The organism is Marmoricola sp. URHA0025 HA25 (genome assembly GCF_054059435.1).
In genome coordinates this window covers 3310891-3425119 of sequence record NZ_JBSSCD010000001.1, presented here as the reverse complement: position 1 = coordinate 3425119, position 114229 = coordinate 3310891, and the positions used below count along the sequence as shown (strand labels likewise).

Annotated in this window: 111 protein-coding genes (2 of these 111 running past the window's edge); 89 read left to right on the top strand and 22 right to left on the bottom strand. The window is 67.6% G+C overall.

Features of this window, described 5'->3' with window-relative positions; translation table 11 throughout:
• Window positions 1-780, top strand: the end of a protein-coding gene (locus ACVW00_RS16890; protein ID WP_457112060.1) for a hydantoinase B/oxoprolinase family protein. 1542 nt of this gene lie to the left of the window's left edge; 780 of the gene's 2322 nt are visible here — the last part of the coding sequence; the start codon falls outside the window, past its left edge; its stop codon occupies window positions 778-780.
• Window positions 781-939: 159 nt separating this feature from the next.
• Window positions 940-1398, top strand: a complete 459-nt coding sequence (locus ACVW00_RS16885) for a MaoC/PaaZ C-terminal domain-containing protein (RefSeq protein WP_457112059.1) — start codon at window positions 940-942, stop codon at window positions 1396-1398.
• Window positions 1399-1481: 83 nt separating this feature from the next.
• On the opposite strand, the gene ACVW00_RS16880 is transcribed toward ACVW00_RS16885, so the two are convergent.
• A complete protein-coding gene (locus tag ACVW00_RS16880) occupies window positions 1482-2876 on the bottom strand; it encodes a mycothione reductase (RefSeq protein ID WP_457112058.1) in 1395 nt (464 codons plus the stop codon).
• Between the two features lie 274 nt (window positions 2877-3150).
• On the opposite strand from ACVW00_RS16880, the gene ACVW00_RS16875 reads away from it, so the two are divergent.
• The 9 genes from ACVW00_RS16875 to npdG all read left to right on the top strand — a co-directional run bounded on the left by ACVW00_RS16875 (window position 3151) and on the right by npdG (window position 12352).
• Complete coding sequence (locus ACVW00_RS16875; RefSeq protein WP_457112057.1) at window positions 3151-4293, top strand: sugar ABC transporter substrate-binding protein; 1143 nt, start codon at window positions 3151-3153, stop codon at window positions 4291-4293.
• A 144-nt stretch (window positions 4294-4437) separates the two neighbouring features.
• Window positions 4438-6006 (top strand): sugar ABC transporter ATP-binding protein, encoded by a 1569-nt coding sequence (locus ACVW00_RS16870; protein WP_457112056.1) that lies wholly within the window; start codon window positions 4438-4440, stop codon window positions 6004-6006.
• Between the two features lie 10 nt (window positions 6007-6016).
• A complete protein-coding gene (locus ACVW00_RS16865; protein WP_457112055.1) occupies window positions 6017-7102 on the top strand; it encodes an ABC transporter permease in 1086 nt (361 codons plus the stop codon).
• Window positions 7103-7349: 247 nt separating this feature from the next.
• A complete protein-coding gene (locus ACVW00_RS16860) occupies window positions 7350-8093 on the top strand; it encodes a GntR family transcriptional regulator (protein ID WP_457112054.1) in 744 nt (247 codons plus the stop codon).
• A gap of 198 nt (window positions 8094-8291) precedes the next feature.
• Entirely contained in the window at window positions 8292-9044 is a 753-nt protein-coding gene (locus ACVW00_RS16855) for an SDR family NAD(P)-dependent oxidoreductase (RefSeq protein ID WP_457112053.1), read from the top strand.
• Window positions 9045-9249: 205 nt separating this feature from the next.
• Window positions 9250-10122: a fumarylacetoacetate hydrolase family protein gene (locus tag ACVW00_RS16850; RefSeq protein ID WP_457112052.1), complete on the top strand. Its 873-nt coding sequence runs from the start codon at window positions 9250-9252 to the stop codon at window positions 10120-10122.
• Window positions 10119-10853 carry a mycothiol-dependent nitroreductase Rv2466c family protein gene (locus ACVW00_RS16845; RefSeq protein ID WP_457112051.1) on the top strand — a complete coding sequence of 245 codons (735 nt, stop codon included), beginning with the start codon at window positions 10119-10121 and terminating at the stop codon, window positions 10851-10853. The genes ACVW00_RS16850 and ACVW00_RS16845 overlap by 4 nt, the downstream gene beginning before the upstream one ends.
• Window positions 10850-11686 (top strand): maleylpyruvate isomerase family mycothiol-dependent enzyme, encoded by an 837-nt coding sequence (locus tag ACVW00_RS16840; protein ID WP_457112050.1) that lies wholly within the window; start codon window positions 10850-10852, stop codon window positions 11684-11686. Before ACVW00_RS16845 ends, ACVW00_RS16840 begins: the two co-directional genes overlap by 4 nt.
• A 9-nt stretch (window positions 11687-11695) precedes the next feature.
• The gene (gene npdG, locus ACVW00_RS16835; RefSeq protein WP_457112049.1) at window positions 11696-12352 is read left to right on the top strand and encodes an NADPH-dependent F420 reductase; all 657 of its coding nucleotides are present in this window, start codon (window positions 11696-11698) and stop codon (window positions 12350-12352) included.
• Between the two features lie 187 nt (window positions 12353-12539).
• Here the strand turns inward: npdG and ACVW00_RS16830 are convergent, their stop codons facing one another.
• The 3 genes from ACVW00_RS16830 to ACVW00_RS16820 are packed head-to-tail and all read right to left on the bottom strand — an operon-like array spanning window position 12540 to window position 15630.
• The gene (locus ACVW00_RS16830) at window positions 12540-13538 is read right to left on the bottom strand and encodes an NADPH:quinone oxidoreductase family protein (RefSeq protein ID WP_457112048.1); all 999 of its coding nucleotides are present in this window, start codon (window positions 13536-13538) and stop codon (window positions 12540-12542) included.
• A 13-nt stretch (window positions 13539-13551) separates the two neighbouring features.
• The gene (locus ACVW00_RS16825) at window positions 13552-14760 is read right to left on the bottom strand and encodes an MFS transporter (RefSeq protein ID WP_457112047.1); all 1209 of its coding nucleotides are present in this window, start codon (window positions 14758-14760) and stop codon (window positions 13552-13554) included.
• Between the two features lie 36 nt (window positions 14761-14796).
• Window positions 14797-15630, bottom strand: a complete 834-nt coding sequence (locus tag ACVW00_RS16820; protein WP_457112046.1) for an SDR family oxidoreductase — start codon at window positions 15628-15630, stop codon at window positions 14797-14799.
• Window positions 15631-15850: 220 nt separating this feature from the next.
• On the opposite strand from ACVW00_RS16820, the gene ACVW00_RS16815 reads away from it, so the two are divergent.
• The 7 genes from ACVW00_RS16815 to ACVW00_RS16785 all read left to right on the top strand — a co-directional run bounded on the left by ACVW00_RS16815 (window position 15851) and on the right by ACVW00_RS16785 (window position 22222).
• A complete protein-coding gene (locus tag ACVW00_RS16815; RefSeq protein WP_457112045.1) occupies window positions 15851-16741 on the top strand; it encodes a TIGR03619 family F420-dependent LLM class oxidoreductase in 891 nt (296 codons plus the stop codon).
• Window positions 16742-16788: 47 nt separating this feature from the next.
• Window positions 16789-17748: an LLM class F420-dependent oxidoreductase gene (locus ACVW00_RS16810; protein WP_457112044.1), complete on the top strand. Its 960-nt coding sequence runs from the start codon at window positions 16789-16791 to the stop codon at window positions 17746-17748.
• Window positions 17745-18299 (top strand): nuclear transport factor 2 family protein, encoded by a 555-nt coding sequence (locus ACVW00_RS16805; RefSeq protein WP_457112043.1) that lies wholly within the window; start codon window positions 17745-17747, stop codon window positions 18297-18299. Before ACVW00_RS16810 ends, ACVW00_RS16805 begins: the two co-directional genes overlap by 4 nt.
• A gap of 302 nt (window positions 18300-18601) precedes the next feature.
• Window positions 18602-19660, top strand: a complete 1059-nt coding sequence (locus tag ACVW00_RS16800) for an ABC transporter substrate-binding protein (protein WP_457112042.1) — start codon at window positions 18602-18604, stop codon at window positions 19658-19660.
• Window positions 19657-20457 carry an ABC transporter ATP-binding protein gene (locus ACVW00_RS16795; protein ID WP_457112041.1) on the top strand — a complete coding sequence of 267 codons (801 nt, stop codon included), beginning with the start codon at window positions 19657-19659 and terminating at the stop codon, window positions 20455-20457. Before ACVW00_RS16800 ends, ACVW00_RS16795 begins: the two co-directional genes overlap by 4 nt.
• Window positions 20454-21314, top strand: a complete 861-nt coding sequence (locus ACVW00_RS16790) for an ABC transporter permease (RefSeq protein WP_457112040.1) — start codon at window positions 20454-20456, stop codon at window positions 21312-21314. The genes ACVW00_RS16795 and ACVW00_RS16790 overlap by 4 nt, the downstream gene beginning before the upstream one ends.
• Window positions 21311-22222: an SDR family NAD(P)-dependent oxidoreductase gene (locus ACVW00_RS16785; protein ID WP_457112039.1), complete on the top strand. Its 912-nt coding sequence runs from the start codon at window positions 21311-21313 to the stop codon at window positions 22220-22222. The genes ACVW00_RS16790 and ACVW00_RS16785 overlap by 4 nt, the downstream gene beginning before the upstream one ends.
• A gap of 262 nt (window positions 22223-22484) precedes the next feature.
• On the opposite strand, the gene ACVW00_RS16780 is transcribed toward ACVW00_RS16785, so the two are convergent.
• Window positions 22485-24119, bottom strand: a complete 1635-nt coding sequence (locus ACVW00_RS16780) for a long-chain-fatty-acid--CoA ligase (RefSeq protein ID WP_457112038.1) — start codon at window positions 24117-24119, stop codon at window positions 22485-22487.
• Window positions 24120-24384: 265 nt separating this feature from the next.
• On the opposite strand from ACVW00_RS16780, the gene ACVW00_RS16775 reads away from it, so the two are divergent.
• From ACVW00_RS16775 to ACVW00_RS16765, 3 genes are all read left to right on the top strand, one after another.
• Window positions 24385-25179: an alpha/beta fold hydrolase gene (locus ACVW00_RS16775; protein WP_457112037.1), complete on the top strand. Its 795-nt coding sequence runs from the start codon at window positions 24385-24387 to the stop codon at window positions 25177-25179.
• A 524-nt stretch (window positions 25180-25703) separates the two neighbouring features.
• The gene (locus tag ACVW00_RS16770; RefSeq protein WP_457112036.1) at window positions 25704-26558 is read left to right on the top strand and encodes a 3-hydroxybutyryl-CoA dehydrogenase; all 855 of its coding nucleotides are present in this window, start codon (window positions 25704-25706) and stop codon (window positions 26556-26558) included.
• Window positions 26555-26698: an acyl-CoA dehydrogenase family protein gene (locus tag ACVW00_RS16765; protein ID WP_457112035.1), complete on the top strand. Its 144-nt coding sequence runs from the start codon at window positions 26555-26557 to the stop codon at window positions 26696-26698. The genes ACVW00_RS16770 and ACVW00_RS16765 overlap by 4 nt, the downstream gene beginning before the upstream one ends.
• A gap of 442 nt (window positions 26699-27140) precedes the next feature.
• On the opposite strand, the gene ACVW00_RS16760 is transcribed toward ACVW00_RS16765, so the two are convergent.
• From ACVW00_RS16760 to ACVW00_RS16750, 3 genes are all read right to left on the bottom strand, one after another.
• Window positions 27141-27899: an SDR family oxidoreductase gene (locus ACVW00_RS16760; RefSeq protein WP_457112034.1), complete on the bottom strand. Its 759-nt coding sequence runs from the start codon at window positions 27897-27899 to the stop codon at window positions 27141-27143.
• A gap of 172 nt (window positions 27900-28071) precedes the next feature.
• On the bottom strand, window positions 28072-29070 hold the full coding sequence (locus ACVW00_RS16755; protein WP_457112033.1) for an alpha/beta hydrolase: 999 nt from the start codon (window positions 29068-29070) through the stop codon (window positions 28072-28074).
• A gap of 831 nt (window positions 29071-29901) precedes the next feature.
• Window positions 29902-30933 carry a DUF4192 domain-containing protein gene (locus tag ACVW00_RS16750; protein WP_457112032.1) on the bottom strand — a complete coding sequence of 344 codons (1032 nt, stop codon included), beginning with the start codon at window positions 30931-30933 and terminating at the stop codon, window positions 29902-29904.
• A 254-nt stretch (window positions 30934-31187) separates the two neighbouring features.
• Between ACVW00_RS16750 and ACVW00_RS16745 the strand changes: the two genes are divergently transcribed.
• Entirely contained in the window at window positions 31188-31466 is a 279-nt protein-coding gene (locus ACVW00_RS16745; protein ID WP_457112031.1) for a DAK2 domain-containing protein, read from the top strand.
• Window positions 31467-31714: 248 nt separating this feature from the next.
• Here ACVW00_RS16745 and ACVW00_RS16740 read toward each other — a convergent pair whose 3' ends face one another.
• Entirely contained in the window at window positions 31715-31867 is a 153-nt protein-coding gene (locus ACVW00_RS16740) for a hypothetical protein (RefSeq protein WP_457112030.1), read from the bottom strand.
• A 159-nt stretch (window positions 31868-32026) separates the two neighbouring features.
• On the opposite strand from ACVW00_RS16740, the gene ACVW00_RS16735 reads away from it, so the two are divergent.
• The 15 genes from ACVW00_RS16735 (at window position 32027) to ACVW00_RS16665 (ending at window position 46701) form a co-directional block, all read left to right on the top strand.
• Window positions 32027-32782: a creatininase family protein gene (locus ACVW00_RS16735; protein WP_457112029.1), complete on the top strand. Its 756-nt coding sequence runs from the start codon at window positions 32027-32029 to the stop codon at window positions 32780-32782.
• Between the two features lie 74 nt (window positions 32783-32856).
• Window positions 32857-33618, top strand: a complete 762-nt coding sequence (locus tag ACVW00_RS16730) for a DeoR/GlpR family DNA-binding transcription regulator (protein ID WP_457112028.1) — start codon at window positions 32857-32859, stop codon at window positions 33616-33618.
• A 211-nt stretch (window positions 33619-33829) separates the two neighbouring features.
• The gene (locus ACVW00_RS16725) at window positions 33830-34834 is read left to right on the top strand and encodes an alcohol dehydrogenase catalytic domain-containing protein (RefSeq protein ID WP_457112027.1); all 1005 of its coding nucleotides are present in this window, start codon (window positions 33830-33832) and stop codon (window positions 34832-34834) included.
• A gap of 272 nt (window positions 34835-35106) precedes the next feature.
• Window positions 35107-36105 carry a sugar ABC transporter substrate-binding protein gene (locus tag ACVW00_RS16720; RefSeq protein ID WP_457112026.1) on the top strand — a complete coding sequence of 333 codons (999 nt, stop codon included), beginning with the start codon at window positions 35107-35109 and terminating at the stop codon, window positions 36103-36105.
• Window positions 36105-36899: an ATP-binding cassette domain-containing protein gene (locus tag ACVW00_RS16715; protein ID WP_457112025.1), complete on the top strand. Its 795-nt coding sequence runs from the start codon at window positions 36105-36107 to the stop codon at window positions 36897-36899. The genes ACVW00_RS16720 and ACVW00_RS16715 overlap by 1 nt, the downstream gene beginning before the upstream one ends.
• Window positions 36899-37921 carry an ABC transporter permease gene (locus ACVW00_RS16710; RefSeq protein WP_457113130.1) on the top strand — a complete coding sequence of 341 codons (1023 nt, stop codon included), beginning with the start codon at window positions 36899-36901 and terminating at the stop codon, window positions 37919-37921. Before ACVW00_RS16715 ends, ACVW00_RS16710 begins: the two co-directional genes overlap by 1 nt.
• Before the next feature lie 27 nt (window positions 37922-37948).
• Window positions 37949-38878, top strand: coding sequence for an alpha/beta hydrolase (locus tag ACVW00_RS16705; RefSeq protein ID WP_457112024.1), 930 nt, complete (start codon window positions 37949-37951; stop codon window positions 38876-38878).
• Window positions 38879-39053: 175 nt separating this feature from the next.
• A complete protein-coding gene (locus ACVW00_RS16700; protein WP_457112023.1) occupies window positions 39054-40274 on the top strand; it encodes an allantoate amidohydrolase in 1221 nt (406 codons plus the stop codon).
• 29 nt (window positions 40275-40303) lie between these two features.
• Entirely contained in the window at window positions 40304-41773 is a 1470-nt protein-coding gene (locus ACVW00_RS16695; RefSeq protein ID WP_457112022.1) for an amidohydrolase family protein, read from the top strand.
• 23 nt (window positions 41774-41796) lie between these two features.
• Window positions 41797-42522, top strand: coding sequence for a DJ-1/PfpI family protein (locus tag ACVW00_RS16690; protein ID WP_457112021.1), 726 nt, complete (start codon window positions 41797-41799; stop codon window positions 42520-42522).
• 26 nt (window positions 42523-42548) lie between these two features.
• Window positions 42549-42947: a RidA family protein gene (locus ACVW00_RS16685; RefSeq protein WP_457112020.1), complete on the top strand. Its 399-nt coding sequence runs from the start codon at window positions 42549-42551 to the stop codon at window positions 42945-42947.
• 129 nt (window positions 42948-43076) lie between these two features.
• Window positions 43077-44003: a PfkB family carbohydrate kinase gene (locus tag ACVW00_RS16680; RefSeq protein ID WP_457112019.1), complete on the top strand. Its 927-nt coding sequence runs from the start codon at window positions 43077-43079 to the stop codon at window positions 44001-44003.
• Between the two features lie 39 nt (window positions 44004-44042).
• Complete coding sequence (locus ACVW00_RS16675) at window positions 44043-44942, top strand: DUF6282 family protein (protein WP_457112018.1); 900 nt, start codon at window positions 44043-44045, stop codon at window positions 44940-44942.
• A gap of 132 nt (window positions 44943-45074) precedes the next feature.
• The gene (locus tag ACVW00_RS16670) at window positions 45075-45347 is read left to right on the top strand and encodes a hypothetical protein (RefSeq protein WP_457112017.1); all 273 of its coding nucleotides are present in this window, start codon (window positions 45075-45077) and stop codon (window positions 45345-45347) included.
• 46 nt (window positions 45348-45393) lie between these two features.
• The gene (locus ACVW00_RS16665; protein ID WP_457112016.1) at window positions 45394-46701 is read left to right on the top strand and encodes an alanine racemase; all 1308 of its coding nucleotides are present in this window, start codon (window positions 45394-45396) and stop codon (window positions 46699-46701) included.
• Between the two features lie 93 nt (window positions 46702-46794).
• Here ACVW00_RS16665 and ACVW00_RS16660 read toward each other — a convergent pair whose 3' ends face one another.
• Window positions 46795-48624, bottom strand: a complete 1830-nt coding sequence (locus tag ACVW00_RS16660) for a helix-turn-helix domain-containing protein (protein ID WP_457112015.1) — start codon at window positions 48622-48624, stop codon at window positions 46795-46797.
• Window positions 48625-48804: 180 nt separating this feature from the next.
• On the opposite strand from ACVW00_RS16660, the gene ACVW00_RS16655 reads away from it, so the two are divergent.
• The 18 genes from ACVW00_RS16655 (at window position 48805) to ACVW00_RS16570 (ending at window position 70603) form a co-directional block, all read left to right on the top strand.
• Window positions 48805-49152: an SDR family NAD(P)-dependent oxidoreductase gene (locus ACVW00_RS16655; protein ID WP_457112014.1), complete on the top strand. Its 348-nt coding sequence runs from the start codon at window positions 48805-48807 to the stop codon at window positions 49150-49152.
• Window positions 49153-49157: 5 nt separating this feature from the next.
• Window positions 49158-49571, top strand: a complete 414-nt coding sequence (locus tag ACVW00_RS16650) for an SDR family oxidoreductase (protein ID WP_457112013.1) — start codon at window positions 49158-49160, stop codon at window positions 49569-49571.
• Window positions 49556-50620: a 3-hydroxyacyl-CoA dehydrogenase family protein gene (locus ACVW00_RS16645; RefSeq protein ID WP_457112012.1), complete on the top strand. Its 1065-nt coding sequence runs from the start codon at window positions 49556-49558 to the stop codon at window positions 50618-50620. Before ACVW00_RS16650 ends, ACVW00_RS16645 begins: the two co-directional genes overlap by 16 nt.
• A complete protein-coding gene (locus ACVW00_RS16640; RefSeq protein WP_457112011.1) occupies window positions 50620-51447 on the top strand; it encodes a cyclase family protein in 828 nt (275 codons plus the stop codon). The genes ACVW00_RS16645 and ACVW00_RS16640 overlap by 1 nt, the downstream gene beginning before the upstream one ends.
• Window positions 51448-51492: 45 nt before the next feature.
• Complete coding sequence (locus tag ACVW00_RS16635) at window positions 51493-52314, top strand: 3-keto-5-aminohexanoate cleavage protein (protein WP_457112010.1); 822 nt, start codon at window positions 51493-51495, stop codon at window positions 52312-52314.
• Window positions 52315-52359: 45 nt separating this feature from the next.
• Entirely contained in the window at window positions 52360-53136 is a 777-nt protein-coding gene (locus ACVW00_RS16630; RefSeq protein WP_457112009.1) for a CoA transferase subunit A, read from the top strand.
• Window positions 53136-53768, top strand: a complete 633-nt coding sequence (locus ACVW00_RS16625; RefSeq protein ID WP_457112008.1) for a CoA transferase subunit B — start codon at window positions 53136-53138, stop codon at window positions 53766-53768. Before ACVW00_RS16630 ends, ACVW00_RS16625 begins: the two co-directional genes overlap by 1 nt.
• Window positions 53765-54064: a hypothetical protein gene (locus ACVW00_RS16620; protein ID WP_457112007.1), complete on the top strand. Its 300-nt coding sequence runs from the start codon at window positions 53765-53767 to the stop codon at window positions 54062-54064. Before ACVW00_RS16625 ends, ACVW00_RS16620 begins: the two co-directional genes overlap by 4 nt.
• Window positions 54065-54366: 302 nt before the next feature.
• Window positions 54367-55878 (top strand): sugar ABC transporter ATP-binding protein, encoded by a 1512-nt coding sequence (locus ACVW00_RS16615; protein WP_457112006.1) that lies wholly within the window; start codon window positions 54367-54369, stop codon window positions 55876-55878.
• 133 nt (window positions 55879-56011) lie between these two features.
• Window positions 56012-56947: an ABC transporter permease gene (locus tag ACVW00_RS16610; RefSeq protein WP_457112005.1), complete on the top strand. Its 936-nt coding sequence runs from the start codon at window positions 56012-56014 to the stop codon at window positions 56945-56947.
• A gap of 111 nt (window positions 56948-57058) precedes the next feature.
• Complete coding sequence (locus tag ACVW00_RS16605) at window positions 57059-58210, top strand: sugar ABC transporter substrate-binding protein (protein WP_457112004.1); 1152 nt, start codon at window positions 57059-57061, stop codon at window positions 58208-58210.
• A 154-nt stretch (window positions 58211-58364) separates the two neighbouring features.
• Window positions 58365-60128, top strand: a complete 1764-nt coding sequence (locus ACVW00_RS16600) for a CocE/NonD family hydrolase (RefSeq protein ID WP_457112003.1) — start codon at window positions 58365-58367, stop codon at window positions 60126-60128.
• Complete coding sequence (locus ACVW00_RS16595; protein ID WP_457112002.1) at window positions 60129-61502, top strand: amidohydrolase family protein; 1374 nt, start codon at window positions 60129-60131, stop codon at window positions 61500-61502.
• Window positions 61503-61596: 94 nt separating this feature from the next.
• Window positions 61597-62487 (top strand): sugar phosphate isomerase/epimerase family protein, encoded by an 891-nt coding sequence (locus ACVW00_RS16590; protein ID WP_457112001.1) that lies wholly within the window; start codon window positions 61597-61599, stop codon window positions 62485-62487.
• A gap of 427 nt (window positions 62488-62914) precedes the next feature.
• Window positions 62915-66412 (top strand): hypothetical protein, encoded by a 3498-nt coding sequence (locus tag ACVW00_RS16585; RefSeq protein WP_457112000.1) that lies wholly within the window; start codon window positions 62915-62917, stop codon window positions 66410-66412.
• Window positions 66409-69402 carry a hypothetical protein gene (locus ACVW00_RS16580; RefSeq protein ID WP_457111999.1) on the top strand — a complete coding sequence of 998 codons (2994 nt, stop codon included), beginning with the start codon at window positions 66409-66411 and terminating at the stop codon, window positions 69400-69402. The genes ACVW00_RS16585 and ACVW00_RS16580 overlap by 4 nt, the downstream gene beginning before the upstream one ends.
• Window positions 69314-70183, top strand: a complete 870-nt coding sequence (locus ACVW00_RS16575) for a hypothetical protein (RefSeq protein ID WP_457111998.1) — start codon at window positions 69314-69316, stop codon at window positions 70181-70183. The genes ACVW00_RS16580 and ACVW00_RS16575 overlap by 89 nt, the downstream gene beginning before the upstream one ends.
• Before the next feature lie 294 nt (window positions 70184-70477).
• A complete protein-coding gene (locus tag ACVW00_RS16570; RefSeq protein ID WP_457111997.1) occupies window positions 70478-70603 on the top strand; it encodes a hypothetical protein in 126 nt (41 codons plus the stop codon).
• A gap of 310 nt (window positions 70604-70913) precedes the next feature.
• Here the strand turns inward: ACVW00_RS16570 and ACVW00_RS16565 are convergent, their stop codons facing one another.
• Window positions 70914-71639 (bottom strand): NUDIX hydrolase, encoded by a 726-nt coding sequence (locus tag ACVW00_RS16565; protein WP_457111996.1) that lies wholly within the window; start codon window positions 71637-71639, stop codon window positions 70914-70916.
• Between the two features lie 93 nt (window positions 71640-71732).
• Here ACVW00_RS16565 and ACVW00_RS16560 point away from each other — a divergent pair, with 93 nt between their 5' ends.
• Both ACVW00_RS16560 and ACVW00_RS16555 read left to right on the top strand, forming a co-directional pair.
• A complete protein-coding gene (locus ACVW00_RS16560; protein WP_457111995.1) occupies window positions 71733-72746 on the top strand; it encodes an SPFH domain-containing protein in 1014 nt (337 codons plus the stop codon).
• The gene (locus ACVW00_RS16555) at window positions 72743-73624 is read left to right on the top strand and encodes a hypothetical protein (protein WP_457111994.1); all 882 of its coding nucleotides are present in this window, start codon (window positions 72743-72745) and stop codon (window positions 73622-73624) included. The genes ACVW00_RS16560 and ACVW00_RS16555 overlap by 4 nt, the downstream gene beginning before the upstream one ends.
• 92 nt (window positions 73625-73716) lie before the next feature.
• On the opposite strand, the gene hypB is transcribed toward ACVW00_RS16555, so the two are convergent.
• From hypB to ACVW00_RS16540, 3 genes are read right to left on the bottom strand one after another with little or no spacing between them, the layout of a single operon-like run.
• Window positions 73717-74502 carry a hydrogenase nickel incorporation protein HypB gene (gene hypB, locus ACVW00_RS16550; RefSeq protein ID WP_457111993.1) on the bottom strand — a complete coding sequence of 262 codons (786 nt, stop codon included), beginning with the start codon at window positions 74500-74502 and terminating at the stop codon, window positions 73717-73719.
• Window positions 74502-74843, bottom strand: a complete 342-nt coding sequence (locus tag ACVW00_RS16545; protein WP_457111992.1) for a hydrogenase maturation nickel metallochaperone HypA — start codon at window positions 74841-74843, stop codon at window positions 74502-74504. The genes hypB and ACVW00_RS16545 overlap by 1 nt, the downstream gene beginning before the upstream one ends.
• A gap of 3 nt (window positions 74844-74846) precedes the next feature.
• Window positions 74847-75905, bottom strand: a complete 1059-nt coding sequence (locus ACVW00_RS16540) for an AraC family transcriptional regulator (RefSeq protein WP_457111991.1) — start codon at window positions 75903-75905, stop codon at window positions 74847-74849.
• A gap of 204 nt (window positions 75906-76109) precedes the next feature.
• Between ACVW00_RS16540 and ACVW00_RS16535 the strand changes: the two genes are divergently transcribed.
• The 16 genes from ACVW00_RS16535 to ACVW00_RS16460 are packed head-to-tail and all read left to right on the top strand — an operon-like array spanning window position 76110 to window position 91202.
• Window positions 76110-76694, top strand: coding sequence for a DUF1641 domain-containing protein (locus tag ACVW00_RS16535; protein WP_457111990.1), 585 nt, complete (start codon window positions 76110-76112; stop codon window positions 76692-76694).
• Window positions 76695-77666, top strand: coding sequence for an NADH-quinone oxidoreductase subunit B family protein (locus ACVW00_RS16530; RefSeq protein WP_457111989.1), 972 nt, complete (start codon window positions 76695-76697; stop codon window positions 77664-77666).
• Window positions 77667-77717: 51 nt separating this feature from the next.
• Window positions 77718-79328 (top strand): nickel-dependent hydrogenase large subunit, encoded by a 1611-nt coding sequence (locus ACVW00_RS16525; protein WP_457111988.1) that lies wholly within the window; start codon window positions 77718-77720, stop codon window positions 79326-79328.
• 6 nt (window positions 79329-79334) lie between these two features.
• Window positions 79335-80198 carry a hydrogenase maturation protease gene (locus tag ACVW00_RS16520; protein ID WP_457111987.1) on the top strand — a complete coding sequence of 288 codons (864 nt, stop codon included), beginning with the start codon at window positions 79335-79337 and terminating at the stop codon, window positions 80196-80198.
• Window positions 80176-80412, top strand: a complete 237-nt coding sequence (locus ACVW00_RS16515) for a hypothetical protein (protein ID WP_457111986.1) — start codon at window positions 80176-80178, stop codon at window positions 80410-80412. The genes ACVW00_RS16520 and ACVW00_RS16515 overlap by 23 nt, the downstream gene beginning before the upstream one ends.
• A 15-nt stretch (window positions 80413-80427) precedes the next feature.
• Complete coding sequence (locus tag ACVW00_RS16510; protein WP_457111985.1) at window positions 80428-81723, top strand: hypothetical protein; 1296 nt, start codon at window positions 80428-80430, stop codon at window positions 81721-81723.
• Complete coding sequence (locus ACVW00_RS16505) at window positions 81720-82625, top strand: NifU family protein (RefSeq protein WP_457111984.1); 906 nt, start codon at window positions 81720-81722, stop codon at window positions 82623-82625. The genes ACVW00_RS16510 and ACVW00_RS16505 overlap by 4 nt, the downstream gene beginning before the upstream one ends.
• Window positions 82625-83854 (top strand): NHL repeat-containing protein, encoded by a 1230-nt coding sequence (locus ACVW00_RS16500; RefSeq protein WP_457111983.1) that lies wholly within the window; start codon window positions 82625-82627, stop codon window positions 83852-83854. Before ACVW00_RS16505 ends, ACVW00_RS16500 begins: the two co-directional genes overlap by 1 nt.
• Window positions 83851-86226, top strand: coding sequence for a carbamoyltransferase HypF (gene hypF / locus ACVW00_RS16495; protein ID WP_457111982.1), 2376 nt, complete (start codon window positions 83851-83853; stop codon window positions 86224-86226). The genes ACVW00_RS16500 and hypF overlap by 4 nt, the downstream gene beginning before the upstream one ends.
• Window positions 86219-86482 (top strand): HypC/HybG/HupF family hydrogenase formation chaperone, encoded by a 264-nt coding sequence (locus tag ACVW00_RS16490; protein ID WP_457111981.1) that lies wholly within the window; start codon window positions 86219-86221, stop codon window positions 86480-86482. The genes hypF and ACVW00_RS16490 overlap by 8 nt, the downstream gene beginning before the upstream one ends.
• Window positions 86479-87219, top strand: a complete 741-nt coding sequence (locus tag ACVW00_RS16485; RefSeq protein ID WP_457111980.1) for a hypothetical protein — start codon at window positions 86479-86481, stop codon at window positions 87217-87219. Before ACVW00_RS16490 ends, ACVW00_RS16485 begins: the two co-directional genes overlap by 4 nt.
• Window positions 87216-87899: a D-sedoheptulose-7-phosphate isomerase gene (locus ACVW00_RS16480; protein WP_457111979.1), complete on the top strand. Its 684-nt coding sequence runs from the start codon at window positions 87216-87218 to the stop codon at window positions 87897-87899. Before ACVW00_RS16485 ends, ACVW00_RS16480 begins: the two co-directional genes overlap by 4 nt.
• Window positions 87896-88996, top strand: a complete 1101-nt coding sequence (gene hypE / locus ACVW00_RS16475) for a hydrogenase expression/formation protein HypE (protein ID WP_457111978.1) — start codon at window positions 87896-87898, stop codon at window positions 88994-88996. Before ACVW00_RS16480 ends, hypE begins: the two co-directional genes overlap by 4 nt.
• Before the next feature lie 31 nt (window positions 88997-89027).
• Window positions 89028-89300, top strand: coding sequence for a HypC/HybG/HupF family hydrogenase formation chaperone (locus tag ACVW00_RS16470; protein WP_457111977.1), 273 nt, complete (start codon window positions 89028-89030; stop codon window positions 89298-89300).
• Between the two features lie 28 nt (window positions 89301-89328).
• Window positions 89329-90462, top strand: a complete 1134-nt coding sequence (gene hypD / locus ACVW00_RS16465) for a hydrogenase formation protein HypD (protein ID WP_457111976.1) — start codon at window positions 89329-89331, stop codon at window positions 90460-90462.
• A gap of 2 nt (window positions 90463-90464) precedes the next feature.
• On the top strand, window positions 90465-91202 hold the full coding sequence (locus ACVW00_RS16460) for a DUF6390 family protein (protein WP_457111975.1): 738 nt from the start codon (window positions 90465-90467) through the stop codon (window positions 91200-91202).
• An 84-nt stretch (window positions 91203-91286) separates the two neighbouring features.
• Here the strand turns inward: ACVW00_RS16460 and ACVW00_RS16455 are convergent, their stop codons facing one another.
• The 3 genes from ACVW00_RS16455 to ACVW00_RS16445 form a co-directional block, all read right to left on the bottom strand.
• Window positions 91287-92240: a phosphoribulokinase gene (locus ACVW00_RS16455; protein WP_457111974.1), complete on the bottom strand. Its 954-nt coding sequence runs from the start codon at window positions 92238-92240 to the stop codon at window positions 91287-91289.
• Between the two features lie 47 nt (window positions 92241-92287).
• Window positions 92288-92992, bottom strand: a complete 705-nt coding sequence (gene rpe, locus ACVW00_RS16450) for a ribulose-phosphate 3-epimerase (protein WP_457111973.1) — start codon at window positions 92990-92992, stop codon at window positions 92288-92290.
• Between the two features lie 67 nt (window positions 92993-93059).
• On the bottom strand, window positions 93060-93854 hold the full coding sequence (locus tag ACVW00_RS16445; RefSeq protein WP_457111972.1) for a hypothetical protein: 795 nt from the start codon (window positions 93852-93854) through the stop codon (window positions 93060-93062).
• Between the two features lie 68 nt (window positions 93855-93922).
• Here ACVW00_RS16445 and ACVW00_RS16440 point away from each other — a divergent pair, with 68 nt between their 5' ends.
• On the top strand, window positions 93923-94597 hold the full coding sequence (locus tag ACVW00_RS16440; protein WP_457111971.1) for a response regulator: 675 nt from the start codon (window positions 93923-93925) through the stop codon (window positions 94595-94597).
• The gene (locus ACVW00_RS16435) at window positions 94594-95769 is read left to right on the top strand and encodes an ATP-binding protein (RefSeq protein ID WP_457111970.1); all 1176 of its coding nucleotides are present in this window, start codon (window positions 94594-94596) and stop codon (window positions 95767-95769) included. Before ACVW00_RS16440 ends, ACVW00_RS16435 begins: the two co-directional genes overlap by 4 nt.
• A gap of 2 nt (window positions 95770-95771) precedes the next feature.
• Here the strand turns inward: ACVW00_RS16435 and ACVW00_RS16430 are convergent, their stop codons facing one another.
• Window positions 95772-96776: a class I fructose-bisphosphate aldolase gene (locus ACVW00_RS16430; RefSeq protein ID WP_457111969.1), complete on the bottom strand. Its 1005-nt coding sequence runs from the start codon at window positions 96774-96776 to the stop codon at window positions 95772-95774.
• A 66-nt stretch (window positions 96777-96842) separates the two neighbouring features.
• Entirely contained in the window at window positions 96843-97742 is a 900-nt protein-coding gene (locus ACVW00_RS16425; protein WP_457111968.1) for a LysR family transcriptional regulator, read from the bottom strand.
• A 144-nt stretch (window positions 97743-97886) separates the two neighbouring features.
• On the opposite strand from ACVW00_RS16425, the gene ACVW00_RS16420 reads away from it, so the two are divergent.
• The 6 genes from ACVW00_RS16420 to tkt are packed head-to-tail and all read left to right on the top strand — an operon-like array spanning window position 97887 to window position 104776.
• Entirely contained in the window at window positions 97887-99389 is a 1503-nt protein-coding gene (locus tag ACVW00_RS16420; protein WP_457111967.1) for a ribulose-bisphosphate carboxylase large subunit, read from the top strand.
• Window positions 99347-99766: a ribulose bisphosphate carboxylase small subunit gene (locus ACVW00_RS16415; protein ID WP_457111966.1), complete on the top strand. Its 420-nt coding sequence runs from the start codon at window positions 99347-99349 to the stop codon at window positions 99764-99766. The genes ACVW00_RS16420 and ACVW00_RS16415 overlap by 43 nt, the downstream gene beginning before the upstream one ends.
• Window positions 99756-100766, top strand: a complete 1011-nt coding sequence (locus ACVW00_RS16410) for an AAA family ATPase (RefSeq protein WP_457111965.1) — start codon at window positions 99756-99758, stop codon at window positions 100764-100766. Before ACVW00_RS16415 ends, ACVW00_RS16410 begins: the two co-directional genes overlap by 11 nt.
• Window position 100767: 1 nt before the next feature.
• A complete protein-coding gene (locus ACVW00_RS16405; protein ID WP_457111964.1) occupies window positions 100768-101868 on the top strand; it encodes a class 1 fructose-bisphosphatase in 1101 nt (366 codons plus the stop codon).
• 12 nt (window positions 101869-101880) lie between these two features.
• Window positions 101881-102771, top strand: a complete 891-nt coding sequence (locus tag ACVW00_RS16400) for a phosphoribulokinase (protein ID WP_457111963.1) — start codon at window positions 101881-101883, stop codon at window positions 102769-102771.
• A 1-nt stretch (window position 102772) separates the two neighbouring features.
• Window positions 102773-104776 (top strand): transketolase, encoded by a 2004-nt coding sequence (tkt, locus tag ACVW00_RS16395; protein ID WP_457111962.1) that lies wholly within the window; start codon window positions 102773-102775, stop codon window positions 104774-104776.
• A 48-nt stretch (window positions 104777-104824) separates the two neighbouring features.
• Here the strand turns inward: tkt and ACVW00_RS16390 are convergent, their stop codons facing one another.
• On the bottom strand, window positions 104825-105802 hold the full coding sequence (locus ACVW00_RS16390) for a class I fructose-bisphosphate aldolase (RefSeq protein ID WP_457111961.1): 978 nt from the start codon (window positions 105800-105802) through the stop codon (window positions 104825-104827).
• A complete protein-coding gene (locus ACVW00_RS16385; RefSeq protein WP_457111960.1) occupies window positions 105802-106386 on the bottom strand; it encodes a hypothetical protein in 585 nt (194 codons plus the stop codon). Before ACVW00_RS16385 ends, ACVW00_RS16390 begins: the two co-directional genes overlap by 1 nt.
• A 212-nt stretch (window positions 106387-106598) precedes the next feature.
• On the opposite strand from ACVW00_RS16385, the gene ACVW00_RS16380 reads away from it, so the two are divergent.
• From ACVW00_RS16380 to ACVW00_RS16350, 7 genes are all read left to right on the top strand, one after another.
• Entirely contained in the window at window positions 106599-107471 is an 873-nt protein-coding gene (locus ACVW00_RS16380) for an HAD-IA family hydrolase (RefSeq protein ID WP_457111959.1), read from the top strand.
• Window positions 107468-108547 carry an HAD-IIA family hydrolase gene (locus ACVW00_RS16375; RefSeq protein ID WP_457111958.1) on the top strand — a complete coding sequence of 360 codons (1080 nt, stop codon included), beginning with the start codon at window positions 107468-107470 and terminating at the stop codon, window positions 108545-108547. Before ACVW00_RS16380 ends, ACVW00_RS16375 begins: the two co-directional genes overlap by 4 nt.
• A 164-nt stretch (window positions 108548-108711) precedes the next feature.
• Window positions 108712-109818, top strand: coding sequence for a hypothetical protein (locus ACVW00_RS16370; RefSeq protein WP_457111957.1), 1107 nt, complete (start codon window positions 108712-108714; stop codon window positions 109816-109818).
• A 74-nt stretch (window positions 109819-109892) separates the two neighbouring features.
• A complete protein-coding gene (locus ACVW00_RS16365) occupies window positions 109893-110414 on the top strand; it encodes a hypothetical protein (RefSeq protein ID WP_457111956.1) in 522 nt (173 codons plus the stop codon).
• 20 nt (window positions 110415-110434) lie between these two features.
• Complete coding sequence (locus ACVW00_RS16360) at window positions 110435-111196, top strand: NAD-binding protein (RefSeq protein WP_457111955.1); 762 nt, start codon at window positions 110435-110437, stop codon at window positions 111194-111196.
• 83 nt (window positions 111197-111279) lie between these two features.
• Window positions 111280-111879: a helix-turn-helix domain-containing protein gene (locus tag ACVW00_RS16355; protein WP_457111954.1), complete on the top strand. Its 600-nt coding sequence runs from the start codon at window positions 111280-111282 to the stop codon at window positions 111877-111879.
• On the top strand, window positions 111872-112612 hold the full coding sequence (locus ACVW00_RS16350) for a B3/B4 domain-containing protein (protein ID WP_457111953.1): 741 nt from the start codon (window positions 111872-111874) through the stop codon (window positions 112610-112612). The genes ACVW00_RS16355 and ACVW00_RS16350 overlap by 8 nt, the downstream gene beginning before the upstream one ends.
• Window positions 112613-112715: 103 nt before the next feature.
• Here ACVW00_RS16350 and ACVW00_RS16345 read toward each other — a convergent pair whose 3' ends face one another.
• Window positions 112716-113480, bottom strand: a complete 765-nt coding sequence (locus ACVW00_RS16345) for a GntR family transcriptional regulator (RefSeq protein WP_457111952.1) — start codon at window positions 113478-113480, stop codon at window positions 112716-112718.
• A gap of 265 nt (window positions 113481-113745) precedes the next feature.
• On the opposite strand from ACVW00_RS16345, the gene ACVW00_RS16340 reads away from it, so the two are divergent.
• A protein-coding gene (locus ACVW00_RS16340) for a substrate-binding domain-containing protein (protein ID WP_457113129.1) crosses the window boundary here: on the top strand, window positions 113746-114229 show its start. 542 nt of this gene lie beyond the right edge of the window; only the first 484 of its 1026 coding nucleotides appear in the window; the start codon lies at window positions 113746-113748; the stop codon falls past the right edge of the window.

The window sequence follows — 114229 nt, the reverse complement described above, 5'->3', positions numbered from 1 at the left end:
ATCGGGCTGGTGCTCGCGGCCGCTGGCAAGGCGATCAGTCAGAACAATGGCATGGCCGGAGGTTATCCGGGCAACAGCGGCCTTGAGATCATCGCCCGCGGTGCGGATGTGAACGCGCTCCTCGACCAGGGTCAACTGCCGACTTCATTGGCCGAGGTCGGCGGACACCCTGAGGTCCAGCCCTGCTACGGACACACCTATGTCGCTCCTGGTGAGGTCTTCTCGATGCTCTGGCAGGGTGGCGGCGGCTATGGCGACCCGTTGTCCCGCGAAGTCGAGGACGTCGCCGCCGATGTCCGGGACGGCAAAGTAAGCAGCGACGCCGCCCGCACCCTCTACGGAGTCGTGATGACCGGCGCTCAGATCGATGCCGACGCAACGCACAGGCGCCGGGCCGAGATCCGCGCGGCCCGGGGCGCGGGCGTTGGGGGAGTGGACACACCCTCGCGGACCTGGGTGGACATCGACGGTGCAGAGCGCCTGGATGAGAACTTCCTCAAGGTGACGAAGGGAAGTGATGTCATCGTGGCCTGCGCACATTGTGCGGCATCCTTTGGCAGCCCGGACGACGAGAAGCTTGACCTCCTTGTTAGCCGAGGCCGTCCAAGCGACGCCGGGCCGAGGATGGTCGAGGACGCAACGATCTACGTCGACGAACCGATCGAGTTCCGCCAGTACTTCTGCCCCGAGTGCAAGACCGCGGTCTCCAGCTCGGTCGTGCCGGCGAGCCACCCGGACTATCCGCGCGAGATCGCGCACGTCTGGCGGCGATCGGTCTGATGGGTCGGCGATCGGTGCGCTCCCACAGCACCCTTGGCCGCGGGTAATGGCGGCCGGGTGTCCTTCGGGCCTGACGTTCAGCCGTTCCTACGGCCGACAACGAAGAATGGACCGCATGACGCCTTCGCTGATCCTGACCGTCCGACGCCGAGCTATCGCATGACGTCGCACAAGCTGTGCGCGGAAGACCTCGTAGTCGGGCGGGAGATTGATCTCGGCTCTTACGTGACGACGAGCAAGGAGATCATTGCGTTCGCCACCCAGTGGGATCCGCAACCGTTCCACACCGATCCTGTCGCCGCCGCCAGCGGATACTTCGGTGGTATCGTCGCCAGCGGCGCTCACACCCTTAGCATTTTTCAGCGCCTTGCGGTGCTCGGTGCCTTCCAACACTGGGACATTGTGGCGGGGCGCGCGATCCGGAACGTCCAGCTTCTGCGCCCTGTGCGCCCTGGCGACGAGCTCCATGGCATTCTGACGGTCGCGGACATTTCCTATAACCGGCCCGACCGGGCGCTGGTGCAGAAGCATGGACAGCTCGTCATCGAAGGAGCCGTGGCGATGACGGTTGAGGTCGAGGCCTACGTCCGTATGCGTCACCCCAACGGGTCGGTCTAGTTGTGATGTCTCGGCAAGCTCACGAGTCCTCCGTACTCCGTTCCGCGCTTCGCTAAGCTGCGCGCCCTCTCCTCACCTACGTCTCAGAGCTGGAGAAGCGCGTTTTCGACGACCTCGGTGAGAGCGGGATGGACGTAGAGCATGCCGCGGGCCATTGCGTCGACCGTGAGCCCGAACTTCATGCCCATGACGAGCTGCTGGATCATCATGCTGGCGTGAGGGCCGACGATGTGGGCCCCAAGCAACTGTCGTGACATCGGGTCAGCCAATAGCTTGCAGAAGTGTGCCGAGTCCTCCATCGCCCAGCCATATGCGACGTCCGCATACCGTTGCACGGCGACGACGTAGTCAACGCCCATCTGGCGCAACTCCTGCTCGGTGGCTCCCACCGCAGCGACTTGCGGTGCTCCGAAGACCGCGTGCGGAACCGGCCACAGGTCAACCTTCTCGAGGTCGTCGGGGTGGGCGATGTTGTGAGCGACAACGCGTGCCTCTGCGTTGGCGGTGTGCTTCAGCAGCATCGGGTTCGTGATGTCGCCCAGGGCCCAGATGCCAGGTTGGGTGGTTCGCATGTACTCATCGGTGAGCACGTAGCCGCGGTCGTCAACGGACACGCCGGTGCTCTCCAACCCCATGCCTCCGCTGTTGGGGACGCGCCCCGTCGCGACCAGTAGCGCGTCGCCTCGCAGGGTGCGGGACGACCCGTTGACCGTCACGTCCATGAAGATCTCACCACTGAGGTCTTGATGGACCTTGTCCACACGAGCCGAGAGATAGCAGTCGTACCGCTCGTTGGACAATTCGGTGAACAACTCACTGACCGCCTCGTCTTCGCGCATGAGCAGGCGGCTGAGCGCCTCCACCACGACGACCTCGGAGCCGAGCGCATCGAAGACATGCGCCATCTCCATGGCGATGAATCCACCTCCGAGGATCAGGAGCCGTCGTGGCGGGCTTGCGATCCGCATGATCGTGTCACTGGTGTAGAAGTCGACGCTATCGAGCCCGAGGATGGGCGGCACTGATGGCGACGAACCAGTGGCGAGCACGATTGTAGGTGCCGTCAGATAGTCCGCCTCGGCGTCGTCGTAGTGGACGGCCAGCACCTTGTCCTCGATGAAGCGCCCATCTCCACCGAAGACAGTGGTGCCGTCCTGGCCCTCTCGGTACTTATGGCCACCAATTGCGATCGGATCGATTCGTCCAAACACGCGGTCGACCACGTCGCCCCACCGCACACCCCGCAGGCTGGCCTCGATACCGAGCCGACCCGCGTGTCGCACCGTCTGCGCCGTGTCGGCCGTGTAGGCGAAGATCTTCGTCGGGATGCAACCCCGGTTGAGGCACGTGCCTCCGAAGGCAGCTCTTTCGACGATGGCGACGTTCTGTTCGTCGAAGTCGGGCGTGAGAATCGTGTTCCCCGACCCGGCGCCCACGATGATCACGTCGTACTCGCGAACTTCCCTCGTCTTGTCCATGGGCAAAATCCTAGGTTGATTGTTGTCACTTCGGTCGGGAAGTGTGGACATTTTGCGGACCGTAGTACCCAATGCTCCCCGGAATTTGGGCGCGTATTGGCTTGGCCCAGGCAGGCGACGAGTTTGAAGCGAGTGCACGTTGGAGCGGCTTGTTGACGTCGATCGAGCCAGAGCTTTCATCAAAGTGTTGACAGTAGCAGCCTTTGGGTCGAAGGTATGGGACACACGTCACACCCCGGGCCGCGACGGCCGGCTGAGATCCTGGGAGCAACACATGAGCGGATACCTGGTCCGAGCACTGCAACTCGCAGCCGGCTCGACCGCCTTGGCGTTGGCCTTGTCTGGCTGCGGCTCAAATGCGAATGGCAAAGACACTCGGGTGGACAACGCCGGTCTCGATGCAGCGACCTCGGCGTACGCGGCTGCGGCCAAGCCGCCGACGTCGATCGGCCTCGACGTCCCCCTCACCAGTGCTCCGCCAGTCGGCAAGAAGGTGTTCTTCGTCGGGAACACCACTCCCGACGGCGAGAGGGTCATCGACGCGTTCAATGAGGCGGCCAAGGCGGTTGGTTGGACAGTGACGCGCCTGAACTACGACGTCAGCAATTTCGCTTCTGCGAACACCGCGATCCAGCAGGCAATTCAGGCCAAGGCGGACTTCATCACCTACCTGTCCGTCCCGGAGTCCGTCATCAAGTCCAGCATCGCGGACGCCAAGGCGGCGGGGATCCCTGTCTTCCCTGCTGTTGCCCCAGAGCCCCCGAGCAAGGCGGCCTGGCGGTTCAGCAATCCCTTCGGCAGCAGCGACTTCGAAGTCGGCGCAAGGCTCAACGCCGACTACGTCATCAGCCAAAGCAAGGCCAGTGGTGACGTCCTCCTCGTGAACGTGCCCTCGATTCCGGGGCTTCAGGACTACGGTGATGCGTTCGCGGCGGAGATGAGCAAGAACTGTCCGGCGTGCGCGCTCGGCCACGTCGACGTGCCGTTTTCGGACGTCACGTCTGGCGCTGTCCCGGCCAAGGTCGTGAGCTATCTCCGCTCACATCCCCACGTCGACCATGTGGTGTTCGCTGTCGGCGCTTTCTCCACGGGTTTCCCAGCGGCTGCGAGCGCGGCTGGGCTGAAGCTCGGTGCTGACGGGATTGATGTCTCAGTCTTCTCGAACGGGCCCGGAAACCTGGCGGATATCAAGAGCGGTAGCCAACAAATGGGTCTCACGGTTGGCCTTCCGTGGGCCGGCTGGATGGTCGTCGACGCCATGGCGCGGTACAGCCTGGGCATGGATCTGGATCCGAACTGGAAGGCGGTGGTCCCGCTTCTGGTGCAAACCGAGGACAACGTCGGCGACCCGAACACTCTGTGGCCGGGCCCGGAGGACTACCGGAGCCAGTTCAAGCGCCTCTGGCAGCTGAGCTAGCAAGCGCGCAGACGTCGTGGCGACGCAAGTCCGTCGGTAGCAGCCGCGTGACCGGGCTGTCCGATCGCAGATCCGCGAGAAGTCGCCAGGACACTCGCGACTCGACCCTGATGGGTTCACCACTATGAGCGAAAGGGAACCGTCGTGGCGGAGACAGCAACGTCGAACGTCGAACCGGCTGCCTTGCGCGTCGAGTCGATGGGGATGTCGTTTCTCGGGACGCGAGCCTTGGCTGATGTAGCTCTCAGTGTTGCCAGTGGCGAGGTCAGGGGGCTGGTAGGTCACAACGGGTCGGGGAAGTCCACCTTGGTGAAAGTACTGGCTGGGCAGTATCAGCCCGATCCCGGGAGTCTTGCTGAGGTGGGTGGAGAGGTCCTGGCGTGGGCCGATCCGGCAGCAAGCGAAAGACTTGGGTTGCGTTTCGTGCATCAGCAGATGGGGCTCATCCCGACGCTGTCTGTGACCGAGAATGTGTCGATTGGTTCTGGATATTCGGGGAACGCAATCAGCCGTATCAACTGGAAGCGTCAACACGGCCGGGTTGCCGAGGAACTGGAGCGCCTCGGCCATCCGCTGGATCCCCGAACACCAGTGGGTGAGTTGCCTGCCGCTACTCGAAGCGCTGTCGGTATCGCTCGTGCGCTGTTCGATCGACCGGGATCGCCGAGACCTCGGGTTGTCGTTCTCGACGAGGTCACGGCCTCGATGCCTGACCAAGAGGTTTCGAGGGTACTCGAGCTTGTGCGAGCGCTCCGGTTGCAGTCTGTCGGCGTGCTCTATGTCTCTCATCATCTCGAGGAGATCATGGCGGTCTGCGAGACCGTGACGGTGTTGCGGGACGGCCAGGTAGTAGCCGACGAGTCCGTCGCCGGTCTTGACCAGGACAGATTGGCCGATCTGGTTGTCGGTAGCTCTGAGTGGCGTGACATTGCTCGGCGGCCCGTGTGCGCGGATCGGTCTTCGGATCCTGCGGGGGTCCTTGAGCTCGCCGACGTCGGTGGCGCAGTCATTCGTGGATTCACCAAGACCGTGCGTCCGGGGCGGATTCTCGGCGTTGCCGGCATCACTGGATCAGGTCGTGAGGAACTCGCTCATCTTCTGCTCGGTGGCGCACCGCGAACTGGGACCGTCGCGATCGACGGTCGGATGGTGCCTCCCGGCCGCCCGGGGGCCGCGATACGGATGGGGATGGCACTGGTACCTGCCGAGCGGCTGGCCAATGCCGTCATACCGAATCAGAACATCCGCGAGAACCTCACGATTTCCTCGATGGGACGCCGGCGCCGAATGAGCCGAACACGTCCCGAAGCCGAGGCGCGAGCAGTGAAACGCTGGATAGATCGCCTTCATATCAGGGGAGCCACGGTCAACGGCTCGATCCTCACGCTCAGCGGCGGGAACCAGCAGAAGATCGTGTTGGCCCGATCCCTGCACGTCGACCCCAAGGTCCTCGTCCTCGATGAGCCCACGCAGGCGGTAGACGTCGGTGCCATTGCCGAGATCCACTCGGTCATTCGCGAGATCTCAGCGACGACGACGATCATCATCTCGTCCTCCGACAACTACGAGCTCGCAAGCCTTTGCTCCGACGTCGTCATCCTGCACCGCGGGCGTGTTATCGCCGAGCTGAACGATGCGGCAGTCACCGAAGAGAACATCGATCGATTGACCCTGTCTCCGTCGTACGGGACCTTCCCTGTCTCTACCACCTAAGGAACGTGCAATGTCTCCACTCGAGGCCGGCGGCCACCGGACATTGAGAGGTGCCCTCGCTCTGAGCGTGCGGCGATTCAGCGCAGGGTGGCTGCTGCTCGTCTTTGTCATCACGTTTACTCTCACAGCACCTGACGTCTTCCCGACGACGACCACCTTGCGACTGGTGCTCTCTGATCAAGCAACCGTCGGCATGCTCGCCATCGCGGCGCTGATCCCGCTGTTGGCGGGCGCTTTCGACCTGTCGGTCGGCGCGATGGTCGCATTCTCCGCGGGGATCTTCTCAGCAATGCTCAAGGCAGGCGCACCGCCGGCATCTTCCGTGGTCGTGGCAATCCTCGCCTGCGGGGCGATGGGTGCACTGAGCGGACTGCTGGTGGTCAAGCTTCGCGTCAACTCGTTCATCGCGACACTCGGAGTGAGCCAGCTGCTGACTGCGGTCATGCTTCGGGTCAGCGTCAACCAGCAGATCTCCGGCGTGTTCCCGAGTTGGTTGCAGAAGGTCACTCGCTCAACCGCCTTCGGCATCAGCTACGACGTCTACGTCCTGTTGTTGCTCGCGCTGGTTGTCTGGTACGTGCTCGAGCACACTCCGCTGGGGCGTGGGATCCTCGCCACCGGCGGTAATCCCGAAGCGGCTCGTCTCGCCGGTGTCGAGACCGACCGGATCATTTGGGGGTCCCTTGTGGCCTCAGCGATGATCTCGGGGCTCGCGGGGATCCTGCTGATCAGCAAGAACTTCCTCTTCACACCCGATCTTGGACCTGGATATCTCTTCCCGGCTTTCGCCGCGGTCTTCTTCGGTGCCACCCAGATCAAGAGTCGTGCCAACGTGTGGGGGACGCTGCTCGCGCTGTACGCGCTGGCCATCGGCGTCAGCGGTATGCAGCTGACGTTCTTCGGGAACGACTACTGGATCACGCCCCTGTTCAACGGGCTGGCCTTGTTGGTCGCGGTTGCGCTCGCCAGCCTGCAGGCAACGCACGGCAGAGGAGGCGCTGCGAGAAGCCGCGAGCCGAGCGCATCGAGTGCGCCGATCCCGGCCGAGGACGATCCGGCCGACTCAGTCCGGGTGTCAACGCATCTGAGCGGTTGAGTCCTTGGGCGTCCGATGAGTCGAAACGGATCCTGGGGACAGGGTCCGGTGTGCCGGGTCTCTCACACCTCGGCTCCCTGGACCAGCCCCGCGAACACATTGACCGTCCCAGCGTCACGCTCGGACAAGGATCACGGCGCCTTCGCTCATGACGACGCGCGCACCGTGGTATGTACCTCTCCGCGCAGAGGCGGATTTGATAGATTTGCGACCAGGCTAGTGTCGTCACTTTGATGGGGGTCCGCTGTTGAGTGCAACCGAGTCAGCAACGCTCGCGCCCGGCGCGGAGGAACGCCCGCCAGCTGCCGCGCCTGATGCGACTGCAACGGCCCATGCCTACCTTCGAGGCGAGATTCTCTCCGGTCGAATGGCCCCGGGCGGCATCGTCAACCAGGTCCACGTGGCCAGGGCATTGAAGATCAGCAGGGGTCCGCTGCGCGAGGCTCTGAGGCTGCTCGAAAATGAGGGGCTGGTCATCTCGGAACAGAATCGACGCAGCCGCGTGTCGCCACTGACGGCAACGGACGCCGAAGAACTGTACTGCTTGCGCTGCGTGAACGAGGCGTTGGCGGTCTTGGTCAGCGCACCGTTGATGACGCCTGAGGACGTGGAACACATGCGTTCGGCGTTCGCGCGGATGGACGACGCAGACGCGGAAGGGAACCCCGCGGCGTGGGAAAAGGCGCACCTTGATTTCCACTCGACGTCGATGTCGCGCAGCAGCGGCCGCATACGTCGGCTGGCCGAGGAGTTGCGTGAGCATGCGGCCCGGTACGTCCACCTGTACTACGGAGTGGCAACCGACCGTGGCCCGACCAGGCGAGAACATGAAGAGATCCTCGCCGCATGTGAGGCGGGCGACGGCGAGCGCGCTGCCGAGGTGGTCACTCGACACCTCGGCCATATCGGACTCGGGGTGCTGACGTACATCGATCCCCGGTACGAGCCCATCGCATTGCGTCGAACGCTACGAAACGCGCTACCTGAGTAAACCTAAGTGTTGACACTTGTATTCGGAGCGTGATTCGCTGGCTTCGGTATGGCTCACGTGTCATCTGCTGGGCCGCCGCACCGCTCAATGCGCCGTCAGATGCTTCCTTCGACGAGCCGGCACGCGGCTGACCGCGCAGGCTCCAGAAACGAGGTAGCAGTGCCGAACAGCCACAGGTTCACAGGTAAGTCCGTCATCGTGACGGGATCCGGATCTGGTATCGGGCGGGCCAGCGCGACAGCGTTCGCCGCCGAGGGTGGCAAGGTCGCGTGCCTCGACTTCGACACGGCGGGCGGCGTGCAGACCGTCGAGCTCATCAGGGACGCAGGTGGCGACGCACGCTTCTTCGAGGTTGACGTCACCGACGTCGAGTCGGTGCGCGAGGCGACCGCGGGAGCCGTCGACTACCTGGGCGGTCTCGACGTGGCGCACAACAACGCGGGCGCCAACGGCTACGCGCCGATCCACGAGATGCCCGTGAAGGAGTGGGACCACATCTTCGCGGTGAACACCCGTGGCGCGTTCCTGTCGATGAAGTTCCAGATCCCACACCTGCTCGAGCGTGGCGGTGCCATCGTCCTGACCGGTTCGGTCATCCAGCACGCATCGCGACCGAACGCCGCGGCGTACTCCGCCAGCAAGCTAGCCCTCGAAGGTCTGGCCAAGTCGGCGACGCTCGACTACGGCGAGCGGGGTATCCGCGTCAACATCGTGGCGCCCGGGACGATCGACACGCCGATGGTGCGCAAGACCTTGGGAGTGCTCGATGACGAAGAGGGATGGGCGGGCGGGCGGGACGCCTGGATCCGTGACCACCTGCCAGGCATGCGCCGCATGGGCCTTCCCGAGGACATCTCCGGGGCGGTGCTGATGCTCGCCTCGGACGAGGCGTCGTTCATCAGCGGAGTCACCCTCTACGTCGATGGTGGGATGTCGTCGGCGCTGCCGTGAGCCGCTGATTTTTGTCAACACCTAATGCCGTTCTAGAGGAGTTCTCTGCGCCCCGCAGGCGCACATGAGGCGTGTCTGGTCCCACCGTGTGCAAAAAGTGTTGACAGTTAGGTTCGCTAGAAACTAGCCTCTGTTTCCTCTACCGCGCCACGCAGACGTCGCGACAGATGCGCCGCGCCCGATCACTCGCTGGGAGCACAACACGATGAAATACACGACCGTCCGGGTCAGCGGCGCCACTCGCGCCGCTCGAGTGCGTGATGACGTCTTGGAGCTCTACGGGCTCGCGGACGTGGACACTCTGCTGACCGTGCTGGCATCGGGCGACGAGCCTCCGGTCACCGACGAGATCGCGCTTGCGGGTGCGGACCTTGCACCGGTCGTCACCCGGCCCGGAAAGATCGTCTGCGTCGGAGCGAACTACCTTCAGCACATTCTCGAGATGGGTGCCGATCCGCCGGCGTACCCCACGCTCTTCGCGAAGTACGCCGAGTCGTTGATCGGCGCCGCTGACGACATCGTGATGCCACGAGGCTCAGAGGCGGTGGACTGGGAGGCGGAGATTGCCGCGGTGATCGGAACAGCCGCACGAGCGGTGAGTCCCCGCGAAGCTCTCGGCTTCGTCGCGGGTTACACCGTGAGCAACGATGTGACGGCTCGGGACTTCCAGTTTCGCTCCATGCAGTGGCTTCAAGGGAAGACGTTCGAGAAGACAAACCCGCTCGGCCCGTTCCTGGTGAGCGGAGACGAGATCGACCATGGTCGGGACCTCGCGATCACCTGCGATATCAATGGGCGCACGGTCCAGGACTCGCGCACGTCGGACATGGTCTTCTCGACCGCCGAGCTGATCTCGTACATCTCCCACATCGTGCCGCTCCAGGTGGGCGACGTGATCATGACGGGCACGCCCAGCGGGGTCGGTCAGGGACGGAAGCCACCGGAGTACCTCGTCCCGGGCGACCTGCTGACCACGACAGTCGAGGGCATCGGCACCCTGGGCAACAACTGCGTGGAGTCCGGTGAGGGCGACTTCGAGTGGCGTGACGCCTCCGAGAGTGCGGCGGTGGCGCCGTGAGCGACGACAAGTTCCCCGCCTTCATCGACTTCCACCTCGACATCATGTGTCCGTTCGCGTTCCAGACCTCGCGGTGGATGCGGGATGTGCGTCGGCAGACGGGCCTGGTGATCAACTGGCGCTTCTTCAGCCTGGAAGAGATCAACCGGGTCGAAGGCAAGAAGCACCCGTGGGAGCGGAAGTGGTCCTACGGCTGGTCGATGATGCGGATCGCGGCTTACCTGCGGCGCACCGACCAGGAACTGCTGGACAAGTGGCTCAAGGTCGCGGGCGAGGCGCTGCACCTGCAGGGCCGACGTCCGCATGACCCCGAGGTGGCTCGGATCCTGCTGGAAGGCATCGGCGCAGACTCGTCCGTCGTGGATCTCGCGATCTCCGATGAGACCACCAACGACGAGGTTAAGGCCGATCACCAGCGGGTGATCGATGCCTCGGGCTACGGCGTGCCGACGCTGTTCTTCCCCAACGGGCACTGCATTTTCGGCCCCGTGTTGATGGACCCACCCGTCGACGATGCCGCGATCCGGCTGTGGCGTGCCGTTGCAGCGTGGGACGAATTCCCGCACCTGTTCGAGCTGCAGCACCCCAAGACCCCGGCGGACGAGGAGTACATCAACATGACCATCAGGCCGTACCTCGAGGCTCGCGACTGGGTGAGCATCGACCGCGGCGAAGTCATCGACTTCGGAGAGCACGATCCTCAGCGCGAGCGGACGGAAGCCTTCAAGTGACGACGAAGCAAGACCTCACCGAGCTCCTGCGCACGATCTGGGCAGACCTCGACGCGTTGGCCGTTGAGCTGACGGCCGACCAGTGGCGGACACCGGTCCTCCCCGGGTGGGACGTGAAGGACACCCTGGCGCACGTCCTCGGCACAGAGAAGATGCTCGAAGAGGGCGTGCTCGACATGCAGGATCGCATCTCGCAAGCCGTGGCCTCGGCGGCGTCGGCCGCTGACCGTCCGCACGTGCGCAACGCCATCGGCATGACCAACGAGGCCTGGGTCGAGCACTACCGGTCCTACAGTCCGGACGAGCTGCTCGAGGAGTTCCGTACGACGACCGATGGGCGGCTCGCGGCCCTCCACGCCATGTCCGACGACGACTTCGAGGCCCCGTCGTGGACTCCAGCGGGCCAGGGCACCTATGCCTCCTTCATGCGGACCAGGGTCTTCGACTGCTGGATGCACGACCAGGACATCCGGTACGCCGTGGGCCGGGCCGGCAACGACGCCGGCCCGGTCGCCGAGGCCTCTCTCGAGGAGGCCGTGGGGGCGCTGGGCTTCGTCGTCGGGAAGCGGGGCCGGGCACCGGAAGGCTCGCTGGTGGCAGTCGAGCTGATGGGTCCGGTGAAGCGCACCCTCTACGTCGACGTCTCGGACCGTGCGCGGGTCGTCACCGAGATCTCGCGGGACCCCGACGTCATCCTGCGCATGGGGTCGTCGCTGTTCATGCGGCTGGCGGGCGGACGTGTCGTCTTCGACGACGTGTCCGACCAGGTCGAGATCGACGGCGACTTCGAGCTCGGTCGGCGCATCGCGGCAGCCCTCGCCTTCACGGTGTAGTCGCCGAACGTGAACTCGAGGTTCGACGAGACCACCATCGCCGTCCTCGGCGGTACGGGTCCTCAGGGGCGGGGGCTTGCCCGTCGATTCGCCGCAGCCGGGCTGTCGGTCGTCATCGGCTCTCGATCCGCCGAGCGTGCTGCAGAGACTGCTGCGGAGCTGGGTGGTTCGACCCGCGGCCTGACCAATGCTGAGGCTGCCGCGGCGAGTGACGTGGTGATCGTCGCCGTGCCGTGGGACGGGCACCGGGGCCTCCTCGTCTCGCTCCGGGACGAGCTTGCCGGCAAGGTTGTCGTGGACTGCGTGAACCCGTTGGGCTTCGACGCACAGGGTGCCTTCGCGTTGCCGGTGGCTGAGGGATCCGCTGCGCAACAGGCGGCTGATGTCCTGGTCGACTCGACGGTGGTCGCGGCGTTCCACCACGTGTCCGCGGTGCTGCTGGAGGATCCCGACGTGTCGTCGATCGAGACTGACGTCCTCGTGCTCGGTGACGTGCGCGAGGCGACCGACCGGGTCCAGGACCTCGCGTCTGTCATCCCGGGCGTTCGCGGCGTGTACGGCGGCCGGCTGCGCAACGCCCACCAGGTGGAGGCGCTGACCGCGAACCTCATCTCGATGAACCGACGCTACAAGTCCCACGCGGGGGTCCGGCTCACCGATGTGTGACCGCACTCGTCCTCCGCACGCTTCTCCCGTGCCCTGGAGTGCAACCGGGTCGTCGGCGTGCTCGGCGAGGCCAAGGCCAAGCACCCTGCCGCCGAACTGACCCGCCAGCTCCGCTCCCACTGGTCGACACGCGGTCGCGGGCGGTTGCCGCGTCACGAACGCGAGCTCGCCTCCCTCGCCACGCGAGTCAGGCTCTGAAGGGAAAGACGACGACCTTGCCCGACACCCGTCCCATGGCCAGATCGGCTAGGGCAGTGCGAGCGTCGGTGTCGTCGGCCAGGGGGTGGAGCACCGGGCGGAGCGCACCGCTCGCGTAGAGCTCCAGCAGCGCCGTGTGCGCCCGCTGGGCGGTGTGCGGAGCGCGCTGGCGGTAGGCACCCATGTTGAGCCCCACGACGGAGAAGTTCTTCAGGAGAACCTGGTTCGCGGCCACACTGGGGATGTCGTTCGACATGAAGCCGAGTACGACGAGCCGGCCCTCCCACGCGATGCACCGTCGCGACGCACCGAAGACCTCGCCGCCGATCGGGTCGATCACCACGTCGGCGCCCCGACCATTCGTGAAGTCCTTGACCGCGGCGACGAAGTCGGTCTCGGTCGTGTCGACGACGAGGTCGGCACCGAATGCCTCGACCACTGCTTGCTTGGCCCGGCTGCGGACCGTCGCGACGACTCGAAGGCCGGCGGCCCGGGCCACCTGGACGCAGGCCATCCCGACCCCGCCCGAGGCGCCGTGCACGAGGACTGTCTCGCCTTGCTGGGCCGCCGCCCGCTGGTGCAGGGCGAGCCACGCGGTCTGGTACACGATCGCGAAACCCGCTGCGTCCTCGTCCCGCATGTCGTCAGGCACGGCGAACACGTCCCGCTCCGGAGCGATGCAGTACTCGGCCAGGGCGCCGTACCGCAAGGTCGGCAGGGCGATCACCCGCCGTCCAGCCGTTAGGTCGGTACCGGCCACAACTTCCCCGACCAGCTCCATGCCGGGGGTGAACGGCAGCGGCGCTCGGTCGTGGTACATCCCCCGGCACTGGAGCACGTCGGGGAAGTTCAGACCGCACGCCGCGACCCTGATGAGGGCTTGACCGGGCTCCGGTCGGGGAACGGGGACGTCATTCACCTGGAGCACGTCGTCGGGTTCGCCGGACTCGTGGACCTGCCACGCCTTCATCGTTGCCGGTACCTCCACCGCCACTCCTCCTTCATCTGGGTAGCACGAACGCTCGAACCTGACTTACGATCCCGGCCAGGCACCCCACTGACGCGACCACACTGAACAGTTGTACGGCCGGGAGCAGCCCGACTCTGGTGGAGAGGAGCCCGAGGCCGACGATGGCGACCGTGACGCCAAGGTAGATCGCGACGAAGAACAGCGACATGAGGTTGCCGCGGTGATCGTTCGGCGCGATCGTGCTCACGGCCCGAGCCGATCCGCTGAACGCCAGACCCTGGCCCGCTCCCGCCACCGCGGCTGAGGCCCCGCAGAGCAGCACCGAGTCCGTCGATGCTGCGGCAACGAACATGCCGAGCGCCACGATGAGCAGGGCAAGTCCGACGACTTGGAGGGTGACGTGGTCGCGTCCGCGCCCGCCCAGCTGGATCAGCACAGACGTCACCAGCATCAACGCCACGATGCCACCCGACACGACGCTGTTGTCGGTGTCGAGAATCTTCCGGAGGATGGTGGGGGACAGGGCGAGAAAGAGGGCCGTCGCCGCCCACGCGAGGACCGCTGAGCTGGTGGCGCGGAGGAAGGCGGGTCGGATGGCCGCCGGAACCGACGGCCAGCTCATCCGGATCGCTCGACGACTTGCCGTGGGCGACGACGGGAAGCCGGCCAGCAGAGCTGTCAGGGCAATGGCGACCAGCGCGAGCTCCACGGCGAAGGACAAGCGAAGCGGCGCGGGTAGGTACTGCCCCAGCACTCCTGCAGTCATCGGTCCCACCGCGGTGGCGACGCACGTGGCGATGGTTCCCGCCACCGCAGCCCTCGCCAGATCGCCCCGCGGATGGGTGTCAGCCAGAGCCGCCGCTCCGGACCCCTGAATTGCGCCGACCGAAAGTCCTTGAAGGGCGCGTCCGACATAGAGCCACTCAACACTCTGTGCCGAGCCGAGCACGACGGCGGCGGACGCGGCAGCGAGCAGCGCCACAACGAGGACGGGACGTCGGCCGACGGCGTCGGAAAGAGGTCCGAACACGAGCAGTGCAGGGGCGATGACGAGGGTGTAGGTCGCGAAGATGCTGGTGACCTCGAGGGCCGACAGGCCGTAGGCGTCGACGTACCTCGGGAAGAGCGGTAGCGGCATGTTCGCGCCCATGGTGACGACGATCAACGCCGCGGCCGCAGCAACGAACGCTCTCCTGCTCCCCGTGCGCGTGGCCTCCTGTGGGGGGCTGGTCTCAACCACGGGTGCCGCTCGGCCGGAGGTTGGACCGGATCGAAGTCAGGAGCGCACCGTCCGGGCGACGGCCTCGAGCGCAGGGCCCACGGCCCGGTTGAAAGGCGACGCACCGGACAACATCATGCCGCCGTCGACGACGACCTGAGCTCCGTTGACGAAGGACGCGATGGGGGAGATCAGGACGGCGGCCATCGCTGCGATCTCCCGCAGCTCGGCGAAGCGGCCGAGGGGAATCATCGAGGTCCACACCTCATCGCCGACCAGCTCTGCCAACCGCCTCATGCCCTCGGTACCCGCGGTGGGCCCGGGCACGATCGAGTTCACCCGAACACCGTGGGTGCCCCACTCGACGGCCAGGGTCCGCATCAGCTGGTCGACTCCTGCCTTGGCCGCGTTCACGTGCGCCTGGAACGCGAATGCGGTCTCCGACTGGCCCGCCGAGACGAAGAGGATCGTCCCCCGGCTGACCTGGACGTGCTCGAACGCGCTCTTGGCCCAGTGGAAGCTGCCGAGCAGGTCGATGTCCATGACCGCCCTGAAACCGTTGGTGCTGATCGTCTCGGCTCCGGCTAAGAAATTGCCTGCGGCGCCGCAGACCGCGGCATCGACCCCGCCCAGTTCGCGGATGCCGTGCTCGAAGGCCGCGTTCACGGCGTCGCCATCGCGCACATCGGCGACGGCATGCACCACCTTCGTGCCGTGTCGGCCGAGCTGGGTCACTGCGTCGCGCAGAGTCGCCTCGGTCCTGCCGGCAATGAGCAAGTTGGCGCCCAACGAGGCGCACATGTCGGCGATCGCCAAGTTGATGCCGCTGCTTCCGCCGCTGATGAAGACGTTGCGCGCCTTCAGCAGATCGGGGGACAGGAGATCGTTCACGTGTCTGGGCCCATCCGTCTTCGGTTTGGGGTGCTCCTGCGTCGCCGTAGCGTTGGCTCGACAGGTTGGTGATCCGGGGTTCCACCTTCCCGCGCTGCTGAGAAAATGTCAACAGGTTTTACCTCTGATCGCGAGTCAGTGCGGAAGGCGAGCGCTCGATCTCCAATGAAGACAGGACATAGTGTTGACATATTGCAGCCACGATCACTAGGGTCGGTGTATGAAGTTCGGCGTCGTCTCGTACACCACCGACTACACCCTGGGCCCCGTCCAGCTGGGCCGCGAGATCATGGATCGAGGGCTCGAGGCGCTCTACGTGCCCGAGCACAGCCACATCCCAGTGCGGCGAGAGACGCCCTGGGGTGGCCTCCAGCACACGGACCAGGCGCCCACCGACGACCCGATGTGGATGCCGGACTGGTACGAGAACGCGCTCGACCCCTTCGTCGCCCTCACCGCCGCGGCCACCGCTTCCCCGGGGCTCGTGGTCGGGACAGGTGTGGCCCTCGCGGCCGAGCGCCACGCGATCAGCTTCGCCAAGGCGGTCGCGTCCATGGAGGCGGTGATTGGCCCGGACCGCCTGGTGATCGGAGTCGCCGCCGGCTGGAACGCCGAGGAGCTGCGCAACCACGGGGTCCAGGGCAAGGACCGCTGGCTCGCGATGCGCGAGACAATTGAGGCCGCGCGGGCGATCTGGACAGCCGACGAGGCGGAGTTCCACGGGAAGCTGGTCGACTTCGACCCCGTGCGAAGTTTTCCGAAACCCGCCACGACGCCGCATCCGCCCGTTCTGCTCGGCGGCCACGGACCCAAGACGCTGGACCGGATCGTCGAGGTCGCCGACGGCTGGATCTCGGTCAAGGGGCGCGGTCCCAAGCCTACGATGGACGACATCGCGAAGGGGATCCGCTTCCTCGCCGAGAAGAGCCAGGAGGTGGGTCGGCCGTTCGTCACCAACGTCCTCGACGTGCGGGTTGACGTCGGCACGCTCGAGCAGTACCGCGACATGGGCGTCGACCGCTTTCTCTTTGGCGGCCCGCCGCTTCCGCCCGACGAGGTGCTCCGCGCCCTCGACGAGTGGGCCAACGTCGCGGCGCGCCTGCGCGGCTAGCCCAGACACTTCAACCGGTTCAAGAGTCGCAAGGGAGCTGAAGCTCGATGAAGGTTGGCGTTGCACTGCTGCTCAAGTCGCCGATGGCGTCGCAGGAGTCCGTCGAGACGGTGGCCCAGACGGCGGAGTCGCTCGGATACGACTACATCGCACCGAACGACCGCGTGGTCCACCCCGTCACGGTGGAGACCAAGTACCCGTACACGGACAGCGGCAAGGTCGGCGCGCACTGGCTGAAGAAGGACGGCGTCGTCATCGCCAACTCCCTCGAGTTGCTGACCTCGATGGCTTTCCTCGCCGGCTGCACGAAGCGCATCGGCCTGACGACGATGGTGCTGGTGCTGCCGTACCGGCCACCGGTCCTGGCAGCGAAGATGTTGGCGACCATCGACGTGCTGTCAGGAGGCCGGGTGACCGCCGGCGTCGGACCGGGCTGGCTCGAGGAGGAGTACATCGCGCTCCAGAACGAGTCATTCAAGGTGCGCGGGAAGCTGCTCGACGAGTACCTCGCGGCGTTCCGGTCGTTGTTCGCGGATGACTACCCCTCCTACCACGGGGACCTGGTCGAGTTCGACGACATCGTGTTCGAGCCGAAGCCCGTCAACCGCCGCATCCCCATCTGGATCGGGGGCGAGAGCGATGCGGCACTTCGCCGGGTCGCGCGTTTCGCCGACGCTTGGTCTCCGGCCTCGACGAGCTCGACGCGCCCGATGGACACCCCCGACGGCTTCTCGAGCGCCGTGGAGGATCTGCACGCGATGTGTGAAAAGGAGGGACGCGATCCGGACGACGTGGACGTGATGCTGTGGCCCGGTAACTTCAGCCGCAACGACTCGGGCGCCCGGATCCCGTTCTACGGGGAGGCCGGGCAGGTCATCGAGGACATCTGCGCGTACCGCGAGCGTGGCTTGACCGGGCTGACGATGCATTTCCAAGCCGACACCCTCAACGAGACGCTGGAGAACATGCAGCGGTTCGCCGAGGACGTTCGCCCGCACATCGCGTGACCGACGTGTTCGACTCCTTCATCGACGAGCTGGAGGCGCGCACGCGCATCCACGACTGCCTCCTCAGGTTCTGCCGAGGCGTCGACCGCACCGACTGGGACCTGGCAGCGAGCGCGTTCCACCCCGATGCCATTGACCACCACGGGTGGTTCGTCGGCAATGCCGCCGCCGGGCTCATCCCCGCCCTGAGCGAGAGGCACGCCGGCCTGACGCACGCCGCCCACGTGGTGACGAACGTGGCGATCACGTTCGCGACGCCGACGCTCGCGAGTGTGGAGACCTACGTGCAGGTCTTCCAGACCGAACCGGTGGTCAACGACGACGGCGTGACCACGGCCATGAAGCGCCTCCACGCCATTGCCCGCTACGTCGACCGGTTCGAGTGTCGCGATGGGGCGTGGCGCATCGCGAACCGCACTCTGGTCTATGGGGACATCCGAGCCGTCGGTGACTCGAGCGTCCTGCAGCTGCCCGAAGGGTGCCTGGAGCAGCGGCGGGATGGCCGCGACCCGATCGACTTGCAGGAGGCAGAGATGGGCCTGTCCCGCTGAGGCCGACGACGTCGAGAACGAGCAACAAACGATGAGGGGGACCGCACTCAGTGCGGTCCCCCTCATTGATCGTGCCCGCGGCAGGCGACGCCCTCGCGGCGGTCGCAACGAGCACGCTGGCTCCCATGAGTGTTGACACATACCTAGGCTTGTGAGCCGGTCGCCGATGTAAAGGCGGTTGAGCTCGATGGCGCTTCGAGAATTTGGGCGACGCCTATTCGCCAAAGTGTTGACATTCGCTCCGCACAAATGTGAGGGTAGTCACCTCGGGGGCGTGAGGCCCCCGCGTCAAGGAGGTCCGGATGTTTGGACGCGTTCATTCCAGGTCGTCCGTCAGGTCGCGAAGCCTGACCCTCGCGCTGGTCATCGCCGCGCTGATCACGTCCCTGTCTGCCTGTGGTGGCAGCGGATCGGCGTCCGGGACTCAGGGCAAAAGGCCGATCACGATCGCTGTCGCCGCCGGCGCGACCTCCTTCTCCACTGTCTACGTCGCCCAGGAGCGCGGCTACTTCAAGGACGAGGGCGTCAACGTCAAGCTGATCGACAACGCCGGGGCGAACGCCGTGCCCATGCTCGCGAGCGGACAGGCCGACCTCGCCTTCAGTGGTGTGGCGGCCGCGCTAGCCCTTGGGCAGCAGAAGCCCGCCAAGGTGGTCCTGTCCATGCTCGGTGGTTTCAGTGCAGCCGCGATCGTGGGCAGGAACGACATCCATGGCGTTACGGATCTCAAGGGGAAGAAGCTCGGTACGCCCGGCACCGGGACCACCAGCGACGCCTACGCGCACATCTACAACAAGCGTCTCCATCTCGGTGCGGACATCGTGCCTTTCACCACGCCCGTCGCTCTGGTCGCCGCCGTGAAGTCCGGCCAGGTCGACGCCGGACTCGGCACCGCGAGTCTGTACGCCGATGTGATCGCGTCCAGCGACGCCCACGTGATCCTCCAGGCCGGTGATCCCGACATGGCCAAGGTCCTTGGCAGCGTGAAGTACCCCGAAGGTGTGCTGTTCGGGCTCTCGGACAAGATCGACAAGAAGGCCGACGACGTTGTCAAGGTCATCGCCGCGCTCGAGCGGGCGAGCGCCGACATGAAGTCTCAGGAGCCGAGCGTCACGGCTGCGACGATCAGCAAGACGTCGGTGTATCACGCCACCCCGGTCGACGTGCTGGCCAAGAACCTCAGCTATGACGTGAACTTCATCCTGCCCAACGACGGGAACATCACCGAGGACGACTGGAAGGTAGCCCTGGACCAGTTCAAGGACGGCGGGGTGTTGAAGGGCAGCACGATCCCGGACTCCATCAGCTACGCCAACCTGATCGACATGTCCTACTTCGAGAAAGCACAGGGAGCACAGTGATCGACACCGCGGCTCCGGGGACGACTATGGCCCCGCTCGCCGACCTGGCTGACGTAGGGCTGTCGTACCCCAACGGCACGGAGGCACTGCGCGGGCTGGCCCTCGACGTCCACCAGGGCGAGGTACTGGGGATCACTGGGCCGAGCGGGTGCGGCAAGTCTTCGCTCCTCACGATCCTCGCGGGCGGTCGCAAGCCCTCGTCCGGCTCACTCGTCTGGCACTCTCTCGACGTCAAGGGTCGGCATCCCCTCGCCATGATGTTCCAGAAGGACACGCTGCTGCCGTGGCTCACGGTCGAGGAGAACGCTCACCTCTATCGTCGGCTGAACCGTCGGGCCGCGCGCGACGACGCACACGTGAACCGGCTGCTCGAGCTGGTGGGCCTTGACCATGTCCGGTCGAAGTACCCCTACCAGCTCTCGGGTGGGATGCGCCGACGCCTGGCTTTCGTGAGCGCTCTGGCGGCGCGTCCTCGTCTGCTGCTGCTGGACGAGCCGTTCTCGGCCCTGGACGAACCCACCCGGATCGGCATCCACCAAGACGTCCTCGACATCCTCAAGACGCTCGACACCACCGTCGTCCTGGTGACGCACGACCTCGCCGAGGCCGCGTCGCTGTGCGACCGGGTTGTGATCTTGTCGAAGGGCCCCGGCCACGTGGCGCACACTCACGTGGTCCCGTTTCCGCGTGCTCGACGGGTTCTGGAGTTGCGCGAAAGTCAGGAGTTCCTGGGCTTCTACAGCAGGCTGTGGCACGACCTCAGCGAGCAGATCGCACGACAGGAGAAGAGCGCATGACCGATCTGGCGGAGCAGGGGTCCCCGGTCGCTACCCCGCCTCGATGCCGGCCGCGGTCGCGGCGGATGCGGGTTCTCTCGATCCAGGTGGCGATCCTCGCCGTCTTCCTCGCCCTGTGGCAGTGGCTGCCGTCGATCGGCTTCGTGCGGTCGCACGTCGCGTTCCTCGACCCGTACTTCATCAGCTCGCCCAAGGACACCGTGCGGACCTTGGTGTCGCTGATGCGCGGGAGCGACGGGTACGTCTCGATGTGGTCCCCGGCCCTGTCCACGGCGACCTCGACGCTGATCGGCACGGCTCTCGGAACCGTTCTGGGCGCTGCGGGCGGTCTGTTCACGAGCAACTACGAGAGGCTGAGCGAGGTCCTCCGACCGTTCATCCTCGCCCTCAACGCGGTGCCGCGCATTGCTCTGATCCCGATCATCGTCATCATTTTCGGACCCACCCAGACGGCCACGACGTTCACTGCGGTCACGATCGTTTTCTTCGTCGTCTTCTTCAACGCCTACGAGGGCGGTCGATCCGTGCGACCCGAGATCCTCGAGAACGCCCGGATCCTCGGCGCGAAGCCGCTGACGACGATGTGGCAGATCCGGCGCCCGTACACGATGGCGTGGACGATCGCCAGCCTTCCGAACGCCGTGAGCTTCGGCTTGGTAGCCGTGGTCACCGCCGAGTTGCTGACCGGAACCAAAGGCATGGGGCGGCTGCTGCTCGACTCGGTCACGACGATCCAGTCGTCGCTTACCTTCGCCGTCGTGGTCATCTTGAGTGTCCTCGGTCTCGCGCTCGTCGCCGTGGCGGAGCTGACGCGCCGGCGTGTGCTGCACTGGTGGTCGGACGGGGCAAGTGCGTGACCGCCGACAACGGCTGCGGACCGAGGGCGACCACGAGGGTGCCGGCCGCGTCGCAGGACATCACAGATGAGTCGACCGTATCGACGTACTCGGTTGGGCCTGCACGGTCCGACCGCCTGGCCGGCAAGGTCGCTCTTGTGATCGGCGCGGGGTCCAGCGGTGTCGGCTGGGGCAACGGGAAGGCGAGTGCCGTTGCGCTGGCCCGGGCCGGAGCGGCCGTCGTTTGCGTGGATCGGAACCTCGACGCCGCTGAGGAGACGGCGTCCATCATCGCCAGCGAGGCCGGCCGCGCGCTCGCGCTCGAAGCGGACGCCACCAACGCCGACGACATCGCTCGGGCGGTCGCGGCGTCCCTCGACCGGTTCGGCCGCATCGACATCCTCGACAACAACGTCGGCATCGCCGAGTCGGCCGGGCTTCTCGACGTGACCGAGGAGGCGTGGGACCAGGTCATGAACGTCAACGTCAAGTCGGCATTCCTGTCCATGAAGGCAGTCATTCCGCACATGATTCGGCAGGGGAACGGCGCGATCGTGAACATCGCCTCGATCGCCGGGATCCGACACCTCGGCCTCCCGTACGCGAGCTACTACGCGTCCAAGGCGGCGTTGCTCCACCTTTCGCGGACGACGGCGATCGAGTTCGCCGGCCAGGGGATCAGGGTGAACGCGGTGCTGCCGGGAGCGATGAACACGCCGCTCGTAGCGGCCGCAGCCAAGGACTTCTACGGCGACGTCGAGCTGGACGTGCTGTGGAAGCAACGCGCCGCCCAGGTCCCGATCCAGCTAGGTGGCGAGGGATGGGACGTCGCGTCTGCGGTCGTGTTCCTGGCTAGTGACGAGGCCCGGTACATCACCGGCGCCGACCTGGTGGTCGACGGGGGTCTGTCGCTCAAGCCGTTCTCCTGAGGCCTGGTCACCGCAGCGCGGTAGTCGACCGTCGCGACGGTGCCGACAAAGTGGCAACCCGGTCCTGTTTACGCGGCCTCCCGCGCACGCGTGTCCCAATCCGCGGCGGACCTGGTCGGCCCTCGGACACCACCGCGCGCAATCGGACGGTCGTCAGCCGTTCGCCGTCGCGACCGTCGTCACACTGCACCAACGAGCCGTGTTGTCTGAGCCGACCGGGGCGCGGAACGGCGTACGGCCGAGTGCGGGCTGCGACGAGCGGCTATGGAAGAACGACGTCCGCGAACTGGGCCCTGAGGTCGACCTTCGAGTACTTGCCGACGCTGGTTCGCGGGATGCTCTCCAGGAACGCGATTTGGTCGGGCACCTTCCATCTCGGCAACGTGTGGCTCACGAACTCGAGCAGCTCCTCGGCGGTAGCCGCAGCCGTCTCTTTTCGCACCACGCAGGCGAGCGGTCGCTCCGACCAGCAGGTCGATGTGACTGCGATGACCGCTGCCTCCGCGACGTCTGGATGCTTGAGCAGCGCAGACTCGATCTCCGCCGAGCTGATCCACTCGCCGCCGGACTTGATCAGGTCCTTCGCGCGGTCCATGAGGCGCACCCGGGCGCACTGGTCGATCGTGGCGACGTCACCGGTGCGCAGCCAACCGTCCGCTGAGAAGGAGGCGTCGGACCGGGGATCGTCGTAGTAGGAGACGGTGACCCAGGGACCGCGGACCTGCAACTCGCCGGAGGCCACCCCGTCCCACGGCAGCGGTTCCCCCTCGTCGTTCACGATCCGCGCTTCGATCCCGAACGCCATGTGCGCGGCGGTCGCGCGCAGTTCGGCCTGGACGGGCGCCGGCAGGTCCCGCTCCTCGCCGAGGAGCCGGCCCCAGGCCCCCGTCGCCGAGGTCTCGGTCATCGCCCATCCGTTGAGCAGGGGAGTGCCTGTCTGTTCGCGATACGCCTCGCTCAGCGCCACGGGCACAGGTGCTCCTCCGGTCACGATTACACGGAGCGAGGAGGCATCGCGGCCCGCAAGGTGTGGAAGCACCGACGTCCACACTGTGGGGACCGCAGCAGAAACACTCACGCGCTCCTCGACGATCAAGTCCGCCAGCGCGGCGCCCGAGAGGTCGGCGCCCGGGAGGACGAGTCGGGACCCTGCAGCGACCGAGGCGTGCGCCAGCCCCCACGTGTTGGCGTGGAACATGGGGACGATCGGCAGAACTACGTCCTCCTCGGCCACACCGAGCGAGTCGCGCGTCATGGTGGACATCGCCTGAAGGTAAACCGAACGGTGGTTGTACACGACGGCCTTCGGGTTCCCCGTTGTCCCGCTCGTGTAGGCCACGGCGGCTGGGGAGCGCTCCTCGAGCGCTCGCAGTTCGCCGGGCGAGGCTGCGCTCAGCAGATCCTCGTAGCGGTGGACCTCGACACCCTCGACGTGGACGTCAGTCGCGACGGACTCGACGTCACCGAGGACGACAAGGTGTCGGAGGTTCGTGGCAGTGCTCAGCGCTGGCAGCAGCTTCTCGACGAGGTGGGAATCCACGAACACGACCTCGTCGCCAGCGTGGTTCATGATGTACGCGATCTCTGTTGCCGACAGCCTCGTGTTGAGCGCGTGCATCACACGACCCGAGCACGGCGCGGCATAGTAGACCTCGAGGTGCCGCAGCGTATTGGGCGCGTACGTCGCCACCACTCCGTTCTCGCTGATGCCCAACTGGTCGAGAATGGACACGACACGTCGAACCCGCGCTCCCCAGTCGGCGTAGGTGCGTCGCACCAGGGACCCGACTGATTCAACCGAGGCGATTGTCTTGTGCCCGTGGTGCCGCTCGGCTCGTTCCAAAATCGTGACGATGCTGAGTGGCCTGTCGGACATCGTGGTGCGCATCGCGGTCATGATGATCCTGTCCTTTGTCGACACTTTGCTCGAGGTTGGTCACCGGAGACGTAGATCACGCTATTAGAAGCCTGTCGGATGTTCAAGAAGGTGTCGACACTTCGAGCGATTTTGGCCCTCATGCTGCCTTGCCAAGGCCCTGATGTCCCAAGTGCTGACATTATTTCTCCAGTTGGCCTTGCGTGCCACGTCTCGCGTCGGTTGTACTGGGCGACGAGACGCGCGTCACACCGAGGCGCGCAGCGGCGACGGAAAGGGACTTCAAATGCGCGTTTTGGCTGTTCACGGAGGTTGCCACGGCGCGTGGTGCTGGGATCTCCTCCGTCCGGAACTGGAGGCGCTGGGTCACGAGCTCATCGCGCCTGACCTGCCCGGCCATGGGTCGCGTAGGGATGAAATGGCGACACTTGAGGGATATCGGGATGCAGTTCTGGACGTTCTGGTCCCAGGTGACCTCGTGCTGGGGCACTCGTCGGGCGCGGTGGTCGCGGTTCTCGCTGCCAACGAGCGTCCGGACGACATTGGGCACTTGTGCCTGTTGGCCGGCATCCTCCCGGTGGACGGCAAGCCCCTCCCTTACGAGACGACCTCAAGCAACCTCGGCGGCGCGACCGACGGCCGTCCGTCCGACGACACGGCCACCCTCGACACCCACATGAGCCTCACCGAAGACGGGTCCGCGTTCTACTTCTCGCGGACGGGCGCGGTGACGTCCTTCTACAGCGACTGCACAGACGAGCTGGCGGACTGGGCCTATCAGCGACTGGTGCCGGAGCCCCTTGCCCCGCTTTCGGTGCCCGTGCACGTCCCGAACTTCTGGCAGTCCGAAATCCCGCGGAGCTTCATCATGGGTCGGCAGGACCCGATCTGCTTCCCTGAGCTCGCGCAGTCTCAGGCCCGTCGTCTCGGTGTCGTGCCCCTGGAGATCGACTCCGCGCACTCGCCGTTCCTCAGTCGACCCCGCGAACTGGCCAGGCTGCTGGTCGAGGCGACGACGACCGAGCCGATCGGCCCGCTGCTCCCGTACTCGCTCGCCGACGCCGCAGAAGGGGCTCTCTGAGGGCCGACAGGTCCGCGGCCCCTCTTTCCAGGGGCGCGTAATGCCCTGCGCGAACTGCTGGGCCGTGATCGGGTTGGACCTGTCGCGCCATTGCTGCACGATGTCGTCGGGCAGTGGGAAGGTCGTCCCGATCATGGTGACCATGTCTCAGTACTCGGGGACTCTGGAGGCGATCAGCTAGTCGGCTTCGCGGCGTTAGATCCGGTCGACGTATCGCACGGCCGCCGAAGTCCGCTCTGACCCCGCGCCGCTCGGTTCCGGCTTGCCGCTGCTCGACCAGGACGTACGACTCCACGCTGGCCTGTGTGGTCGAGACGACGACGCTGTTCGAGACGCTGGTCAGGTAGTGCGCCGAGTGAGCGACCGCCTCGTGACGGCCTCGCAGAGCCGGCACGGGATTTGTACATGACTGTCAACAGGCTGAGCGTGAATGACGGGTGGGAAGTACTACATCGACTACATTGACGGCCTGATAGTGTCAACACTAGGTGAGCGAAGACGATCTGCTGGCGCGAGGAGGAATCTTGAAAGCAGTCGGGATTGTCGGCGGGGGTCTGATGGGTTCGGGCATAGCCGAGGTGTCCGCGAAGTCCGGTCTCGACGTGGTCGTGGCCGAGGCCGGGCCGGACGCCGCAAAGGAGGCCCAGCGTCAGCTCGAGGCGTCACTCGACCGCGCGGAGCAGCGCGGCAAGCTCCAGGAGCCGGCCGCCGATGTACTGGCACGGATCCAGATCGTCACCGACCTCGACGCGCTCTGGGACCGGGACGTCGTCGTCGAGGCGATCGTCGAGGACGAAGCCGCGAAGGTCGAGGTGTTCAAGAAGCTCGACGGCATCGTCAGCTCCCCAGACGCGATCCTGGCCTCAAACACCTCCTCGATCCCGATCATGAAGCTCGGCGTGGTCACCTCCCGCCCACAGCAGGTCGTGGGGATCCACTTCTTCAACCCAGTGCCGGTTCTCCAACTGGTCGAGCTGGTCCCTTCGCTGATCACCTCCGAAGACACCATTGCCCGCGCCCGTGCTTGGGTTCAGGACGAGCTGGGCAAGCAGGCCATCGACTGCCAGGACCGCGCCGGCTTTGTCGTCAACGCGCTGCTGGTGCCGTTCATCCTCAGCGCGATCCGGATGTATGAGTCCGGCTTCGCCTCCGCCGAGGACATCGACCGAGGCCTGGTCCTCGGTGCCGCGCACCCTCAGGGCCCGCTGGCCTTGGCCGACCTGATCGGCCTGGACACCACCAAGGCGGTCGCCGAGTCTCTGTACGAGGAGTTCAAGGAGCCGCTGTACGCCGCCCCGCCGCTGCTGCAGCGGATGGTCGAGGCCGGCCTTCTGGGCCGCAAGGCCGGGCGCGGCTTCTACACCTACGACGTGCGATGACGACCTCGGAAGTCGCACTGCGCGCACCGTCGGAGGAGCACCGCACCATCCGCAAGGTGGTCCGTGAGCTGGCGGAGGAGAAGATCCCGCCATACGCGGCGGCCGTCGACGAGGCACCAACCAGGTCCAGCGCATCGTGATGGCCCGCCAGCTCCTCGCCGGCGTGCAGTCGGACATCTAGCGTCACGGGTCACCATGTACGACTTGCGTACCGAGAAATCCAACATCGGGCTCATCCACCTGCCATCGGTATTCGCGATTGCTCTCGAGGGATGGGCCCATGTCGGGCACCTCATGCGTTCCCGCGGCCGAGCGCAGCGCTGAGGACGTTGATTCGGCAAGGTGTGACGCGAGGCTGCGCAACGCCTGTAGTCCCGACGAGCCATGTTGACGGATTTGGCGAGAGTGGCGTTCGATGCCGGGTCCTGGCCGGCTCGCAGCGGCGGGTGCCGCATCGCCTGGGCGATCAGGTTGGTCGGCAGAAGGCACCACGGCCCCTGGATGAACGATCCGGGTCGACGCTGCGCGACATGGCTGCGATGCGCGAGCTGCGGTGGACGATTGACGAGGGAACCACCCCAGTCAGAGGGACCATCCACCGTCAATGAGTTGCGTGGTGCCGGTGACGTAGGAACTCTCGTCGCTGGCGAGGAAGACCGCGTATGGGGCCACCTCCGCCGGAGTGCCGATGCGGCCAAGCGGGTGCATGTCGGCGACCTGCTGGAGCGTCGGTGTGCTGGCCTGAACGTCTGTGCCATCGGCCGGCGTCTCGAACCGACGTAGAAACGACGGAGACAGGACTGGGCCAGGGGCGATGCAGTTGCAGCGGACGTTCATGCGAATGAGATCCAGGGCGGTCGCGCGGGTGAGGGACGCGACAGCGCCCTTCGTCGCGGCGTAGGCGTACCTGCCAGGCCCGCCCCGCGTCATCCCGTGAGTCGAAACAACGTTGATGATCGAGCCTCCGCCGCCCTCGATCAAGCCCGGTAGGAACGCGCGCATCACTCGGTGAACAGACTTCGCGTTGACCGCGAACGATCCGTCCCAATCGTCGTCCGTGCAGTCGAGGATCGACCCCTCGTGGACGATGGCTGCGACATTCATGATGACGTCGACAGGGCCGACCTCCTGCGCCAACCTGATGATCGCGACCGGGTCCCCGACGTCCAGAGCAGCGGTCCCGATCCCCGGGAAGCCCTCGAGTGTGGCTAGCGTCGTCTGGTCGACGTCGGTGGCGACGACCTCGGCTCCCTCACGAGCGAACGCTTCGGCGCACGCGCGCCCGATTCCTTGGGCAGCTCCCGTGACGAACGCCTTCTTGCCCGCTAGCCGTTGAGTCACTGGATCTGATACCTCTCGTTGACTACATGCCCGTCATACGGGCAGCCGTGTGCCGACAGTACAAATCCACCAGGCTCGTTGGTCTCTTGCCCCGACCTGAGCGCACAGGTCGACACCAGTGCGGGTCAGAGCGCAACCCCGCGCACGCTTGGCGCTCCGTCACGGGTGCTACTCAAGACCACGCCTTCGCGCGTGCAGCGAGCCATCCGCACGCCGCACCGAACCAGTCCTGAGCGGTCAGGTGCAAGTTCAGGTCGTGGTTTGCGTTCGGCAAGACGAACACCTCGAGCTCGGAAGCGGGACTGTAGAAGGCGGCCTCGGCGGCTCGGACTGATGCACTGCTCGAGCAGTCCACAGCGTCGGGCGCACACCATTGGATGTCCCCGTCGCCGACGGCCAGGAAGGTAGGAACGTCGAGCTCGTTGCACGTGCCGTCGGTCATCCACCGGCCAAGATGCTCCATCTCGCCAATGGTGACGGTTTCCTTGAGGGTCTCGTCGAGCTCAACGACCTTCGGGTCCACGTTGTCGCGCTGGAAGAGGAGTTGCGTACGGAGATCCACCCCGGGAGCCAAAGTTCGATATCCCTCATCAAGGTCCGCAAACTTGGGCTCCTGTGACGCGTAATAGCCGGCAACATGCTCGCCCAGCATTGCCGCGCCGGTGGCGCTGATCTGATGGAGGACCGACGAGAGGATCAGGGCGTCGACGTCGTGATAGACCGCCGCCTCGCGCGAGGCGACCACAGTGCCGTACGAGTGACCGACGAGGACCACTCGGTCGAACGCCTGCGTGAAGGCGCCCTTACGAAGTGCACCAACGATCTGGTGGACGATGTACGCATTCGAGTCGAGGTCGACCCGACTGCTGTGGGGGTGGGTGCTGCGCCCACAGCCGATCCGATCGAGTGCCAAGGTGGCGTAGCCCTGCGCTGCCATGAACTCGACGTAGGAGTACCTCTCGGGCTGGTACGGAAAGTCCCAGTACGTGCTGCTGTACGTCGCGCCGTGGAGCAGGACCTGGATGGTGCGTACGTCTCGGTCGGTTGGAACGCACAGTTGCGCGTACACCTCGATGTCGGCTGCCTCGCCCTCGGCGCAACTGACTTGGAAGGTCATTTCGGTGAGGTCCAGACCTAGGGACTTCTTGCGATCCACATCCGTTGCTGTCATTGAGGCTTTGCTCCTGTGTGCTGGCCGAAGAGGCTCGATCCGCCTCACGCGGGCGGTTCGTCATCGGCGGGTTCGAGGTCAAGGGCGGCTGTGCGGTCGTCCCAAGTGTGATGCGCGACATACTGAAGTGTCAACAATAACAAGGGCTAACTGGGCCTTGAATTGGCGCCGCGTCGGCAACTGGAACATGACGTGCAAGCCATCTCAGCCTTGAGCACTTAACGCGGCGACGCGGTTGCGTGGGGAGCATCTGGCCCCAATTCGTTCGCGCGCGGTCCAGTAACGCGCGTGCTTGATCGAGTGTTCGCGGGCTTCCCATAGTGTCATCACTTTATGGCTTCAAGCGATTGCGAAGGTCCGGTTGGACCGAGCCTCGTTCACAAGTGGTCCCGGGCTATCGACTGCGGCCAAGCTACGAGTCCCGACCCAAGGCAAGCCTCGAAGCGCGCAATGAGAAGGCATGGGGTTCGAATCCATTGGACTCACACCTTGGACTTATGCCACGGCCAGTTGCCGCGCTCGCGTTGGATCGACACCGAACATGCTGACGTACGAGCGACGCTGACGTACGAGCGACGCTGACGTAGGAGCGACGCGGGGACGGTTACGCGTGCCCTATCTGTGCCAGAGTCACGACACCGCAGGGCTGCGTACAAGCGCTGACCTGCGCAAATGCGGCGGACAGGCCCTGCCCTCTCAAGGCGGTAGCGGCGGGCTGACTCGATACGGCTCGTATGCGCGAAAACCGGTTCCGGGTTGCAACGCGCGCGTGTGACGTTGGCGGGTGGAGGAACGGTGACAACGTCGCTGGGAAGGGACTCGTCGATCTCGTCAGCGCCGAGCGGCTGAGCCGGGCGGGTCGGGGTTGTTGCCTGGGTCGTGCCGTCGGCCTGTGTCTGGGCTCGGGGACTCATGTAGCGCCACGTTCTGCATCACAGCTCGGGTTGCCGCCGGCACGGCCCTATCCCAGGCTGCGGGGTCGAGTGCCTGGCGAAGGGCGGTCTCCACAAGAGCGCTCAGTCGGTTCGGTTCGGTCAACTGATCCAGCGCGGTCCATGCCTTTGCGCCGTGGCCGTCGAGCCACGAACTCAGCGCCAGCAGGGCCGTCGGACCGTCGCGCACTTCTGCGGGGGCTCGCCGGGTGAGGTCCTGCCACAGTTCAGCGAGAACCGGGGCGTCCACTCGACCTATTGCCAGCGCCGACGCGTCACGGATTCCCGGGTCGCTGATCGCAACGAGGGCTCGGGCGGCGTCGAGATCGCTGAGGTAGCGCCGGTCCTTTAGGAACTTCGCGATGGCTGTGCCGACCCAGCTGACCTCCGCATCGAGGGCGGCCTCGTCGAGCCCGCGGAACCGCTCCCAACTGTGGGCAAGATGCGCTGCGACAGGGCCGGGTTCGCCGACCATGGCGGCGGCGAACTCCGCCCGAGACCCGACGGGCATTACTCGGCCCCGGACGGCGTACTCCGCGTCGATTCGAGCTCCGGCGCTGGGTGAGAGAGTCCCGCGGGCACCTGTGAGGAGTTCGGTCCACTCCTCATCGCGTACCCACAGGACAGGCCCGACGTCTGGACCGGTCGACAGAGCATCACTTAGGGCGTTGAGCGTCTTGACCACCTGTGGGCTGTCGTCGCCAAAGGCGACCAGGGCGATGCGCTCGGGCCGGTGGGAGTGAAGGTAGACGTCGGTGAGCGTTTTGAGCCACGGCTCCAGCTCGTCCCCAACGTCTGGCAGGTCGACTCGCGCAATCGGGCCCCTGCCGAACGGGACGCACACCATCGACTTCACCGGCTTGAAGCCAAGGGCGTGGGGGATCGCGGCGATCAGCTCCTCGTGGGAACGGATCTTGATGGCCTCGGTCATGGCGACCCTGCTTTCCGAGCTGACCTGGCGGATATCGGGATACGCAACGTCCGCGCCGCTTGATCGGACGCGCGAGGAGCCAGACCCCCGAAAGCGCGGCCCGGCTTCCAGTCGCCCCAACCGCCGCATTCGACCATCGCCGAGCGCCGCCGTGGCGGCGAGCGCGCGGGTGCAGCACACGGTCAGTTGTTGCCGCCGCTGCGGGACCCGGTGCGCTCTTTGGGTGGCGTGCGCCGCAGCGTCGCTAGCGAGCCTTGCTGCGTTGGAGTCAGGAGTGCAGGCCAGTTCTCAGGCAGCGTGGGGACGCCGGAAGGAGTGACACGTTTGTGACACGATTGGCACAGGCGGCGGTCGGGGGTGCCCGCAGTACCGCGAACCTGCTAGCCCAGCGCGGGCGTGCCAGCTACGTCGGCGACGTGGCGCGCGGAGTACTCGATCCCGGCGCCGTCGCCGCCGCGCTCGTGATCCAGGCAGCCTCGGTCGCGCAGGCGGGGGACGCCGCACCGGTCGATACCGGGTGGCTGGGGTGCTGATGCAGGACAACATCCGGGCGCCAGGCGGGAAAGCAGTAAGTCGCCCCCTGCTCCACCGCAACTGAATGCTGCAAGCGGTCGCCGCTTTGATAACCGGGTCACCGGGTCAGACGGTTTCCATCGCTATCGACGACCGGTCCGTGCCCGTGACGCGCCCCCGTTCGCGCGAAAGCGCCCCGAACAGTCATCACCAACCACCCGATTCACGCTCAGAACAGGGTGCCCTGACCATCGTCTCCGAGCAGAGATCATCGTGCAATGAGGATGTCGCAGGTTCGACTCCTGTCACCGGCGCCGAGGCAAAGGCCGCTCGGCAGAGTGTCCCGACCGGAGGCCGAGCTGGTCGAAACCACGTCGTTGAACTCGACAGTGAGCACCTTGCCCATCTTGTCGATGCTCACTGATGGCATCGACGAGGACTTGGGGCAGCTTCGTGCAACTACTGTTGACCGGAATCGAGCAGCAGACGTACCTCGGGGCTGTTGTAGGACTCGATCGATGCCCCAAGAGCACAACGCGAATCATCGCAGCCCTTCAACGGGCGTGAGTGAGGGCCAATTGTGGATATCCAGTCTCTCCAACAGATGTCATACCCCGAGGTGGAGCAGGCGCTGAGAGAAGGGCACCGCTCCGCGTTGATCGCGGTCGGCGCGATTGAGCAACATGGTGCCCACCTCCCGCTCGCCACGGACACCCTCATCGCCACCGAGACCGCTCGGCGGGTCGCCCAGTTGATGCCTCACGTGCTGCTCGGCCCGACCTTGCCGATCGGCGTCTCAACTCACCATCTGGCGTTTCCCGGAACGCTCTCAATCTCGGAGAGCTGCTTTCAAGAGCAGGTCGCGGCGTGCGTGGCGAGCTTGGGCTCGCACGGAGTGAAGCGGGTGTTCGTGTTATCCGGACATGGCGGCAACTTCGGACCCCTCGCCCGACTCGCCCTTGGGGTCGACGGCATGATCGGCGACACCGAGCTCGTCCCCTTCTCCAACCTCGCTGCATTTCTCGAGGTATTCCACTCAGTCGCTGCACAGGACGAAATCACGCCGCAGGAAAGCGGAGTACATGCCGGTGAATGGGAAACATCCATCATGCTCGCCATCCATCCAGGACTAGTGCAGATGCACGAAGCTGAACGTGGATTCTGTGGCGCCTTCGATGCAGCAACCGTTGAGCGGCTCTTCGCGGACGGCACCGCAAGCCTTGCGCCCAACGGGGTTCTCGGCGATCCAAGGCTCGCTGCGGGCGAGCGAGGCGAGCGACATTTGACCGCATGGGTCAGCACGTTGGCCACCTACTTTCTAGAGCGAGATTCCTGAGGCAGCGTCCGGTCGCGGCACCGCGGCTCCGCGTCTAGAAGCGCGTGATGCGATCTCGGACTACGCTTCGGGCCATGGCAGCGGCGGGTGATCGCCAACGGACGGTCCTCGAGATTGCCCGCGGCGAGGGATATGTCGCGGTCACCGAACTGGCGACGCGGCTTGGAGTTTCGGTCGAGACGGCACGGCGGGACCTCTCCGCCCTGGAGGCCAAAGGGCTGGTGCGGCGCTCCTACGGGCTCGCCTACCCGGTAGAGACTGCCGCCTACGAATCGGGTCTCGAATGGCGCGAGACGGCGCACCACGACGAGAAGGAACGGATCGCTCTTGAGGCGGTCCGGCACGTCGAGGACGCTGAGACGATCTTCATCGACGAGGGCTACACACCGCAACTGATCGCCCAGGCCCTCCCACGGCGTCGACTGCGGGTGGTTACGGCGTCGCTGCCGATTGCCTCTCTCCTCTCCGAGCGAGACGACATGACGGTGTACCTCCTCGGTGGGCGGATGCGCGGCAACACCCTGGCCACGGTGGATCACTGGGCTACCGAGATGCTGAGCCGATTCGTGATCGATCTGGCGTACGTCGGAGCTAATGCGATCTCGCGTGACTACGGCCTGACCACCCCAGAGCCGGCGGTCGCCGAGGTCAAGGCGACTGCCATGCGAGTCTCCAAGCGACGCGTCTTCACCGGAGTGAGTCCCAAGTTCAAGGTCTCGAGCTTCTGCCGCTTCGCCGAAGTGGCCGACTTCGATGTGATCATCAGCGACCGAAGGCTCTCGTCGTCCGAAGCGTCGCGCATCCACGCCCTCGGACCGGTCGTCATCCGGGTCTGAACCGGTCGCCCGAACGGGCACGCCGTGAGACGTCATCGGGCTTTAGGGGAGGCCACGCTGCCCGGTTCGCGCCTGAGATCGAACGGTCAGGCGCCCACATCGGTCACTGGAGCGCCCGTGTGTGGCATTGCTCACATCGGTCGCCGCGCGGAAGGATCGGGTCCCAACATCCCAATCGATCAGCGCCCCGGCGCACGAAGAGAGTCGACTCATGCGAGCAGTCGCCGTCACCCGGCCAGGAGTGTTCGACCTGCTTGATGCGCCCGAGCCATCAGCCGGCCCCGGAGAACTGATCGTGGCCGTTCGCGGCGCCGGTATTTGCGGCACTGACATCCATCTGCTCGACGGGGACCTGCCCTACGACCGCTTCCCGGTGGTCCCAGGTCACGAGTTCTACGGGGAAGTCGTGGCATCGGGCGCCGGCGTGGACGAGGCCAGAATCGGGAGCCTGGTGGCTGTCGACCCGAATCTCAGCTGCCACCTGTGCGCCGAGTGCCGCCGCGGTCGTAGCAACCTGTGTCTGCGGTACGAGGCACTCGGCATCACCCGCGACGGCGCTGCAACCGAGCTCGTCGTGGTGCCGGAGACCGCGGCCTACGACCTACCGGCCGATGTTTCGCATGCTGGCGCGCTCCTTATCGAACCGCTGTCGTGCGCGATTCACGGATTTGACGGACTCCCGCGCAGCGTGGGCGATCGCTACCTGATCTACGGCGCTGGAACCATGGGTTTGCTCATGGCTCTGCTGGCCACAGACATGAGCCCGGAGCCTGTCCAGGTCATCGAACCCAACCCGATGCGTCGCGCGGTCGCAGCATCACTCGGCCTCCAACCGGTTGCCCACCCTGATGAGCTCGATCCGGAGCAGCGCTGGGAGACCGTCATCGACTGCACCGGCGTGGTCGGCGCAGTCGAGGACGCGCTGACCCGGGTTCGTGCAGGCGGAATGCTCCAATGCTTCGGAGTCGCCGAGGTTGACGCGATCGCCAAGGTCCGGCCCTTCGACATCTACCGGAACGAGGTCTCGGTCGTCGGCAGCATGGCTGTGCTGCACAGCTTCGACCGCGCAGTGCGAATCGCCCAGGTCTGGGGTGATCGACTCGCCCCGCTGATCACCCATGAGTTCCCGATCGAGCAGTACGACGAAGCAGTCGCCTCGTTCCGAGCAGGGTCCGGGCTCAAAGTAGCAATTCGACCGGATCGGGCGGCGTCGTGATCGCCGTCGACACACCCACCCATGGCCTGCTGAAAGAGGTGATCTTCAACTTGCCGATTGCCAAGCAGGTGCCCAGCCGGCCTCCGCCACTCAGCGAGCTTCGGAGCCTCTAACTCGGGCAGCCAAGGATCGTTCGGCCTCGCAGCATGCACGTCCAGACCAACCACCCCATACGAACCACGAGGGCAACCACAAGCGCCGGCACACCTGCCAGAGCTAGCGACACAACCACCACCACGGCCCGAGCCGCGGACGTCAACAGGAGAAACAACATGACCACCACAACGACCACTCGGCTCGGTCACATGCGTACCTTCGCGACTCTCTCCGCCGCGGCGATCGCCCTCGCGGGCCTGGCCGGTTGCGGCGGCAACGACGCAAGTGCCAAGTCGGATGGCGGCGCAGGCAGCTCGGGCAAGAAGGTTGTCCAGTTCGTCAACCCGCTCCCCAGTTACCCGACCTGGAAGCAGATCGGCGACTGCATGGAAAAGGAGGCCAAGAAGCGTGGCCTCGACTACAAGGAGAGCGGCGCCAGCGGCCAGGCCATTGATGCCAACGCCATGATCACGCAAGTCCAGCAGGCCACCGCGAACAAGGTGGACGCCATCATCACGTTCCCGACCAGCGACGGATTCGGCCAAGTCCTCAAGCAGGCCCAGGCCGCTGGCATCACCACCGGCACGATCTACGGTGCCGGCACCCCGGAAAGTGGTGCCGACTACAACATCGGCCCCGACTTCACTCTCATCGGTGAGACGATGATCAATGCAGTCGCCTCCCAGCCCGGCAACCACGTGGTGGGGCTTGTGGCTGCCGCAGACACCGGGTTGGGCAAGAACTGGCTCGACGGCATCAAGGCGGCGGCCGCAAAGACCAACAACGTCAAGATCGTTGGCGAGGTCTTCACCGGCGACGATGCCTCCAAGGCGCTGCCACAGGTCACCGCCCTCCTCACTGCACACCCGGACATCACCGACATCGTGACGCACATGGGCACGACCACCCCCGGAGCCACCGCAGCCATCAAGGCGAAGGGACTCAAGGGAAGGACCTTCCTCCAGCCGCTCGGCGTCGACAACGGGGGCCTCGAAGCGATCAAGAACGGGACAGCCAGGGTGATGCTGCTCCAGAACGTTTGCACGCTCGGCACGCAGATGATGGACGGTGTCGCCGACAAGCTGGAGGGCAAGACGCCCCCGGTGGTCCCCGTCGGGCTCAAGGCTGTCACCGCCGACCAGGTGCAGACCTTCGTGGACCAAGGCTGGTCCTGATGGGTGACCCGGCGCTGCGAGCGCGCGGTGTCCGCAAGTACTTCGGTTCGGTATCGGCTCTCGAGGATGTACGACTGGACGCCTACGCGGGCGAAGTGCATGCGATTGTCGGGGACAATGGCGCCGGAAAGTCGACGATGATCAAGATCATCTCCGGCATCCACCGGGCTGACCAGGGCGAGATCCTCGTCAACGGCGTGGACATCGGCGGCGTCCGCTCCGCGGCCGACGCCCAGGAGCGAGGAATTGCGGTGGTCTACCAAGACCTCGCCCTCGTCGAGTGCCTCGACATAGCCCACAACATGGCGCTGGGAAACCTGCCGCGCAAGTTCGGCATCGTCCTGGATCGACGCCGGATGGAGCGGGAGGCCGCCAAGGTCCTCAAAGACCTCAAGGTGCGCGTCGGCAACGTCCGAACGCCAGTCGGCCTGCTCTCGGGCGGGCAGCGGCAGGTCGTCGCCATCGCCAGGGCCGTACGAATGGACAAGCCGATCATGCTGCTCGACGAACCGACAGCCGCACTAGGAGTGCAGGAGACCGCACACATCGCAGAGATCATCGACGAACTGCGGGGCGCGGGCAAAGCAGTGATCATCGTCAGCCACGACATCGACTTCGTCTTCGCCCATGCCGACCGGGTAACCGTCCTGCGGCTAGGTCGAACGGTAGGCACTCGGCGAGTCGGCGACGTCGGGCGCGAGGAGATCATTGGCATGATCACCGGTGCCGTGGCCCCCGACGTGCCTTTGGATGACCGCGGCCCGCGCTCCGGCCAAGACGACGAGGTGGCGTGATGACCATGACCACAGACAAGCCAGTGGCTCCGGCCGGGGCCACCTCGGATGGTTCAGCTCGCGAGAGTGTGCTCACCAGAGTGCTGCTGCGCCAAGAGACCACGCTGCTGATCGTGATCGTGGTCATCGGGGCACTCGCGGCATCGCGCTCAAGCCTCTTCCTCACCAGTCCCAACCTCAATGAGATCCTGCGTAGCAGCGTCATCTACTTTGTCATGGGCTGCGGAGCGGCGCTGCTCATCATCGGAGGCGGCTTCGACTTCTCGCCGGGCGCGGTCTTCACCCTCGGAGCGCTGCTGGCGACGAAGTTGATGGTTGACAGCGGGCTCCCGTGGCCGCTCGCAGCGCTTGTCGGGCTGGCGATCTGCGGCGCGGTCGGCGTGGCGAACTTCGCGTTCATCACCTACCTGCACGTGCCGCCGATCATCGCGACACTCGGCACCTACTACATGCTGACCGGGATCGACAATCTCGTCACTGACGGCAATGACGTCCTGCCGCTTCCCGACAACTTCCAGCGCATCGGCCAGGGTGACGTCGGTGGAGTGCCAATCATCGTGCTCATCGCGCTCATGGTCGGCGTGCTGTTCTGGTTCCTCCTGGAGCGGACGAGGTTCGGCGTCAACGTCCGGGCGCTCGGCGGCAACCGCGACGCCGCAGTTGGCAATGGACTCCGCGTTGTCCGACTCGACCTTGCTCTCTACGTCATCGCAGCCGCGACCGCATGCCTGGCCGGGCTGATCTACTCCGCTCGAGTAGGCGCCGGCCAGGTCACCGCCGGCGGCACATCCACCACCCTGATCGCGATCACTGCCGTCCTCATCGGCGGCGTCAGCCTGATGGGTGGCCTCGGGAGCATCCAGGGCGTCGCCGTCGGAGCAGTCTTGCTCTCCCTCATCGACAACGCACTCGTGCTCACGGAGATCCCGCCGCAGTACAACAGCATCATCATCGGCGCGATCCTCGTCTGCGCCGTTGCCGTTGACCACCTCCGCCGCTCGCGGATCTATCGCAAGCGCTGATACCACACACCTGCTCATAGGAGAGTCATGGACCAGCCCATCGACCCCGATGTCGACCGCCTCATGGCGGAGCTCCAAGTGCCGACTGCGCGTGCCGCCGACCGGACGATCCAGGAGTTGCGCCAGACGATGCTCGACGACATCGCTGTCTTCACTCGCGGCGTCACCCCACCGACGGTGGATCGGCTCTATGACATGGAGGTGCCGAGCCGCCACGGACAAATCCCCGTGCGGATCTACGAGACCGGGGAACCAACCGCAATCGTCGTCTATCTTCACGGGGGCGCGTGGATGCTCGGCGACATCGACACGCACGACTTCGTCACGCGTCGGATCAGTCGGGACACCGGCGCGATGGTGGTCTCAGTGGACTATCCGATGTTGCCCGAACACCCGTTCCCTGCCCCGTTTGAAGGTGCTTGCGACGCAGTGGTGTGGGCGAGCACCCTCCACCCCGATCTTCCCCTCATCGTCGGGGGTGACAGCGCAGGTGGCACTCTCACGGCCTCGATCGCGCTGTGGGCGCGCGACGCGGGCGGACCGCGGATCGACCTCCAGGTGCTCATCTACCCTGCGATCGACGACGACTTCAGCCTGCCCAGTTGGCAGGAGGTAGAGCCCGGCCGCCTCGCAGACCTTGAGTTCTACTTCGCGCAGTACTCCTCGACCGAGGCGGCCGCAGGCTCGGCGTATGCGTTGCCTGGCCGGGCTTCGTCGCTGGCCGATCTGCCGCCGGCTTTCATGGCGATCGCTGGCCACGACGTGTTGCGTTCGGCGGAGGAAGATTACGTGCGACGGCTGGAGGAGGCCGGCGTTGCCGTTACCGTGCAACTCAACCCTGAGCTCACGCACGCTTGGATCGACTACGCGCCGCGAGTTCCGTCGGCCGACCGCGCGTTCGCGCGGTTCACCGAGACTTTGAGCGGACTCATCGACCGAGCAGTCGTCCGAGCCTGACCATGCACACATGTTCGACGCGGACCCGCACCGTCCGGGTCGTTTTGTTCGATCGGGTACAGCCCCTCGATGTCGCGGGCCCCGTAGATGTGTTCACGTCCGCGGCGCGGCACGTGTCGGGCGACGAGCCGCGATACACGGTCCGCACGGCAGGCCACCGGAGCAGGGGAGCAGGATGACGGTCGCCGGACTTCTGTCCGCCATCCAAGACGTCGGCCGAGACCTACGCCGCGGTGGCTACTCGCGATTCGCCTACACACGGGCAGAGCTCGAGCTGCGCGAATGGTTCTCCGCCGAAGCGAGTGCCCGCGGACTCGACGTACACACAGACCGCAACGGCCTGCTCTGGGGCTGGCGGCCCGGTCCCGGCGGCTCGATGAGTGGCGCGGTGGTCACGGGGAGCCACCTCGACTCGGTCCCGGGCGGCGGCGCGTACGACGGACCACTCGGCATCGCGTCCGCGCTCACCGCTCTCGATCTCCTCGACGCCCGGGGTCGCACGGCGACGCGGCCGCTGGCGCTGGTGGTCTTCCCCGAGGAAGAAGGCGGTCGGTTTGGCCAGGCCTGCCTGGGTTCGCAGCTCCTGACCGGAGCGCTAGCGCCCGAGCACGCTCTCCGGCTCCGCGACACCGATGGAACCACCTTGGCGGACGCGCTGTCGGTCGCGGGCGTCGATCCGCAGTACATCGGACGCGACGAGGAGACCTTGGGCCGGATCGGCACCTTCGTCGAGCTGCACCTCGAGCAGGGCCGCGGCCTCGCGGTGGTCAATCAGCCCGTCGCGATCGGGGCCTCGATCATCGGACACGGGCTGTGGCGGTTGATCGTGACTGGTGAGGCCAACCACGCTGGAGCCACGCGGATGAGCGACAGGCGGGACCCGGTCGTCGTGGCGGCAGCCGTCGTGATCGCGGTGCGGAACGCAGCTCGCAGCGTTCCGGGAGCGCGCGCAACGGTTGGTCGTCTCCAGGTGGTCCCGGGCGGCACCAACGTGATCGCATCGCGGGTCGAGATCTGGCTCGACGTCCGCCACCACCACGACGACATCGCGAGATCCCTCGTCGCGACGATCCTCGACGAGGCATGGATCGCCGCAGCGGAGGAGGGATGTGATCTGACGCTGGTGGAGAAGTCCTACGGCGACGCGGTCGGCCTCGACGGCGCACTGCGTGAACGGCTTGGCGCGGTACTGCCGTCCGCGCCACAACTCGATGCTGGCGCTGGCCACGACGCCGGTGTTCTCGCAGGCGTCGTGCCTACGGCGATGCTGTTCACACGCAATCCCACCGGTGTGTCGCACGCGCCCGGCGAGGCGATCGAGGACGCGGACGGTGAGCGCGGCGCCGAGGCACTTGCCGACGTCCTTCAAGACCTTCTGACCGGGCCGAGCCTGTGAGACGCGTATCGGATCGGGCCTCACCTCCGATGTGCGACCTCGTCCTGCGCGGCGGCCGTGTGCTCGACCCTGAGACGGGACTGGATGCCGTCAGCGACGTCGGCATCGTCGGTGACCGGATCGTCTCGGTGTCCGAAGTGCCGCTCGACGGCCGACGCGAGCTCGACGTCCGGGGATTGGTCGTCGCGCCCGGCTTCATCGACCTGCACAGCCACGGGCAGTCGCTGGCCGAGGCCCGGCTCCAGGCGCTGGATGGCGTGACAACCGCGCTCGAGCTCGAGGCAGGTGCGGCCCCGGTATCGCTCGCCTACGAGCGCGCCGCCGCCGAGGGCCGGCCATTGAACTACGGCTACTCCGCCTCCTGGGCACGCATGCGCCGGCACGTGGTGGCGGGTGCCCCACTCGTCAGCGATGGAGACGGGCCACTCGACCATCTCGGCGAGGACGCCTGGCGCGAGCGGGCGACAGCGACGCAGACCGCATTCCTGTTGGACCTCATGGGCCGCGAGTTGGCGGACGGAGCCCTAGGGATCGGCATCCTCCTGGGGTACGCGCCGGACACTGAACCAGAGGAGTATGTCGCCCTCGCAACGTTGGCTGCTGCCGTCGGCGTCCCGACGTTCACCCACGCGCGGCCGCTCGTCGAACAGTTCCCGGACATCGTCGTGGACGGAGCCGAGGAGCTGACCCGGGTGGCTGCCGAGACCGGTGCGCACATGCACTACTGCCACATCAACTCCACGTCGACCCGACACCTCGATCGTGTGCAGCGACTGGTTGAGCGGGTCCGCGCTGAGGGGGCGACGGTGACCAGCGAGGTCTACCCCTACGGCGCGGGGATGACCTCGATCGGCTCCGACTACTTCCGTCCCGACCGGCTGGCCGTGCTCGGCGCCACCGGCACTCCCCACGACGTGGTGTACGCACGGACCGGCGAGACTGTCGCATCGCTCGGACGTTTGCTCGAACTTCGTGCCGGCGACCCGTCGGGCCTGGCCTTCATCCGATCCTTCGACGAGGACGCGGAGCCGGACCGGATAACCCGGATTGCCACGTTGCCGGGATCTGTTATCGCCTCGGACGCGGTCCCGTTCGTGGTGGAGCCGGGGCACGCATTCGATCCACGCACCTGGCCGCCACCGGACCACGTGCGGACGCACCCGCGCAGCGCCGGCACCTACGGCCGCACACTGCGGATCACGGTGCGCGAGTCCGGCGCGCTGAGCCTGCTCGAGGCGCTCTCGCGGTGCAGCCTCGAGCCGGCTCGGATACTGGAAAGTGCCGCGCCCGCGATGCGCCGCAAGGGTCGGCTGCAGCCCGGTTGTGACGCCGACGTGGTGGTGTTCGACGCCCACCAGGTGACCGACACAGCGACGTACCACCACTCGACCAGCCCCTCGACCGGCTTTGTGCATGTCCTCGTCAACGGCGTCGCGGTGGTCAGTGATGGACGACTGCAGCAGGACGCGTTCCCGGGCCGCCCGATTCGCGGAGGGTGAGAGGTCGACGGCAAAGAGATGGCATGACAGGTGGGCCACGCGTCCTTCTTGCGGCCTCGGCCGCGCAGCAGCATCGAAGTCAGCAAGTCACCGGCAAACCGAGGAGCATCATGAAGGTCGCAATCGTCCTCTATCCCCGCTTCACGTCGATGGACACGGTGGGTCCCTACGAGGTCCTGGGGCGCCTCCCCGACACTGAGGTCGTCTACATCGCCGAGCAGCCGGGCCTGATCACAAGTGACCTCGGCAGTCTCACCATCGACGTCGCCGCCTCGCTCGATGACGTCACCGATCCCGATGTCGTTCTCGTTGGCGGCGGCCCCGGCCAGGCCGATCAGATGACCGACGGGAAGCTTCATGAATGGTTGCGCGCAGTCGACAAGACGAGCGTGTGGACGACGTCGGTGTGCACCGGGTCCCTGATCCTGGCGGCCAGCGGATTGTTGGAGGGTCGGCGCGCGACCAGCCACTGGATGGCGCTGGACCAACTGCAGCAGTTCGGGGTAATCCCGACCAAGGAACGCGTCGTGTTCGACGGCAAGTACGCCACGGCCGCCGGCGTCTCGGCCGGCGTCGACATGGCCCTCACGCTTGCCGCGCAGCTCAAGGGCGAGCAGGAGGCGCAGCGCGTCCAATTGATCATCGAGTACGCCCCGGAGCCGCCCTACAGCGCCGGTTCCCCTGACTCCGCGCCGCCAGCGGTCGTGGCCGACGTACGGAAGCGGCTGTCCGCCCGCTTCGCCGGCTGATGCGGGAAGAAGGAACGTCGGCGAGGATGGCGATCGAACACGTCAACAGCAGCCAGTACCTCGTACCTATCGGGGGATTCACGCATGCCGTCACGGTTGACGTTGCGGGAGCGAAGTGGGTGTTCGTGTCCGGACTCACCGCTCGCAACGCGGATGGAGAGATCCAGGGAGTGGGCGACGTCATTCAACAGACCCGCCAGATCCTGACGAGTCTGAGAACGATTCTCGCCGACGCTGGAGCGGGACTCGGCGACGTGGTCCGGATGGTGACCTACATGATCGACATAGAGGAGTACAGCGCGTTCAACGACGTTCGCCGCGAATTCTTCGGCGATGTCCTGCCAGCAGAGACGTCTGTGCAGATCAGTCGTCTCTACGACCGCCAGCAGCTCGTCGAGATCGAAGCCACTGCGATTGTCGCTTGAAGGAGCCGGCGAGTTCAGTCCTCACTAGTCGCGCAGCACGTGCCCTGTGCAGATGCTCGAGGTAAAGGAAGAGATGCAAGCGCACAGACCTACTTCATCCTCGTTCATATCGTCGTCATCCTCCTGCTGGTGGTAGCCGACATGGAGCGCGGCGTGCTTGTGGTTGGGGAGTCACTTGTCGACAGCGTTCAGACAAGGGACGGGCACCTGTCCGAGTACGTGGGCGGCAGTGCGGCCAACGTCGCTGTTGCGCTCGCCCGGTTGGGGCGGCCAACTCGGTTGGCCACCAGCTTTGCCGCAGACCGGCACGGCGAGATGATCGCCGCACACCTGGCTGCCGCTGGCGTCGAACTGGCCTGCGACGTCGCGGCGGTCGACCACACCTCGACCGCGCGGGCAACGATCGGGACCGCGGGCGCCGCGGAGTACACCTTCGACCTCGAGTGGCGGCTCAATCCTGTCAGCCCCGACGAGGATCCAGTGGTCGTGCACACCTGCTCGCTCGGCGCAGTGCTGCAGCCGGGTGCCGAGGACGTGCTCTCGCTCCTGGGCCGGCTGCGCGAGCGGTCCGCGGTGACCTACGACGTCAATGCTCGTCCGGTGATCACCGGCACTGGACCCGACCTCGCGGCCCGGGTCGACGCCGTGGTTGCCGTGGCTGACCTGGTCAAGGCGAGTGACGAGGATCTGGAGGCGCTCTATCCCGACTGTTCGTATGCCCACGCGGCGGGGGCGCTCCTCGACCTCGGCCCGGCGGTGGTCGTCGTGACCCGCGGTGCTGAAGGCGCGCTCTGGCTCGACCGGGAGGGCCAGGTCGAGACCGAGTCCCGGCCGGTCGAGGTGGCCGACACCATCGGGGCGGGCGACACCTTCATGGCCGGCCTGGTCGACGCGCTGTGGGAGCACCGTCTGCTGGGCGCAGGCCACCGAGCCGACCTGGGCGCACTGCCCCGCGACGAGGTGACCGCCGTGCTCGAACACGCCGCACACGCAGCGGCGGTCACCGTCTCTCGGCCGGGCGCCGACCCGCCGTACCGCCACGAGCTCGTCCAATAGCTCAGAGCACTGTTCAGCGGAAGCGACGCAAGGAGCGACATGAGCGGCAGGCTTGACCTGGACTTGCTCCGTGGTGGGATCGACATCCACGTCCACCAGGCGCCGTCCATGTTCCACCGGCACAACTTCATCGACTGTGTCCGGGATGCCCGCGAAAAGGGCATGAGGGCCGTCGTTCTCAAGAGCCACCACACGATGACCACGGACCGCGCCGCGGATGCGATGCGACAGGTCGACGGCATCGAGGTGTTCGGCAGCATTACGCTCAACCTGGTTCATGGCGGCCTCAACCCGTTCGCCGTCGACCACGCGCTGCGGATGGGCGCCAGGATCGTCTGGATGCCGACGATCGACACGGTGCAACAACTCAAGCACTTCGGCCAGATCGGCGGCTACGGCTCTCGGCAGTCGATCGCGCTTCCGGACTTCTACTTCGAGGCCGAGCCGATCCGGCTCACAGATGCCACTGGCGAACTGGTGCCTGGACTTGGCCACTGCCTCAAGCTGATCAAGGAGTACGACGCCGTCCTCTGCGTCGGTCACGTGAGCCCCGAGGAGACCGTCGCCCTAGTTAGAGCCGCCTCCAAGGCTGGCATCACCAAGATCGTGGTCGACCACCCGTACATGCCGTTCACGGAACTCTCCGAAGTCGAGAAGCAGCAGGAGCTCGTTGAACTGGGTGCCACCCTGAACTACGCCTTCAGCATGCTGACGCCGAAGTGGTTCTCCGTGGCGGTGCCACAACTGGTGGAGAATCTGAAGGTCATCGGGGCCGAGAACATCGTGCTGTCCTCCGACCTCGGCCAGGTCCACAACCCCCTCCCTGCCGAAGGACTTCGGAGCTATGTACAGATCCTCCTCGAGGAGGGCGTCACGGGTGACGAGATCGACCTGATGCTCCGCCAGAAGACGGCCGGCCTGCTGTACGGCGAGAGCTAGCAGCCCATGACTACCGCAGGACGCGCAGCGTGGGGAGTCTCCCCAGTCGACCTTGCCCATGACCTCCCGCAGATCGAGGCGTCACCCGGTGCCCGTGTGCGCCACCTGATCAGCCAGTCGCTGATGTTCCGTATGGTTGAGCTCGAGGCCGATTCTGCGCTCACCGTCGACGAGACCGAGCAGGAGCACGTACTCGTAACGACCTTCGGCATCGTCCGGGTGACCCAGGGTGACAGGCATTGGGACGTCGTCACAGGTGGGGCTGCAGTCCTCCTCCCCGGGCGCGTAATGGAGCTTTCGGCGGTCGATGGCCCAGCGTCCTGCTCGCTTGCCTCAACTCCTCCCCATGTCGCGCTGATTCGTGACCTAGTAGATCTGGAGCACGCCCACCATGGCTTCGACTGAGCAGCGAACTCCACCGGATCGGCACGACGGGTCCGACCCTCTGGGCGTGCTGCGACAACGGACCGACGACCTGCGCGGCAAGAGGCTCGATGCCCGGGTCAAGGGCCTGGCACTGCGGGCGGGGGAGGAGCTGCCGGCCGGCGAGGTCGTGCATCGGCGCTGGAACGTCCTCGCAGGCGGCCTCGACATGCCGGCGATGGTGCTGAAGGCTGCCGAGCTCGACCACAACCTCGCGGTGATGACGGCCTACTGCCGCGAGAACGGTGTCGACCTTGCGCCGCACGGGAAGACCACGATGGCGCCACAGCTCTTCCTTCGCCAGCTGGAGTCGGGGGCGTGGGGGATGACTGCTGCAACTGCTTGGCAGGCTCGGCTGATGCGCGCGTTCGGGGTGCCGCGGATCCTCTTGGCCAACCAGCTCGTGGACCCGGCTGCGATCGCGTGGGTGCTCGCCGAGCTCGAGGACGCGGCAGCCGGGAAGTCGCCGGGTCTCGAGTTCATTTGCTACGTCGACAGCGTCGCCGGGATCGAGATCGCAGAGCGCGTGGTCGCGGAGCGCAGCTCGAGCACCCGGCTCCCCGTCCTGGTCGAGGTGGGGTACGACGGCGGCCGAACCGGCTGCCGCACTGTGGGCGAGGCCATCGCGCTTGCCGAGCGGGCGGCCCGCTCGCCCGGCGTACACCTGCGTGGCGTGAGCGCCTTCGAGGGGTTGATGTCGGCGCCGTCCATGGACCAGAAGATCGATGCGATCCGTCACTACCTCGCCGACGTCAAGGTGGTCGTCGAAGCCGTCGGTACGGCTGGGTGGTGCGACCCGGACCCCGTCATCGTGACCGCAGGAGGCAGCGCGTTCTTCGACCTCGTCGTGGAACATCTTGGTCCCTCGGCGTTCTCGATGCCGGTGCACACCATCCTTCGCAGCGGTTGCTACCTGACCCATGACGAAGAGATGTATGGCCACACGTCACCGCTTGGACAACGTCCCGGGATCGGGTCGGGTCTGCTCCACGCCGCGCTCGAGCTGTGGGCGACGGTGTGGTCGCGGCCGACTCGGGAGTTGGCAGTAGTCGGCTTCGGTAAGCGGGACTGTCCCTACGACTACCGACCGCCGCGGCCCCTGCGCACCCGCCGGCCAGGCTCCGCCACCTGGACTGATGTGCGCGGGGCGTTCGAGGTCTTCGATCTCAACGACCAACACGCGTTCGTCCGCATCCCGGCGAACTCAACCCTCGCTGTCGGCGACCAAGTGGTCTGCGGCATCAGCCACCCGTGCGGGGCGTTCGACAAGTGGCGGTTCATTCCACTGGTCGACGAGGAATACAACGTCACGGACGGGATCTTCACCTTCTTCTGAGCAAGGCGGGACACTGGTCGGGCCCGGCACGTCGTGTCCGGATTACGGCTGCGCAGCAGCGGTCGCTCATCCGCGAGCACGAGGTCCTCACCGTCAAGCGGAGCTATCAGCATGCGGCGAGGCGTCGGCTGGCGCACTGCCGTTCAAAGGCAGCGATCCGCGGACCTCATGGATCATGAGGGCGAGCTGCAAGCGCATGAGGTCAGCATGGTCGGAGAGATCAAGGCCGGTGATCTCGGAGATGCGCCTGAGCCGATAGCTCACGGTGTTGTAGTGGACGTACATCGCTTCGGCGGTGGCCTTGGTCGAGGCGCCCATGGACAGCCACACCTGCAATGTCTTGAGCAATTCGCCCCGGTCGGCCTCGAGGAGCTGGCGGACGGTCATCTCGGCAAATCTCTGGAGCGTCGAGCTCGTGCCGGATTCGAGCAGGAGGCCGTAGATGCCGAGGTCCTGGAGGTCCAGGACATCCGGTGAGGATTCGGTCAGCAGGTGGCTGGCGCGAGTGGTCACTTCGAGTGGCCCCTGGACCTCTGCGAGTGAGGCAAGCGAAGGTCCGATGAGGCACTTCGTGGAGATGTGGACCTGCTCTGCAGCTCTGAGGAGAGTCGGAAGGCTCTTGGGCCGGTTTCCGGCCTTCTCGTCATCGGGGATCAGCACGACGACGGAGTCGCCGACGGCGCCGAGCACTGCAGGCAGATTGATCGCACGGCACGCTCGGGCCAGGGCTGCGACGAGGTGGCCGAGCGCTTCGGCATGCGCCTGCCGAGGCACCGGCACGAACATGCACAGTGCATGGCGCTGTTGGGGTGCGAAGCCCAGCACTGTCGCGCGGGCCATGACGCTGTCGGGATGCATCATCGCCGCCGGAGAGAGCAGGTCCGACAACAGATCAGTGGCAAGGCGAGCCTCAGCCTGGGCCTGCTGGTCGACTCGACTGCATTCAAGGGCGATCAACAGCGCACAGCCCTCGATCACCCAGCGCTCGTCATCGTCGAATGTCTCTTCGTCTGGTCGAGCGGCCCAGAGGTACGCATGGTTGGCGTCTCCACTGGGCGCCGGCACCAAGCTCGCGGTCAGCCACGGCTCCGTGGGGAGGGTCAACAAACCTTCCGACGCGGTGACCAGGTCGTCCACGTCAGAGGCGTCCCCACGGTCGGCGATCGTGATCTGCTCGATCTGCTGGGCAAGCGGTGATCCCTGAGGCGCTGTGGCCAGTGTCGTGCCCTCCTGGTCTCTGATCACGACGGTCGCCGCCAACTCGATGGCGAGAAGCTGTGCCATCGCGTCGAGCCCGGCGCCGCGGAGGAGAAGGTTCATCAGTTCGCGCTGGATCGCGTGGAGGCGGTCGTTGCGCTCCTGCGTCGCGCTGAGTCCAGCATTGACCTGCGACAGCTGCCGATTGGCCTCCGCCTCGTTGTCTCGTCTCTTGGCGGCGTAGAGCGCTGCCGACGCGTGTTCGGCGAGCAGCGTGAGCCCACGCAACAGCGCCGGCGGGTAGGTCCGCGGCACGGTGCTGTACGCGGTGATCGTGCCGATCGCCCGGTCCTGGGCGTCGAACAACGGCACAGATGCGACCGCTCGAAAACCCTCACGCCCAGCGCGTTGAGACCACCGCTTCTGACTGGCCTCCTCAAAGACGTCGGTCGAGAACGCCGGCCGACCAGACAGGATCGCGCGCACAGTCGGCGGGCCCGTCGACGTGGTGCCCTCGTCCAGGCGCATCGGGGCGTCGTTCCACCACGCGATGTACTCGCTGGACAGCCCATGTGAGCCGGTCAGCCTGAGCGTTTCCCCGTCGGGCTGGAGCACGGTGATCGCGCACTGCGAGAAGTCCAGGAGCTCCACCACGTGGCGCGCGATCAACGATTGAACCCGCTCGAGGTCGGCGTCCGAGTTCATCGCACGAATGGTCTCGGCCATAGCGTGCATCCACGCTGTCAGCTCCTCGGAGTGAGGTGCGCCCTCCGCCATTTCCGGCTCCTTCAATAGATATCCACAAGAAGTTGCGGATTCTTTGTGGCACCAAACATGGCACATGCGGGGGTCGCGGACCAAGATCGCCTCGATGGCTGGTTCGAAGGCCGGGAGAGGAGGGGGCCGGTGACCGCGACGCATGCGGCGAAACCATTCGAGGGTCGCACCGCAATCATCACTGGTGCTGCCAGCGGAATTGGCCGAGCGATCACCCTGCGGCTTGCGGACGACGGCGCGCGCGTGCTCCTCATCGATCGAGAGTCCGAGCCGACGCGCCAACTGGCTGCGGAAGTCGACGGTGAGGCGTTGATCGTCGACCTCTCAGTGCCCGACATGCTGGACGATCTCTCGCTGGACGGCGAGATCGTGGTGCATTGCGCGGGACTGCAGTACGTCGCGCCGATCGAGCAGTTTCCAACTGCCCCCAATTCGCCCTCATGCAGCGGGTCATGGTCGAGTCACCCTTCCGCCTGACCCGCATGGTGCTGCCGGCCATGTACGAGCGTGGGTGGGGGCGCATCGTGCACGTCTCGTCGGCCCACGGGCATCGCGGCTCTGCCTACAAGTCCGCGTACGTTGCGGCGAAACACGCCATCGAGGGCCTCTCCAAGGTGATCGCGCTCGAGGGCGCCCCGCATGGCGTGACCAGCAACACCGTGGTGCCGGGATACGTGCGCACGCCCATGGTCGCCGATCAGATCGCAGCCCAGGCCGCGGCCCACGGGATCTCCGAGGATCAGGTCGTGACCGATGTGCTCCTCTCGCGCAGCGCAGTGCGGCGCCTGATCGAACCGGACGAAGTCGCAGCTGCTGTCGCCTACCTCTGCGGACCGGGCTCCGACTCCATCACCGGGTCGTCCCTGGTGCTCGACGGCGGATGGACGGCGGCATGACGAATCGACGTGAGAAGTCGCACCCGGTCCAGAAGTCCGACCACGGGCGCAGCGAACACTCCACGCCACTTGCGGAGGGCGACGCGCACCGGTTCCAACGAGTCGCTGTGGTCGGCGCGGGGTTGATGGGACGCAGGATCGCCGGAACGTTCGCTGCCGCCGGACTCGAGGTGACCCTCACCGATCGTCAAACCAACCTGCTCGAGGACGCCGGCCGTGAAGCCCGGTCGATCCTTGATGAGCGCGGCTCTGCGCACGGCACTGTCGAGGTGAGGAGGACCTTGGCCGAGGCCGTCGACGGTGTCGATCTCGTCACCGAGGCAGTGATCGAAGACCTTGGGGTCAAGAGGCGACTCTTCGCCGACATCACCGCGATCAACCCCAGTGCCATCCTCGCTTCCAACTCCTCGGTGCTGCCGATCTCCTTGATCGCCTCAGACCTGGACGACCGATCTCGGGCGATCGGCACTCACTGGTGGAATCCGCCCGATCTGATCCCGGTCGTCGAAGTCATCCCTGGCGAGCACACCAACCTCGTCACCGTTGCCGACGTCATGGCGCTCATGCGCCGCGTCGGCAAGGAGCCTGTATGGGTGCATCAGGACGTGCCTGGTTTCGTCGGCAACCGGCTACAGCACGCACTGTGGCGTGAGGCGATCGCACTGGTGGCAAACGGGGTCGCCGACGCCAAGACCGTAGACCTCGTCGCGCGCAAGACGATCGGGTTGCGGCTTGCCCAGATGGGTCCGATCGAGAACGCCGACTACATCGGACTCGAGCTGACGCGTGCGATCCACGAGGCGGTCTTCCCGGCCCTCGACAGGTCGACTGCGCCGAGCCCTTTGCTCGATGAGCTGCTCGCGGCCGGCAGACACGGGGCGGCGTCGGGCGGCGGATTCCTGAACTGGCCACCCGGGTCTCGCTCCGCCGCCGGCACGGCACTGGCGGCGCACGTGGGGGCAAGCATCGCTCGGGAGTCCGCCGACAGGCACGGGGACACACCGGTCGAAGCAAGCACGACAAGCACTCGGAGCGAAGGAGACACCTGATGACGTACACCTGGGCCGAGGGTCCGCAAGAGAAGGACCTGCAGTTCTACGACTTGTCCCACCCGTGGGGACACGGCGTTCCGGCCTGGCCGTACTTCGAGGACGTCAAGATCGAACGGCTCCACGGAATGGCGAAGAGCCGGGTGCTGACCCAGAAGATCACGACGGTGATGCATTCGGGCACACACATCGATGCTCCCGGCCACGTGGTCGAGGGCGCCCCGCTCCTCCACGAGATTCCCCTCCGCAACTTCTTCGGGACCGGTGTCGTCCTGGACGTCCCGAAGAACAAGTGGGAGGTCGTCACCGCCGAGGATCTCGAGAAAGCCGCTGCTCAGACGGAGGTTCGCGCAGGTGACTTCGTCATCGTCAACACCGGCTGGCACCGCAGGTACGCCGACTCCGCGGAGTACTACGCGTACTCCCCGGGCTTCTACAAGGAAGCCGGGGACTGGTTCGTGGAACGCAAGGTCAAGGCCGTGGGCTCCGATTGCCAAGCACTCGACCACCCACTGGGAACCGCCATCGGCCCACACGGTCCCGCAGCAGAAGCCGGAGGGCTGCTTCCTTGGGCCTCACGCGAGTACGAGGCAGAAACGGGCCGATCGGTGAGGGAAGACTTTCCCTTCTGGGAGCCCTGCCACAACGCGATCCTGAGCGCCGGCATCTACGGCTTCGAGAACATCGGCGGCGACCTGGACCAGGTGACCGGCCGCCGGATGACGTTCGCCGCCTTCCCCTGGCGTTGGGTCGGCGGGGATGGGTGCATCGTCCGGCTGGTTGCGATCGTCGACCCCACCGGCACCTACCGGATCGAACAAGGTTGACGCGCGTCCTGTTTCGTCGACCGCGCCCAGAACCATGGAGGCCCCATGAAGAACGTCGTCATCACCGTCGCGCCGACCGGCCCGATCGCATCGAAGAGCGACAACCCCCACCTCCCGACACAACCCCACGAGATAGCCGAACACGTCGCCCAGGCGCATGCGCTCGGTGCCTCCGTGGCACACATCCATCTGCGCGATGAGCAGGATCGACCCACCGCCGATCTGGACATCGCCCGCCGCACGATGGACCTCATCCGGGAGCGGTGCCCGATTCACATCCAGCTCTCCACGGGCGTAGGTCTGAGCGTTCCCTTCGAGGAGCGCGAGCAGCTCGTCGAGCTTCGTCCTCGGATGGCGACGCTCAATCCCTGCAGCATGAGCTTCGGTGGCGGTGAGTTCCGCAACCCGCCGCAGGACGTACGCCGGCTCGCAGCGCGGATGCTCGAATTGGGAGTCAAGCCCGAGCTCGAGATCTACGACACCGGGCACATCGACGCGTGTCTCCGGCTTCGCGACGAAGGTCTCTTGGCAGGCCCGCTCCAGTTCAGCATAGTGCTGGGCGTCGTGGGCGGTGCTGCTGCGACGGCGGACAACCTGTTGACGTTGGTGAACCGACTCCCGGACGCCTCGATCTGGCAGATCATCGCCATCGGGCGTTCCAACCTCCAGCTCACCGCCATGGCCCTCAGCCTCGGCGGCAACGCGCGCGCAGGACTGGAGGACACCCTCTATCTGCGCAAGGGCGAACTGGCGAAGGGCAACGAGCCACTGGTCGAACGAACAGTCCGGCTCGCGGACAGTCTCGATCGCGGTATCGCGTCGCCGGACGAGGCGGAAGCCATTCTCGGCCTGACGCCGATCAGGTGAACGCCATCCTGTCAGCCGAGAACCACGACCAGCGGAGGTGAGCACATGGACAAGGTGGCTGCCAGCCCCAGGGCTGCGGTGGCTGACATCGACAACGGCGCCTCCATCGTCGTTGGCGGCTTCGGGTTGTGCGGCATCCCGTCGGTGCTGATCGACGCGCTGCTGGAAACCGACGTGACCGACCTGGAGGCGGTGTCGAACAACTGCGGCGTCGACGACTGGGGGCTGGGCAGACTGCTCAGCGCCGGCCGGATCCGTCGCATGACGTCGTCCTATGTAGGCGAGAACAAGGAGTTCGCCCGCCAGTACCTTGCAGGCGAGCTCGAGGTGGAGCTCGTTCCCCAGGGGAGCCTCGCCGAACGAATGCGTGCAGGGGGATCCGGAGTCGCCGCGTTCTTCACCGCGACCGGAGTGGGCACCCAGGTCGCCGAAGGGGGACTGCCGTGGAGGTACGCAACCGACGGCTCGGTGGAGCTCGCGTCCCCGGCCAAGGAGATCCGCGTGTTCGGGGGCCGCGAGTTCGTGCTGGAGGAGGCGATCGTCGCGGACTTCGGGCTGGTGCGGGCGTGGAAGGGCGACCGGCACGGCAACCTCGTCTATCGCGACTCCGCGCGCAACTTCAACCCGCTGGCGGCGATGTGCGGGCGGGTCACGATCGCCGAGGTCGAGCACCTGGTCGAGCCAGGTGAGATCGACCCGAACAACGTGCACACGCCCGGGGTGTTCGTGCAGCGGGTGGTGGCTTTGAGCCCGGAGCAGGCGGCGGACAAGCGGATCGAGAAGGCAACGGTCCGGGAGCGTCCGCAGGAAGCAGGTGCGTGATGGCCTGGACTCGTGAGCAGATGGCCGCGCGGGCGGCCTCGGAGCTGACCGACGGGTCGTACGTCAACCTCGGGATCGGGCTGCCGACGCTGGTGCCGAACTATGTCGCCGACGACGTCGAGCTGGTGCTGCAGTCGGAGAACGGCATCCTCGGGGTCGGGCCCTACCCGTACGCCGGTGAGGAGGATGCCGACCTGATCAACGCCGGGAAGGAGACGGTGACGATCAGGCGGGGCGCGTCGTTCTTCGACTCGGCCACCTCGTTCGGGATGATCCGTGGTGGCAAGATCGACGCCGCGATCCTCGGCGCGATGCAGGTCTCGGCGACCGGCGACATCGCGAACTGGATGATCCCCGGCAAGATGGTCAAGGGCATGGGCGGGGCGATGGACCTCGTCCACGGCGCGAAGCGGGTGATCGTGCTGATGGAGCACGTCGCCCGCGACGGGTCCTACAAGATCGTCAACGAGTGCTCGCTGCCCTACACCGGCCGCGCCGTGGTCCAGCGGATCATCACCGACCTGTGCGTGATCGACGTCCGACCCGACGGGCTCCATCTCGTCGAGCTCGCCCCGGACATCACCGAGGACGAGGTCCGCGCGAAGACCGAGCCGCGCTTGATGTCCGCATGACCGGCCCGGCGACCGAGGCGGTCTGGTTCCAGGTTGCTGAATACGTCAGACGCACGAGGCGTGGTTCGGCGATCTGCCGGGTTCATGCGAAGACCTTCGGAACGACGACCACCGCGTGCGGCATGCTCGCGGTGAGCATGTTGCGCGAGTGGGAACTGCCCAAGGTCGGCGCCCTGGACGAGGCATGCGCAGAATGCCACCGGATCCTCGCCCGGGCCCGTGGTGCGCGCCGTCACGTCACGTCACGTGCTGACGCGCCAGCCAACTGGCCGCTTCCGGGCGAGCTTCGCGCCTAGGCGTCCACATCGCCGTCGCTGCCGACACTCGGCCACGTCTCTCGATTGCGGCCGAGGCGCGTGCCGCCGACCACGCAGCCGCGGTGAGGCGCGCTCGGACAGCCGTTGTAAATCACCACAACGCATTGGCGGAACCTTGTTGAGACCGCCATGGACTGGCCTCTGGACCGGCTGTGACGATGCTCTCATCGGCCACGGACTCAGGCCGACCGAGAAGGAGGTGGGACCGACCCATGACTGACACACCGCGTCCAGATCGTGCGGTCCCCAACCTCCCATCGCCAGCCGTCGAGGTCCGGGGGATGTCGAAGTCCTTCCCGGGCACGAAGGCGCTCTCGAACGTCGACCTCGACCTGACGACAGGCGAAGTCCACTCGCTGGTGGGCGGCAACGGCTCGGGAAAGTCGACCTTGATCAAGATTCTCTGCGGGATCTACCAGGGCGACGAAGGCGGGACAGTCCGCGTTGGCGACGCCGAGTGCGCGTCGGACCGAACTACGCCTGAGTTTGCGCGTGAGGCCGGGATCCACGCCGTGCATCAGGACCTCGGCGTCTTCCTGGACATGTCGGTGACCGAGAACCTCGCACTGGGTCATGTCTACCCGACCAGGGCCCGCACACAGATCGACTGGAAGTTCCTCCGCGCGCGGGCCGGCGAGCTGATCGAGCGCTTCGAGATCAATGCGCACCCGGGTACGAAGCTCCGTGACCTCGGCCAAGCGGCGCGAACCCAGGTTGCCATTGCGCGCGCACTACAAGCTCAGAACGACGGCGCTCGGGGCCTGCTGATCCTCGATGAACCGACGGCCTCGCTACCCGTGCATGAGGTGGAGCTCTTGCTGGACACGTTGCGCCGGTACGCGTCTCAGGGGCAGTCGATTCTGTACATCAGTCACCGGCTCGACGAAGTCTTGTCGCTGTCCGACCGGATCTCGATCCTGCGAGATGGCCGGCGCATCGAGACCTTCGAGAACCGGGGCATTGATCAGGACGATCTCATCGAGCGGATGATCGGACGCCCGATCGGTGAAGTGCTCCTGCACATGCCGGACGTCACCGACGCTCGGCCGATGCTCGAGGTCCGGGGCTTGACGGCCGGCCCCCTCCAGGACGTCAGCCTCACCGTGGCGCGGGGGGAGGTCCTGGGAATCGCGGGGCTGCTCGGCTCCGGGCGTACGGAAATCCTCCGCGCAGTCTTTGGAGACCTGCGCGTTGACTCTGGTGCCATGACCCTCGGCGGCACGCCGATCAAGCTGTCGAGTCCGGCGGACGCCAAAGCCGCCGGAATCGCGTTCGTTCCCGAGGACCGCGCCGGGGAGGCATCCTTTCCGGACCTGTCCGTCAGCGCCAACATCGCCTCAGCGACGCTGGGCGAGTACTGGTCGTGGAGGCGACCCTGGATTGCGAGTCGCCGGTTGCAGCGCGAGACCACGGCGTTGATGACCGAGTTCAGCGTCAAAGCGGCATCGGATGGGTCGCTGCTCTCCACGCTTTCGGGCGGCAACCAGCAGAAGGTCGTACTAGCCCGGTGGCTGCGACGCAAGCCGCGTCTGCTCCTCCTGGACGAGCCAACGCAGGGAGTCGACGTCGGTGCAAGGGCCGAGATCTACGGCCTCGTCCGTGCCGCGGTACGGGAAGGCGCGTCCGTCATCCTCGTTGCTTCGGACTTCGAGGAACTCGCTCTCGTCACGGATCGCGTGATCGTCATGGCGGAGGGCCGCGTGGTCGGCGAGCTGCGTCCTCCGCACATCTCGGCCGACAGGCTGCTGCAGCTCGCCACTCCGAGTCGATCGAAGGAAGATCATGTCGCGTAGGCCCCAGCGCTCCTTCGGGACGAATGTCTTCAGCGCCCTCGAGCGGGGCGGGCTTCCCGTCTTGCTCCTCCTGGTGTTCGGGTTCTTCGTCGCGAACCCTTCGACAGGGACCGTCTTCACCAGCGACGCCAACGTGAAGAACGTGCTCAGCAACCAGGCCGTCACCGGCCTTGTGGCGCTGGCCATGGTGATCCCACTCGTCGCGGGAAACTTCGACTTGTCCGTGAGCGCAACCACTGGTGTGGCGAACGTCGCCATGGCATCCGCGGTCGGCACACACCAATGGCCGATCGCGCTCGGCATCGTCGTCGTGCTGGTCGTCGGAGCCCTCATCGGATTGGTCAACGGGTTCTTGATCGCCGGCCTCGGACTGAACGCGTTCGTCATCACGCTCGGCGTCTACACGCTTCTCGGGGGTCTCGTTCTGCTGTACACGAACGGCTCGTACATCTCGAAGGGCATCCCCACGTCGTTCGGCGCCTGGGGGTCTCAGACATGGCTGGGCGTCCCTCGCCCGTTCGTCCTGCTCATCTTGGTTGCGCTGGCGGCTTGGTATCTGCTGATGAACACGCCGTTCGGCCGGTACCTGGAGGCAATCGGGTCGAACGAGCGCGCAGCACGGCTCGTCGGGATCAATGTCGATCGCGCCGTCTGGACCAGTTTCGTACTGTCGGGAATCGTCGCGGCCGCTGCTGGTGTGCTCCAGACCTCGCGTGCGGGCAGCGCCAGCGCGGACACGACCAGCGCGTTCCTGCTGCCCGCAATGACCGCGGTGTTCCTGGGCGCGACGACGCTTCGTCCCGGCCAGTACAACATCTGGGGCACGGTCATCGGCGTCTACTTCGTCGCGGTCAGCGTGAACGGCTTCACCCTGCTCGGCGCACAGAGCTGGGTCCAGCCCGTGTTCGACGGCGCCGCGCTGATCATCGCGGTGGGGCTCACCACGTTCATGAAGCGAGCGCGAGACAAGGGCCATGAGGGGCGCGTCTCCGAAGACCGTGCGGCACCTCAGGACGGCTCCGACTCCCCATACGCCGAGACACCGCGTTCGGTCGGCGTCGGGAACTAGATCGATCGGTGCCGGGTGCAGCCGGCGAAAAGGACTCGGGACACATCAAGGAAAGGGATGGAAATGGGTAGGTCACACGGCAACTCGAGCGGAGGGCGTCCGCGCCAGCTCATGGGCGTCGCGCTTCTCCTGGGCTCGGCACTCGCGTTGGGGGCCTGCGGCGCCGGCTCGGGTTCAGATGCGACCGCGGCGCCGGCGGGAGGCAACGTGAGTCCGACGACCACGTACGCGAAGGGCGTCCCGACACTGCAGCAGCTGTACGCCGGCAATGAGGGGACTCCGCCGACATCGGGTCCGAAAGCCAAGGCCGGCGCGAAGGTCATCTGGGTGTCGTGCGGCGGTGAGACACCGGGTTGCGCCAAGCCCGCAGACTACTTTCTCGAGGCTGCCAAGTCGCTGGGCTGGAGCGCCAGCGTCGTCGACGGAAAGCTCAATGTGAACAACGGGTTCTCGAACGCCATCCGAACCGCGATCGCGCAGAAGCCGGCGGCGATCATTGCTCACGGCATCAACTGTGTCGAGGCGAAGTCCGCGCTCGAGGAAGCGAAGGCCGCAGGCATTCCGCTGATCGAGGCGTCGTCCGTCGACTGCCCCGGCGGCTCGCTCTACAGCCAGAAGGAGATCTTCTCCGAAAGTGCTCGGGACACCACGCAGTTCTACGAGGAGTTCGCCACCAAGCAGGCTGACTACGTGATCGATCAGACGCAGGGCAAGGCGAAGGTGATCCTGCTGGAGTTCCAGGGCCCGTGGGGCAAGTCCATGGGCGACGCATGGCGGCGTGAGTTCGCCAAGTGCAAGGGATGCCAGATCGTCGACACGATCAAGTTCGAGGGCAATCAACTCGCGCCCAACGGCCCGGTCAACCAGCAGTTCACCACCGACCTTGTGAAGTACCCGCAGGCGAACGCGGCGGTCCTTGCATTCGACACGCTCGCCACCTACACCGGACTGCCGAAGGCGGTGGTAGACGCGGGCCGCGCCAAGGACCTGCTGATGGTCGGAGGCGAGGGCTTCGCGGCTGCCACGGAGCTGATCAGGTCTGGTCAGGGCCTCTCGGCCGATGGTGGAGCATATGACAACCGCTGGGCCTCCTGGGCGATCGCCGATGAGACGAATCGTCTCCTCAACGGCGCGCCGGCTGTCCCGGAAGGGATCGGCTTCACGGTGATCGACAAGGATCACAACATGCCGCCATCGGGGTCTGACTACTTCAGCAACGTCGACTATCGCGGCGCGTACACGAAGGTGTGGACTGGCGAGTAGACGGCGGCATCGCCGGATCGGCGGTGGACGGATCGTGGACGTCCACCGCCGCAGTCTTGATGGAGCGTAGAGCCGCCAGCTGGTCCCCAGGACAAGCGCAGAGATCCGGCCGATGCATGGCCCGTGACCGATCGTTCGGAGGAGAGCGAATCACATGACCGTGAATGGAACCCTCAAGGTCGAAGACGCCGACGGAATGCGGATCGAGTGGGACGCGCCGATCGTCATGGATGACGGGGTGACTCTGCGGGCAGACGTCTATCGTCCACCGGCGAGTGGGCCGGACCACCGCGTGCCGGCCATCATGAGCATGGGGCCCTACGGCAAGAATCTCCGCTTCCAGGATGCGCCCTACACCGTGCTGTGGGACGCGATGTGCGAGAAGTATCCCGACGTTCCTCGAGGCTCGACCAACAAGTACCAGGCCTGGGAAATCGCCGATCCCGAGAAGTGGGTTCCCCACGATTACGCCATCGTCCGCGTCGACTCTCGCGGCGCCGGGCGTTCCGAGGGCTTCATGGACTGCTTCAGCGCTCGCGAGATGCGCGACTACCACGACGCCATCGAGTGGGCCGCAGCCCAGCCTTGGTGCAACGGCAAGATCGGGCTTCTCGGCATCTCGTACTACGCCATCACCCAGTGGCGTGTCGCTGCACTGAATCCTCCGCACCTGGCCGCGATCTGCCCATGGGAGGGCGCCAACTCGTGGTACCGAGACGCCGCATACCACGGCGGGATCTACTCAGACTTCCTGGAGCGCTGGTTCCCGCTTCAGTGCAAGGAGGTGCAGTTCGGCCTCGGAAGCCGTGGCAAGAAGGACCGTACGACGGGGATGTGGGTGTCCGGCGACATCGACCTGACGGATGAAGAATTGGCTGCGAACCGTGCCGAGATGGGTCGCGAGCTGCGCGAGCACCGGTTCGACGACGAGTGGTTCGCCGAGCGGACAGCAGATCTCTCGCAGGTCCGAGTACCTGTCCTCTCCTGCGGCAACTGGGGCGGCCAGGGGTTGCACAACCGCGGCAACGTGCGCGGATTCATCCACGCGGCGTCAACCGAGAAGTACCTCGAGATGCACGGCCTCGAGCACTGGACCCTCTTCTACACCGACTGGGGTGTCAGCCTTCAGCGCCGGTTCTTCGACCAGTACCTGAAGGGCCAGGGTGACTGGAAGGAGACGGCAGCACCGGTCCAGCTCCAGGTGAGGTACGCCGGGGAGAAGTTCGTCCCACGTGACGAGCAGGAGTTTCCCCTCGCACGAACCGAGTGGACGCAGCTCTATCTGGACAACAGCGGTGACTCGCTGACCTGGGAGGCCCCGGAGATCGAGGCGGCACAGGAGTACCGCGCGTTCGGCGACGGGGTCACCTACTTCACCCCGCCGTTCGACGAGCCGACCGAGATCACCGGTCCGATGGCCTGCCGGTTGTGGCTTTCGAATTCCACGGAGGACACCGACGTCTTCCTCGCTCTGCGACTCTTCGACCCAGCAGGTAACGAGGTGACGTGGCACGGCGCCAACGAGCCCAAGGCGCCCATCTCACTGGGTTGGCTCCGTGCCTCCCACCGCAAGCTCGACCACGAGAAGAGCGAACCCTGGATGCCCTACCACCCACACCAGGAGCGCGAGCCCATGGTGCCCGGCGAGGTCTACCCTCTCGACGTCGAGATCTGGACCGCCAGCTGCGTCGTCGAACCCGGCTATCGTCTAGCGCTGAGCGTCCTCGGTCGCGACTTCGACCACGGACTCGGCAGTTCGCCGTCGCACATCGGGATCGACATGCACGGCTCGGGACTCTGGAACCACGCCGTGCCGGAGGATCGGCCGGCCGAAATCTACGACGGACACGTCGCGGTGTACACGGGCGGAGCGCGCGCGTCACACCTGCTGCTCCCCGTGATCCCCACGGCGCGCTAGATGACCGACCGGCTTCTCATCAAGGGCGGGACCATCATCACGATGGACCCCAGGATCGGCGACCTCCGAAGAGGAGACCTGCTGATCGAGTCGGGCCGCATCCTCGCCGTCGGCCCTTCCCTCGAGGCCGACTGTGAACGGATCGATGCCGAGGGCATGGTCGTCATTCCCGGGCTCGTGGATGCGCACCGTCATCTCTGGTACACCGGCGTCCGCGCATGGGGGATGGACTCCGTCTTCGCCGACATGGTCTCCGGGCTCTGGCCCAAGCTGGCCCGTCACTACTCCGCCGAAGACCTGTACGTGTGCAACAAGGTCGGGATCCTGGAGGCATTGGACAACGGCATCACGACTGTCTTCGACTGGTGTCACGTGATCAATACCCCCGAGCATGCAAGGAGTGCCCTGAAGGCACACCTCGAGCTTCCCCATCGAGCGGTGTTCGCGCTCGGTGGGTCGATGCAACGGAAGCTCGCTGAGTTCGACGGGGTCGTCGAGAACGGTGACTCCTGGGACATGGCGCGCGAGTTCAGGGAAGGCCCACTCGCGGACCACGACCGAATCACCTTGGCCCTGGCAATCCAGGGTCCAGAGACATCGTCCCTTGAGATCACCCGGGCCGACATCGCGATGGCACGACGCCTCGACGTCCCTATCAGCATGCACATCGATGTGCTCGCCGGCCAACCCTCGAAGCGCGGCATCGCCGCTCTACATGCCGGCGGTGAGCTCGACAGCGACATGCAGTTCGTCCATTGCTGCGCGACCGACGACGACGAGTTCGCGATGATCGCCGAGGCCGGGGGGCGGGTCGCGGTCAGCCCGATGTGCGAGATTGCACTCGGGTTCGGTGAGCCACCGATCGCTCGCATGCTCGACGCCGGACTTCGGCCCGGGTTCGGCGCGGACGCCGTCTGTGCGGCAAGCGGCGACCAGTTCGACGAAGCCCGGACCGGGTTGTTGTCCCAGCGGATGAGCGCCACTCGGCAGAGAAACGTGTCGGGCAGGGTGGTCGACGAGTTCTCGCAGTTGCGCTATAGCACCGGGCAAGCGCTGGCCGCGATCACCTCGGACGCCGCGCACGCATGCTGGCTGGAGGACGAGGTCGGATCGCTCACCCCAGGCAAGGCCGCAGATGTGGTTCTGCTGCGCTCCGATCGCCTCAACCTTTCGCCCTTGACCGACGTCGTCAAGACGCTGGTCGGCAATGCGCACGGTGCCGACGTCGACACGGTGCTGGTGGGCGGCAGGATCGTCAAGCGCGATGGAGAGCTGCTCGGCGTGAACCGGGCGGCGGTGACAGCGGAGCTCGAGGCGATGCGAGATCGCGTGTTTGCCCTCGAATGCTCGGAGGACGTGCAGCCACCGCTCTGACGAGCTCGAGGCCGCTGGTCGCGGCCGACTCTGACGCCCGGCCACGAGGTCGCAGGTCACTCACAGGCGCGATGAAGCGCAAGAGGAAGGGCACATGCGAGAACCAAAGCTTTCAATCTGCGAGTTCACGACACCGAACACGACGTTCGAGGAGGACCTCGCGCTGTATGTATCCGTCGGCGCCGGAGGGATTGGCTTGATCGAGGACAAGCTGCGCCGCGGACAGGAGACCGAACAGATCGCCGCCTTCCGGGACAGCGGACTGAGCGCGACCGTGTGCATCCCGACAAGCATCGGCGTTCTTCCGGTACGCCCCGCGCTCGCCTACTCCGGGCCTGATGATCCCCACATACGTCTCCAACTCATGAAAGCCAGCATCCGACGGTTGGGCGCGTTCAATCCGGACTGCATCGTCGTCATCACGGGATCCGAGGACGGTTACGTCGCTGCTGAAGCGAGAGCCATCGTCGTCAATGGCCTGCGCGAAGCTGCCGCGGTGGCCGCGGACATGGGAACGCGGCTGGCGTTGGAGCCGTGCCGTGGAGACACCGGCTTCGACGGCTCGTTCGTGCGGAGCCTCGACGCTGCGCTCGACCTCGTCGATGAGATCGACAGCCCTCATGTCGGAATCTGCTACGACGTGTACCACCACTGGGACGAAGACGAGATCGTTGCGCGCACGGAATCCGAAGCAAGAAGGATCTTCGGTGTGCAGGTCAACGACTGGAGAGAGCCGCCCCGGTCTCTCGCCGATCGGCTGCTTCCTGGCGACGGAATCATCGACCTTCCAGCCTTGGTCGCGGCATTGAGTCGCGGCGGCTTCGTTGGTTGGTACGACCTGGAGGTCTTCTCCGATGATGGCCGCTGGGGTACCGATCTACCCGACTCGCTCTGGAAGCTCCCAGCGAAAGAGGTTGCCAGCCGGGGCCTCGAACGCATGGTGGCTACTTGGCAGGCAGCTGCGCTCCTTGCCACCAATCCCTGACCGTGCGATCGCACGGGATCTCGCGGACCGTGCCCCTGACGTGCCCCCGCTCGTGCGAAAACGGCCCTGACGAGCCATCACCAACCACCCCGATTCACGCTCAGGACAGGGTGTCCTGGCCGTCGTCCGAGGGCTCGGATCGATCTTGTAATGAGGATGTCGCACGGTCGACTCCTGTCCGGCTCTGGGCTGAACCGCTGGTCATAGCGTTGCGAGCTTGTCGAAACCACGCGCGCATTTCCGGCCCGCGCCCCGTCGTGCCCCCCGGGAAGCTGCGGCCCAGGACGCGGCGCGCAGCAGCTGCGGACTACTGCAAGCAGTTCCCGACCGAGCCGGGAAGTTCTTCCTTGTGGACCATGACCGGCGAGCGGCATCATCGAGATTCTCCCCGTTCGGTCGGAGCGGCGCACTCCCCCAGGGGGTTCAGATGGACGCAGACTTCTTGCTGGAACGGGCCGCGGACCTTGCGGTGCTCGGGATCCACCTCCACGACTTCGACATCGTGGGTGGCACTGCGACCTCGTCCTCCGCCGAGGCTTGCATCGTGCTGGTCCTGCCACCGCAGCACGTCCAGGAGCAGACGGTCCCGGCCGTCCCTCGCAATGCCGATGTCCTGGTCGGCGAGCTGGCCGGCACCAGTCGGCTGGCGTACGCCGTCGCCCCGGGCACGGTCGTGACGCTGACGGGCGAGGGTGTGCTGGGCGCTTGCACGACCCTCCGAGCCGGGGGGAGCGGTCCTCTCGACACCTCGATCGAGCTGCCGTCCCGGCTCGCGCTGGGGCCGTTGGCAGCGGTGAGCCAGCACCCGGCGACGCCGTTGACGAGCGCGGCCGTGGCCGGCGTGTGGCTGGCGCGGCTGTCGTCCCGGGGCTCGGGACCGCTGGCGCTCCGTGCCCTCGACCCCCAGCTTGCCGGCACGGCGGACGGCGTACCCGACCCGTCCCTGAGCGCCGACCAGCGCGCCAAGGTCGCAGCGCAGGCCACCGACGCAGTACCCATCCGCGCGACGCGTCTGGAGGTGACGACCCGCGGCGGCAACCTGACCGCGGACGGTGAGTGGGACGGCATCTCCTGGTCGCACCGGGTGACCGGCGGCCGTGACCAGTACGTCCGCTTGGACGAGCGGGTGCTGCTGTATCCCTTCGGCTTCCACGCCGTGCTGACCACGCTGACCGAGCGCGACCCCGACGTCAGCGGCGTTCTGCCCGGGGGCCCGGCGGCACTGCGGCGCACGGTGACGCTCCGGATCGGCGACCCCGTCCACGCGACCGGCGACGGCTCGGCGATGAGCCGCACCTTCCCCTTCGACCGGGTCGAGGTGACCAGGCCCCTCTTCGAGGGACTCGGGACGCCCGAGCCGAGCTACGTGCACACCCGGGTCACCCCCGACACCCAGGCCCTGGTCGACGAGTCCCGCGCGCTGACTGACGACGCCGCGGCCCAACGGGCGGTCTGGGGTCCCTATGTCGACTGGCAGGTCCGTGACTACGAGGACCTGCGCCGCCGTGGGGACGGGCGGGTCGACCAGCTCTACGCGGCATGGGCCGAGCAGAGCGCGGCCGCCGGCGATCTCGGCTGGCTGGCGGACGAGGACGCGGCATACGCCGCCGCCGCGGACCGCGCCGCCGCGATCGACGACCAGATCAGCCATCTCCAAGGCGGCTTCGAGGGGCCCGACGGTCCCGATCCCTCGGTCTCGGCCCAGATCGCCGAGCTGAACCAGCAGGCCAGCGCCTTCTGGGACGAGGCTCGGGCGCACAGCGTCCCGTTCGAGACCGGCGAGCGGATCCGCGCCCGGGCGCGCGCAGCCGACGCGGTCGTCGCCTCCTTGGTCGACAACCTGGCCGGGTCGTTGGGTCAGCCGCGCGACGTGTGGGACGCCGTCTACTACGACCTCGACCCCGCGATCTCGAGCGCGGCGCAGACCTGGCTGGACGAACAGGACCGGATCGCCGACCTGGACCGGCAGGTCCGCGAGATCACCGCTCTCCAGCACTCCGAGACCATCACGGCCTGGCCGACGTCCGCGGCCGGCGGTCGGCTGCAGTTCCCGGTGCGGCTGAGTCGCGGCGAGCAGGTCGTCGACGTGCGCATGCCGATGATGCTGGTCTACGACTACTCCGTGCCGGACGCGCCGGAGTTCGGGCTGCCGGCCTACCACTCGCTGGACGACCCCGATCTGCCCGCCGCGCTCGATCTGGCCTGGGCCGGCTCGGAGCTCCAGGGGGTCCTGCCGGCCGGTGGCTCCCAGATCGACGTCGGCTGGGTGCGCCTCGACGTGGTGGGAGCCGCGGCGCCCAAGCCGTCGGACGTCCACGTCGTACGCACCCTCAACCTGGTCGGCGGGCTGGGGATCGGCGACGCCCTCTTCACCCCCAGCCTGGGTCGGGCCGCCTCGGAGGGATCACGGGGACGGTGGGCGATGCACGTCGACCTCCCCGAGGTGCAGGCCCTGACCGGCCTCAGCGCCGAGGACTCCTCGGCCTGGGTGTCGTTCTCCGCCGACTACCTCGAGCACGGTGACGCGGCGCAGGTCCTCTTCGACATAGACGGCGACGTGGAGGTCGACTTCACCCATGCCTCGAACCGCTCGGGTGGTTTGGCGGCACTTCAGCTCGTCGCCGACGGGATCTCCCGCGACCACGGCCCCGTGCAGGTCGCCGGCCTGCTGGCGGACCCCGACCCCGCCGCCCTGCTCGGCGACGCCGCCACCCTGCTCGGCTTCAAGCTGCACGACCTGCTCGCGCTCACCCCTGACCTCAAGCCGCCGACGATGGTCTCCGAGGTCGTCGAGGGCGGCCCGCCGCGGATCCGGATGGAGTGGCGGGCCGGGCCGCTGGGTGACCTGCTGGCGTTCAGGCCCAGCGCCGACAGCCACGTGTCGCTGACCGTGCTCGCCCAGGTCGACGGGACGCTCATCGACTGCGCCGTGGGAGCGTTCGCGCTGCAGTTCCCCTTCGACGGCGACCCGTTGGTCCGGCTGGACTTCGGCGGGCTGCGCTTCCACCAGCAGACGACGTACGGCGTCGACGTCACCCCGGGTGTGGGTCTCGGATCCTCGCCCGGCGTGTCACTGGATCCCACCGGCCAGGTCACGACCCACCCGCCGACCCTGGACATCGACTTCCGGAGCATCGACTTCCTGGGGCCGCTGCAGCTGCTCGAGACCCTGCAGGACGCGGTCGACCTCGCCGGCAACGTGCCCGGCATCCGGGCCACCCCGACCGGCGTCACGGCGTCGTACGCCGTGCCGGTCCCGCCGGTGTCCTGCGGCGTCTTCTCGCTGAGCAACCTGTCCTTCCACAGCGAGGTCGACGTGCCGTTCGACCAGCGACCGGTCACCGTCTCGATCGGCTTCGCCAGCCGCGACAAGCCCTTCTCGCTCAGCGTGCTGTCCTTCGCGGGCGGGGGGTACGTCGACGTGCGCATCGACGCCGACGGTCCAGCGATCGAAGCGTCGCTCGAGTTCGGAGCCCAGCTGTCGGTCGACTTCGTCGTCGCGACGGGGGAGGTCCACGCGCTGGGCGGTGTGCAGTACAACCAGGACGGCAACCACGTCGGCATCACCGGCTACCTCCGTATCGGGGGGAGCCTGGAGATCCTGTCGGTCGTCTCGGTGTCGGTCGAGCTGCGGATCGCGCTCGCCTACGACATCACTCCCAGGCCGCGCCTGGTCGGGCGCGCGACCCTCGTCCTCGAGATCGACCTCACGCTGTGGTCGGACAAGGTGGAGATCGACAGCGGCGAATGGGTGCTGCAGGGCGGCGGGTCGGACGGTCCGGAGATCGAGGCGGCGCTCGAGCAGCCCGGCGGCGTCCTCGACGACCCACCGACGGCCTTCGCCGCGCTCGACGAGCCGGTCACGGACGAGGAGCTGGCCCGCTGGCAGGCCTACCGCGCGAGCTTCACCGGAGGTGCCCGATGAGCGAGCTGATGCTGGTCAGCGTGCCGGGTGTCCGGCTGGACGACGACGGTGCGCTGCTGCGGGTGCTGCTGGTGCCCCGGCTCTCCGGGGGCGGGGCCACCCTCGCGTCGTACGGCCTGGCGAACTGGCCCCAGCGGCTGACGGAGGCGCCCTCGCCGATGGTGGTGCGGCTGCGCACCGCTGCCGGTCAGGACCTTCCGCCCGTCGAGGCGGTGGTGCGCCACGACGCCCAGCCGGAGGTGTGGCAACAGTTCTTCGGCCGGATCACGGTCACGCCGTACGCCGGCACAACGACCTATCCGCGAACCTCGGTGACCCCGACCGGGCAGCACGCCGACGACGTCGACGGCGCCTACCGGGCGACGGTCCGAGCGGTCGGCGACCCGGCGACGGTCGATGCCCAGCTGGCCGCTCTGCAGTTCCAGCCGGCGCCGCCCGAGCCCGACACCACCGCGCCCGTCCCGGCCGCCACCGACCCGGACTTCCACCGGGTGGTCGCCCTCATGCGGCAGCACCCGGTCGTCCTGCGGGCGCTGGGCCTCATCGTCGACCTCCGCGTGCCACGGGCCTCGATCACGGCGTGCGGAGCCGGAGGCGAGGTCGCGGTCGAGTGGCCCCGGCCGCCGGTGGACTTCGCTGGGGTGGTCTCGCCCCGGACGGCGTTCGTGGTGCGTCAGGGCCGGTTCTTCGCCGCGCCGGCCACCGAGCAGGTCGCCGGCGCGACGACGGTCGTCGGCACGGTGGTCGACGGCATGGTCGACCTGACCCGCGCCAGCGAGGTCACTGACCCCGTCACCGGGGAGACCACCGTGCGGCCCGACTGGGCCGTCCACACCTTCGACGTCGACGCCGCCGTCGCCCGTCTCGCCGACGCGAAGCTGGCGTCGGTCAGGGAGCGACGCCGCACCGACGGGAGCGACGCCGCACCGGATCCCGCCGCGCCCAGCGGAGCGGTGATGCCGGCCCTGCGGACCGTCGGGCTGCAGCTGGTTCACCGACGTCGGGGTGAGTGGTACGCCGACCGGCAGGCCCGGGCGGAGAGCAACGCGGGTGCCGCGAGGCGGGCTCGCGGTGGCGCGAGCGCCCTTCCCGTGCTCACCGCCGACGACCTCGTGCTGGGCTACCGGCTCGACGTGCGCTACAGCGGCTCGGACTGGCACTCGATGATGCGGCGGGCGGCGCACTACACCGTCAACGACGTCACCATCGGGCCCGGCCGGATCTTCGAGGAGGGCCACCTGCCGGCCGCCGCCGGAGTGAAGGGCACGGGCGACGAGGTCTACGCCGACGGCGTGGTCGTCCGCTGGGAGGGGCACCGTCTCTCGCTGCCGCGACCAACGCTCGACGGTCGGCCGGCGCGCGCCGCGGTCGTCCACGACGGGCCCTACCGCTTCGCCTGGGAGCACGACATCGACGACACGGAGCCGTTGGCCCGGCCCGAGCTGCGCTTCGGCGACGGCTACCAGCTACGGCTGCGGGTCGTCGACCTGGCCGGTGGCGCCCTCGGCGTCGCCGACGTCGCGGGGGACACCGCCGCGAGCGAGCTGATCACCTACGCCCGGCACGAGCCGGTCCTGCCGCCCGAGATGCCTCCGCCCGCGGGGCTGCTCGACGTGGCCGTCGACGACCAGGGGCGTCGGCGCCCCCACGTCGACACCGACCGCCTGGGCCCCGGCGGCTCGTTGACCCGGCTGGTCGTGCGCAGCGACCCGTCCGGGGCGACGCCGGCCACGGTGGCCGACCTCGCGGCGTCGTACCCCGCCAACGACAGCCGGCTGCTCCTGCCGCCGGCGGCGACGTTCACCCTCGCCGAGTGGGACGACCGACTCAACGGTGTCGGGCCGGAGACCTGGCGGCTGGTCCGTCGCGCCCGCGCGGTGCCGCGCTCGAGCGAGGTCCCGCAGTCCGGTCGTCATTACACGTGGGTGCCCGACGCGGCGGCCGACAGCGTGTCGCTGACCACCCGCCCGGTCTCGCGCCGGCTCGCTCAGAGCGGCCCGTCGCTCGCCGACTGGGACACCGCGGCATGGCCGGACCACGCACCCAAGCAGGTACGCGTGATCGGCGTCGAGCCGGGCGCGATCACCGAGCCGCGGGTCAACTGGGAGTCGCCCGTGCGCGGTGAGGTCCGGCTGCCACCGGCCGGGCGTGCCGTCCTCGAGGTGTCGTCGGCGGTCGAGGCGCGCTACTTCCAGCGGTTCGCGGCCAGCGCCTGGGCCCCCGTCGACAGCTCGGCCCAGCGAGCGGTGGTGACCGGGCGACACCCCGTCGTCACCCCGGCGCTGCGACTCGAGGTCGTGCACGCCGTACGGGCACCGCTCGGCAAGCCGACCGGGACGCTCGAGGCGGTGCGCGACGACGGCGACCTCACCGCCGAGCTCGTGGACAAGGCGAACCCACGCCTGGGGATCGACCGGGACAGCACGGCCCAGGTCGACGTCGCCGCGTCCTGGCAGGAGTGGGCCGACCCCGGCCCGGCTGCCCCGCCCGACGCGCCGGTCTCGTCACCGGTCGCCCACTCGGTCGGGTCCTTCCCGGTCGACATCGACGCCGCAGTGCTCCCGCCGATCATCCACCGCTTCGGCGACACCCGCCATCGCCTGGTCACCTACCGGTTCGCCGCGCACAGCCGGTTCCGGGAGTTCTTCGCCGCCACCGACCCGGAGTCCGCGTTCGTCCAGGAGGCGGAGTTTCGCACCTGTCCACGTGCCGAGCACGGTACGTCCCGACGCTCCGGTGGTACTCGCCGTCACCCCGGCCTTCCGCACCGACGTCGGGGTCGAGCTCGGGACCGCCGTCTCCGACGAGCCGGTCGACCCGAACGACGTCGACGCCGACGGCGTCCCCGACGACATCGACCCTCTCATCGAGACGCCGGCAACCCTCGGGTTCCCGATCGTCGTGACCACCACGACGCCGGTCGTGACGCGGGAGGGCGGGATCCTGCGCGTCGAGCTCGCGGCGCCATGGTTCACGACCGGGGAGGGTGAGCAGCTCGGCGTGGTGGTCTCGCCGGGTCCCGATGCGGCGACCCTGCCGCGCGAGGCGGGTGCCGACGGCGAGATCGCCGCGACGGACAACGCCCACGCCTCGCTCGTCACCCGGGCCTACCGAGACCCGCTGATGGCCACGACCGCCCCGACGCAGCCGACCGCTGCGTCGCTGACCCACGCCGCGGGCGACCCGCTGGTCGTGCGCGATCTCGAGAGCGGCGTACCGATCTGCGTCGTGCCCTTCGACGTGGTCCGCGTGGGCGGGCGCTGGTTCGCCGACATCGGGTTCGGCGGCCTGGCCGACGCCTCGGTGCTCCCGTTCGTGCGGCTCACGCTGGTGCGTTTCCAGCGGCACACCCTGCGCACCCTCACGACCTCGCCCACGGTGACGACGGACCTGGTGGGCCTGCTCCCGGGGCGGACCCTGCGCGTCGACGACCTCCACCCCGCCGCCGGCGGTCGACCGGTCGTCACCCTGTCCGGCTCGTCTGGGGCCGGACCCGTGGAGCTGCGGCTGGAAGCGGCAGCACCGGGCATCCCCGCCGACGGCCTGACCAGCCTCGACCCGGCCGTGCCCGGGTGGACCACCGTCTGGCGCGTGGGCGGGTCGCTCAACGTGGCCTTCGGCGCTTTCACCGTGCCGGACGACGGGTTGAGACACCGCCTCGTCGTCCGTGAGTACGACGGCCTCCCCGCCCGGAGCAGCCCGGCCCCCGCCGGCGTGCTGGAGCAGGAGAACTCCCGGCTGCCGGTGTTCGTAGGAGTGATCCCCATCTAGGGACGCCCCGCAGAGCACCCCGCTGCTGGGTCGCGGTCCCTGGCCGCACCATGACGACAGCGATGCGGTGGGTCTGCCGCACGGATAGGTGACATCTGCGTCTCACCGCCGCGTCGGACGCACAGATCTGTCGACCTTTGACCTGATCTCGTGCGCCGACGCCACCCTGCACCCAGGGTTGATGGAGCTACTTCACCTTGCTGAGGTGGACCATGGCGTCGTACAGCTGCTCGTCGGTCATCGCCGGTTCAGGGATTGCGTGGCGCCCTCTGCCCGGTACGCGTCGAGCATGAGGTGGAGCTGACGTCGCCAGGCCGTCGGCAAGCAGCGCCGCTGCTCGAGCAGGCCGGTCTCCTGCTCATGGGCCTGGCACGCAACGGTGCCGGCTTCGAGCTCGCCCTGGGCGCGGAGGTCCACTGACGTTCCTGCGGCGCCGGGACCCGCGCAGGGTTGGGACCACTCGACCGACTTCCGGGTCTGCGTACTGCGCGGCTTGGTGCTCAGGTCGTCGCCGGCGGCTTGGGGTGGTAGCTCAGGATGGCGATGCCGCGCAGGCCCCAGCGCCTCGACGCCACTCGGTACCGCCGGCGGCGTGATGATGATCGGGCTCGGGACGACGCTGCTGGCGGCCGAACAGGCAGCGTGCCGGGACGCCGTCGGATCGAGAAGGAAGGCAGTCCGGTGCGAGGAGGGCCTGCCGTGGCCAGCGGATTGCCGGAACCCCTGTTGGTCACGTGGCCTGCCGGCCGTCGTGGCCGGCGCGGATGAGCGGGGGAGTGAGAAGCTCGGCCGGACCACGTCGGTACAGCTGCGCAGGGCGGCCGCCGTCGCGTGTCGTCGTCCTGCCCGTGGGCTCGAGGAAGTCGACGGTCTTCGTCGCCTTGCGGTGGAAGTTGCGCGCGTCGATCGTGACGCCCCAGACGACCTCGTAGACCCTGCGCAGCTCGGCGATGGTGAACTCCGTGCCGCAGAAGGCGGAGGCGAGCGAGGTGTACTCGATCTTCGCGCGTGCACGCTCGAGCCCATCAGCGAGGATCTGCGCGTGGTCGAACGCGAGCCGCTTGCTGTGGTCGAGGATCGACGTGACGGGGGTCCATCGTGCGGCTGCTGCGTCGGAGCCTGACTCCGGCGACGGCAGGTCCGGAGCCAGGGCGAGGTGGGCGACGCTGACGACCCGCATCCGCGGGTCGCGACGAGGAGCGCCGTACGTCGCCAGCTGCTCGACGTGCACGTCGTCAGGAGACAGGCCGGTCTCTTCGTGGAGCTCGCGCGCCGCGGCCTCGTCGAGGTTCTCGTCCGGCTGGACGAACCCGCCCGGGAGTGCCCACTGGCCCTTGTGCGGCGCCTCGCCCCGCCGGATGAGCAGTGCACACAGCTCGTCGTCGCGGATCGTCAGGACCACCAGGTCGACCGTCACCGCGACGGCGGGGTAGTCCGACGGCTCGTAGCCCTTCATGCACCCAGCCTAACCCTTTTATCGTCTACTTGACGAGAAGGCGTCTTGCGAGCACACTTATCGTCATAACGACGATTAATGGAGGTGGCCATCATGGCCGACATCACCCGCTACCCCTTCACGCGACACCTGCGCGGCACCACGACCATGCACGTGGAGCACGTCCGCAACGGCCGCTCCGTACACGCAGGCACGGGGGCGTCGTTCTGGTTCCGTCCGCTCAGCGCGGTGCTCTCGGAGGTGCCGATGGACGACCGCGAGCTGCCACTGCTGTTCCACGCCCGGACCGCGGACTTCCAGGACGTGACCGTGCAGGCCACGGTCACCTACCGGATGACCGATCCCTCGATCGCGATCACGCGGATCGACTTCTCGATCGATCCCGAGACCGGCGCGTGGCGCAGCGCTCCGCTGGACCAGGTCGCGGGGCTGCTGACCGAGACCGCCCAGCAATACGCGATGGACATGCTCGCAACCATCGACCTGACGCAGGCGCTCGCCGGCGGCGTCGCGCCCATCCGGGACGCGATCACCCAGGGCCTGACCCACGACGGACGCATGGTCGACACCGGCATCGCCGTTGTCGGAGTGAGGGTGGTGGCACTGCGGCCGGAGCCGGAGGTCGAGAAGGCGCTGAGGACGCCGACCCGCGAGCAGGTGCAGCAAGATGCCGACAAGGCCACCTTCGAGCGCCGTGCCCTGGCAGTCGAGCGGGAGCGCGCGATCGGCGAGAACGAGCTGCAGACCCGGATCGAGCTGGCGCGCCGCGAGGAGCAGCTGGTCGCGCAACGGGGAACCAACGCGCGGCGCGAGGCCGAGGAGAGTGCCGCGGCGGACGGCATCGCCGCTGAGGCCGAGGCCCTGCGTGCCCAGCGGCTCGCCGAGGCCCAGGCGGAAGCGACGCGCGTCACCGGCCTGGCCGAAGGTGACGCCGAGGCCGCGCGACTCGCTGCCTATCGCGACCTGCCCGAGGCGATCCTGTTCGGTCTGGCGGTCAAGGAGCTCGCGGCGAACCTGCCCCAGATCAACAGCCTCGTGCTGACTCCGGACCTGCTGGCTCCGGTGCTGGCACGGTTCGGAGCGATCGGGGAGGCGGCGGCGTCGTGAGCGCTCTGCCTCCGCGGGCGGTCGTCGTGCACCGTCGTACCGAGCTCGAGGAGCTCGTAGCGCGCCACGGGACCAAGGGGCAGGCCGCGTTCTTCCTCTCCACGCGCGGTCGGAGCATGGAAGAGCTCGAGGAGCGTCACCATGCCGACCGGCAGGCGCTCGACGCCGTGAGCGCGGCCATTCCTGCCGACTGGCGGGCGGGGCGGGTGGAGCGGACCGATCTCGACCGGTTCCTGTTCGCTCCGGACGACGTGGTCGTCATCGTGGGGCAGGACGGCCTGGTCGCCAACGTGGCGAAGTACCTCGACGGCCAGCCCGTGCTCGGCATCGACCCCGAGCCACTCCGCAATCCGGGAGTCCTCGTCACCCATCCGGCAGCAGACGCGGCAGAGCTCCTTCGCGACCTGTCGATCGCGCAGCACCGCACGATGGTGGCGGCCACGACCGACGACGGGCAGCGACTTGTCGCCCTCAACGAGGTCTACGTCGGGCAGCCCACCCACCAGACCGCCAGGTATGCGATCCGCCCGCCGGACGGGAGTCGGGAGCGGCAAGCTTCCTCGGGCATCATCGTCGCGACCGGCACCGGGTCGACCGGCTGGTGTCGGTCCACGTGGCTCGAGCGCCACAGCCGTCTCTCGCTGCCGTCTCCCGACGAACGACGCCTCCTCTGGTTCGTCCGCGAGGCGTGGCCCTCGCCCGCAACGAGCACCGCGCTCACCGAGGGCGAGCTCACCGAGGCAGACCTCCGCGTCGACATCGAGTCCGACGGCCTGGTCGCGTTCGGGGACGGCATGGAGGATGACCGTCTCACCCTCACCTGGGGACAGACGTTGTCAGTCTCCGTCGCCGACCAGACCCTCCACATGGTGGGGTAGCGGGCGTCCCGCGCGCCCGCGGTCCTGACCGTGTCCTGGCCGCAGTCACACCGCACGTCTCGGCCGTGCGTCGTCCCGCCGCAGGCCACGTACTACGTCAGCGAGCCCAACCAGCGGTACCACTCGTCCATCCCCTCGCCGGTGCGCGCGCTGACGTGGATGACCTTCGCCTTCGGGTTGACGCGAGCGAGGTTCTGCTCGAACAGGCTGAGGTCGAAGTCGAGGTGGGGGAGCAGGTCCATCTTGTTGACCACGACGGCATCGACGGATCGAAACATCACCGGGTACTTGAGCGGCTTCTCCTCACCCTCGGTGATGGCGTACACCATGGCGCCGTGGTGCGTGCCGACGTCGAACTCGGCGGGACACACCAGGTTGCCGACGTTCTCCACGATCAGCAGGTCGAGCGACGGCAGGTCGAGATCGGTGAACGCCTTCGCGACCATGGGTGCATCCAGGTGGCACTCCCCGCCGAAACCGTCGCCGGTGTTGAGCAGGGCGACCTGGGCGCCGTGGCCCGAGAGGCGGTCCGCGTCGATGCTCGTCTCGATGTCGCCCTCGACGATGCCGACGCGAACCTTGCCCTCGAGGTGAGCCAGTGTGCGCTCGAGCAGGGCAGTCTTCCCGGCGCCCGGTGACGACATCAGGTTGACCCCGACCACCGAGGCGGCGTCGAGGTCTGAGCGGTTTGCCGCCGCTGCGCGATCGTTCTCGTCGAAGATCCGCTCCAGGACCATGACCCTTTCGGCCCCGGTCTCGTACGCCGAGTGGTCGCCGTGGTGGTCATTGTCGTGATCATGCTCGTGCGGGTGTGCGTGCTCGTGATCGTGCTCGTGCTCGTGCACTGTGCCGTCGTCGTGGCGGTGGAAGCGGCCCATCAGGACTCCTTGAGGTCGAGCGAGGTCACGAGGAACTCCTCGCCGGTGATCATGGAAACGTCGCCGCTCCCACAGCTGGCACACATCAGGGCCAACGGTCCTTCTGGTGTGGTTTCGAGAGTGCACGCGGCACATCGCAGCCGGATGTCCACGTGATCGATGGAGAGCGTCGAGCCGGCGAGCGGCGATGTTGCGGTGACCAGGCCCCAGCAGTAGCAGAGAGTCTCGGGAACGACCTGCCGGAACTTGCCGACCTGGAGGTGGACGGTGTCGACCTCGCGCCCCTCGGCGGCGCGATCGACGACCTCCCGGATGGCGTTGCACAGGGACAGCTCGTGCACGGCTCACTTCCTCAGCGTCTGCGACGGCGACTCGCCGAAGCGCTTGCGATAGGTGACGGCGAAGTTCCCGAGGTGCGAGAAGCCCCAGCGCTCGGCGATGGCGGTCACCGTCACCCCGTCACTCGGTACGGCGTCCGCGAGCTCGGCCCTCACGCGCTCGAGACGGCGTTCGCGGACATAGGCCATCGGCGTCGTCCCCAGCTCCTCGCGAAAGCCCTGCTGGATCGACCGCGCGCTCATGTGCGTGTTGTGGGCGATGTCGCTGAGGGTGATCGGCTGCGCGAGGGTGCGCTCGATGAAGTCGATGGAGAGACGCACCGAACGACGGCCGAGTCGTCTCCCTGCCCGGGCCAGGTCGTCACGGACGTTGGACCTCTGCACCAGGAGCAACGAGGAGATGATCAGGTCCTCGATCGGACCTCCCCCCAGTCCTTGCTGGATCAGCGACCGGTTGGTCATCACCTCGCTGCTGAGGAGCTGGATGGCACCGTGCCAGCGGACCGCCTCGTCGGTGGTGAGGTCGAAGAGCGGGTCGAAGCACACCGGCTCGCTGATGCTCCGGCCGAGCATCCGCGACAGCTGCCGCTCGAGGGCGTCGCGCTCGATGCGGACGAGGACCTGGGGAGTGTCGTCGCCCAGCTCCAGGTGCAGGTTCGTGCCCGGGTTGGCGACGATCCCCTGGTAGTTCGCGACCTGGATGACCGTGCCGTTGTACTTGCAGAGGGCCTGCCCCGTGGTCGGCATGTGCACGGTGTAGTGATCACCGGTCGAAGGGACGTCGATCGCGATCCCGACGTGGAAGTCCAGGTGAGCGAGGCTGACGTCGCGGAGCCGGATCGCGTGGAGGCTCGCCTGGAACGCCGTCGGGTCAGGGCCCCTCACATACAGCCGCGTCGGACCGAGCACCTTGCTGACCAGCTCCGCCGCTTCGTCCTGGTCGTCGGTGCGGAACACCTCGTGCTCCGACAAGGCCGTCGGCACGCCGCGCGACCGGATCCTCTGCCGCACGGGAAGCCGCGTACGGCGGGTGTTGATGAATCCGAGCTTGGACAACCGGGACACGCGGTGCCTCCTCGGTGAGCGCGGAAAGAGGACCTCCGCTGATCGAAGATTCCTCTATCCATCGCATCCGGGGCAATACGTTTGCGCGAATTGGATAGCGACTGCGTTCAAGCGATAGCCAGCGCAAGATAGGCATCCCTAACGTGATGTGGACCACACGGCGTCGTTCGACGTCCGGCGGCTCTTCATCCCGAGGAGGGATCCATGACCCACAGCCTTCCCGAAACTTCGCCGCCGAGCTCGCCTGAGCTCGCGGCACTGGTCGAACGGCTCGAGGATCCGCGCGTTGCCGCCGGCCTCCAGAACTTGTTGGACCACGTGGATCTGCTCGCAATCCTCGTCGTCGGGCTGGACGGGTTCATCGGCCGGAGCGAAGTGATCGGCGAGGCGCTGGCCGACAGCGTCACGGAACTGCGAACGGTCGCGGACGCGACGATGCCCGCCGAGCCGGTGGACGTGGCCGGAGTCGTCGGCAGCCTCGCCGCGCTCTCCGCCGCGCTGCCGAAACTCACCCCTGCTCTCACCCGGGTGGCTGACGAGGACTACCTCGGCAACATGCTCGACTCAGACATCTTCTCACCGGACTCCCTCGCCCACATCGGGCTGCTGGCCAATGCGGTGAACCAGGGTGCGTCCGACGCAGCCGAGCAGCCGATCCAGGTCAAGGGAGCCATGTCGATGTACCGCCAGCTCAAGGACCCCGACATCGCCCGGGGACTCGGCTACACCCTCAGCATCCTCAAGGCCGTCGGGCGTGTGCTCGCCACGGACCAACAGAAAGGTCAGTAGATGTCGTCAGTTCTCTGGCTCCAAGGCGGAGCCTGCTCCGGCAACACGATGTCGTTCCTGAACGCCGAGGAACCCAACGTGGTCGACCTCATCGTGGACTTCGGTCTCGAGCTCCTCTGGCACCCCTCCCTCGGCCTCGAGCTCGGTGAGAACGCCCAGAAGATCTTCAAGGACTGCGCGACCGGCGCCAGGCCCCTGGACATCTTCGTCTTCGAAGGGACCGTGATCGAGGGTCCCGACGGCTCCGGCCGCTACGACATGTTCGCGGACCGCCCGATGAAGGACTGGGTCACCGAGCTCGCCAACCAGGCCTCGATCGTGGTGGCCATCGGGGACTGTGCCTGCTGGGGCGGCATCCCGGCCATGGAGCCGAACCCGTCGGCGTCGACCGGCCTGCAGTTCCACAAGCGGGCCAAGGGCGGCTTCCTCGGCGCCGACTTCAAGTCGAAGTCGGGATTGCCGGTGATCAACATCCCGGGGTGCCCCTCCCACCCCGACTGGATCACCCAGATCATCGTCGCCCTTGCGACCGGTCGCGCCGGCGACATCACGCTGGACGACCTGCATCGTCCCGAGACGTTCTTCAAGACCTTCACCCAGACCGGCTGCACCCGCGTGCAGTTCTTCGAGTACAAGCAGTCGACCACGAAGTTCGGCGAAGGCACCCGGACCGGATGCCTGTTCTACGAGTTCGGGTGCCGTGGGCCGATGACGCACTCGCCGTGCAACCGGATCCTCTGGAACCGGCAGTCCTCCAAGACCCGTGCCGGCATGCCCTGTCTGGGCTGCACCGAGCCCGAGTTCCCGTTCTTCGACCTCGCGAAGGACACGGTCTTCAAGACGCAGAAGGTGAGTGGCGTCATTCCGCAGGAGGTGCCGGAGGGAGCCGACCACCTCACGTACATGGCCCATGCGGCTGCCGCCCGGATCGCGGCCCCGCAGTGGTCGAAGGAGGACATGTTCGTTGTCTGACCACCTCTTCGACTCCCACCGCCAGCCTCCCTGCCTGAAAGGCGAGAACACATGACGTCCTCCGTTGACCTCTTCGTCAGCCCCCTCGGCCGAGTCGAAGGCGATCTCGACGTGCGGGTGACCATCACCGACGGTGTGGTCACCTCCGCGTGGACCGAAGCCGCGATGTTCCGCGGGTTCGAGATCATCCTCCAGGGCAAGGACCCGCAGGCGGGCCTCATCGTGACGCCGCGCATCTGCGGCATCTGCGGTGGCAGCCACCTCTACAAGGCCTGCTACGCCCTCGACACCGCCTGGAACACCCAGGTCCCGCACAACGCAACTCTCATCCGCAACATCGCCCAGGCCTGCGAGACACTGCAGTCCATCCCGCGCTACTTCTACGCGTTGTTCGCCGTGGACCTGGTGAACAAGAACTACGCGAAGTCACCCATGTACGAAGAGGCGGTGCGGCGGTTCGCGCCGTACGTCGGGACGGCGTACCAGAAGGGCGTGGTGCTCTCGAACAAGCCGGTCGAGGTCTACGCGATCTTCGGTGGCCAGTGGCCGCACTCGAGCTTCATGGTGCCCGGCGGCGTGATGAGCGCTCCGACCCTCTCGGACGTCACCCGCGCGACCGCGATCCTCAACCACTGGAAGGACAACTGGCTGGAGAAGGAGTGGCTGGGCTGCTCCGTCGACCGCTGGCTGGAGATCGAGACCTGGGAGGACATGCAGGCCTGGGTCAACGAGAACGAGTCGCAGTACAACTCCGACTGCGGGTTCTTCATCCGCTACTGCCTCGACGTCGGCCTCGACGCCTACGGCGGGGGAGTCGGGAACTACCTGGCCACCGGCACGTACTTCGACCCGGAGCTCTACGAGAACCCGACCGTCGACGGGCGCAACCAGGCACTGATCAACCGGTCCGGGGTCTACGCCAACGGAGCGTTCTCCGAGTTCGACCACATGCGCGTCGCCGAGGACGTCACCCACTCGTTCTACGAGGGCAACCGGCCGCTGCATCCGTGGGAGGGCGAGACGAAGCCCATCGACCCGGCCGTCGGCCGCGGCCAGGGCAAGTACAGCTGGGCGAAGTCCCCGCGGTACGACGTGCCGGGGATGGGCCACGTGCCCCTGGAGGCCGGCCCGCTCGCGCGCCGGATCGCCGCAGCAGCTCCAGGAGCTGCGGCACACCAGGACAACGACCCGCTCTTCCTGGACCTGCTGCTGAAGAAGGGTCCGTCGGTCTTCGTCCGCCAGATGGCGCGGATGCACGAAGCGCCGAAGTACTTCAAGTGGGTCATGGACTGGATCGGCCAGCTCGACCTGCAGGGCTCGTTCTACACGACGCCCGAGGAGCTGGTCTCCGGCAAGGGCTTCGGATCCACCGAGGCCGCACGCGGCTCGCTGTCGGACTGGATCGTCATCGAGGACGGCAAGATCGCGAACTACCAGGTGGTGACACCCACGGCATGGAACATCGGTCCGCGGGACGCCCAGGAGGTGCTCGGCCCGATCGAGCAGGCGCTCGTCGGCTCGCCGATCGTCGACCAGGACGACCCGGTCGAGCTCGGCCACGTGGCGCGCAGCTTCGACTCCTGCCTGGTCTGCACCGTCCACGCGTACGACGGCAAGACCGGCCGCGAGCTGAACAAGTTCGTCATCAACGGGATGGGCTGAACGACGATGTCTGCCGCGCCCGGTCTCCACGAGCTTCTCGACGACGGGTACGCACCGGCGCCGTGCGACGTGCTGGTGATCGGGTGCGGCAACATCCTGCGTGGTGACGACGCCGTCGGCCCGGTCCTGATCCGCTACCTGTGGGACCTCGGGGTCCCGGCATCCGTGCGGATGGTCGACGGCGGCACAGCCGGCATGGACGTGGCGTTCCAGATGCGTGGTGCCGCGCGAGTCGTGATCGTGGATGCATCGAGCACCGGCGAGAAGGCCGGCACGATCTTCCGCGTCCCAGGGAGCGAGCTCGCCGACCTGCCGCCGATCGACGGGCTGCACACGCACTCGTTCCGCTGGGACCACGCGCTGGCGTTCTCCCGCTGGCTGCTCGGTCCGGAGTGCCCGACCGACGTGACGGTGTTCCTGATCGAGGCCGGCCCCCTGAGCCCTGGTGCCGAGCTCAGCGCACCCGTGCGACGAGCCATGGTGCAGGTGGCGAACCTGGTCCGGAGCGAGTTCTTCCCCGACCCCGCCTTCGGCGACACGAGCACCGTGGAGGTGACCGAGGGCGGGTACCTGCGGATCTCCGCTGCCCTGTCCGAGGAGTTCTTCCCCGGCGGCGCCTGCGGGCTGGCCCTCGATCAAGATTCCGGGGGAGCCGCCGCTCTTCTCCTGGTGCCGCTGCAGAGCACCGCGAACGGCGGCCAGCTGCTCAAGGTCCGCAACTCCGCGGGTGACCGGGTCCTCCTGGTGCGGGAGACCCTGTCGGACGACCTCCCCGTGGGAGAGCATCGGACGAAGTGGGACGACGAGCGAGGCGTGCTCGTCGTCCACCTCGAACCGAGGGAGCTGCATGAAGATGGGCGAGACCAGTGACGGCCGGAAGGTCAACCGTGACCCGGCGTACGCCGTGGACACGGTCGTCGTCGAGGAACGGCGACAGTGGCACGTGGAGATCGTCGTCGTCTTCGAGGACGAGGTGGTGCGGCGCCGCGTCGGCACCTACTTCACCGAGAGGCGGGCCCAGATCGCTGCCGACCTGATCAAGCGAACGGCAGAACGTGACATCTCGGGACCAATCCATGGGTGAAGGGCGAGTCAATCCATGCACCAGATCCGTACCGTGCAACCGATCGGAGCGTTCGCGTTCCCGCTCGGCATGCTCCTGGTCCCCGACGACATCGACGACGTCGAGGTCGAGCAGGCCCGCGCCACCCTGATCGAGGCGCGCGAGCCGGTCACCTGGCCCGAGGCCCTGCGCGGGCACGAGCTCGCGCACAAGGGGCAGCTGGTCGAGGCTGCCGCCCAGTTCGCGCAGGCGGACGAGCCGATCAGCGTGTTCAACCGCTACGTACTGGAACCGGACGGGGTGGACACGGTGGCGCTCCGGAACGCGTTGCCGAGCCATCTCGCAGACCTCGTCGACGTGGTGCGCTACACGATCGGCGACCTCGACCACGTGCCGCCGGCATCGTCGACCGCTCCCGAGGTCGTCGCTCTGCTCGACGCTGCACGCGCGAGCGAGCTCCTGTCCCACGGTGACGCTGCGGGCGCGATCGCGCTCCTGCACGACGCGGCCGAGTCGGTGGCGCAATCGGCAGCGCCGCTGTCCGCGATGCTGCTCGGCAACGCCGGGACGATCGGGCACGAGTTCGCGCTTGACCCGGACCAGGCCCTGGACGACCTCCGGCTCGCCTGCCTCGGCCTGGTCGAGACCGATCTCGTGCTGGCTCGCGCCGAGCTGCACCTCCGGCTCGGACTGGCCATCCACGCTGCTGCGGCTGCGGGTAGGCGCCCGCTCAAGGACGCCGTCCACGAGTACTACAACGCCTTGCAGCTCGTCGACGAGGAGTCCGCGCCGTACACCTGGGCGAGCGCCCACCTGAACCTCGGCGCGGCGTACCTGACGATGCCGATGATCGAGGCCACCGACCAGCTGCGTTCCGGCATCGCGATGCAGTCGCTGCGGGCCGCCCTCGGGGTGTTCACGCGCGACGAGCACCCGGCGGAGTGGGCCAGTGCGACGCTGAACCTCGCCAACGCGCTGGTGTACACACCCTCGACCCACCAGGGCGACAACATCGTCGAGGCAGTCGAGCGGTACGAAGAGGTGCTCGAGACCCGCAGCCGCGACACCGACCCGCTCGGACGGGCCCGCATCCTCGCGAACCTCGGCAACGCACTCGCGCACCTCGGCATCTTCGAGCACGCCAAGTCGCGGCTGTACGAGGCTCGCTACCTGTTCGAGGAGGCACTGGACCACGACTCGGTGATGGCGGTCCGCTCCATCCTCGACGAGATCTCGCGCGAGACGGTCCCCGACTCGGGTCGGGTCACCCATGCGCTGCCGGGGCGGATTCCCGTGCCCGCGACCGATGAGCCCGAGGAGGTCGGATCATGAGCGAGGTCATCGTCAGACCGGATCGCGGCATCCTCCCCGAGGACCGTGAGGTGGAGGACCTGGCCGGAGCCCTCGATGAGGCGCTCGCGGGCATCGAGCTGCTCGACGGTCCTCAACGCGTTGCCGTCGACGCCGTGCGCACGGCCCTGGACGACGTGCACCGCGCGATGCTCGTGCACGTGGTCCGCTCCCTGAAGTCCGACGAGCGTGGCCGCGAGCTGCTCTTCGAGCTCGTCGACGACCCGCGCGTGCGGATGGTGCTCCTCATGCACGGGCTGATCAGGCCGGATCCGCTGACCGCTGCGCGGGAGGCGCTCGACGCCGTTCGACCCCAGCTGCAGTCGCACGGCGGCGACGTGTCGCTGGACAGGATCGAGGACGGAGTCGCCTACGTGCGGCTGTCCGGCGCCTGCAACGGCTGCTCGATGTCGGCGGTCACCATGCGCAACGGCGTCGAGCAGGCGCTGAAGGAGCGAGTTCCCGGGGTGACCGGCGTCGAGGTCCTCCCGAACGAGCCGGGGCCCGCCCTGATCGGGCTCTCCGAGATCGGGCTGCGGACCGCAGGTCCGCAGCCAGGCTGGGCAGACGCCGGGTTGATCGCGGACTTCGACCTCGGCGCGGTCTCCCAGCGGGACCTGGTCTCGGAGGACGGCGTCCGCGGTGACGCCGTCGTCGTCAACCTCGCGGGCCAGCTCGCGGCCTACGTCAACAGCTGCCCGCACCTGGGCAACAGCCTCGACGACGCCGAGATCGACGTGGTCGCCGGCACCCTCACCTGCCAGTGGCACGGGTTCTGCTTCGATGCGCTCTCCGGCGACTGCCAGACGCTCCCGGGTGCGCAGCTCCAGCAGCTGCCGCTCCGGGTCGAGGACGGACGAGTCTGGATCCGGGTGGCCGGTTGATGCGTGTCCAGATCCTGCCTCCCGGTGCGACCGCCGACTCACTGCAGCCGATGGCGTTCGAGCCGACGGCATCGACTCGGCTGCCCGCGGTGTACGGCGGGTGGCGTCCACGCGCTGTGCTCGGTGCGACCTCGGCCGGTGGACTCCTCCTCCCCGACGCGGACCCGACCGCTGGTCAGCTCTACGCGCCGCGCGGGGTCCACCTCGACGCGACGCGGACGGTGGTGGCCGACACCGGCAACCACCGCGTGCTGCTGTTCGCCGGTCACCCGGCCGAGGACGGTGCCGAGGCAGACGTCGTGCTCGGCCAGGCCGACGACGTGTCCGAGGGCCCGCAGGCCGGCGGCCGCGGGCCGGCTGGCGGCATGAACCTTCCGACCGGTGTCCTGGTCGACGGTGGACGCCTCGTCGTCGCGGACGCCTGGAACCACCGGATCCTCGTGTGGAACGAAGTCCCGTCAGCCACCGACACGCTGCCCGACCTGGTCCTCGGTCAGGTCGATGCCGATTCCGTCGAGCCGAATCGTGGCGGTGGGCCGAGCGCCACCAGCTTCTACTGGCCGTTCGGCATCGCCGTGGTGGACGGCGCCTTCCTCGTCGCGGACACCGGGAACCGACGTGTCCTGATCTGGAGCGACGGCGTCCCGTCGGACGCGGCGACTCCTGCCGACGCCGTGCTCGGGCAGGACGGACCGGCAGATCGGGCGGAGAACCGAGGCGACGTCGTCTCTGCGTCCTCGTTCCGGTGGCCGCACGCACTTGCAGGCGACGGACGAGGTGGCCTGCTCGTCGCGGACGCGGGGAACCATCGTGCCGTGGGCTGGGCCTCCGTACCGACCGAGGACACCGCCGCCGACTTCGTCCTCGGCCAGCCGGACCTCACCACCGGCACGGAATTTCCCTACCGGAAGCACAGCGGGACGATGTTCCGATTCCCGTACGGCGCGGCGTCGATCGAGGTTGCCGGGACGCCAGGCCTGGCCGTCGCCGACACCGCGAACAACCGCGTCCTGGTCTGGGACGACTTCCCGCACGATCCCGAGACCGCGCCGGATCACGTGCTGGGCCAGCCGGACTTCTCCAGCACCGGCGAGAACCGCTGGCACCACGTCGGGCGGGACACTCTGTGCTGGCCGTACGGGCTCGCGTCGTACGACGATCACGAAACCCATCTCCTGGCCGTCGCCGACTCGGGCAACAATCGCGTCGTCCTGTGGGAGCGGTCATGACCGGCACGGCGGTCGTGCGGCGCCGGATCGACGTTCGAGGCGTCGTCCAGGGCGTCGGGTTCCGACCGTTCGTCGCCCGGCTCGCGGACGACCTGGGGCTGGCCGGCAGCGTCGGGAACGACGCGAGCAGCGTGTTCGTCGAGGTCGAGGGCCACGCCCACGCGGTCGAGGAGTTCACCCGCCGGGTGGTGGCCGATGCTCCGCCGCTCGCTCGAGTCGTCGCGGTGACAGCGGTCGACCTGAGTCCCCTCGGCGCAGAAGGGTTCGCGATCGTGCCGAGCCGGCCGTCGCACGGCGACCGGACGCTCGTGCCCCCGGACGTCGCCACCTGTGACGAGTGCCTTGCGGAGCTGGCCGATCCCGACGACCGGCGCTTCCGCCACCCCTTCATCGCCTGCACGAACTGCGGCCCGCGATTCACGATCATCGAGGACCTGCCCTACGACAGGCCCGCCACGACGATGCGCGACTTCGAGATGTGTGCGACCTGTGCCGGCGAGTACCGCGATCCCCTCGACCGGCGCTACCACGCCCAGCCGATCGGCTGCCACGAGTGCGGACCCCGCGTGTGGTGGCAGACCGACAGCGATCGGGTCGGGGGCACCGAGGCGTGCCTGGCTCAGGCCGTCGCGTCCCTCCAGCGCGGAGAGATCGTGGCGGTCAAGGGCATCGGTGGCTTTCACCTCGCCTGCGACGCGACGAACGAGAGCGCCGTCGCACTGCTGCGGGAGCGGAAGCACCGGCCTTCGAAGCCGTTCGGGCTCATGGCCCGCGATCTCCTCACGGCCGCGGGCGTCGTCGACCTGGACACGACCGCCGCCGACCTCCTGTGCCAGGCGGCACGGCCCATCGTCCTCGTGCCGAGGACACAGGAGAGCCGCGTCGCAGCAGCGGTTGCGCCCGGTCTCGACGAGCTGGGCGTGATGCTGCCCTACAGCCCGCTGCACACACTCCTGCTCGAGCAGGTGCCCCTGCTGGTGATGACGTCGGGGAACCTCTCCGACGAACCGCTCTGCTTCGAGAACGATGAAGCCGTTCGGAGACTGGGACAGATCGCTGACGGCTTCCTGATGCACGACCGGAGGATCGCGGTCCCGTGCGAGGACTCCGTCGTGACCGTGCTCGACGGTGCAGAGCTTCCGATCCGTCGGTCTCGCGGCTACGCGCCGCTGCCCGTGCTGCTCGACGGATCCGGACCATCAGTGCTCGCTGTGGGAGCAGAGGTGAAGAACACCTTCGTGCTCACCCGGGGTGACCTGGCCTTCTGCTCCGCCCACCTCGGCGACATGGGCACGCTGGAGAGCAAGGACGCCTTCGAACGATCCGTCCGGCAACTGCAGGCACTGCACGGCGTGGATCCGCAGCTCCTCGTGGCCGACGAGCACCCCGGCTACCTCACCAGGGCCTGGGCCGAGCGAACGAGCGCCGCGCTGGGCATCCCGTTGACCACGGTGCAGCACCACCACGCCCATCTCGCGTCCTTGCTCGCCGAGCACAACGCGACCGATGCGGTCTGCCTCGGCGTGACCTTCGACGGCACCGGTTACAGCTGCGACCAGTCGGTCTGGGGCGGCGAGATCCTGTACGTCGACGGCGACATCTCCTCGGCGACGCGGGTGGGACACCTGGAGCACTTCTCGCTCCCGGGAGGCGACAAGGCCGTGCGCGAGCCATGGCGTGTGGCGATGGCACTGCTCAGGCTTGCCGGCATCACAGACCCATGGGGCCTCAGGCTGGCACGGGAGGTCCCGGCGGCGGACCGCGAGGTTGTCGCGTCCCAGCTGACCTCCGGATCGGGCGTGGTCCCGACCTCGAGTGCGGGCCGGTTGTTCGACGGCATCGCCGCGCTGCTCGGCATCCGGCTCGAGGTCGGCTATGAGGCACAGGCCGCGATCGAGCTCGAGCACCTGGCCAGATCGGCATACCGCTCCGTGCGCCTCCAGATCGGCGCCGACACGGGCATTCTCAAGCTCGGGCCGATGGTGCGTGACCTGGTGTCGGCGTTGCGGGACGGCGCCGACGTCGGCGCGCTCGCACGCGGGTTCCACGAGGCCGTGGCCGACGCGACTGCCCTGCTGGTGATCCGGCGCGCAGGGGAGCTCCACGTCCAGATCGTGGGCCTGACCGGTGGCGTGATGCAGAACAAGCTGCTCGTGAGCCGGCTGACCGAGACCCTCGAAAGGGCCGGCCTGATCGTCCTCACCCATCACCTGGTCCCGCCCAACGACGGCGGCCTGAGCCTCGGCCAGGCGGTTGTCGGCAGGGCGCGACTCCTCAAGGCCCTCTCGGGTGTCGAACGCGATCCGCTCACGTTCGACGAGCAGGAAATCCACCACAACCACCAACTCTCTGGGCGAGAGGGAGATGACTGACATGTGCTTGGGAATACCGGGTCGGATCACCGACACCTGGCAGGAGGACGGCGCGATGTATGCCCACGCCGACTTCGTGGGCGAGACACGCAAGATCTGCCTCAACTACCTGCCGGATCTCCAGGTGGGCGAGTTCACGATCGTCCACGCGGGCTTCGCGTTGACCCGCATCGACGCCACCGAGGCCATCGAGACGGTGCGGGTGATGCGTGAGGTCGGCGTACTCCCCGCCGAGGCATCGGACGTGGCGTCATGACCGCCGCCGCTGCACCCGCCGTCGCCGAGCTCATGGACGAGCACCTTGCCACCGATCTCGCCGCGACGGCGCTCACACTTGCGCGCCGGTATCACGCCGGAGCGACGCTGTGGGTCCTCTCGCCCGACTGGGAGCCGCACGCCCACCACGTCGCGGTCGAGTTCGTCCACCCGGTGATCATGGGCAAGCGGGCCCTGCCCGCGTTCGCGCTGACGGGGCCGGACCCGGTCGGTGAGGCAAGACTCGCCACGCGCCCCGGGGACGTCGTGCTGGTGGTGGCTGCCGCCGGAGACGTGCGGATCCGGGAAGTCGTCCGTCGAGCCCCTGCCTGGGGAGCGGAGACGATCTGGATCGGCTTCGGTGAGAGACCCGAGGCCGGCGCGGCCAACCACGTCCTCTGGGTCGACTCGACGGACCCGATGGTCCCGGCGACCGGACGCTTCGTGCTGCTGTACCACCTGCTGTGGGAGCTCACCCACGTCTGCTTCGAGCATCCCGGACTGCTGCTGGATCAGAAGGCCGACTGCACCGACGAGGTCTGCATCACGTGCAGCGACGAAGGCCGGCTCGGTGAGGTCGTCCTGCCACCCGGTGAGGCGTACGGGCCCGCTCTGGTCAGGACGGCGACGGGTGAGGAAGACGTCGACGTGACGGTTGTCGGTGACGTCGTGCCGGGCGACCTCGTGCTCGTGCACGCCGGAGCGGCGCTCACCCGGCTCGAGGAGCTGGGCTCATGACCGACTTCCTCTACCCGTTCATCGAGGGCCAGGAAGACGACCCCGATGCGTTGCTGATCGACCTTGCGTCATCGGCACGCGCAAAGGCGGCGGAGTCCGCCAGCCTGCAGGAGTCGTCGTTGCGCGAGCTCCAGGACGAGATCGCTCGGTGCGCGGCAGCGATGGCGGACCGGTTCCAGCGTGGAGGCCGGCTCTACACCTTCGGCAACGGCGGCTCGTCCACCGATGCGGCGACGCTCGCGTCGCTGTTCTCCCACCCGGCGACCGGACGACCCCTCCCGGCATGGTCGCTGGCGGCGGATCAGGCGGTGGTCACGGCGCTCGGCAACGACGTCGGCTTCGAGCTGATCTTCTCGCGCCAGGTGATCGCCCACTCGAAGCCGATGGACATCGCCGTCGCGATGTCGACGTCTGGCAACTCCGACGACCTGGTTGCCGCTCTTGCCGAAGCCCACAAGCGGGGACTGCTCACGATCGGCTTCGCCGGATACGACGGGGGACGGATGGCTGAGCTCGCCGCTGCCGGTGAGCTCGACCACTGCTTCACGATCCGCTCGCAGTCGATCCATCGGATCCAGGAGAGCCAGGCACGTGTCGGTCACCGACTCTGGGCGAGCACCCAGGACCTGATCGAGCACAGCCGGACCCACGCCGTACCCACCGCAGGAGGTGCTCGATGAGAGTGGATCCCAGCGCTCCGCGCGCGGAGCGCGAGAGCCAGATGTTGCTCAAGATCGAGGACTTTCGGCAACGACGGCCGCGCCTGATCGACGAGGTGGTCACGCTCGCTCACGGGGCGGGCGGCAAGTCCTCGGCCGCTCTGACCGATCACGTGTTCCTGGAGGCTTTTCGCAACCCGGAGCTCGAGCAGCTGGGTGACAGCGCGGTGCTCACTCTCCCGAGCGGCGAGCGGCTCGCCTTCTCCACCGACTCCTACGTCGTGCAGCCCCTCGAGTTTCCCGGTGGTTCCATCGCGGAGCTCGCGGTCCACGGGACCGTGAACGACCTCGCGGTCAGTGGAGCCAGGCCGCAGTGGCTCTCGGCGGCGTTCGTGATCGAGGAAGGCTTCGCGATCGACAAGCTGAAGGAGATCGCGAACCGGATGCGGGACGCCGCAAGGGCCGTCGGTGTCACGATCGTCACCGGTGACACGAAGGTCGTTGCGCGGGGTGCTGCGGACGGCGTGTTCATCAATACTGCCGGCGTCGGCATCATTCCGGAGGGCCGCATGCTCGGTGCGGGACTGGTACGGCCGGGCGACAAGCTGATCGTCTCCGGCCAGATCGCGGCCCATGGGATGGCGGTCATGCTCGCGCGCGGCGACCTCGCGCTCGAGGCGGACATCAAGTCCGACACCGCACCACTCCACGAGCTGTGTGAAGCCGTGCAGGCCGCGGCGCCCGGCACCCGCTGGATGCGCGACGCCACGCGCGGCGGACTGGGCACCGTCTGCAACGAGCTGGCACAGACGACGGGCCTGGGCGTCATCCTCGACGAGCGGCTCCTTCCCGTCGACGCGACGGTGCTCGGAGCGTGCGACATGCTCGGCATCGACCCGCTGTACGTCGCCAACGAGGGCAGGTTCGTGGCCGTCGTACCGCCGGAGCAGACAGAGGCTGCCGTGGCGGCGCTGCGCACCCACGAAGCGGGGACCGAGGCGACCGTCATCGGCGACATCGTGGCCGAGCCGGCCGGGATCGTTGCGCTGCGAACCCCCTTCGGAGGAACGCGGATCGTGGACATGCTCGTCGGCGACCCGCTTCCGCGGATCTGCTGACCGGCGCCTAGGACGAATGGAGGAGGAAGACATGTGCCTGGGAATTCCCGGACAAGTGGTCGCAATCGTCGACCCCGAGCAGCACATCGCAACCGTCGACGTCAGCGGCGTACGACGGGCCATCAGCGTGCGGCTCCTGGCCGAGCAGGACCTGCAGGTGGGTGACTGGGTGCTGGTGCACGTCGGCTTCGCGATGGCGCTCATCGACGAGCGCGAAGCGACGCTGACCCTCGACCAGGTCAAGAAGATGGGGCGCGACTACACCGACGAGATGGACGCCTTCAAGACGTCCGAGATCGCCTAGACACGGTCTCGAGGAAAGGACCCAGACGATGAAGTTCGTGGATGAGTTCAGGGACCCGGCGGCAGCACGCGCCCTGGTGCGGTCCATCACGGAGCTCGCCGGTGACGACGAGTTCAAGTTCATGGAGGTGTGCGGGGGACACACGCACACCATCTACCGGCACGGTCTCGAGCACATCCTGCCGGCCAACATCGAGCTGGTGCACGGACCGGGCTGTCCGGTCTGCGTCATACCGATGGGCCGCGTCGACGACGCCATGTGGCTGGCCGAGCAACCGGGGGTCATCTTCACGACGTTCGGGGACATGATGCGCGTGCCGGGATCGAGAGGCTCGCTCCTGGACGCCAAGGCGCGCGGTGCGGACGTGCGGTTCGTCTACTCGCCCCTGGACTCGCTCAAGATCGCCGTCGAGAACCCGGACAAGCACGTCGTGTTCTTCGCGGTGGGCTTCGAGACGACGGCCCCGTCGACGGCCGTGACGCTCGTGCGCGCCAAGGCCCTCGGGGTCACCAACTTCTCCGTGTTCTGCAACCACGTGACGATCGTCCCCCCGATCAAGGCGATCCTCGAGTCCCCGGACCTGCGTCTGTCCGGCTTCCTGGGCCCTGGTCACGTCTCCACCGTGGTCGGCACGGCGCCGTACCGCTTCGTCCCCGAGGTGTACGGCCTGCCCATCGTGGTCGCCGGCTTCGAGCCGCTCGACATCCTCGCGTCGGTGCACATGCTGTTGCAACAGATCCGGGACGGGCGGGCGGAGGTCGAGAACCAGTACTCCCGCGTGGTCCGGGACGAGGGCAACGTCGCTGCGCTGAAGCTGCTCGGCGAGACCATGGAGCTGCGGCCGCACTTCGAGTGGCGGGGACTGGGCTTCATCTCGCAGAGTGCCCTCAAGGTCGCGTCGGCGTACCAGGAGTTCGACGCCGAGGAGCGGTTCTCGATGCCCGGCATACGAGTCGCGGATCCCAAGGCGTGCCAGTGCGGTGAGGTGCTCAAGGGGGTCCTCAAGCCCTGGGAGTGCAAGGTCTTCGGCACTGCGTGCACCCCGGAGACACCGATCGGCACGTGCATGGTCTCCCCGGAGGGTGCCTGCGCGGCCTACTACAACTTCGGGCGACTCCACCGGGAGACCGCGATCCTCGTCGGCCAGGGCACGGACGCCTGACCGTGCGGTGGACCGCCGGCGAACGCCTGTTCGCCCAGTACGCGCACGCGCCGAACGCGCTGGGCTACTGCGGTCCTGAAGCTGCGGACGGCCTGCTGGCCGGCGCTCGAGGCGAGCACCCGCCGATCGACGTGCGCGCGATCGCGCGGGGCTTCTCCGGGGCCTGGCCCTACCAGGACGTCATCGCCGAGCTGTCGGGGCTCTCCGACCCGCTGGACCCCGACGTCGTGCGCGCCTACTGGACCGGAAACCAGGTGACGAAGCTCATCGAGCCGGCCGAGTTCGGGACCGCGCTGCTGGCGAGGATCAAGCCACAGGCCGGCCACTACTGGGCCCACCTGGATGACGAGCTCCTCCGGGAGGCGCTGCCGACGCACGCCTTCCACGTGTTCGCCGTCTACCCGTGGAGCAGGATGTTGAGCCTGCAGCGGCCCGAGCCCCTCGAGGTGCTCGACTCGTGCCGCATCGCCTGGGCCACCGTGCTCGAGACGTCGGGCGACACCGTGACCGTCGAGCACACGCCCCTCACGTACGACGGCGAGCTGGGTCTGGGACCGCCGGCGAGCCGGACCGTCACCGACGAGGGCTTCGCCGGCGAGCTGGCCACCGGTGACACGGTCGCGCTGCACTGGGGTCGCGTCTGCGACCGGCTCACGACGAACGAGGCGGCACTCCTCGAGTACTGGACCCGGCGCCAGATCGAGCTCTCCAACCCCCGGATCCGCGCCGGGGGCGCCTGAGCCGCACGGAGGGATCCTCGCCCGATCCGATCGTGCGCGTGGGGGTCACGCCCGCGGGCGTGACCCCCACGACCTGGCGCGTCGTCAGGCAGTGGCCTCCGCCGCCCCTTGCAGCAGGTGGTGGAGAAGGATCAGCTGGGTGATCGCCAGCGGCTCGGACCTCGCTCCGCGGGTCTGCCCGAGATCGGCGGGCACCTCGCCCGGCTGTTGGAGCGCGGACCAGATCAGCTTCTCGATCCGGGTGGTCTCCTCGGGCGACGCCGTGCCGTGTACGTGCAGGAGGTCGGTCGGAGTGCCGTCGTCCCTGACGATCTTGAGGTGGACCGCGGAGCGGTGGTCCTCGCTCAGCACCGTGGACAGGGCGGGATGCCGGATGGTGGGGCGGAGGAGCAGCTCGGCCGACAGGGCGACGCCGGCGTCCCGGTCGGTCGCCGGGCCGTCGTTCGCGCTGAACCGGACGACGATGTCCGCGAACCGGCGTTGCGGAGCGATGTACGCAGCGGCGTCGGCCTCGCGGCGCTGGAGCTCCTCGAGAACCTCTCGCTCGGTGTAGCCGCGCTGCAGGACGTCACGGGCGACCTTCCACTCGCGTCGAAGGCTCTCTTCGGGGTCCAGGTACACCGCGATGTCGAAGCACGCGCGGGCGAGCCGGGTCGACAGCGGCAGCAGGCCCTCGACGATCAGGAACTCCCGCGAAGCGACGTACTCGGGCCGAACCAGCTGCCCCGACGTGTGGTCGTAGACCGGCTTGAGGATGGGCCGGCCCAGGGCGACCAGCTGCAGCTGCTGCTCCATGATGTCGATGTGGTTGCTTCGGGGGTCCAGCGGTGTGATCGCCCGGCTGCGCCGCTCGCCCCGGTCGTAGCGGTGGTAGTCGTCGACGCAGATGGACGTGCATCGTTCGGGGCCGAGAGCGGCGACGAGTCCCCGCGCGAGCGTGGTCTTGCCCGAGGCGGAGTCACCGGCGATCGCGAGCACGACGGGCCGACGTGCAGGGGGGTCTTCGAGCCGTCGCATCCTGACCAGCTTCGCAGCCATCGTGACTCCCCTCGTCCATGCTCATCGCGGGAAACTGGTCCACGCCATCACATCACGGCGTGAACCCCGGAACCGGACATTCGTGGGTCAGGTTCGATCGCGGCCGACCGCAGGCGGGAGACAGCCGCAGCAAGACCATCGGCCTGGTGGTAGAGCCAGCTGCCCGAGATGACCACGTCCGCCCCGGCCGCCGCGGCGCCTTGAACGGTCGCGTCGGTGATGCCGCCGTCGACCTCGAGCTCGATGTCACCGCCGTGGTCGTCGATGAGCTCGCGCAAGGCCCTGATCTTCGGCTCGACCGCGCGGATGTAGGCCTGACCGCCGAATCCCGGGTTCACCGTCATCGCGAGCACCAGGTCGGTCTCGTCGAGGACATGCCTGACGGCGTCGACGGGCGTGTGCGGGTTGATCGCCACCCCGCTGCGCGCGCCGAGGTCGCGGATCCGGGCGAGGGTCCGGTGCAGGTGGGTGCAGGCCTCGGCATGCACGATCACCAGCTCGCAGCCGGCATCGACGTACGTGTGGAGGAGCCGGTCCGGCTCGACCACCATGAGGTGCGCCTCGAAGCCGACCGAGCTGTGCGGGCGAGCCGCTGCGATCACGTCCGGCCCGAAGGTGAGGTTCGGCACGAACACGCCGTCCATGACGTCCCACTGGATGCGGTCCACTCCGGCAGCGCAGAGTGCGGCCACCTCCTCACCGATCCTGGCGAAGTCAGCGGGCAGGACGGACGGAACGATGAGGGGCGCCATGGTCCAAGTTCACCGGACCGCTCACCCGGCGTCCTCACCCGTTGGTGTGGTCATGGGTGTGAGCGGGTCAGTTGAGGGACGGCAACCGGAGCAGGCCGGGATCGTAGGCCGATCGCATCCGCGCGGAAGCCGCCGAAGCGGCGACGATCATCAACGCGTCATCGAGCTTCCCCGACGTGATCTCGACCGCACCGCTCGACGGCCCGTCGCGATGCGCCATCAGCCAGTCGTGCAACAGCCAGTCGATCCCGGCACCCACGACGAACGGATCTGCACCGGTCTCCTCAGCCGCGGCCACGGCCGCCTTGAGTGCCGTCCGGTGCTCGTCGAGAGCTGCGTCCTTCTGGACGCCCGACGAGTCGTGGAGCAGTATCGAGAGCGATGCCGGGAACCTGCGGCCGTCCTCCGTGCGGATCACCCACCGGGAGCCGTACGCCGCGTCGCCCGGCCTGACCTCGATCAGCTCGCCGAACCCGGCGACGACGCCCACGCCGGGCTCGTCGAGGTCCCCTGCCAGTGGCTCGGGCGCGGTGAGATCGAGCTTGGCGCGCGCGAGGTAACCCATGAGGCTTGCCGTGCCGAGGATCTGGCCCGCGCGCAGCTCGCTGGGCAGGCCGGTGGCGTCGATTGCCGCGGCGTACTCGTGCGCCGCGCGGTCCACGGATCGGTAGAGCTCGGTGAGGATGGCTCGCTCGGCCGTGGTCGCCTGTCGGCTCCCGCCGAGCACATCACCCACGGCTCCGGCCGCTGCGATGAGGAGGTCGTCGAGGGCCTCGAGGTGCGTCGGCAGCAGCCGGTCGGGCTCGCTCTCGGGCTCGGAGACGACCGCGAGCAACGTCGCCGGGCGCGACGCAGAATCCATCCAGACGAAACTGAATCGTGCGTCCGTTTGATAGATCGACGCCCGTGTCATCGGGCTACAGTATCGACATGCTGGCAGCGACCGAACCGGCGCCGCCATTGCGAATCCTGATGGTCGACGACCACGAGATGGTCCTCCACGGCATCCGCGCGATGCTTGCCCATCACCAGGAAGCCGTCGAGATCGTGGCCACGGCCACGACCCTCGATGACGCGTTCGCGCTCGTGCGCCGAGAGCAGCCCGACATCGTGCTCTCGGACGTCCGTCTCGGCAAGGACTCGGGGCTCGACCTGTGCCGGCGGATCAAGCAGTCCGACCCCGCGATCCACGTCGTGTTCCTGACCGTCTACGACGACGAGCAGTACCTCTACCAGGCCCTTCGTGCGGAGGCCTCGGGCTACATCCTCAAGCGGGTCGACGGCGCGGAGCTGGTGGCCCACCTGCGGCGCGTTGCCGGCGGGGAGATCGTCATCGACGGGTCCCTCGCAGGTCGCGTCGCGTTGTCTGCCGCCCGTCTGAGTGCGGGCGAGTTCTGGCCGGGCGCCCACCTCGGACTGACCCAGCGGGAGAGCGAGGTGCTCTCGCTGCTCGTCGCCAGCCACTCGAACAAGGCGATCGCGGCCAGGCTCGTCGTCAGTGAAGACACGGTGAAGACTCATATTCGCGGCCTCTATCGCAAGTTGGAGGTGTCGGACCGGGGAGGCGCGATCGCGGTGGCTCTCCGCGAGGGCTTGTTCGCATGACACTCTCGGCCCAGGAGCTCCTCGGCGTGGTCCTGGGCAGAGACCCTCTGGAGCTCGCCGGCGTGATCGGTGCCGTGGCCGAGTCGTGGGCGAGTCGGGGCGTGCTGCTGATGCTCCTCGACCCCGGCAGCTCGACCTTGCGTGTGGCCGCCACGCACCCCGCCTCGGCCGAGGCTGATCAGGTCCTGCGTATTCCGGTCGGCTACGGCGTGATGGGGCTCGTCGCCTCGAACAACCAGGGCGCGGTGCTCGAGCACGACTCGCCGCGGGACCCGGTGCACCGACGGGTGCTGGGCCTGGACGACGGCGAGTCCGTCGCCAGGCTGTGCGTGCCGGTCAACGGCCTGCCCGGCGAGGTCATCGGGGTGCTGAGCCTGCACCGCGAGGAGCGCCGCCCCTACACCGTCGACGAGCAGATCGCCGTGCAGCACCTCGCGGGCGTCCTCGGTCTGCGCATCGCCGCCGAGCAGCTCGGCGAGCAGGCGCGCAAGAGCCACTCGCAACGAGACGAGCTGATCGCCCAGGCGATCTCCGCCCAGGAGGCCGAGCGCCGGCGCATCGCCGGCGATCTCCACGACGGTGTGACGCAGGCGCTGGTCTCGCTGGACTACCACTTGTCGGCGGCCTCGACGTCCCTCGAGGTGCGCGAGTTCGCCGAGACGCAGACCCAGATCGCTGCCGCGCGCGGACTGTCGTCGCTCGCCTTCGACGAGACGCGTGCAGCGATCTCCGGCCTGCACAGCCTCATCCTGGACGACCTCGGGCTCGTGTCCGCACTCGAGTCGCTCGCGCAGACGGTGACCTCGAGCTCGCCCATGCGGGTCGACTTCCTGTGCGACGCAGATCCTGCCCTCGACGATCTGGCCGACCACACGGCGGCCGCCCTGTACCGGATCGCGCAGGAAGCGCTCAACAACGCGGTCAAGCACGCCGATGCCGACCGAGCCGTCGTCTCCTTGCGGCGTGCCGGCGACGCGACCGTGCTGGCCGTGACCGACGACGGGAGTGGGTTCGACGCGCAGAAGGTGCGATCCCGGTCGCTGTCCAGCGGCGACGCCGAGCACTACGGACTCTCGTCGATCGCCGAGCGCTGCGCGCTGATCGGAGCCTCCCTGCGGGTGGACTCCGTGGAGGGGCGCGGCACGGCGGTGATCGTCGAGCTCGCGGGCTAGCCTCACACGGCCACGGGCCGCCGGGTCGCGGCGGACGCTCGGCGGCAGTTGTTGAGCAGCCGCGTCTGCGCAACCCCCACGAAACCGGGTGCCCCCGCCCAGGCGTGCAGGGCGTCGCTGACGAGTGCCCGGCCGAACGAGTACGTCAGGTGCCACGGTGCGTCGCCGGCGTACTGGTTGATCGCGGACAGGTTGTGGCAGGCCGCCTGGTTGGAGTGCCCGCCCGAGAGGAACGCAATGCCGGGGACGTCGCTCGGCACCGTGTGCCGAAGGGCGGTCAGTGTCGCCTCGGCGATCACCACCGGTGGCGCCGGTGCGTCGTCGTTGTCGAGGCCCGGCGTCAGCATGTTCGGCTTGAGCACGATCCCGGACAGATCGACGCCGCGATCCTGGAGCCGGTCGAACACCATGGTGAGCGCCATCGTGGTCACCTCGGCACAGGCGCTGAGCTCGTGCGTCCCGGAGCAGAGCACCTCGGGTTCGACGATCGGGACGATGCCGTGCTGCTGGCAGAGCGACGCGTAGTCTGCCAACGCCTCAGCGTTCGCGGTGAGTGCGCCCGGGTCCGGATCGGTGATGTCGACGACGGCTCGCCACTTGGCGAAGGCGGCCCCCAGGTCGGCGTACTCGGCGAGGCGCTCGCCGAGGCCGTCGAGTCCGGTGGTGACGGTCGCCGTCGCCGCGCCGTCGAAGGGCCTGGTCCCGGTGTCCACCTTGATGCCGGGCAGGATCCCGAGCCGGCGAGCGCCGACCGGGAACGGCTCACCGGTGCTGAGCCGCTGCCGGAACGTCTCGTCGCAGAGGATGATGCCGCTGACGGTCTCCTCCAGGCGCGGGGCCGTCAGGAGGAGCTCGCGGTAGTCACGCCGGTTGCTCTCGGTGGGCGTGATCTTCTCCGCGGTCAGCCGCGCCGACATGGTGGCGATGCTCTCGTCGGCGGCGAGGATCCCGCGCTCGTCCGAGACGAGCGTGCTGGCGACCGTGGTCAGGTCGACGGGGCTGGGCATGGTTCTCCTCTGGATCAGGTCAGGGAACGGACCTGCCCATCGTGGAGGCGCGACGAGCGCTTCGGATCACCCTGTGGGGCGGTCGACAGGGTGAAACGCGGACGGGCCCATCACGCCCTGGTCGGTCAGGTGGCTGATGAAGAGCTCGGTTGTCGACGGTGCCACGGCTGCCGTTGCCACCACCCAGGGTCGCGCCATCGGCGTGCGCGGCACGTCGAGCTGGACAAGGTCGCCGCGAGCCAGGTCGTCTGCGACCGCGTCGTGGTGCACCAGGGTGATGCCCAGACCACTGCGAGCCGACGCCACCACCGCGCCGTGCGTGCCCAGCGTGAGCTGTGGCGGGTCGAGCTCGAGACGATTGAGCAGCCCGAGCGTGGTGTCGCGCAGACCAGAACCTCGGCTGCGCATGAGCCACGTGGTGTGCGCCACGTCGGGACGGACGCCGGGCGCACCGACGACGATCAACGTGTTCGGCCGAGTCGCGCGCAGGGCGAAGCCGGCACCATGCGGTGGTCGGCCGCCGAGCACCAGGTCCACCTCGTGGTGGCGCAGGTGGTCGAAGAGCTGGTCGCGCGGAGCCACCGTGAGGCTCAGCTCGACCCTGGGGTGCAGCTCGCGAAAGGCGGCGAGGGCGGGCGGCAGCACGACCTCGCTCGCCGTCGCGACAGCGCCGAGACGCAGGCGTCCCTCCTCTGCCGACTGCACAGCGGCGTACGCCTGCTCGAGGAGGCCCATGACGGTGCGGCAGTAGTCGGCGTACACCTCTCCGGCTGCGGTCAACCGGAGACCCCGGCCCTCGCGACGGACCAGGTCCACCCCGAGCACCTTGCGCAGCTGGCCGAGCGAGGTGGACACCGCCGGCTCGGTCACGTGGAGCTCGGCAGCGGCGGAGCGCACCGAGCCCGTGCTGGCGACGGCGAGGAAGGTGCGCATCCGGCTGGGGCTGACTTCCGGCGCTGGCTGCACGGGCCGATGTTACCTCAGCAAACGCTGAGCCTTGGGCACTGAACATTCAATTGTGCCGGAGGTGTCGAGTGCCGGACAGTTGCCCCACGAACTGACATCAGCAGCCGCTGACGCCGAGACCCGTACGCAGCCACGGAGGCCGTCATGACCGCAGAACTCACCAAGGATCGTTGGGACCCGGGAGTCCAGAGCTACGCCGGGATGGGCTACTACGCGCCCGACTACGAGCCCAAGGACACCGACGTGCTGGCGGTCTTCCGGGTCACTCCGCAGGACGGCGTGGATCCGATCGAGGCGGCAGCAGCGGTCGCGGGGGAGTCCAGCACGGCCACCTGGACCGTCGTCTGGACCGACCGTCTCACCGCCAACACCCACTACCAGGCGAAGTGCTACCGGGTCGACGACGTCCCCGGCAGGCCCGGCGAGTACTTCGCCTACATCGCCTACGACATCGACCTCTTCGAGGAGGCCTCCGTCGCGAACCTCACCTCGTCGATCATCGGCAACGTCTTCGGCTTCAAGCCGCTGAAGGCTCTTCGCCTCGAGGACATGCGGATCCCGGTGGCGTACGTGAAGACCTTCCAGGGTCCGCCGCACGGGATCGTGATGGAGCGGGAGTACCTCAACAAGTACGGCCGTCCGCTGCTCGGAGCGACGATCAAGCCGAAGCTCGGGCTCAGTGCCCGCAACTACGGGCGCGTCATCTACGAGGCCAACCGCGGCGGCCTGGACTTCACCAAGGACGACGAGAACATCAACAGCCAGCCGTTCATGCGGTGGCGCGACCGGTTCCTCTTCGGCATGGAGGGCGTGAACCGCGCCATGGCCGAGACCGGTGAGGTCAAGGGCCACTACCTCAACATCACCGCGGCCACGATGGAGGAGATGTACGAGCGGGCCGAGTTCGCCAAGGAGCTCGGCAGCGTCGTGGTCATGATCGACCTGACCATCGGCTACACGGCGATGCAGTCGATGTCGCACTGGGCACGCAGGAACGGCATGCTCCTGCACCTGCACCGCGCCGGCCACGGCACCTTCACGCGGCAGAAGACCCACGGCGTCAGCTTCCGGGTGCTCGCGAAGTGGTGCCGGCTCATCGGGGTCGACCACCTGCACGCAGGCACTGTCGTCGGGAAGCTCGAGGGAGACCCCGCGACCACCCGGGGCTTCTACGACACGCTCCGCGACGACCACATCCCGACCAACCACGCGAACGGCATCTTCTTCGACCAGGACTGGGCGAGCATGCCGGGCGTCATGCCGGTCGCCTCGGGCGGCATCCACGCCGGCCAGATGCACCAGCTCCTCGACCTGTTCGGCGACGACGTGGTGCTCCAGTTCGGGGGCGGCACGATCGGGCACCCCACTCGGAATCTCGGCAGGTGCCGAGGCCAACCGGGTGGCACTCGAAGCCGTCGTGAAGGCGCGCAACGAAGGCCGCGACCTCCTCCTCGAGGGCCCGGACGTCCTCCGCGCCGCCGCCGAGCACTGCCGCCCGCTCGAGGTCGCACTCGCGACCTGGGGCGACGTGACCTTCGACTACACCTCCACCGACGCGCCGGATGCCGTTCCGACGGCCAGCGCCTGACCCGGAAGGACACCCCATGTACGTGCGCTACGGAGCCTTCTCCTACCTTCCGCCGCTGACCGACGACGAGATCGCGGCCCAGGTCCGCTACGCCCTGCTCAAGGGCTGGCCGGTCTCGATCGAGCACAGCACCGACCCGCACCCGCGCAACGTCTACTGGGAGATGTGGGGCCTTCCGCTCTTCGACCTCGACGAGCCCGACGGGGTGATGGCGGAGATCAACGCCTGCCGGAGCACCTTCCCCGGCCACTACGTCCGTGTCCTCGCGTACGACGCCTCGCTGGGTCGGCAGACCACGGGAATGCAGTTCCTGGTGCAGCGACCCGAGGTCGAGCCGGAGCTGGTCCTCTCGCGCAGCGAGGGCAGCGACCGGACCCAGACCTACGGCGTCACCGTCCGGCACGCAGACGGGCGAGGGCCGAGTGATGGCGGCTGACGCGCCGGCCCGCTTCGGCTTCGAGCGGCCGGGTGCCGCCGCACCGCAGGGTCCGAGCGTCCACCCCCAGGAGGACACCTCGGTCGAGCTCCTCGGGGAGCACGACGAGCTCGACCTGCACGAGGCCGAGGTGGGTGGGCGGGTCGAGGAGACGCTCAGCGCTCTCGAGAACGAGCTCGTCGGGCTCGAGCCGGTGAAGACCAGGGTCCGCGAGATCGGTTCTCTGCTCCTCGTGGACCGCGCTCGGCAGCAGTTCGGGCTCGCGTCGTCGCGCCCGACGCTGCACATGAGCTTCACCGGGGGACCCGGGACGGGCAAGACGACGGTGGCCCTGCGGATGGCGCAGATGCTCCATGCGCTGGGCTACATCCGGTCACCGAAGGTGCACACGGTGACCCGCGACGACCTGGTCGGGCAGTTCATCGGCCACACCGCGCCGAAGACCAAGGAGGCGATCGCGCGGGCGGCCGGCGGCATCCTCTTCATCGACGAGGCGTACTACCTGTTCCGCCCGGAGAACGAAAGGGACTACGGGCAGGAGGTCATCGAGATCCTGTTGACCGAGATGGAGAGCGAGCGGACCAGCCTGGTGGTGATCTTCGCCGGATACGAGGACCGGATGGAGTCGTTCTTCTCGGCGAATCCGGGCCTGTCGTCGCGCGTCCCCCACCACATCGCGTTCGACGACTACACGCACGACGAGCTCGTCCGGATCGCCGATCTCATGGTCGCCAAGGAGAACTTCCGGTTCGACCACGAGGGACGTGCGGCGTTCTCGGAGTACCTGTCCCTGCGGATGCGGGAGCCACGCTTCTCCAACGCCCGCAGCGTCCGCAACGCGATCGAGCGCTGCCGGCTCCGCCAGGCGAAGCGGCTGGTCGAGCTCGACCACCCGCTGACGAGGGACGACCTGGTGACGCTCACGGCCGCGGACGTGCACGGGAGCTCGCTGTTCCAGGCGGGCGCCGACAGCCGCCGGGCCGACGACGAGGAGGACTGACATGCCCCGAGGACTGAAGACGCTCACCCGCTGGACGATCGAGGCGGAGCACCAGCACCCGGAGTCGACGGGGGACTTCTCCGGCCTGCTCAACGTGATCGCGACCGCGGTGAAGGTGATCGCCAACCAGGTCAACAAGGGCGCGCTCGTCGGCGCCCTCGGGTCGGCCGGTGTCGAGAACGTTCAGGGCGAGGTGCAGAAGAAGCTCGACGTCATCAGCAACGAGGTGATGATCAACGAGATCCAGTGGGCCGGGCACGTCGCTGCCATGGCGTCGGAGGAGCTCGAGGAGATCTACCCCGTGCCCGAGGAGTACCGGCGCGGCAAGTACCTCCTGGTCTTCGATCCGCTGGACGGCTCCAGCAACATCGACGTGAACATCTCGGTGGGCACGATCTTCTCCGTGCTCCGGATGCCGGAGACGGGCCGGCCCCCCACGACCGAGGACTTCCTGCAGCCCGGGACCGAGCAGGTGTGCGCCGGGTTCGCCGTCTACGGCCCCGCGACGATGCTCGTCATCACGGTCGGCGACGGTGTCGACGGCTTCACGCTTGATCGCGACATCGGCGCGTTCATCCTCACTCACCCCCAGATGACGATTCCGGAGACCACGTCGGAGTTCGCCATCAACGCGTCGAACGAACGGTTCTGGGAACCGCCGGTGCGGCGTTACGTGGCTGAGTGCCTCGAGGGTGCGACGGGACCTCGCGAGCGAGACTTCAACATGCGCTGGGTGGCGTCCGCGGTCGCCGAGACCTATCGGATCCTCGCCCGCGGCGGCGTGTTCCTCTATCCCGCCGACCAACGCGACCCGTCCCGGCCCGGCAAGCTCCGGCTGCTCTACGAGTGCAATCCCATCTCGTTCATCATCGAGCAGGCCGGCGGTGCAGCCTCCACCGGTCGTCGCCGGATCATGGAGGTCGAGCCGAGCCAGCTGCACCAGCGCGCGCCGCTCGCGTTCGGGTCCCTCGAGGAGGTCCGTCGCATCGAGGCGCTCCACGCGGAGTACGACCGTTCGGTCGCCGCCGGGCTCGACGAGAGCGGCAACGGCTTCGACACCTCCCTGTTCAACACCCGATCGCTGTTCCGCAGCGTGCTCTGAAGGGACCAGGACATGACTGCACTCCACCCCGTGATCGCGATCACCGGATCGTCGGGCGCCGGCACGAGCTCGGTGACCCGGACCTTCCAGCACATCTTCAGGCGCGAGGAGATCACACCGGCCCTCGTCGAGGGAGACTCCTTCCACCGTTACGACCGGACGGGCATGCGCGAGGCCATGGCCGCGGCCGAGGCGAAGGGGATGCACCACTTCTCGCACTTCGGGCCCGAGGCGAACCTCCTCGCCGAGCTGGAGGAGCTCTTCGGCACGTACGGCGAGACCGGGTCGGGCCAGGTCCGGCGCTACCTCCATGACGAGGAGGAGGCCGCGCCGTACGGACAGGAGCCGGGAACCTTCACGCCTTGGGAGTCAGTCCCTGCGGGCACCGACCTGCTCTTCTACGAGGGCCTGCACGGTGCGGCTGTCAGTGGCGACGTCGACGTGGCCAGGCACGCCGACCTCCTGGTGGGCGTCGTCCCCATCATCAACCTCGAGTGGATCCAGAAGGCGACTCGCGACCGGGAGAAGCGCGGCTACTCGCAGGAGGCCGTGATGGACACCGTCCTGCGGCGCATGCCGGACTACGTGCACCACATCTGCCCGCAGTTCTCCAGGACCTACGTGAACTTCCAGCGGGTGCCCACGGTGGACACCTCCAACCCGTTCATCGCGCGGTTCATCCCGTCGGCAGACGAGAGCTTCGTCGTGATCAGGTTCCGGGACCCCCGGGGAATCGACTTCCCCTACCTGCTCTCGATGCTGCACGACTCGTTCATGTCGCGGCCCAACATCATCGTGGTGCCCGGCGGGAAGATGGAGCTCGCCATGCAGCTGATCTTCACCCCGCTGATCCTGCGCCTGATGGAACGGCGCCAGCAGGCCGCACTGGCGAAGGTGGGATGACGTGAGGTACCAACCGGAGACCTCCGTCCTCCGAGCACTCGCGGTGGACGCGGTCGAGAATGCCCGCTCGGGGCACCCGGGCATGCCGATGGGCATGGCCGAGATCGCCGAGGTGCTGTGGAGACGCAACCTCAGGCACGACCCCGCAGCACCGGACTGGCCCGATCGCGACCGGTTCGTCCTGTCGAACGGGCACGGGTCGATGCTGCTCTACTCACTCCTCCACCTCACCGGCTACGACCTGCCGCTCGAGGAGCTGCAGCGATTCCGGCAACTCGGCTCGAAGACGCCGGGACACCCCGAGCGTGGGTTGACCCCCGGCGTCGAGACCACGACCGGTCCGCTGGGCCAAGGTCTCGCCAACGCGGTCGGCATGGCGCTCGCGGAGAGGTTGCTCGCCCTCGAGTTCAACCGGCCCGGACACAGCATCGTCGACCACCGGACCTTCGTCTTCGTGGGTGACGGCTGCTTGATGGAGGGCATCTCGCACGAGGCGTGCTCTCTCGCGGGGACCCTGGGTGGCACGGTCGGGCTGGGCAAGCTCGTCGTCTTCTACGACGACAACGGCATCTCCATCGACGGTGCCGTCGAGGGCTGGTTCACCGACGACACCCCGGCCCGGTTCGAGGCGTACGGCTGGCAGGTGATCACCGATGTCGACGGCCACGACTCGCAGGCCGTCGAGGTGGCGCTCAAGCAGGCGCTGGCGGACGACGAGCGCCCCAGCCTCATCTGCTGCCGAACGGTGATCGGAATGGGCTCGCCGGGAAAGGGTGGAAGCCATGACGTCCACGGTGCACCGCTGGGGCCCGACGAGGTTGCCGAGGTGCGCGCGACGATCGGCTGGCCGTACGGCCCGTTCGAGGTTCCGGAGCCGGTTCGTGAAGCGTGGGATGCCCGCGCACAGGGCGAACGACTGCACAGCGACTGGGCCGCGCGGTTCGAGCGGTACCGGTCGGCGTACCCGGAGCAGGCAGCGGAGTTCGAACGCAGGACGGCGGGCGAGCTGCCCGTCGACTGGCACGACCGGGTCTCCTCGACGCTCGAGGAGACCCGGACCTTCCAGTCACCTCCGACGGCTACCCGGCGTGCGTCGCAGCTGGCCCTCGAACAGCTCGCGCCGGCGTTGCCCGAGCTCTTCGGGGGCTCGGCCGACCTGACCGGCTCGAACCTCACCAACTGGTCGGGCAGCTCGGCACTCTCGGCAGCGGGCGGGAACTACCTGTCGTACGGCGTCCGGGAGTTCGGCATGACGGCCCTGATGAACGGCCTTGCGCTCCACGGCGGGCTCATCCCGTACGGCGGCACGTTCCTGATGTTCTCCGAGTACGCACGCAACGCGATCCGGATGGCCGCCCTGATGCAGCTGCGCTCGATCTTCGTCTTCACCCACGACTCGATCGGGGTCGGCGAGGACGGGCCGACGCACCAACCCGTCGAGCAGACGGCGACGCTCAGGCTGATGCCCGGTCTGGATGTGTGGCGTCCGTGCGACCAGGCCGAGACCGTGCAGGCGTGGGCTCGTGCCATCGAGCGTCAGGACGGTCCGACGGCGTTGATCCTCTCGCGGCAGAACCTGCCCGAACACTCGCGCACTGCGGACCAGGCAGCTGACATCAGCCGCGGCGGGTACGTCCTGCGCGAGGTGTCCGAGCCCGCTGCCGTGATCGTCGGCACCGGCTCTGAAGTGGCACTGGCGATGGCCGCGGCGCAGACCCTGTCCCTGGACGACATCCCGGTCCGCGTCGTGTCGATGCCGTGTGTGGAGCTCTTCGACCGGCAACCGGCCGAGTACCGGGACCAGGTCCTGCCTCCCGGGATTCCACGGGTCGTCGTCGAAGCGGGTGCAACCCGCGGCTGGTACTACCACTCAGCGGGCGGTCCGGTCATCGGGATCGACAGCTTCGGTGAGTCAGGACCCGCGGCCGACCTGTTCGAGCACTTCTCCCTCACCGTCGACGCCGTGGCCTCCGCCGTCCGCGGGGTCGCTGGGCCCGGGCACTGAGGAGTCGGTGCGGTCGCGTCCGCTCGGGCGGGCGCACCGCGGCCTGGTTCACCTTGCCGGGACGGGCCCTGCGAGCGCTGCCGTGACGGCCTCGCAGTCCTCGGCGAGCGCCTTGTGGGCTGCGTGTTCACCTTCTGTGGCCCAGGCGCGGGTCGCCCGGTCGACGAGAGCGCGTCCGAATGCGAACGTGCTCGGGCGATCCCACCCCAGGCGGAAGCCTTCGGTGACGATCGCCGTCAGGTCGGCACATGCCTCGTCACGTGGCATGCCTGTCGACATGAACAGCACCCCGGGTGCTCCCGGGGGCAAGCACGTGGCAAGGACGCGCATCGTGGATCGACCCACGTCACCCGGGTCGGTCTGCTGAGGATGCATCACGCCGGCGCGGACCATGTTCATCCGCACCAGGACGGCCGTCGGATCGACGTCACGCTCCTCGAGTGCGCGGTACAGGTCGATCAGGGCGTTTCCCGTGACGGCCGTCGCGACGTTGAGGCTGTGGCTGCGCTGGTTGGGCATGGCGATGTCGAGCACCGGAACCAACCCGGCGGCATGGCTGATCGCAGCGCACGCGGCGAGGTAGTCGCTGTCGGCGTACGCCTTCGCGGTCCCCGTCAGCGGGTCGAGGTCGGCGCGCCACTTCAGGAACGCGACACCGAGGTCTCCGATGCCCTGGAGAGCGGCGCGCATCTCCTGACCCTTCATGGCAGCCGTGGTCACGTCGCCGTACGGGTAGAGGCTGCTTGCGGTCCCGAGCCGCACACCGATGATGGGATCGCCGGGGCCGCGATCGGGCAGGCCGAAGCGGAGGCCGTCCGCGTCGATCACGGCAGCGGAGATCCAGCGGCCCAGATGGGGAGCCTCGAGCACCATGGCGCGATGCCGGCTCCGAAGCACCGGGTCCGCGCCGTCCAAACCCAGGGCGCGCGCGAGGCGGTCGGGGTGCTCGTCCGGGGCGATCATCCCCTTGCCGGGAGTGAGGAGACGGTCGACGGTGTCCCGCATCGCCCGTGTCGCCCGGCTCATCAGGCGACCCGTGCACGTGCGACGACGACTCGTCCTTGCACGCCGTCCCAGAACGCATCCGCGCGCGATGCCGCGCGGCGGGCGATCCTTCCCTGCAGCCCGCGTCGCGGAAGATGAGGATGCGGTCGAGTCGGAGCCCGAAGCTCGGCCTGTGCGAGCCGATCGGCGATCCGGGCAGCGTGGTCCTCGGGCAGGACGGCCTCCAGGCGCGCGATGGCTGACCCTTCAGCGGCCAGGAGAGCCTCCAGGCATTCCGCCACGTCGCGACGGATGCCCGCCCAGGGGATCCTGACGAACTGGGCTGAGCCGCGTCGCCGGGCGTGCATGGTCCTGAGCGCCAGCTGCAGGCGGTGGCAGGCGCCGCTCAGCTCACGCCATTCGGTGTCGGCGACCTCGCGCTTCGCACTGGCCACGAGCACGGACTCCAACGCCATGACGTGCTTGCACGTCGCAGCGAGGAACAGGTCGACGCACGCCCCGCTCTCGCCGATGCTCGAGGTTCGCGGTGGCGCGCTGACCTCTCGAAGCCTGCTGCGGAGCTGGTTGGCCGCGGCCGCCGCTCCGGCGGTCAGAGATGTGGGCATGAGGACCTCCGAAACGAGTCGGTCCCCCCAGCGTGCGAGCACCCGGCCGGACGAACCACCTCCCCAGGGGTGAGCGCCGGGGTGATTCCTCCACGAACCCCACACGGGGACAGGCACCGTCTTCTCACCCACGCGACCAATCCGGTGGGGGAGGCGGCTGCCTCCTGGGCGCCTTAGCGTCGCCGGTGTGCCGGCCAGGAGGGGATGTCGAGATGCCCGCTGATCCCCTGTCTCCTGCCGTTCGTGGCGTCGGCGAGCACCCGCCAGAGCAGCCATCGGAGGCGCTCGAGGCCGTCATCTTCGACGTCGACGGGACCTTGGTGGACTCCGAGCGGATGGGACACCGGGTGGCGTTCAACGAGGCATTTGCCTGCCTCGGCCTGCCGGACCGGTGGACGGTCGAGCAGTACGGCGAGCTGCTCAAGATCACGGGCGGACGCCGGCGGATCGCGACCTACTTCCTCCAGCGCGGACTCGACCCGGTCCAGTCCGTGGCGCTCGCCGACGAGCTGCACACGATCAAGACCGCACTGGTCACCGAGATGGCACGCAACGGATCCATTCCTCTGCGTCCCGGGGTACGCCGCCTGGTCGGCTCCCTGCAACGACATGGCGTCCGCATGTTCGTGGCGACGACCGGACAGCCGCACTGGGTGGAGCCTCTTCTGGAGCTCCACTTCGGAAGATCCACCTTCGAACGCGTGCTGACAGGTGCCGACGTACGGGCCCTGAAGCCGGATCCGGAGGTCTACCGGGCCGTCGTGCAGGGCGCCAGGCTCGCACCATCGAAGGTCGTGGCCGTCGAGGACTCCGGGAACGGCCTGCGCGCCGCCCATGGCGCCGGCATTCCCTGCCTGGTGGTCGCCAACGAGTACACCGGCTCGGACGTCGCAGACGCCGAGCTCGTGGTCAGTGGTTTCGGTCCCCACGCCACACCGCTCTACGGGGGTTCCGGGCCCCTTCCGCACGGGCTGGTGACCCTGGAGACGATCGCCTCCGTGGCCGGGCGCGTTCCACCCGGTGCCGGCGGAAGAACTGGAAGCCCCTGGCTCAGCCGGTTCGATCGACTCCGTCGACGTCGATGACGAGACCGGGCGACGCCACCGTCCAGGGCCGCCTGATCGACCGCTACGCCGCGCTCGTCTGCGACCTCGACGGCGTCGTCTACCGCGGGCGCCGTGCCGTCACCGGGGCTGTGGAGACGCTCGGATCAGTCATGGGAGAGGGCGTTCACGTCGCCTTCGCGACCAACAACGCCTCACGCGCGCCCACCGAGGTGATGTCCCACCTCGAGCAGCTCGGCGTCGCTCCACCAGCGCGATCGCCCACGTCACTGATGGTGGTGGTGACGAGCGCGCAGGCCGCTGCGCAGATTGTTCGCCGCCGCCTCGAGCCCGGGTCCGCCGTGCTGGCCGTGGGTGGCCCAGGAGTGGCCGAGGCGCTACGAGCCGCCGGGCTCGAACCGTTCTCGTGCGCAGACGCGAAGCGATTCCCCCGGGCACGTGCCGTGGTCCAGGGAGCCGGGTCGGACGTGAGCTGGCGTGACCTGGCAGAGGCCGCCTATCGCATCCAGCAAGGAGCCCTGTGGGTCGTCACCAACGGCGACAGGACGATTCCGACCGCTCGTGGGCTTGCGCCGGGCAACGGCGCGCTGGCCGAGGCAGTCCGGGCTGCGGTCGGCGTCGACGCGGTCTTCGCGGGCAAGCCGGCACCGGGCCTGTACGAGCATGCCTTGTCCCGGCTCGGGGTCGTCCGTCAGGACGCGCTTGTCGTGGGCGATCGGCTCGACACCGACGTCGCTGGCGCCGTCGCGGCCGGGATGGACTCGTTGATGGTGCTCGGAGGTGCCCATGGCCTGGTCGACGCGGTGCATTGCGATCCGGCGACGAGACCGACCTACCTCGGGGTCGACCTGCGTGCACTGCTGATCGACCACGAACGCTCGAGCGACGAACCGATGGAGCCGTTGCTCGTCGAGCGAGGCATGGTGGCGGGTCCGGTCCTGGACCCGGACCGGCCCACTCAGGCACTCGATCAGATCGTCCGAGCTGCCTGGAAGACGCTCGACGACGGTGGCGAGCTGCCGCGGCACGCCGAAGCGTGGCGGCTGCTCGAGGACGAGATCCGCGGAGCGTGGTGCGGCTGGTGGGACCTCCGGTAGTCGTCCGGCGACGGCAGGTGTCGCTCTGTTCGCCGGGGTGACGCCCGTCACACCCGCACACCACCCTCGTGGGTGAGGTGCCCGCGCGGCGCGACCCCAAGGATCACCCATCAGTCGCACCATCCGTCGAACGGCGCGCACCCGCGCCAGCGAGGAGATCAACCATGATCAGACGAGTGAGTCTGGCCACCATCGTGGCCATCGGAGCAGTGTGGGTGCTCGCCACGTTCGTGCTCGGCCTGTGGGGAAAGACAGCAGCAGCGGACCGGCTCACCGGTGACCTCCAGCCCGCGTTCAGCAATGCGGGAGTCCACCAGGCAAGCCGCGACGCCGCCACCGTCGACGCCTTCACGGCGGAGCTGCAGAAGACGACCATCCCCTTCCTCGCCGAGCAGCTCCACGCGAAGCCGCAGGACGTCACCAGCCTGCTGGCCTCGAGGTACCCGGCGGTCGGCAAGGTTCTCGGCACCAAGGACAACGACGGCGCCACCTATGCGGACGGCCGTACGTACCTGCAGCACGCCTCGGGCTATCTGGACGACGTGACGGCTGCCGTGAAGGCGAACCAGGACAACTTCCGCAAGGCGAGTGACATCCCGGCGTCGTTCCTTCCGACGAAGGCCGTCGCCTGGCTGTTCCTGGTCCTCGGCCTGGCCGCGCTGGCTCTCGGAGGCGCGGCGATCGCCCGACCGGCCCTGGTCCCCAGGATCGCTGCAGGTACGGCGGCGCTCGGCATCGTCGTCATCGCGGTCACGTTCGCGCTCGGGGTGCCTGCCAAGACCGGAGCGCTCGACGACCTCACCGCTGACTTCCGACCCGTGTTCACGACCCAGGGTCCGTCGAGCATCGTCGAGGGTCAGCGCTACCTCGCGGCCGTTCGGGCGGCCGACGCCGAGCTCGAGACGAAGGTCGTTCCGGCCCTCCCGACACTCCTCAAGACGACGCCGGACGCCGTGGCGACGGCCCTGCAGGCCAAGTCCCCGGTGGTTGCCGCGGCACTGCTCAAGAAGGACGCCGGCCACGCCGACGTGTCGGTGCTCGGCGGGATCGTGGACCGGTTCGACGCGCTGGCCGGAACGGTCGACGCGAACATCGCCGACTTCAGGTCGACCGATCGAATCCCCGGTCTGGGTTGGCCGGCTCGTTCGGTCGAAGGGCTTCTCGTCATCCCCGCTCTCGTGCTGCTCGTCTGCGCCGGGGGCCTGGCCGCCCAGGGCGTCGTCCTTCGCAGGTCGACGGCGAAGCGCCTGCTCAGCGAGGTCAGTGGCTGACCAACCACGTGAGGGGACTTCGAGAGGGCGTGCCGTCGGCGTTCGATGCCGACGGCGCGCCTACCCTCGGAACCGTGAGGGCACTGGTGATCGGCGATCTCGAGGTCACCCGGCTCGCGTGCACCATGCTGGCGCACCGTGGGGTGGAGGTCGTTCACCTCCTCAGGCCCTCCGATGGTGAGCTCCGCGAGCAGCTGGGCCCGGACATCGACGCCGTCGCGGTCCTCGTCCGAGGGGACGTGACTGCCCTGCGATACGTGCTGCTGGTGGAGCAGATCAGGCCTGGCGTTCGCCTGGTCGCCACCATCTTCGACAAGACCCTGGCCGACAAGGTCGGCACCGTCGTCCCGAACTGCTCGGTCAGCTCACCGGCCGATGTCGCCGTACCCTCCATCATCGGAGCCTGCCTGGCGGACGGCACGCTGACGGTCGACCTCTCAGGAGATCGCCCGCGACGACTCGTGCGCGAGACGGGGGGCGACCTGCGCTACCTGCCCTTCCCCTCCAACGGCCGCCGTTGGTCACGACGACTGCGAGACTCGGTCGGTCAGTTCGGAGCCACGACGACGCCACCCGGGTCCTGCTGCTCGCCCTGACCGGGCTGTCCGTGGTTCTCGTGACCGACTGGCTGCTGACGGCTGTCGCTCTGCACAGGAGCCCTGCAGAGGCCCTCTACGCCGCCACTCGTGTGGTCACGACGGTCGGACCAGGTGACGCAGACCTGCACGGCCGGACGTGGTACCTCGTGCTGGCCAGCCTCTTCATGCTCCTCACGATCGTGATCACCGCTGTGTTCACAGCGGGTGTCGTCGACAGGGTCAGGTCCGATCGGACGCTCACCTTGATCGGTCGCCGGGTACCGCCACGGCGCAATCACGTGGTGGTGGTCGGGCTGGGACAGGTCGGGGTCCGCCTTGCCATCGCGCTGCGGAAGCTGGGCATCCCGTGCATCGTCGTGGAACGGGATGCACAAGCCCCGAACTTGCGCCTTGCTCGTGGCGCCGGCGTTCCGGTCTTCATCGGTCAGGGCCAGGACGTCGAGGTGCTGCGCCGAGTCGGCCTGAACCGGGCACGTGCGGTTGCTGCCGTGGGATCGTTCGACCTGGACAACATCGAAGTCGCCATCGCGGCGTCGGCCGTCGCGCCCCGGGTCCCGATCGCGTTACGCGCAGGAGAGAACGAGGTGATCGCGGAGACGCGATCCCTGTTCCGGATCGGTGAGGTCAGGGACGTGTCCGGCCTGACGGCCGCAGCCGTTGTCGAGACGTTGGTCCGGACCGAACCGCACGCAGTGTTCGTCGACCGAGCACGCCTGATCGTCTTCGACGGCAAGGAGGAGTCTCACGTGCCGTCGGTCGCTCGGTGCGATTGCGGGTGAAGCGCGGGTCCATCGTCACAGCGCTGGGTGCCGCCTGAGGGCGTCCTGTTCGCGATGCACTAAACGTGCACTATGATGCACTGATGGACACCACCACCGCTTCGCTGGCGGCGGCGATCGGCGCCCGGGTCAAGCGCGAGAGGCGAGCGCGGCTGTGGACACTGGATCAGCTTGCTGAGGCTGCTGCCGTGAGCCGTCGAGCGCTGGCCAACGTCGAACAGGGTGCCGCCAACCCGAGTGTGGGCACCCTGCTGCGCATCAGCGACGCGCTGGGGATCGGTCTGCCGGCACTCGTCGAACCGCCAGCGCCGGGCCCCGTGAAGGTGACCCGGGCGGGCGAGGGCGCGGTGTTGTGGACCGGCACAGCAGGTGGCCGCGGGGTGCTGGTGGCGGGCACCGATTCTCCGGACGTCGTCGAGTTCTGGGACTGGACGCTGGAACCGGGTGAACGGCACGAGAGCGGAGGGCACTCGGTCGGCACCAGGGAGCTGATCCAGGTCCAGCAGGGCGCGGTGTCGATCACCGTCGGCGACGACGACTTCGTGCTCGAGACCGGTGACGCGCTTGCATTGCCCGGCGACGTCACACACTCGTACGCGAACGGCCGGAAGAAGCGTGCGCGGTTCGCCCTGGCGGTGTTCGAGCCAGGGGTCGGCACGAGGTCGGAGGGGCACGATGCCTGAGCTCGACCTGCGAGCGGTCCTCGAGCGCGCGAGCATCGACCGGGCCGTGTTCGCGCTCCGCCCGGACTACCGCGCCCTCCTGGTGGCGGTCGACGGCCTCGATGCGGCCGCACCGGGCGACAGCACGAGCGACGTGCTGCTCGAACAGGCGGAGGCCGCCGCCCGCAACGCCTTGCGTCAAGGACCGGTGGAGGAGATCGGACATGTCGCTGCCTGGCGCGACGCCTACCGAGCCTTCGGCGCCAAGCCGCAGCGGACCCGCAACAGCCTCGAAGCTCTGTTGCGTCGCGCTGAGTCCGGGCTCTCGCGGGTCAACCGGCTCACCGACATCTACAACGCGGTCTCGATCCTCCACAAGGTCCCGCTCGGTGGTGAGGACCTGGCGGCGTACGAGGGGCCACCGCACCTCATCCGTGCCACGGGTCGCGAGCCTTTCGACACCATGGGAGACGGCGTCGAGATCGTCGAGCATCCCGAGCCCGGCGAGGTGGTCTGGTGCGACGACGCGGGAGTCACCTGCCGCCGCTGGAACTGGCGCCAAGGGCGACGCACGCGACTGTCCGACGCGACCACAGCCGCGCTGTTCATCATCGATGCTCTGGCCCCGCTCACCGATGAGCAGCTGCTGGCAGCAGCGGCCGATCTTGTCTCCCACCTGCGCTCGATCGCACCAGACCTGCGCTCCGCGCAACGCCTCTTCTGTGCGCCCCCAGATGTCGACGACAGGGACTGAGGCGATCCCGTCACGTGGCGATTGTTCCCCTGGCTCGATGTCCACCTCGGCGGAGCACCGGTCGCACCTCGAGCGCTCTCCGTCCCCCATCCGAGAGGGGTGGTCAGGGCTTCAAGAGGTCGATCTCGAAGCTGTAGCGGCTGGCCGCGTAGACATGCGTTCCATATTCGACAGGCGCGCCGCTGTCGTCGTAGGTGATCCGCTGCATGGTGAGCAACGAGCTGCTACGGGGCTCGGCGAGCAGCCGGGCCTCGTCCGCGGTCGCGTTGCGTGCACCGATGGTCTGCGTAGCCGAGTGCAGCTGGATCCCGCGTTCGCGCAGCAGGTCGTAGAGTCCGCGTTCCTCGAGCTGGACGATGTCGAGGTCGCCAACATGCGGCGGGAGGTAGTTGGTCATCTTGGCGATGGGCATGCCGTTCGCACGGCGCAGCCGGACCACCCTGGTGGCCCGGTCCCCGAACTCGATGCGAAGAAGAGCGGCGACGTCCTCGGGTGCGGTCACTTGTTCGAGGTCGAGCACCTCCGTGGTGGGCGAGCGACCGGTTCTGGCCAGATCGTCGTGCAGGCTGCTCAGCTCGAGGGGCCGTCGGACCTTGGGTTGGACCACGCGCGTGCCGATGCCACGGCGACGCACGATGAGTCCCTTGTCAACCAGGTGCTGCATGGCCCTCCGGATCGTCGGCCGCGAGAGTCCCATCTCGTCGGCCAGCGCAATCTCGTTGCCGAGCAGGCTCCCGTTCGGGATCTCCCCGGACTCGATGGAGCGCTCGAGGTGCTGGCCGACCTGGTAGTACAGCGGCACCGGACTCGTGCGATCGACCGAGAACCGCCGCACCGGGGACAACACGTCCTTCCGCTTCGGCGACATGGCCCGAGTATGTCAGAACAAACCCACGGCAGGCTGTTTGCAGGTCGGACTGAGCACAGCCGAACTGGCACGTGCTAGGCGCGAGGTCCGCGGTGTCGGACAGAATGTTAGGACAAAGTCTTGACATCTACTGGCTCGTGCTAGTTCCATGGGTGTCGTGACAGCCGTCACATCCGGAGACTCGGAGCTCCGGCACCATCTCGTTCGTCCGCAGATCACAAGCTCAACCCCGCGGACGCCGAAGAAAGGTTCAGACAAGGTGTCTATGTCCTTCCACAAGTCGCGCCGCTTGCTGGTGCTGGCTGCGGTTGCAACCATGTCGCTGGGTGTCCTCTCCGCTTGCAGCAACTCGTCGGCCTCTCCGGGCAAGGGCGGCTCGAGCGCTCTCAAGGACGGCTTCGGGGACCGTGCAAAGAGCCGGAACGTCGAGTTCATCACCTACTACGACCCGTCCCAGGACGCGTTCTGGAACCAGATCAAGCAGGGCGCCGAGGACGCGGCGAAGCTGTCGCACTTCACCCTCAAGGAGGAGACTGCGGCGGGCGATGTCGGCAAGATGACCGACCTGATCAACGCGGCGGCAGCAAGCAAGCCGGCGGCGCTGGTGATCTCGTTCAACGACCCCGCGTGGGAGAACGCCGCGTGCGAGGCATCCAAGGCCGGGATTGCGGTGTTCGCCTACAACGTGCCGCCGTCGGGCCCGGCGAAGGACTGCATCAAGGCTTTCGTCGGCCAGGACTTCTTCCAGG

Bases quoted from the DNA above. Each gene is read 5' to 3' on its own strand.
- ACVW00_RS16690 (WP_457112021.1), top strand. From the start codon at position 41,797: ATGACAGGTGGGCCACGCGTCCTTCTTGCGGCCTCGGCCGCGCAGCAG.
- ACVW00_RS16385 (WP_457111960.1), bottom strand. From the start codon at position 106,386: ATGCCCACATCTCTGACCGCCGGAGCGGCGGCCGCGGCCAACCAGCTC.
- ACVW00_RS16480 (WP_457111979.1), top strand. From the start codon at position 87,216: ATGACCGACTTCCTCTACCCGTTCATCGAGGGCCAGGAAGACGACCCC.
- ACVW00_RS16585 (WP_457112000.1), top strand. From the start codon at position 62,915: ATGGACGCAGACTTCTTGCTGGAACGGGCCGCGGACCTTGCGGTGCTC.
- ACVW00_RS16520 (WP_457111987.1), top strand. From the start codon at position 79,335: ATGTCTGCCGCGCCCGGTCTCCACGAGCTTCTCGACGACGGGTACGCA.
- ACVW00_RS16645 (WP_457112012.1), top strand. From the start codon at position 49,556: ATGGACGGCGGCATGACGAATCGACGTGAGAAGTCGCACCCGGTCCAG.
- ACVW00_RS16720 (WP_457112026.1), top strand. From the start codon at position 35,107: ATGACCACCACAACGACCACTCGGCTCGGTCACATGCGTACCTTCGCG.
- ACVW00_RS16800 (WP_457112042.1), top strand. From the start codon at position 18,602: ATGTTTGGACGCGTTCATTCCAGGTCGTCCGTCAGGTCGCGAAGCCTG.
- ACVW00_RS16510 (WP_457111985.1), top strand. From the start codon at position 80,428: ATGCACCAGATCCGTACCGTGCAACCGATCGGAGCGTTCGCGTTCCCG.
- ACVW00_RS16490 (WP_457111981.1), top strand. From the start codon at position 86,219: ATGACTGACATGTGCTTGGGAATACCGGGTCGGATCACCGACACCTGG.
- hypD (WP_457111976.1), top strand. From the start codon at position 89,329: ATGAAGTTCGTGGATGAGTTCAGGGACCCGGCGGCAGCACGCGCCCTG.
- ACVW00_RS16715 (WP_457112025.1), top strand. From the start codon at position 36,105: ATGGGTGACCCGGCGCTGCGAGCGCGCGGTGTCCGCAAGTACTTCGGT.
- ACVW00_RS16625 (WP_457112008.1), top strand. From the start codon at position 53,136: ATGGCCTGGACTCGTGAGCAGATGGCCGCGCGGGCGGCCTCGGAGCTG.
- ACVW00_RS16590 (WP_457112001.1), top strand. From the start codon at position 61,597: ATGCGAGAACCAAAGCTTTCAATCTGCGAGTTCACGACACCGAACACG.
- ACVW00_RS16650 (WP_457112013.1), top strand. From the start codon at position 49,158: ATGGTGCTGCCGGCCATGTACGAGCGTGGGTGGGGGCGCATCGTGCAC.
- ACVW00_RS16530 (WP_457111989.1), top strand. From the start codon at position 76,695: ATGTCGTCAGTTCTCTGGCTCCAAGGCGGAGCCTGCTCCGGCAACACG.
- ACVW00_RS16515 (WP_457111986.1), top strand. From the start codon at position 80,176: ATGAAGATGGGCGAGACCAGTGACGGCCGGAAGGTCAACCGTGACCCG.
- hypE (WP_457111978.1), top strand. From the start codon at position 87,896: ATGAGAGTGGATCCCAGCGCTCCGCGCGCGGAGCGCGAGAGCCAGATG.
- ACVW00_RS16485 (WP_457111980.1), top strand. From the start codon at position 86,479: ATGACCGCCGCCGCTGCACCCGCCGTCGCCGAGCTCATGGACGAGCAC.
- ACVW00_RS16435 (WP_457111970.1), top strand. From the start codon at position 94,594: ATGACACTCTCGGCCCAGGAGCTCCTCGGCGTGGTCCTGGGCAGAGAC.
- ACVW00_RS16600 (WP_457112003.1), top strand. From the start codon at position 58,365: ATGACCGTGAATGGAACCCTCAAGGTCGAAGACGCCGACGGAATGCGG.
- ACVW00_RS16420 (WP_457111967.1), top strand. From the start codon at position 97,887: ATGACCGCAGAACTCACCAAGGATCGTTGGGACCCGGGAGTCCAGAGC.
- ACVW00_RS16775 (WP_457112037.1), top strand. From the start codon at position 24,385: ATGCGCGTTTTGGCTGTTCACGGAGGTTGCCACGGCGCGTGGTGCTGG.
- ACVW00_RS16355 (WP_457111954.1), top strand. From the start codon at position 111,280: ATGGACACCACCACCGCTTCGCTGGCGGCGGCGATCGGCGCCCGGGTC.
- ACVW00_RS16605 (WP_457112004.1), top strand. From the start codon at position 57,059: ATGGGCGTCGCGCTTCTCCTGGGCTCGGCACTCGCGTTGGGGGCCTGC.
- ACVW00_RS16660 (WP_457112015.1), bottom strand. From the start codon at position 48,624: ATGGCCGAGACCATTCGTGCGATGAACTCGGACGCCGACCTCGAGCGG.
- ACVW00_RS16765 (WP_457112035.1), top strand. From the start codon at position 26,555: ATGACGACCTCGGAAGTCGCACTGCGCGCACCGTCGGAGGAGCACCGC.
- ACVW00_RS16865 (WP_457112055.1), top strand. From the start codon at position 6,017: ATGTCTCCACTCGAGGCCGGCGGCCACCGGACATTGAGAGGTGCCCTC.
- ACVW00_RS16455 (WP_457111974.1), bottom strand. From the start codon at position 92,240: ATGGCTGCGAAGCTGGTCAGGATGCGACGGCTCGAAGACCCCCCTGCA.
- hypF (WP_457111982.1), top strand. From the start codon at position 83,851: ATGACCGGCACGGCGGTCGTGCGGCGCCGGATCGACGTTCGAGGCGTC.
- ACVW00_RS16390 (WP_457111961.1), bottom strand. From the start codon at position 105,802: ATGAGCCGGGCGACACGGGCGATGCGGGACACCGTCGACCGTCTCCTC.
- ACVW00_RS16750 (WP_457112032.1), bottom strand. From the start codon at position 30,933: ATGACCGAGGCCATCAAGATCCGTTCCCACGAGGAGCTGATCGCCGCG.
- ACVW00_RS16430 (WP_457111969.1), bottom strand. From the start codon at position 96,776: ATGCCCAGCCCCGTCGACCTGACCACGGTCGCCAGCACGCTCGTCTCG.
- ACVW00_RS16675 (WP_457112018.1), top strand. From the start codon at position 44,043: ATGAGCGGCAGGCTTGACCTGGACTTGCTCCGTGGTGGGATCGACATC.
- ACVW00_RS16415 (WP_457111966.1), top strand. From the start codon at position 99,347: ATGTACGTGCGCTACGGAGCCTTCTCCTACCTTCCGCCGCTGACCGAC.
- ACVW00_RS16560 (WP_457111995.1), top strand. From the start codon at position 71,733: ATGGCCGACATCACCCGCTACCCCTTCACGCGACACCTGCGCGGCACC.
- hypB (WP_457111993.1), bottom strand. From the start codon at position 74,502: ATGGGCCGCTTCCACCGCCACGACGACGGCACAGTGCACGAGCACGAG.
- ACVW00_RS16710 (WP_457113130.1), top strand. From the start codon at position 36,899: ATGACCATGACCACAGACAAGCCAGTGGCTCCGGCCGGGGCCACCTCG.
- ACVW00_RS16400 (WP_457111963.1), top strand. From the start codon at position 101,881: ATGACTGCACTCCACCCCGTGATCGCGATCACCGGATCGTCGGGCGCC.
- ACVW00_RS16350 (WP_457111953.1), top strand. From the start codon at position 111,872: ATGCCTGAGCTCGACCTGCGAGCGGTCCTCGAGCGCGCGAGCATCGAC.
- ACVW00_RS16580 (WP_457111999.1), top strand. From the start codon at position 66,409: ATGAGCGAGCTGATGCTGGTCAGCGTGCCGGGTGTCCGGCTGGACGAC.
- ACVW00_RS16525 (WP_457111988.1), top strand. From the start codon at position 77,718: ATGACGTCCTCCGTTGACCTCTTCGTCAGCCCCCTCGGCCGAGTCGAA.
- ACVW00_RS16615 (WP_457112006.1), top strand. From the start codon at position 54,367: ATGTCGAAGTCCTTCCCGGGCACGAAGGCGCTCTCGAACGTCGACCTC.
- ACVW00_RS16380 (WP_457111959.1), top strand. From the start codon at position 106,599: ATGCCCGCTGATCCCCTGTCTCCTGCCGTTCGTGGCGTCGGCGAGCAC.
- ACVW00_RS16725 (WP_457112027.1), top strand. From the start codon at position 33,830: ATGCGAGCAGTCGCCGTCACCCGGCCAGGAGTGTTCGACCTGCTTGAT.
- ACVW00_RS16565 (WP_457111996.1), bottom strand. From the start codon at position 71,639: ATGAAGGGCTACGAGCCGTCGGACTACCCCGCCGTCGCGGTGACGGTC.
- ACVW00_RS16505 (WP_457111984.1), top strand. From the start codon at position 81,720: ATGAGCGAGGTCATCGTCAGACCGGATCGCGGCATCCTCCCCGAGGAC.
- ACVW00_RS16640 (WP_457112011.1), top strand. From the start codon at position 50,620: ATGACGTACACCTGGGCCGAGGGTCCGCAAGAGAAGGACCTGCAGTTC.
- ACVW00_RS16535 (WP_457111990.1), top strand. From the start codon at position 76,110: ATGACCCACAGCCTTCCCGAAACTTCGCCGCCGAGCTCGCCTGAGCTC.
- ACVW00_RS16875 (WP_457112057.1), top strand. From the start codon at position 3,151: ATGAGCGGATACCTGGTCCGAGCACTGCAACTCGCAGCCGGCTCGACC.
- ACVW00_RS16370 (WP_457111957.1), top strand. From the start codon at position 108,712: ATGATCAGACGAGTGAGTCTGGCCACCATCGTGGCCATCGGAGCAGTG.
- ACVW00_RS16730 (WP_457112028.1), top strand. From the start codon at position 32,857: ATGGCAGCGGCGGGTGATCGCCAACGGACGGTCCTCGAGATTGCCCGC.
- ACVW00_RS16345 (WP_457111952.1), bottom strand. From the start codon at position 113,480: ATGTCGCCGAAGCGGAAGGACGTGTTGTCCCCGGTGCGGCGGTTCTCG.
- ACVW00_RS16810 (WP_457112044.1), top strand. From the start codon at position 16,789: ATGAAGGTTGGCGTTGCACTGCTGCTCAAGTCGCCGATGGCGTCGCAG.
- ACVW00_RS16620 (WP_457112007.1), top strand. From the start codon at position 53,765: ATGACCGGCCCGGCGACCGAGGCGGTCTGGTTCCAGGTTGCTGAATAC.
- rpe (WP_457111973.1), bottom strand. From the start codon at position 92,992: ATGGCGCCCCTCATCGTTCCGTCCGTCCTGCCCGCTGACTTCGCCAGG.
- ACVW00_RS16695 (WP_457112022.1), top strand. From the start codon at position 40,304: ATGTGCGACCTCGTCCTGCGCGGCGGCCGTGTGCTCGACCCTGAGACG.
- ACVW00_RS16705 (WP_457112024.1), top strand. From the start codon at position 37,949: ATGGACCAGCCCATCGACCCCGATGTCGACCGCCTCATGGCGGAGCTC.
- ACVW00_RS16815 (WP_457112045.1), top strand. From the start codon at position 15,851: ATGAAGTTCGGCGTCGTCTCGTACACCACCGACTACACCCTGGGCCCC.
- ACVW00_RS16685 (WP_457112020.1), top strand. From the start codon at position 42,549: ATGGCGATCGAACACGTCAACAGCAGCCAGTACCTCGTACCTATCGGG.
- ACVW00_RS16880 (WP_457112058.1), bottom strand. From the start codon at position 2,876: ATGGACAAGACGAGGGAAGTTCGCGAGTACGACGTGATCATCGTGGGC.
- ACVW00_RS16790 (WP_457112040.1), top strand. From the start codon at position 20,454: ATGACCGATCTGGCGGAGCAGGGGTCCCCGGTCGCTACCCCGCCTCGA.
- ACVW00_RS16500 (WP_457111983.1), top strand. From the start codon at position 82,625: ATGCGTGTCCAGATCCTGCCTCCCGGTGCGACCGCCGACTCACTGCAG.
- ACVW00_RS16885 (WP_457112059.1), top strand. From the start codon at position 940: ATGACGTCGCACAAGCTGTGCGCGGAAGACCTCGTAGTCGGGCGGGAG.
- ACVW00_RS16700 (WP_457112023.1), top strand. From the start codon at position 39,054: ATGACGGTCGCCGGACTTCTGTCCGCCATCCAAGACGTCGGCCGAGAC.
- ACVW00_RS16375 (WP_457111958.1), top strand. From the start codon at position 107,468: ATGACGAGACCGGGCGACGCCACCGTCCAGGGCCGCCTGATCGACCGC.
- ACVW00_RS16780 (WP_457112038.1), bottom strand. From the start codon at position 24,119: ATGACCGCGATGCGCACCACGATGTCCGACAGGCCACTCAGCATCGTC.
- ACVW00_RS16445 (WP_457111972.1), bottom strand. From the start codon at position 93,854: ATGGATTCTGCGTCGCGCCCGGCGACGTTGCTCGCGGTCGTCTCCGAG.
- ACVW00_RS16410 (WP_457111965.1), top strand. From the start codon at position 99,756: ATGGCGGCTGACGCGCCGGCCCGCTTCGGCTTCGAGCGGCCGGGTGCC.
- ACVW00_RS16440 (WP_457111971.1), top strand. From the start codon at position 93,923: ATGCTGGCAGCGACCGAACCGGCGCCGCCATTGCGAATCCTGATGGTC.
- ACVW00_RS16670 (WP_457112017.1), top strand. From the start codon at position 45,075: ATGGTTGAGCTCGAGGCCGATTCTGCGCTCACCGTCGACGAGACCGAG.
- ACVW00_RS16630 (WP_457112009.1), top strand. From the start codon at position 52,360: ATGGACAAGGTGGCTGCCAGCCCCAGGGCTGCGGTGGCTGACATCGAC.
- ACVW00_RS16595 (WP_457112002.1), top strand. From the start codon at position 60,129: ATGACCGACCGGCTTCTCATCAAGGGCGGGACCATCATCACGATGGAC.
- ACVW00_RS16635 (WP_457112010.1), top strand. From the start codon at position 51,493: ATGAAGAACGTCGTCATCACCGTCGCGCCGACCGGCCCGATCGCATCG.
- ACVW00_RS16470 (WP_457111977.1), top strand. From the start codon at position 89,028: ATGTGCCTGGGAATTCCCGGACAAGTGGTCGCAATCGTCGACCCCGAG.
- ACVW00_RS16405 (WP_457111964.1), top strand. From the start codon at position 100,768: ATGCCCCGAGGACTGAAGACGCTCACCCGCTGGACGATCGAGGCGGAG.
- ACVW00_RS16850 (WP_457112052.1), top strand. From the start codon at position 9,250: ATGAAATACACGACCGTCCGGGTCAGCGGCGCCACTCGCGCCGCTCGA.
- ACVW00_RS16755 (WP_457112033.1), bottom strand. From the start codon at position 29,070: ATGACAGCAACGGATGTGGATCGCAAGAAGTCCCTAGGTCTGGACCTC.